The following is a 115343-nucleotide window of genomic DNA, read 5'->3' on the forward strand; positions in this document are numbered from 1 at the left end:
CCGGCTCGATTGGCACCATTTTGTACTCCTGTCCCTGCATGTTCTTGAGGTAAACCTCCATTTGCCGGAACGAAATATTGATGTGCTGTTTCTTGAATTCTTTGTTGATGAACCGGTTGATCTCATCGAGCACCGGGTTGCGGTCGCCTAGATCACGCACATGCATGCGCAGTTCGTGATCGAGGGTACTTTCACCAAAATTGAGGAAGTAAACAATCGGCTCGGGGTCTTTCAACACCCTGGGATTGTCACGCGCGGCCTTGAGCAGCAGGCTGCGCACCAGGTCCAGATCCGACCCGTAATCCACCCCCAGTTTCAACGTCACGCGGGTGATCGTGTCGGTTAACGACCAGTTGATCAGTTGCCCGGTGATGAATGTCTTGTTCGGGACGATGATGTCCTTGCGGTCGAAATCGGTGATGGTGGTCGCGCGAATGCGGATCTTGCTCACCGTACCCGACAAGGCGCCGATGGTGATGGTGTCGCCGATCCGCACCGGGCGTTCGAACAGGATCATGATCCCGGAGATGAAGTTGGCGAAGATCTCCTGCATACCGAAGCCCAGGCCAACCGACAGCGCCGCCACCAGCCATTGCAGCTTGTCCCAACTCACGCCGAGCGCCGAGAGCGTCGAGACAAAACCGACGCCGGCGATGGTGTACGAGAGCAACGTCGTGGTTGCGTACGAACTGCCCTGTTTGAGGTTGAGTTTCGACAGCACCAGCACTTCCAGCAGGCCCGGCAAGTTGCCCGCCAGCACGAAGGTGATGCCGATGATGACCAAGGCGCCGATCAAGTCGCCCAGGCTAATCGGCACCATGCTGATGTTGGCGCCGGTGCCGCTGGTGTACTCGTACAGCGTGATGTTATCGAGGTACGAGAACACCGAAATCAGGTCGGCCCAGACGAAGTAGAGCGCGCCGATGAAGCCTGCAATCAGGGCCAGACGAATCAATCGCAGCGACTGCTGGTTGACCTGTTCGATGTCCAGCGTCGGTTCCTCGATCAGCGTCTCGCCTTCGCCGGCTTCTTTTGCGGCCTGACGTTTGCTCAGCGCGCGCTGGTACGCCAGACGGCGCGCGGCCACGCTTAGCCCGCGCACAAAGGCGGCTTCGATCACCAGCCACAGCATCAGCAGATACAGCGTGTCGATCAGGCGATCGCTGAGTTTCAGCGCCGTGTAGTAATAGCCAAAGCACACGGCGACGAACAGCGCGACGGGCAGGGCGGTGAAGGCCAGGCCCACCGCACGACGAAACAGCGACGCGCTGTGGTGGGTCGGGCTGGTGAGCAACAGCCGCGCGAGCAGCCAGGCCATCAGGGCGTAGCACGTCAGCACCACGGCGATGCCGATGACGTCGTCGGCCAATGCCGAGGGCTCGTGCTCGGCCACGGCGACCACCGTCACCAGTGCCAGCACGACAAGACCCAGACGGCGCATCCAGCCGCGCAGGAATTCCACTTGTGGTTTTTCCCAGCGGAAGTGCAATTGCGCCACGCCGCCCGGCGCCAGAATGCGGTAAGCGGTGTAGAACACCAACCAGGCCAGCGCCACCTGCAGCAGCGCAGAACCCAGATTGACGTTTTGGCCGCGGGCGTCGATCTGCAGCGCGAACGCACACACCGTGAGGGTCAGCGACAACGGCATTGCCAGCAGCACGTTGATGAAGATCGCCAGCGGTGTCTGCCACTGCCGGTCCCGCTTGAAGTGGCCGATGTCGGCGTGCAACCGATTGAGCTTGTCGTACAGCGCCTTGCGCTTCCACATCAGCGCGCCGATCACCAGAAACAGCGGCAGGAAGATCAGCGGCCGCTGGGTCAGTCCGTCGTAGAGTTCGCTGACGCTGGACGTCCAGGGAAGGGTGGTCACCTGTTTGACGAGTCGTGGCTGTATGCGCTCGAACCACTCCAGGTCCAGCGGCTTGTTGCTCGGAATCCAGAACATCTGCTCATCAAGGGTGGCCCGCAGGCTGTTGGCGGTGCTGACGAGCTGTTTCTGATTGAGCTGGAGGGTGATGGATTCGTTGAGCAGCGCACTCAGCTCGCGGTTCAGCCGCTCCAGCAGGTCGCTGCGAGTGGTCGCCAGATCGAGCAGCGTCTTGCGCAGCGCGGGTGTGACGTCTTCCGGCTTCTGCGTCGCCAGTAACGTGTCGACGTATGCGCTCGGGCTGCTCATCTGCTCGCGCTGCTGATTGACCTCGAATTGGTACAAGCGAATATCGGCAATTTCGTCGGCCAGACCGCTGTCGAGCTTGAGTTTGGGGAGCGACTGCTTTTGTTTGTAGAGGATTTTCGACAGCAGCAGGCTGCCGCTCAGCACGTTGATCTGCTCGTCCAGCGCCTGATCGGTTTGGGTGATGGCATCCAGCTGGGTCTTGGTCTTGAGGTTCTGCTGGGTCAGCTCATTGAGGCGGTCGGTGCCACGCAGCAGGTAGTCGGAGAGCTTGAGGTTGGCGGCGCTTTCGGTCGCCAGCAGGCTGCTGCCCCCGGCTTTCTGCGCTTCAAGGGACAACTGCGTCACGGTTTGCTGGGACTGGGCGCGACGCTTCTCGTTGATCAGCGTCTGCAGGTCCTGGATTTCCTGATCCTGACGATTGACCTTTTCCGTGAGCAGGTCGCGCTGGCTGCCGCCCAGGTCCTGCAACTGGCTGTTGCCGGCAAGCTCCTGACGACGCAGGGCAATCAGCGCGTTGAGCGAGGTCTGCTCGGCGTTCAATGCGTTGCGCTGGTCGGCGTTGATGGCCTTGCCGCCATCCTTGCCGGACTTGAGCGTGCCGCTGATGGCCTGAATGCGCGTCTGGCTGCTGCTGATCTCGGCCTGGGCGCGCTCGGGCCGGGTCTGCGCGGTGATGGTCAGGCTGTTGGCGTCGTTGAGGGCTTTTTGCAGATCAGCCTGCTGAGCACTGCGCTGACTCAGTATTTGCTCAAGCTGCGGCACGTCCAGATTGGCGTAACGCTGAGCGACCGGAATGACCTTGCTGGCCTTGAGCTTGGTCAGCTCGTGCTGGTTTTCGGTGGTCTGCCGGGGCGCGTCGGCGAGCTGCTTTTTCAGGTCATCCAGCTTTTGCTGGTTGTCCTTCTGGCTGGACAGGAATGTCAGCGTCTGTTCCAGGACCTGCTGCAGGGCTTTCTGGTCGTCAGCGGTCAGTTTGCGGTCGGCGATCTTGTCCAGACTGCGCTGGACGGCCTCGCTGGACAGGGGGGGCGTATCGGCGGCGTGCGCCGGTACGGACGACAGGCAAAGCCCAAGCAGGGCCGAGGCAAAAAGGTTACGCAGCGTGAACATAGACACCGGGTCGAGCGAACAGAATGGGGGGCAGTTTAAAGGAACAGCGCGGGCCCCGGGCTGCTTCCTTCGGGGAATCTGACGCCCACTTTGAGGATCTTGTTCCCGTCCATAACTGCGACGGTCCAAATAGTTCCGTTCCATTCGACCTGGTCGCCTACGATCGGCGCACCGCGATTCTTCTGAATGATGAACTGACTCAGCGGCATACCCGGATCCAGCCCATCGAGTTTCAAACCGTAAAGTGCCGCGACAGCCCCCAGTTCAGCGTCTCCCTCAAGAACGAAGTCACCGAAGAAGCGCAGATCCAGCCCGCGTTGCGGCGCCTGACTGAACAGCTTGCCGAGGGCGGGAAGGTCGTGTTCGTGGCCGATGACGCAGAGCAGATCGCCCACTTCCAGCACCGTACTACCCGACGGATGGAGCAGTTGTTGACCCCTGAACAAGGCGGCAATACGTGTGCCCTCTGGCATTTTCAGCTCGCGCAGTGCGGCACCGATGCACCACTTTTCGGCGCCAAGGCGATACACGAACAGCTCCCACTCGCTGGTGACATGCACTTCCAGCGCGGCGCGGGAAATCGGCGCCGGATCAGGCGGTACCGTCACTTTCAGCCATTTCGCCACCCACGGCAGGCTCGTGCCCTGAACCAGCAGCGACACCAGCACGATGAAGAACGCGAGATTGAAATACAGCTGCGCATGGGGCAGGCCGGCCATCAGCGGGAACACCGCCAGAATGATCGGTACCGCGCCGCGCAAACCGACCCAGGCAATAAAGGCTTTTTCGCGGCGGTGGAACACCCGGAAGGGCAGCAGGCCGGCCAGCACCGACAGAGGGCGTGCGACCAGAATCATCCACAGCGCCAGGCCCAGGGCCGGCAGCGCAATCGGCAACAGGTCATGGGGCGTGACCAGCAGACCGAGTACCAGGAACATGCCGATCTGTGCCAGCCAGGCCATGCCGTCAAGCATGTGCAGAATGCCGTGCCGGCTGCGAATAGGCTTGTTGCCCAGTACCAGGCCGCACAGATAAACCGCCAGGAAGCCGCTGCCGTGAATGGCGTTGGTCAGTGCGAAGACGACAAGACCGCCAGCGACCACCAGAATCGGGTACAGGCCGTTGGCCAAGTTAATCCGGTTAACCAGATGCAGCATGATCCAGCCGCCGCCCAGCCCGATGATCCCGCCGATGCCGAATTCCTGAACCAGATGGCCCAGCAGGCTCCAGTGCAGGCCGGTCTGGCCGCTGGACAGCATGTCGATCAGCGTAACCGTTAAAAACACCGCCATCGGGTCGTTGCTGCCGGATTCGATCTCCAGGCTGGCGGTCACCCGCTCGTTCAGGCCTTTGCCGCCCAGCAGCGAGAACACAGCGGCGGCGTCTGTGGAACCGACGATGGCGCCGATCAGCAGGCCCTGAATGATGTTCAGGTCAAACAACCAGGCGGCGACCATGCCGGTCAGCCCCGTGGTGATCAGCACCCCGACCGTCGCCAGCGACAAGGCGGGCCAGAGTGCGACCCGGAAACTCGCCACCCGCGTGCGCAGGCCGCCGTCGAGAAGAATGACCGCCAGCGCGAGATTACCGACCAGATAGGCCGTCGGGTAGTTATCGAAGATGATGCCGCCGCCATCGACGCCGGCGACCATGCCCACGGCAAGGATGATCACCAGAATCGGAATGCCGAGGCGGGAGGACAGCGAGCTGACCAGGATACTTGCACCCACCAGCAACGCGCCGATCAGGAACAGGCTGTTGATGGTCGTGGCATCCAAGGGCGGTACTCCAGAAAACGAATTCAAACAGACGAGGGCGCGAACTGACCATGCAGTCCGCGTGCCAAGGGATTTAACCTGTTGAATTGCTTGGCTGTCAAAGCGTAATTCCAGATGGGCAGGCTAAGGGCCGTGCCAACGGGCCTGTTACTTACAGGCCGCTGATGACATCCGTTCCCGGATGACAGCAGCAATACATATTTATGCCAGCCAGCGCTGCGAACTCTGATCACTTCTGAATTCTATTTCAGTAGAAGTGATCACCATGAACGCACAAGCCCACCTATCACCCGAATCGGACGAACGTCAGCTCAAAAAAATGGCGAGCCGTTACGTCACCGATTACCCCGATCTCAATGCGCTGGCGAGGTCCGCCGCCCAGAGCATCATTTTCAGGCACACGGGTAAACACCTGGACCCCGATCATGTGTATTGGCATCGGTTCTCCAGCGCCAGCAGCAGTTCTCGGTCCTTTACCGGATGGCAGCACGCGGGCGCTACGGTGACGTCCATGACAATGACCGAACTCGTGATTCGTCGTTTCAATGCAAGCGAGCAGCAAGCCCCCGACGAGCTCGCGGTGTATGGCGGTTTCTACACCGACGGCCCGCAGCATGGCTTTTATGACGAGCGCAATGAAGTACGCATGCTTCCGGCAGAGGTGCTCAACGATTTCTGGACCCTCGATTTCAGTGCCGGCTACCGGCGCCAGATGGACAGGTTCTGGGCGCAGCACAGCGACAACTTCTGTGTGCTGGCCAAAGTTCGATACCTGGCCTCTGCTGGAGAAGCCCTGAGCGGAAACCATCTGTCGGCAACGGATTTCGGGATGCTGCGCAGCGTGCTGGCGAGCGGGCCGGGACCTGTAACCCTCGCCCAACTGCGTGGGCCAATGCCTGCGACGTCGGCCGCGTCAGTGTTTCATCTGGAACTGGGCGGCCTCAAGGCTCGGGACATTCTGCGTATCGTCGATCAGAGCGAGCGTCAGATCCTTTATGTCTGCGGTGCGCAATCGCCGTTCTACTGCTTTGATACTCACCACCAGCTGTACGAATGGTTGAAGGCGCAGTTCCTTTCCATCAGGACTCGGGCGGCCTTCTGCGCCCGTTTTCTGCATTCGGCCAGTGACTGGGAAACGCACCGAGCTGAATTCCAGCGCGATGTGGCTCGGCTGCTGAGCAATGATCACGACGACCATGGCGCCAATCGCCTCGTCAATCGCGGGGCTGAGCCGATTTCGGGCGATGCGTTCGTCTATCTTCGTGATGTCGCCCGCCATGACATGACTTCCGACGCCACTACCTTGCTGACCGATAACAGCGATCTTCGCAAGCAGATCTGGCTCGGCTATCTGAATGCCTTTCTGTCGGTATTCGGCAATCTGGCGCCGCTGGGTTGGCCGCTGGCATTGGCTGTGGTGGGCGCGAGCCTGATCAGCACGGGATTGAATATCGATCAGGCGGTCAACGGTAAAAGCGCCGAACAACGCAGGCGGGGTATTCTGGGTGCCATCGCCAGCGCTATTTATCTGTTCGTGAACCTGCCCCTGCTGTCGCGCATGGGGGCTGATGTCAGGGAGCCCATGACGGCCCGAACCTCGGAGGGGCTGAGCGCAGGTGCCGATGCAATGCCGACCCCCGTGGCCACCGATCCTTTGTCGGGCATGAGCAACAACGTTGTCCTTGAATCGCTGACGCCGGTCTCGGAGCAAGGGCGCTACCAGGGGACATATGGGCTGAGCAATGGCGAGACATGGGCGGTCGTCGAAGGGCAGCCGCGTCGTTTGACCTTCGATGAAGGCTTGGGCAACTGGGTCATGGTCGATCCGCAGAACCCGTTTGCGTTCAATGGTAGATGCCCGGTTCGATTCAATGGGCAAGACCGGTGGGAACGGCTTCCGATCCCGGGCCTTGCTGGCGGTGCACCCATGGAGGCCGACGCTCTGACGATCACGCCGCCGCCCGTGGCGCCCGTTGCCAGTGTGCAATCGGCATTCTGGGATCGCTTCATGCAACTCAACCTCTTCGATGAGCACCTTTATTCCGAGGCGGCGCTGGCCCGGCAAAAGGCAGTGGTCGAGGTGTTCTGCATGGAGCCGCAAGAAGTGGTCGCCACCGACTCCGAAGGTGAAGACGTACATTTTGATCAGTGGGGCGCCAAACATCGCGTGTTCAAGACCGCAGACGGTGAATACGTCGGCTCTACCATCAGGCACTACACCCACGAAGACGAGGCGTATAACCAGTTTTTGCGAACTGGCGTGGCGATGTATTCCGATCAAGTCGCGCTGGTGCAAAAGCTCGTCGAGGACGTCAGCACGCTGGGGTACAACAATGACGTCGCGCTGTATCGCGGCGGCAGTGGGGCGCGTGGTACCTCGGGCGCCTTCTTCCGTACCGGTGACGTGACCGTAGGCGATGTGCTGGTCAACACCGACATCACCTCGTTCAGTGAAAACCCCTATCAGGCGCGCACTTTCGCCAGCACTCAGGCAGGCGCCCACGCCAGTGCCACGAATGCGCCGATCCGCTTTGACGACACCAGCGTGGTGTTCGTGCTGCCGGAAAAACAGTACTTGAGCGGAGCACCCATCGCGCCGTTTTCCGCGAGTCCGGACGAGGCCGAGGTTATTTTTCTACCCGGTCACTATTTTCAGATCGACAGCATCGAGCAAGTGGTCGGGACCTTCTACCGGTTCATGAAAGTACAACTGCGCGAAGTAAGCGGGCCGGTCTCGGGTCGGAAATTGCTCGAGATGCGCACCGCAGAGCCCTTCACTCGCCAAGGTTATGCGGCGCGACTGGGAGGCGCCGGGCGGGTGCTGGTCGATCGTTTTTTCCCTTCTCAACAACCATGAACTGCCTGCTCATTTTGTAAACAATAATTATCTATTGCCACCCCGCGTGCCTGTTGGTGAACGCTACGGCTTCACTCACTGACAGGATGTCGGGTTATGAAAGACAGAAAGGATACGACCGCTCTGGAGCGCAGAGCTGACGAGCTTCGGCGCAGTCGCGACATTTCGCGAGTCTCGGGCTGGCATGGCCAGAGAGGCGAGGACTGGGATAACGATGGATGGACAAAGCCGTGGGAACTGCGGGATGAAAGCGGATGGCTGATTGAGCCGGCGCCCGGGAACGAAGTCGACGCTGACGCCACGCTGCTGAGCGACTGGCTCGGTCAGCAGCACGTGCGCTATGAATCGCCGCGAGAATACGCGCGCGCTCAGGCACAGGGCTTCCTGTTCCAGCATTTGCTGGAAGACACCGATCCGGACGAATTGCTGATCACCACGTTGTACATCAACGGCCAGGATGCTGCGCCCCAAAGGGCCAATATCGCGTATTCCATGACGCTGACTGACGCGCTCATGTGCAATTGGCAGCAGAGCGGTAACGGGCAATTCCTCGATCACCTTTCGGCGCTGCGCCATTACCGCAAGGGCGGCTATCCGGTGCAGATTTCCTCCGCGCCGCTGGAGTTGTGGGATTGCTTCGCTTATGAAGCCATCTACCGCAAAACCAGCCCCCAGCGTTTCGACGCATCCACTCAGGTGGAGCTGGACCCTGTGGCGTTCAAGGCTTATGTCTGGGACGCAGATCTGCAGGCGCACTATCAGGCCACACTCACGCATTTCTGGACCGAGCACGGGGCTGACTACAATCTCTTGATCAAGGCTGCCTTGCTGAAGTCTGCGTATGTGCAGCAGGCCGAAGGGTCATTGAGCATTGAAGACAGGTCGCTGGTGTTGCGCGGACTCGGCCTCGATCCTGCTCAGGCCTGGGAAGCGTTGACGTTCAAGCACTTCGCCGATGCGCCGCTTGCGCACGACGTCACGATCCGTGAACTGGTTCTGTACCGGTACGTCGCCACTGACATCATCGTACTGCGAGATGAGCGGACGGATCGGCTCGTGATGTACATCCCCGGCAATTCCTCGCCCCTGCACGGATTTGCAGACCTCCCGGCGCTTGCCGACTGGATCGCGCTGCAATGCAAAGATGCGCGTCGGCGAAAAGCACTGCAGCGCCACTTCAGGCTTGAGGACGACCCGGACGGGCTGTTTTACAGCGGCATTCAGAAAACCCTCGCGGGCCTGGCGGCCTACCCGCACTTCCTTGACCAAGCCACCGGTTACTGGAACCCCTCCAGCGAGGTGCACCTTGGTGCAGCTCTTTCTCCCTGGCCGTTTTCGCACTTCAAACACAATTTGCAGACGCGTCTTGAGGCAGATGGCCGCCAATTGATTCGCAACCGTGCCGAGCACAATAAGGAGGTGGCAGCGCAAGCCCTGAGCAATGCCATTGCCGCCACGGGCGCAGTCGCGATGGTGGAGCCTTACTTGTGGGTGCCTTTGGCGGCGATGTCGCTGGCGTTGATGGGGCTGGGGGCAGATGAGGTCATAGAGGGGCGGACACTTGAGGAGAAGAAAAACGGCACGGGCCGCATTGTCTTCGGCGTTTTGAATGCGGTACCGGCGCTTGCCGAGGGGGCTGGGACAGCAAGCCGTTTGCTGGGCGCAGCTGCGCGTATCGGGGATCAGGCAATACCGGGAGCCGCGGATGAGCTGGCAAGCGTGGCCGGCGCCCGCACCGAGGCCGAGCGGACTGTGGCGCTCGCCGGGCAGCAACAGGCCCATGCCCAGCGGATTCAGGACGTTCTTGAGCACGCCAGCCAGTCGCCTGAGGAAAGGGATGCGCGCCTGATCGTGGAAGAGCGCCAGAGGCTAGCCATCAAAAGCCAGCATGCCGCACGCTACGACAGCGCGATTGCCTTTGGGGTTGAGCCGCAAGGGCTGCGAGCACTGAGCCCGGAACTTCGCACGTCGCTCGCCCGGTTCGAATACAACGCGCCACTGGATCCGTCGGGCATCTGGACGACCGATGAACGTGGAGCGGTTTATAAGGTGAGCAACCCGGGAACCGGTAAACCCCGTTATTACGCTCGCGTGCATTCAAAGCTCTATCCCGTAGAGCCCGTCCAGGCAGCCGGCCAGTACCGCATTTACGCGCCTGACGATGCGCGGCTCAAGGGGCCATACGTCAAGCGGGTTAAAGGGTTTTACTCCGACATTGACCTGAGCCCCGGTCTGCGAGGCGGCGACAGCTTCATCGAAGAGTTGCCCGAGGTCGTATTGCCCGTCGAGAAGGATGAAATCTTGCTGACGCGCGCCCAGCCACCCGTCACGGTCGAGATTCCCATGGACGGCATCGAAACGAGGTGGGTAGAGGACGAGGGAGGAAAACAGAGCCCCCGGTACTTTGCCAACACCGCTCCTGGAGGGACGAAGGTCATTTACAACGCTGAGGTGGCCTGCTGGGAGTCAGGCAACGACACTTTTCTCTGGCTGGACAACAAGGGCCGCTGGCGTACAGGGACCGAGAAAGCCTATCTCAAGGTAAGGGACAGCTTGAGGCTGGACGTGCGTAACGTGTTTTACACGTTCCGACGCTTGCCGGGCTTGCCTGCCAATCCGCAGCCCATTGAGCAAGTCGTTCATCAAGTGTGGCTGGGTCGGCGTCTGCCGGGCGAAAAGATCATTGAAACGATCAAATCCAATATGCGCATGAGCCCCGAGCTCAGGTTCACGCTGCATGTTGATATCGACGACACGGCAGCCGTGGAAGGCCTGTCCCCCCACGCGCAACTGCACAAGGCGTTCGCCGACTTTCCCAACATGACGATTTCCAGGCTGCAGGACGAGCCTTTCTTCGAGGGGTTCATGGGCGATCCGCACACATCGACAGCGTTTTCCTGCTTTCGCCGGGGGGAGTTTGAAAACTTCGCAGCGGCCTCGGATGTCTTGAGGTACCGATTGATCAGGGAGTACGGCGGTATCTACATGGACTGCGACGACGTCATCGGTCGCTCTTTCTCGGGCGCCGAGCTGCTGGCGGGGCCGCATGACGTACTGGTGGGCAGCACACTGGAAAGCCCGACGCTGTCGTTCAAAGGCCCCGGTAACAGTCATTTCGCGAGCCGGCCCGGCAATCCAGTGTTCAAGCAAATGGAGCAGGAAATTCATACCCGCTTCGCCACACAGCAGGCCAACCTGGAGGCGCTGGCGTCGGCACGGCATCAATCCAGCGCGGCGATGGCTGCCTACATGACGCAGATCTCGGAAGTCACCGGTCCCACGCTGTTTCTGGATGTGCTCAAGGAAACCCGCCCCGACTATGCAGACATTCTCGACGACGGATTCGAGATTGATACCAATGTGTACTCGTCCGAATACTACGAACGCCTGAATCAGGTGAAGGCGTTTTATCGCCCGTTCGCTTCACGGTTCAGAATCTTCCCAGGCGCCGAAAACTCCTGGAAGGCACCGGGGGCGTGACCCGAACGTGATCGCAGGTGGGTGGTTTACGGTTTCGGCCCGGCCTGCAGCGAGCTTAAAACCATTCGCTCTGCATCGACAGGCACGCATCATCCCGGCGCTCGAGGATCGCCAGTTCATGATGGCAACCCGGTACTTCCCATGTCAGGAAGTACCGGGCGGCCTGCAACTTGCCCTTGTAGAAGTCGGCATCGGCTTCGTTGCCCTTCCCCAACCCCTCTTGGGCGCGGATCGCTTGCTCCAGCCAGCGCCAGCCAATTACCGCATGCCCGAACGCCTTCATATACAACGCGGAGTTTGCCAATGTCGCATTGACCTTGCCCTGGCTCAGATCGGTTAGCAGGCCGAGGGTCACCGCTTGCAGGCGGGCGACCAGTTGCTCCAATGGTTGTCGCAATGCCGTCAGCAGTTCATGGGCCTGGGCCCGCTCGCAGGTGTCAGCGATCAGGCGAATCAGTTGCTTGAGTCCGGCGCCGCCGTTCTGCGCCAGCTTTCGGCCCAGCAGGTCCAGCGACTGAATGCCGTGGGTGCCTTCATGAATCGGGTTCAGGCGGTTGTCGCGGTAGTACTGCTCCACCGGGTAATCGCGCGTATAGCCATGGCCGCCGAGAATCTGGATCGCCAGTTCATTGGCCTTCAGGCAAAACTCCGAGGGCCAGGACTTGACGATGGGCGTCAGCAGGTCAAGCAGCTCGTGGGCGTGTTTTCGTACGTCCTCGCTCTCGCCCGTCTGCGTGTCGTCGAACAGCCGAGCGGCGTACAGGCCGAGGTCGAACGAGCCCTCGACGTAGGCTTTTTGCGTCAGCAGCATGCGTTTGACGTCGGCGTGCTGAATGATGGACACCGGCGCGCCATCCGGGGATTTGCTGTCGGGAAGTCGACCTTGCGGGCGTTCACGGGCGTATTCCAGTGAGTACAGGTAACCGGCATAACCCAGCATCACCGCGCCCATGCCGACGCCGATGCGTGCCTCGTTCATCATCTGAAACATGCAGCTCAGGCCCTGATGCGGCTTCCCCACGAGATAGCCGACGCAATTGCCGTTATCCCCGAAGTTCAGTGCCGTGGACGTAGTGCCGCGCCAGCCCATCTTGTGAAACAGGCCGGCGAGGATGACGTCGTTACGTTCGCCGAGGCTGCCGTCGTCGTTAACCAGAAACTTCGGGACGATGAACAGGGAAATGCCTTTCACGCCCGCCGGCGCGTCGGGCAGTTTGGCGAGGACCAGATGAACGATGTTTTCAGAGAGCGGGTGATCGCCGCCTGAGATAAAGATCTTGTTGCCGCGCAGACGGTAGCTGCCGTCTACGGCGGGCTCGGCGCGGGTGCGGATGTCCGACAGCGACGAGCCGGCGTGGGGCTCGGTCAACGCCATGGTGCCGAAGAAGCGGCCCTCGATCATTGGCTGCAGAAAGCGCTGCTTTTGCTCCTCGGTGCCGAAGTTTTCAATGAGATTCGCCGCGCCCATGGTCAGGAATGGGTACGACGCCGTCGCGGCATTGGCGGACTGGAAATGGGCAAAGCAAGCCTGAGACAGCAACGTCGGCAGCTGCATGCCGCCGGCCTCGAAATCCCGGGCGGCGTTGAGAAAACCGGCCTCGAGAAAGGCGTCCACGGCGGGTTTCACTTCCGGAATCAGCACCGCTGCGCCGTTCTCGTAGCGCGGCTCGTTCTCGTCGTTTTTGCGGTTGTGGGGCGCGAAGTATTTCTCCGCGATGTTGCGCGCCGTGCTGATCGCTGCATCGAAGGTTTCCCGGCTGTGCTCGGCAAAACGCTCGCGTTGGGTCAGCGCCTCGGCGTCCAGCACTTCATACAGCTCGAAAGCCAGATTGCGGGAACTGAGCAGCGTCTCGGACATGGCGGCGTACCTTTCTTGGGAATGCCGTCGAGTCTAGGTGGGCGGGGAGGGGGTGAACAGGATGATTGATGCGGGTGATGGGGCGATCAAACGGGGGGGACGCAGGTCGGATGACCTGCGCACCCCCTGCACTTATCCGATTGTCATGAGGCTCGCGTTACCGCCCGCTGCTGCGGTATTCACGCTCAGCGCACGCTCAATCACCAGGCGCTCCAACGCAATGTTGGTTTCGCCTTTGGACAGACCGTGAACGCCGATGATAGCGCCGCTGCGTTGAGCGACCTGTTCGCAGATGGCGCGCAGCTGATCGGAATCACCGTGGTGCAATACCGCGTCGATGGCAACCTCGTCCTTGTTCCAGTCGGCGATCAGCTTGATGCGCGACTGAACGTCCTTCGGCAGGCGGTTACGCAGCGACTTGCCCGGCTCACCGTCCGGCAAGATCGCTGTACTGCCTACCGCCATCACGGCGGCCAGTTGCGCCAACAGATCCGTCTCGTCCTCGGCCAGGCACAACACGTGTTCACGCGGCAGGATGCTGTAGCTGTTGCGCTCCCCGGTTGGGCCCATGAGCGTGCGGGTCACCCCGCTTTGGGATTGCTCGGCGAACTGACTGCACAGCGCTTCCAGTTCGCTGAGTTGTTGGCTGCCTGCCCAGGCCCTGAGCGCATTCAGTGGCTTGAGCATCGCCTCTTGCATCCGGGTGTCCGGCGCCTGTTGCGCATCGCGGGCGGCAAAGGACTTCTGCACGGCATCGGCGGGACGCGTCGACAACAAACGGTACAGGTACAGCGGGCCACCGGCTTTCGGACCAGTGCCCGACAAGCCTTCGCCACCGAATGGCTGCACACCCACCACGGCGCCAACGATGTTGCGGTTGACGTACATGTTGCCGGCGTTGACGTTGTCGATCACCTTGGCGATGGTCTCGTCGATGCGTGTGTGCACGCCCAGCGTCAGGCCATAACCGGAGGCATTGATCTGGTTGATCAGTTGATCCAGTTCACGGCGCTTGTAGCGCACGACGTGCAGCACCGGGCCGAATATTTCCCGTTGCAGTTCGTCGAAGCTGTCCAGCTCGATCAGGGTCGGCATCACGTAGGTGCCGCGCTTGATCTCGTCGCTGTCTGCAATGGCGACCTGATACACAGTGCGGCCTTTGTCGCGCATGGCCTGAATGTGTTTCTCGATACCGGCCTTGGCTTCTTGATCGATCACCGGGCCGATGTCTACCGACAGGCGCTCCGGGTTACCGAGGCGGCTTTCGGCCATTGCACCTTTAAGCATCTCGATGACGCGGTCTGCAGAGTCTTCCTGCAAGCACAGCACGCGTAGCGCGGAGCAGCGTTGACCGGCGCTGTCGAACGCCGAGGACACCACGTCGATGACCACTTGTTCGGTGAGCGCCGAGGAGTCGACGATCATCGCGTTCTGGCCACCGGTTTCAGCGATAAGCGGAATCGGCCGGCCCTGGGCATCGAGACGGCCGGCGACATTTCGTTGCAGCAGGCGGGCGACTTCAGTGGAGCCGGTGAACATGACGCCCTTGACGCGATCATCGCCGACCAATCGTGCGCCGACGGTTTCACCGCGGCCCGGCAGCAGTTGCACTACGCCTTCGGGAATACCGGCTTCGAGCAGAATGCGGACGGCCTGCGCGGCAATCAGCGGGGTCTGTTCGGCGGGTTTAGCGAGCACCGGGTTGCCGGCCGCCAAGGCTGCGGCGACCTGACCGCTGAAAATCGCCAGCGGGAAGTTCCACGGGCTGATGCACACCACAGGGCCCAACGGACGGTGAGCGTCGTTGCTGAAATCGTTGCGTGCCTGCACCGCGTAGTAGCGCAGGAAATCCACAGCCTCGCGCACTTCGGCAATGGCATTGGCGAACGTCTTGCCGGCTTCGCGGGCGAGCAAGCCCATCAACGGTTGTATCTCGGCTTCCATCAGGTCCGCGGCGCGCTCAAGGATGGCGGCGCGTTCGGCGGGCGGCGTCGCTTGCCAGATCGGTCCGGCGCTGAGGGCGCTGAGCAGGGCGTTGTCGACGTCTTCCAGGGTTGCTTCCTGGACGTGGCCGACCACATCACGCAGATCGGACGGATTCAAGACCGGCGTTTCAGTGCCAGCGCTCACCGGGCTGCCCAGCATCGGCCCGGCTTTCCAGTCGTTATGCGCGGTGGCGAGCAGGGCCGAAGACAGCGATGCCAGACGGTGTTCGTTGGCCAGATCGATGCCGGCGGAGTTGGCGCGCTCGCTGCCGTACAGGTCGCGCGGCAATGGAATGCGCGGATGCGGCAGGCCGAAACCGCCTTCCTGGGTCGCCATGCGCTCGATGCTGGACACTGGATCGGCGACCAGTTCCTGTATCGAAATCGATTGATCGGCAATACGGTTGACGAAGGAGGTATTGGCGCCGTTTTCCAGCAGTCGACGCACCAGATACGCCAGCAGCGTTTCATGGGTGCCGACCGGGGCGTACACGCGGCACGGTCGATTCAGCTTGCCGTCGGCGACTTTGCCTACGACCTGTTCATACAAAGGCTCGCCCATGCCGTGCAGGCACTGAAATTCGTACTGACCTGGGTAATAGTTCTGACCGGCGATGTGGTAAATGGCCGACAAGGTGTGGGCGTTATGGGTCGCGAACTGCGGGTAGATGACTTCCGGCACCGACAGCAGTTTGCGGGCACAAGCGACATAGGAAACGTCGGTGTACACCTTGCGCGTGTAAACCGGGTAGCCTTCCAGGCCCTCGACCTGAGCGCGCTTGATTTCGCTGTCCCAATACGCACCTTTCACAAGTCGGATCATCAGGCGATGGCGACTGCGGCGGGCCAGGTCGATCACGTAGTCGATCACGTACGGGCAGCGCTTCTGATACGCCTGAATGACAAAGCCGATGCCGTTCCAGCCGGTCAGTTGCGGCTCGAAGCACAGGCGTTCGAGCAAATCCAGGGACAGCTCCAGGCGGTCGGCTTCTTCTGCGTCGATGTTCAGACCGATGTCGTATTGCTTGGCCAGTAAGGTTAGCGACAGCAAACGCGGGTACAACTCGTCCATCACGCGCTCGTATTGCGCCCGGCTGTAACGCGGGTGCAGGGCGGACAACTTGATGGAAATGCCCGGGCCTTCGTAGATGCCACGGCCGTGGGAAGCTTTGCCAATCGAGTGGATGGCCTGCTCGTAGGACGCCAGGTATTTCTGCGCGTCATGCTCGGTCAGTGCCGCTTCACCGAGCATGTCGTAGGAATAACGGAAACCTTTCGCCTCGAACCTGCTGGCGTTGGCCAAGGCTTCGGCGATGGTTTCACCGGTGACGAACTGCTCGCCCATCAGGCGCATGGCCATGTCCACGCCTTTGCGGATCATCGGCTCGCCGGACTTGCCGATGATGCGGCTCAGCGAGGAGGTCAGGCCGGCCTCGTTGTGAGTGCTGACCAGCTTGCCGGTCAGCAGCAGGCCCCACGTGGCGGCGTTAACGAACAGCGACGGGCTGTTGCCCAGATGCGGGTGCCAGTTGCCAGTGCTGATCTTGTCGCGGATCAAGGCGTCGCGGGTGCCTTTGTCGGGGATGCGCAGCAGGGCTTCGGCCAGGCACATCAGCGCCACGCCTTCCTGGGATGACAGCGAGAATTCCTGGAGCAGGCCCTGGACGATACCGGCGCGGCCGCCGGCGCTCTTCTGGTTGCGCAGTTTTTCGGCAATCGACGCCGCGAGCTTATGGGTTGCATCGGCCATCGGGGCCGGCAGGCGCGCCTGCTCGATGAGCATGGGCACCACTTCAGGCTCGGGACGGCGGTAGGCGGAGGTGATCGCGGCGCGCAAGACCGATTGGGGAAGGATGCTTTCGGCGAATTCAAGGAACGCCTGATGGCCATTGTCGGCGGGCAGGTCACCCTGGTCATCGGCGTCTTTGCCACCCTGACCACTGAGTTCATTCAGGGTCGCACCGCCCTCAAGCTTCTCCAGATAGTTGAAGATCGCCTGTTTGATCAGCCAGTGGGGTGTCCGGTCGATGGACTGCGCAGCTGTTTTCAAACGCTCGCGGGTGGGATCGTCGAGTTTGACGCCGAGGGTGGTGGTGGCCATTTCTTATCCTCATGACAGCCACGGTCATGTGGCTAAGCTGCGGCAAGATTAGCTGCGGGATCGAAAGGGTGCAACCGGGTGCAACCGCTTTTTTCGAAGTGTTTCCAATGTGCACTGTGTTGAGTCGTAGTGGATTCTTTTTGCTCGGTTCGAGTGCCTGCCCGGCCGAGCCTCTAACTCGTGGCTACCCTGCAAATACGGGGCGTATGGCACTTTGATCTAAATTGTAAAAAAGCCTCGGAATGACCCTTTTCAGGTTGCACCTGCGCCGGAGTGTCCTCTAGGATGCGCCGCTTTGGTGCATTCAAGCGGTGTGCAGCGGCAAGTCTTTTGCCAGCCCGCGACACACGCGAGCGTTTGACCGCGAACCTGATACCTCAGGAGACCTTCGCTCTGCTCGCGCCTATAAAAACAACGCCGGAACCTAACCGATGAGTGTCAGCAACCCTACCTTGATCACCTTCGTGATCTACATCGCCGCGATGGTCCTCATAGGACTTATGGCGTACCGCTCCACCAATAATCTCTCGGACTACATCCTTGGCGGGCGCAGCCTCGGCAGTGTGGTCACGGCGCTTTCGGCCGGTGCATCGGACATGAGCGGCTGGCTGCTCATGGGCTTGCCGGGCGCGATCTACATGTCAGGTCTATCGGAAAGCTGGATCGCCATTGGGCTGATCATCGGCGCCTACCTGAACTGGCTGTTCGTTGCCGGCCGCCTGCGGGTTCAAACCGAGCACAACGGCGATGCGCTTACCCTTCCGGATTACTTCTCCAGCCGCTTTGAAGACCACAGCGGTTTGCTGCGGGTGATTTCGGCCATCGTGATTCTGGTGTTCTTCACGATCTACTGCGCATCCGGCATCGTCGCTGGCGCGCGTTTGTTCGAGAGCACCTTCGGCATGTCCTACGAAACCGCCTTGTGGGCAGGCGCTGCGGCGACGATTGCCTACACCTTCATCGGCGGCTTCCTGGCAGTCAGCTGGACTGACACCGTGCAAGCTACCCTGATGATCTTCGCGCTGATCCTCACGCCGATCATCGTGCTATTGGCGACAGGCGGCATCGACACCACGTTCATGGCGATCGAAGCGCAGGACCCAAGCAACTTCGACATGCTCAAGAACACCACCTTCATCGGCGTCATTTCGCTGATGGGTTGGGGCCTGGGCTACTTTGGTCAGCCGCACATCCTGGCGCGCTTCATGGCCGCGGACTCGGTCAGGTCAATCGCCAAGGCGCGTCGCATTTCCATGACCTGGATGATTCTCTGCCTGGGCGGCACTGTCGCCGTGGGTTTCTTCGGCATCGCCTACTTTTCGGCGCACCCGGAGGTGGCGGGCCCAGTGACTGAAAACCACGAGCGCGTCTTCATCGAACTGGCCAAGATCCTGTTCAATCCATGGATCGCCGGCGTGCTGCTGTCGGCCATTCTTGCGGCGGTCATGAGCACGCTGAGCTGCCAGTTGCTGGTGTGTTCGAGTGCGCTCACCGAAGACTTCTACAAGGCCTTTCTGCGCAAAAGCGCGTCCCAGACAGAGTTGGTGTGGGTCGGCCGGGCCATGGTGCTGTTAGTGGCGCTGATTGCGATCGCCCTGGCCGCGAATCCTGAAAACCGCGTGCTGGGTCTGGTCAGCTATGCGTGGGCCGGGTTTGGCGCAGCGTTTGGGCCAGTGGTGCTGATCTCGGTGATCTGGAAAGGCATGACCCGCAACGGCGCATTGGCAGGGATTCTGGTGGGTGCGATTACAGTCGTGGTGTGGAAGCATTTCGAACTGCTGGGCCTGTACGAAATCATCCCCGGCTTCATCTTTGCCAGTCTCGCCATCGTGGTCTTCAGCGCTATGGGCAAAGGCCCGACGCCGGGCATGCTGACGCGCTTCGCAGCTGCAGAAAAAGAATACAGGGCAGCATAACGGCTGCCTGCTCAAGAGCCCGGGCGAGGTAAGCGCTCGGGCCCTTGCGACCGCGTCCGCCTTAGTTGTGGTCGGCGTCCAGGTTGAAGAACATGGTCTTGCCGCCTTCGCTGGTATAGCCAGTGTGGTCCTGGGTGTAGACCCCGGCCTTGAAGTAAAGCTGCTGTTTGCTCCAGGTGGCGCTGATCCGGTCGTTCCAGCCCATGCCATGGGCGGTCACACTGAGCAGCCCGGCCTTATTCAGGTGGATGACGTAGTTAAACGTCTCATTCAGGCTGACGTTTTCCGCAACAGTGATCACACGCGCTTTTTTATCGCTAGGGCGATAGCGGACCTTGGCGACGATGTTGCCCATGTGCGTCGCTTCCAGGTACTGATATTCGAGCTTCAGGAGCGGCTGAGTGCTGTCGTAAACGTGGATCTGCCCGATGACGACCCTGCCAGAGGATGGCACCTGCAGGACTTTAAGCTTTGCGTTCAGGTAATTGTCGGCGTCCTGGTAGTACCAGTTGTGCAGCGTGCCGTTGGACCAGGTCTCACGTAATTCGCTGCGCGGATAGATCGCATTGGCGGTCTTGGTGCCGGTGACCGGTGCCCAGAACGTGACGTTCGATGAGCCGGACTTGAAATACTTGCTGTCGTAACCTTTTAGCAATTGCTGCGTTTCGATCGTGGCGGGGGGCGAGCCCACTGGAATGCTCAGATTCCATGTTCCCAAATCAATCATGTCTAGTCGTCCGGTATGTCTCATTGCCAGCAAAGTCGCGGGCGCAAGGGGTTGTGGGGCGCTTTTTATACGGTTCAGCGCCGCGTTTGTTAATGCGATTCCGTCGAACGGTTGACGTCAAAGTGCCGCTACTTTTGCCCCAGCGCAGGGTGGTGCTGACATTGAGGGTCGTTACCGTTAGTCGGTTGGATGGCACTTTTAGAAGGGCGCTACTTATGCCTGCCTTCTCTTTTCCCCAATCGAAGCTAGAGTAATGGCCAATCAGTCCATCGGCGGGGCCGTCCCCCGGGCAGTAAAGTGAATGATGAGTAGCAGCATGGAATGCGTGCAGTCCCCGCCATTAAGTGGCAAATCCGTTTTGTTGGTTGTTGATGATTACCCCGAAAACCTGGTGACCATGTGCGCTGTCCTGCAGCGGCAGGACCGGGAAATCATCACCGCCGCCTCGGGCATGGAAGCGTTGAGTATTTTGCTGGACCGAGATGTCGATCTGGTGCTGCTTGATGTGCAGATGCCGGACATGGATGGCTTTGAAGTCGCCCGCCTTATGCGTGGCAGTCTGCGAACGCGATTGACGCCGATCATATTCCTCACCGCCAACGAACAATCTCGCGACTCTGTCCACAAGGGCTATGCCAGCGGCGCAGTCGATTACCTGTTCAAGCCCTTCGACCCGAATATTCTCAGGCCCAAGGTTCAGGCGCTGCTGGAGCAGCAGCACAATCGGCGTGCTCTGCAAAAGCTGAGCCGCGAACTGGAGTCGGCGCGGGCATTCAACGCCTCGGTGCTGGCAAACGTGGCCGAAGGCATTCTTGTCGTCACCGAAGATGGCGTCATCAGCTTCGCCAATCCGGCGATCTGCCGGTTGCTGGGCATGACCGACGGCGAGCTGCGCGGCACCGGGTTGTGCGCCTACCTGCACGAACCCAGTGTCGGCGAATGGGTCGATTCCGGTTTTTATCACCACTATCGCCGTGCCGACACCTACCGCGTCCACGACGCCGTGCTGCGAACGCCCGAGGGCCGACAGGTGCCGGTCGCGCTGTCTTGCGCGCCGCTGCCTGCCGAACAGCGCGCCATGGTGCTTAGCGTGCTCGACATGTCGGTGGTGCGTGACCTCTATCGTCAGTTGGAACATCAGGCGGTAACCGACTCCCTCACCGGTCTGCTCAACCGCCGCGGCTTCTATCAGACGGTCGAAGGCATGCTGCTGCGCAACGAACACGCGGGCAAGTATCTGGTGGTGTTGTACCTGGACCTCGACGGCTTCAAGGATGTGAATGACTCCCTGGGCCACGATGCCGGCGATCAGGTGTTGCAGTGGGTCGGTGCGCAACTGAAAGACTGCCTGCGCCCTTACGATGTGCTCGCGCGCATGGGTGGCGATGAGTTCGTGGTGGTCATCGACGGGCTGGACTTCCCCGAACACGCCGCGAAGGTCGCCGAAAAGCTGATCGAGAGGGTGTCTGCCCGGCGCATGATTGACGGTGTCGAAGCCACGTTGGGGGCGAGTATCGGCATCGCGGTTTACCCGGACTGCAGCACCAATCTGGATGGCCTGCTGCGCGCGGCCGACATCGCGATGTACGAAGCCAAGCGGGCAGGGCGTCAGCAGTACCGTTTCTTCGATCAGTACATGAATGGCCGCGCACGCTCCCGTCTGATGCTCGAAGAGAGCGTGCGCACGGCGATCGATGGCAAAGACTTTTCCATGGTCTACCAGCCACAGGTCAACGTGGTCACCGGCAAGACCCGGGGCTTCGAGGCGCTGCTGCGCTGGCATCATCCGGACGCGGGCGATGTGCCGTCAGGGGTGTTTATTCCGCTGCTGGAAGAAACGCGCCTGATCAACAAACTCGGCAGCTGGATTTTCGAACAGGGTGCGGCCCAGCGCCAGCGCTGGAGCGACGTATTCCCGGACGATCTGGTGATGAGCGTCAGCGTGAGCCCTGCGCAATTCAGCCTGCCGAATCTGGCGGCCGAGCTGCAGCGCGCCATGCAGCTGCATGGCCTGAAACCCCGGCAACTGGAAGTCGAGATCACCGAGCCTTCGCTGGTTCACAACCTGGTGCACAGCCGCAAGCAGCTGCAGGATTTGCATAACATTGGCGTGCGCGTGTCGCTGGACGATTTCGGTGCAGGCGACAGCTCCCTTGCCCACCTGCGCAATCTTGATCTGGACACCCTGAAACTTGATCGGCACTTTATTGGCGGCATGCTGGGATCGTCCCGGGATCTGGCCGTCGCGCGCAGCATCATTGACCTGTGTCGCATGCTCGATATCGAGGTGATTGCCGAGGGTGTCGAGACCTACGAGCAATATGAGTGGCTGGTCGACAACGGCTGTCAGATCATTCAGGGCTTCCTGATTGCCCATCCGATGCCGCCATTGGAGGCCGAGCGTTTTGTCGAGCCGGTCGATCTGCCGGTCGCGTTACAGCTGCTCGGGCAGGACTGACGCGGTAGACTCGCGTTTTTCCCGCGACCCGATCCGACCATGACTGTCACCACGCCCATGCCGCTCAAATACCTGCAGGCCTACCCCGAGGGTCTGCAGGATCAGGTTCGGCAGCTCATCTCGCAGGACCGGCTGACGGATTATCTGCAGCAGCGCTATCCGGATCGCCACGAAATCCAGAGCGACAAGGCGCTGTACGCCTACGCGCTGGCGCTCAAACAGGAATACCTGCGCAACGCGCCGAACATCGACAAAGTGCTGTTCGATAACCGCCTGGACCTGACCCATCGCGCACTGGGCCTGCACACTACGGTGTCGCGGGTGCAGGGCGGCAAGCTCAAATCCAAGAAGGAAATCCGCGTGGCGGCGTTGTTCAAGGATGCCGCGCCGCAGTTTCTTAAGATGATCGTGGTCCACGAACTGGCGCATTTCAAAGAGTCAGACCACAACAAGGCGTTCTATCAGTTGTGCGAGCACATGCAGCCCGGCTATCACCAGCTGGAATTCGACCTGCGCATCTACCTGACCTGGCGGGACATGCAGACGGCCGGGCGCTGATCAGGCGTTAACGCATTTCAAGGAAGTTTCGATGGAAGTCAGCAAGACCAAGAGCAGTTTCTATCGCCGCCTGTATGTGGCGTATCTGATCGACAGTGGCGTCGCCAGCAGCGTACCGGCCCTGACCGATGTCACCGGCATGCCCCGTCGCACCGCTCAGGACACCATCGCGGCGCTAGCCGATCTGGATATTGTCTGTGAGTTCGAACAGCTCGATGGCGCGCGCAATCATGCCGGCGGTTACCGGATCCGTGACTGGGGCGCGATTGACCGCCGCTGGATCGACGGCAATCTGCAAACCATCAAGACGGTGCTGGGGTATCCGTGACGTCGTGTCAGGGGCGTTGATTCAAGAGCTTCCCGGCTAAAGCCGGTCCTGCGAGGGACATCGGCGCCCCTGAGACGGAGTCAGTCCAGGTCCCGACGCATGCTGATGTGCGGAATGCCGTCCTCGACATACACCTCGCCCACCGGATTGAAGCCGTAACGGCTGTAATAGCCCTGCAAGTGCGCCTGGGCCGAGAGAAATATCGGCTGGTCCGGCCATTGGCGTTCCGCGTGCACCAGCGCCTGGACCATCAATTCATGGCCCATGCCCTTGTTGCGCATCGATGGTGCAGTCACCACCCGGCCAATGGTCACGTCACCGTTCTGCTGAATCGGGTCCAGCAGGCGCAGGTAGGCGACCAGCTGATCATTTTGCCAGGCCATCAGATGGCAGGTGTCGCCCAGCAAATCCTGGCCATCGACGTCCAGATACCAGCATTTCTGCTCCACCACGAAAACCTGCGCCCTCAGTTGCAGGATGGCGTACAGCTGCTCTTTTCCAAGGTCGGTATGGTGTTTGCAAATCCAGTTGATAGACATGACGCCGGCCTGCGAGAAGAAGTGGATGCCGGATACTAAACGCATATCGGCGCAAGCCCAAATTCGCGGCGAGCAGGGCTCGGGACTGATTCAGGCGACGATGCGTCATTTTGTTGAACTGCGGCACAAACATCGCAGTGTCAGGAGTTGTGCAAAGCGCAAAATGAGTCTTCACTGAAGGCCAGTTGCCACAAGGAAGCTGAGCATGTCGCGTTTGCTGTGCGCCGCAGGGCTGTTGGGAATGATGCTGATAGCCCAGGGCGCGGTCGCGCAGACATTGCGTCTCGCCGGCGATGCCTGGGCGCCTTATGCCGACGTGTCATTGCTGCACGACGGGCTTTCCACTGACCTGATTCGCACGGCGCTGGGCCGCGCCGGTTATGACACCGAATACGAGCAGGTGCCCTGGGCCCGGGCGATTCACGGGTTGAGCGAAGGGCGGTATGACATCGTCATCAACGCCTGGTACAGCGAATACCGCACGCGCATCGGGGTTTTCTCCGCGCCGTATCTGATCAACCGCCTGCGCTTTCTGAAGCGCAAAGATGCCTCAGTCGACTACCAAACCCTGTCGCAATTGCACGGCTACTCCGTTGCAGTGGTGCGCGGCTATGCCTATTCGCCGGAATTCGACGCCGACGCCGAGCTGAAGAAAATCCCAGTGGCGAATTTTTCGACCGCTGCCAGGATGCTCGCTGCAGGCAGGGTCGACTTGACGGTGGAAGACGAGTACGCGGCGCGGTTTGCCCTCAACCGTGAGCCTGCAGACGTGCGGACCAGCGTTGAATTCCTGCCCAAATCACTGAGCGAAAACAGTCTGCATATGCTGGTCAGCGTCAAGCGGGCGGATCATCAGCAGATCGTTCTGGATTTCGACAAGGCCATCGCTGACATGAAAGCCGACGGCACCTACGACAAGCTCATCAAACTACACGGTCTGTGATCTGGGGCTCCTTGACCGGCTCTTTGATCAAGTGCGCTGCCAGCGTGCGCAATGGTCCCAGTTGACGGCAGATCAGCGCCAGTTGGGTTTGCACCAACCGTTGGCCTTCATCGATTTCTTCCGGCATCTGTTCCAGGCTGGTCGCCAGCGCTTCCTCGGTATCGCTTTGCACGGCCACCGGTTCACGCATCGCCAGGCTCCGGGCGATTTCGTCGATGCTCGCGGCAAGGCTGGCACCGGCGCCTTCGATCAGTTGCTCTCGCACTTCGGGCGGCAGCGGGGTCTCCCGGTGCGCGCCCAGGCCCGACAGGTAACTGAGCAGCGTGTGTGACAGCACCAGAAAACGGAAGCCCACGTCGGCCTCTTTGCGGAAATGTCCGGGCTCCATGAGCATGTTGGCCAGTGTGGTGGACAGCGCGGCGTCAGCGTTGTGGGCGTTGCGGCGGGCCAGTCGATAGGCCAGATCGTCGCTCTTGCCGTTCGCGTATTGCTGCATGATCTGGCGCAGGTAAATGCTGTTGCACGACAGCGTGTTGGCCAGGACCTTGTTCAGCCGGCGACCTTGCCAGTCCGGCAGGAACAGGAACACCGCCAGCCCGGCGATCAGGCTGCCCAGCAGCGTGTCCAGCAGGCGCGGCAGGAACACGCCGTAACCGTCTCCGACCTGATTGAAGCAGAACAGAATCATCACCGTGATCGCCGCCGTCGACAGCGTGTAGCGCGTGGTGCGGTTGACGAAGAACACCACGCCGGCCAGCACCGCGCACATCGATTGCAGGACGGGCGTGGTGATCAGGTCAAACAGAATCCAGCCCGCCGTCAGGCCAATGGCCGTGCCGATGATGCGCTGTCCGAGTTTGCGCCGGGTGGCGCCGTAGCTTGGCTGGCAGACAAACACCGTGGTGAGGATGATCCAGTACCCCTGGGACGGGTGGATCAGATGAACCATGATGTAGCCGATGACCAGCGCCAATGGCAGGCGCAGGGCGTGACGAAACAGCAGCGAGGTCGGCGTCAGTTGCAGGCGCAGGCGGGTCCAGACGTCCTTGAGGTTGCGCGGCGAGCGGTCGAGCAGGCTGCTGTCGGTGGCGTCGGCCAAGGCGTCGGGATTGCTCGCGTCGCTGAGCAGCCGGTCGAGGGTGCCAAGGTTATTGGCCAGCGCTCGCAGCGAACGCAACAGCCCGCGCCACGCCGGGTTGCTCTGGATGCGCAGGTGTTCGAGGGACGCGCGCAGATCGTTCAGCGCATGAGCGAAGCTGTCGTCATAGATGAACGGCTGGCGCAGCTGGATCGACGCCGACAGGTCACGGCAGGCGCGACCTTGCTGGCGCAGCAGGCGCTGGCAGCGAAACAGCACATCGCTGTGGAAGAACGCCTCGGCCAGGGAGTTGTAGGGATAGTGCGATGAACTGGCGCGCTCGTGGATGTCCTGGGCCAGGAAGTACAGCTTCAGGTAACGACTGACCTTCGAGCCGGGACGACCGCTGCCGACGCGGTTAAGGATGATTTCCTTGGTGACGTTGAGCGCGCCGACGACCTTGCCGTTCTGCTTGGCAAGCTCCAGGCGCTTGGCTTCGATGTCCAAAGTGCGGATCGGCTCGAACAGCTCTGACTTGAGCTTCAAGTACAGGCCCAGCTCGCGAAACAGTCGGGCCAGCGCCTGCTGCACCGGCTGGTTGGAAAACAGCATCTGCCACAGCACTGACAGCAGGCCGTACCACGCCGCGCCGGCGACCAGCAGCATGGGTTCGTGCCAGAAATCGGTGACTTCACCGCCGCGCTGATCGACCCCAATCATGGTGTAGACCGACAGAATCAGCGTTGCGTAGGCGATGGCGCCATAGCGCTCGCCCAGGGCGCCGAGCATCGTCAGGCAGAACGCCGCAAAGGCAAACGCGCAGATGAACACCACGGGGTAGGGGAAAAGCAACTCCACGGACAACGCCGCGATGCTGAAACACACCAGCGTCACGGCCAGCGCATTGAGGCGGCCTTGCCAGCTGTCATCGGTTTCCGACAGGGCGCTGGCGATAATCCCGAGGAACAGCGGGATCAACTGGGACATCTCGTTCTGGTACCAGCACAGCGCCATGCTGCCGGTCAGCGCGATGAAAACCCGCACGCTGTAGGAAAACTTGTCCAGCGCCCAGAGACGGCGGAATGTGTTGCGCAACGATGTCGATGCCATGAACGCTGACGGCCTTGTTCGCGATTGATTTTGCTGAGGGATATGTACAGCGCCGGATGCGCGCTGTACATCCGGCAGGCAACATTTATTCCGGCAGCGGATGCCAATGCTCCAAAACGCACCTTAACCCTGACTGTAACTCTGTCATGTGCGACGCGCACTTGTAGGAGCCATCGGAGTTTACGACGGTCGCGAAGGCGGATGGTCAGGCACTGAATGTGTATCGCCTGGCCCGGCCTCTTCGCGACCGTCGTAAACTCCGATTGCTCCTACAAAGATCGCGTGCGTCTGTGCCGGTGTGAGCTTGCCTGCAATGAATGCTCAGACGTACTGCGCGGCCGCGTACGCCGAGGCCCAGGCCCACTGGAAGTTGAAGCCGCCCAGATGCCCGCTGACATCCAGTACCTCGCCGACAAAGTACAGGCCTGGTGACTTCAGGGATTCCATCGTTTTTGACGACACTTCACGGGTGTCGATGCCGCCCAGGGTCACTTCGGCCGTGCGATACCCTTCGGTGCCCGCCGGTACCACTTGCCAGCTCGCCAGTTTGGCGGCGATGTCGGCCAGTTCGGCGTGGGTGTACTGCTTCATCGGCTTGGACACGAAGCATTGCTCGGCAATCAGGTTGGCCATTTTCTTGGTGAAAATCTCGCCGAGCAGCGTTTTCAGTTCGCTGTTCGGGCGTTCGGCCTGTTGCTCGGTCAGCCAGCTGTGGGCGTCGTGGTCGGGCATCAGGTTGATTTCGACTGTGTCGCCGGGCTGCCAGAACGATGAGATCTGCAGAATCGCTGGCCCGCTCAGGCCGCGGTGGGTGAACAGGATGTTCTCGCGAAAGCTGACGTCGTTGCAGCTCACCAGGCAATCGACCGACGTGCCGGTCAGCTCGGTGCACAGCTCTTTCAACTGATCGGTGATGGTGAACGGCACCAGGCCCGCCCGCGTAGGCAACAGCATGTGGCCGAACTGCTTGCCGACCTGATAACCGAAACCGGTGGCGCCCAGCGTCGGAATCGACAGGCCGCCCGTGGCGATCACCAGCGACTCGCAGCGCAATTCACCCAAGGTGGTTTTCAGCAGGTAACCGCTTTCGGTTTTCTCGATGCTCTGCACCGAGGTGTCCATGTGCAGGCTCACGCCGGCGTTGTCGCATTCAGCGAGCAGCAGGTCGAGGATGTCGCTGGACTTGTTGTCGCAGAACAGTTGGCCGAGTTTCTTCTCGTGGTATGGCACGCCGTGCTTGCCCACCAGCTCGATGAAGTCCCACTGGGTGTAGCGGGCCAGCGCCGATTTGCAGAAATGCGGGTTCTGCGAGAGGAAGTTGGCAGGTTCGGTGTACATGTTGGTGAAGTTGCAGCGACCGCCCCCCGACATGAGTATTTTCTTGCCCGGCTTGTTGGCGTGATCGATCAGCATGACCTTGCGCCCACGCTGGGCGGCCGTGAATGCACACATCAAACCTGCGGCGCCGGCGCCGATGATCACAACGTCAGTAACGGGCAAAGCGGTGTCCTCGGAATATCGGGAAGAAGATCGTGCCAACGCTCTGCGTTGGTATGCATACCGTGACGCTCGGCGTCACCCTAGGGCGCAGAGCGCCCGGCCCGGCGTTACCGCGCAGAGCGTGGGAACGATCAGCTCACTCCTACAAGGGGTTGCGCGGCCTTGTAGGAGTGAGCTTGCTCGCGATCAGGGGGCGATGCGGTATTGCGGGTGTTTACAAGATCCGCACGCGCAACGATTTGCCCTTGATCTTGCCGTTGTTCAAACGCTCCAGTGCCTGCTTGGCCATGCCGCGTTCCACGGCGACGTAGGCCTGGAAATCAAAGATCGCGATCTTGCCCACCTGAGTGCCGGGAATGCCTGCTTCGCCCGTCAGCGCGCCAAGAATGTCGCCAGGGCGCAGCTTGTCTTTGCGGCCGGAACCGATGCACAGGGTGGTCATCGGTGGCAGCAGCTTGCCGCCTTCCTTGCGCTCCAGCTGGTCGTATTGCTGCCAGTTGAGCGGCGCTTTCTGCAGTTCTTCAACGGCGCGGGCGCGCTGGCTTTCGCCGGGCGCGACGAGGCTGACGGCAATGCCGGTCTCTCCCGCACGACCGGTACGGCCGACGCGGTGGATGTGGATTTCCGAATCCCGCGCCAGCTCGACGTTGAGCACCATGTCCAGACCATCGATGTCCAGACCGCGCGCGGCGACGTCAGTGGCCACCAGCACCGAGGTGCTGCGGTTGGCGAACATCGCCAGGACCTGATCGCGGTCACGCTGCTCCAGATCGCCATGCAGGCCGACGGCAGACATGCCCTTGGCGGTCAGGTGATCGACCACTTCCTGAACCTGCTGCTTGGTGAAGCAGAACGCCACGCAGGACTGCGGACGGAAATGATCGAGCACGCGGACCACCGCTTCGAGGCGTTGCTCTGGCGCGATTTCGTAGAAGATCTGCTCGATCTGGCTGTCGGCGTGGAGCGCTTCAACCTTGACGGTCTGCGGATCACGCATGAATTTCGAGGACAGCTGCTTGATACCGACCGGGTACGTGGCCGAGAACAGCAGGGTCTGGCGACGCTTGGGCGTCTGCTCGATGATGTCGGCGATGGCGTCGTAGAAACCCATGTCGAGCATGCGGTCGGCTTCGTCCAGCACCAGCGTGTTCAGGCCGTCCAGCACCAGCGAACCCTTGCGCAGATGCTGCTGAATGCGCCCTGGCGTGCCGACGATGATGTGAGCGCCGTGCTCCAGCGAGCCGATTTGCGGGCCGAAAGACACGCCGCCGCAGAGGGTCAGGACCTTGATGTTGTCTTCGGAACGCGCCAGACGACGGATTTCCTTGGCCACCTGATCGGCCAGCTCACGGGTGGGGCAGAGCACCAGTGCCTGACAGCCGAAGTAGCGCGGATTGATCGGATTGAGCAGGCCGATGCCGAATGCAGCGGTCTTGCCAGAGCCCGTCTTGGCCTGGGCGATCAGGTCCATCCCTTTGACGATCACCGGCAGGCTCTGCGCCTGAATCGGCGTCATCTCGGCATAACCAAGGGACTCCAGGTTAGCCAGCATGGCGGCGGAAAGGGGCAGTGAGTTAAAAGCGGTGTTAGTCACGGGACGGGCCTGCAAAACAAAATGTCGCGCAGTGTATCAGGTCGCAGCCCCTGCCTTGGGGCTGCGCGCGATAAATGGTGAGTGCATCACGCCTCGATCTCGGGCTCCGGTTGCGGTTTGCGCGCCGGTGCCTCGGGGGCCATGCGCGGCGACAGCTGCAGGAAGATCGACGCCGCCAGCATTGCCAGCACGCCGACGCACAGGAAGGTCAGCTGAAACGCACCGAGCACGTCGCTGACTTGCCCCGTTGCCACATCGTCGCTGAATCCGCCCAGCAACGCGGCCGCGCAGGCGACGCCGAGACTCAACGACAACTGCGCGACCACCGACAGCAAGCTGTTGCCGCTGGCGGCACTGGCGTCATCGAGATCGATCAGCGTCACTGCGTTCATCGCCGAGAACTGCAGCGAGTTGACCCCTCCCAGAAACGCCAGATGAACCAGCAGCAGCCAGTACGGCGTGTCGGCAGTGACCAGCGCCATGCTCGCCAGCAAAATGCCCAGCAGCAGCGTGTTGCCGGTCAGCACGATGCGATACCCCAGTCGCTCAATGGCTTTGGTCGCCAGCGGCTTGGCGAACATCGCCGCGAGCGCCAGGGGAATCATGCTCATACCCGCATGTGAAGGCGAGTAACCCAGCGCGACTTGCAGCATCAGCGGTAGCAGGAACGGCAAGGCGCCGCTGCCCAGGCGGGCAAACAGGTTGCCCATGATGCCCACCGCAAAGCTACGGGTTTTGAACAGCTGAGCGGAGAACAACGGCGCTTCTACGTGACTGGCGCGTAACCAGTACGCGGCGAGACAAGCCATGCCGCCGAACAGCAACATCACCACCCGCAAGTGCGGCAGGTTCAGCTCGCCGAGACCTTCCATTGCAATGGTGATCAGCACCATCGACGCGCCGAACAAGCCGAACCCCACCAGATCAAAACGCGTCCGTCCGCCACCCTGAAGGTCTGGGATGAACTTGCGCACGGCGAAGCACCCGAGAATCCCCACCGGCAGGTTGATCAGGAAGATCCAGTGCCAGCTCAGGTATTCCACCAGCCAGCCGCCGACCGTCGGGCCCATTAGCGGGCCGAGCAGGGCGGGCATGGTGATGAAACTCAGAGTGCGAACCAGCTCGGTCCGGGGGTAGGCGCGCAACACGATGAGCCGGCCGACCGGCATCATCAACGCACCGCCGAGGCCCTGAATCACCCGTGCGCCGACCAGCATGCCGAGGGAGTTGGACACCGCGCACAGCAACGAGCCAAAGCTGAACAGCAGGATGGCGCTGAAAAAGATGCGCTTGATGCCGAAGCGGTCCGAAATCCAGCCCGACGCCGGAATCAGCAGGGCGATGGTCAGCATGTAAGCGATGATCACCGACTGCATGCGCAGCGGGTTTTCCGCCAGCGAGCCGGCCATGGATGGCAGCGCGGTGTTAAGGATCGTGCCGTCCAGGCTTTGCATGAAGAAGGCGATGGCGATGACCCATGGCATCCAGCGCAGGGTGCGGGCGTCCAGCTGCGGGGTAGAGGTCGGCATGTGGATCGAGGGTCCTTATGGTTGCGGGAAACAGGCCAATTAATTGTCAGATGTAACTGCTGGGAGCACGGCCCCGGTAAACGCTCTCACTGCTGAAGCGCGGTCCTTGTGGGAGTGAGCTTGCTCACGAAGAGGCCCTGACAACCGCCCCATCTCTGCAGCCTGATTGCCAGCATTCGCGAGCAAGCTCGCTCCCCCCACACACAGAGCTCAGTGGCTGCCCGCCAGCAGCCAGGCAGCCCGATGCATTACAGCGTCAGCGTCAACCCGCTCAGCAGCGCGCCGGGCAGCAGACTCGAGGCGGTCTGGCGCTGACTGTAGGTGCTCGTCGACAGCAGGAGTTCCCTTTCTGTGGTCAGTTGTTCCAGTGCCGTGCCCAGCAGGCTGAAGATACTGTCGTCGAAGCGCATGGTGTTGACCGGCGCCTTGATCTGCCCGTCTTCGACCCAGAACGTGGCGAAGCGGGTCATCCCGGTGATGCGCCCGGCGGTGCGGTCCGAGAAATTCAGGTACCACAGGTTGCTGATGTACAGGCCCGTGCCCAGCGCTTTCAACACTTCATCCAGCGCCAGTGAACCGCCGTCCATGCTCAGCGCGCTCGGTGACTCGCCCCATCCTGCGCCGTTGGCGACAAGGCCGTATTCGGCGGCGCTGCGCGAGTCGATCATGCGATCCCGGGCCACGCCCCCGGCCACCAGTGACAGGTCCATGCGCGGATAACCTTCACCGGAAAACGCAGGGGACAACGAGCCGCTGACCTGCTCGCTCAAACTCACCAACGGATTCAGCGTGGCGTGGCCGTCGTACAGCCGCTGCAAGGGACTGGTCTTGTCGGCCAGCGACTGTGCAGAGAAACCTCCCCAGCACAGCATACCGATGACTTCCTCCAGCGCGGCAGGCGCCAGGTAAGCGCGGTATTGCCCGGGGGCGAGGGCGTGCGCCGGGCGGCCAAGAAACGCAAGTTGCTCACGGGCCAGGGCGAAGCGCCGCGCAAAACCGTCGTCGGTCCACGTGTGCCCGGCGTAGTTGGCTTTCACCGCCTGCCCGTTCTCGTGGAACAGGCTCCAGTCGAAATTGAAGCTGTTGGCCTGGTGCCAGCCCAGCGCACCGCTTGAACTGGCGAAACCGCGATAGATCGGACCGGCGGCGTAGATGCCGACCAGATCCAGCCCTTCGCCCAGTTGCGCGATTTGCTCGACCACATGTGCACTGTCTGGCAACGGCGTCTCTTGCACGTTGCTGCTCTGCCAGGCCTCTTCGTTCAGTTGCAGATAAGGGTCTTCCGGCAGCAGCGTCAGGGTCTCGCGCAGTTGAAGCAGGGCGTCGCTCAAGCGTTGTTGATCCACCTCGCCATCGCCCGACAGCGTAAGGCTCAGGTTGGCGTGGCGGCCTGCGGCGATCAGCTTGAAGGTCACGCTGGCTTGCTGCACGTGGCCGGCCTGACGCACCTTGGCGTGGTTGAAACGGATGAAGTCCGACGCTTCGGCGTCGTAGCTCAAGGTGTAACGCTCGTCTGCCGTGACCGCGCCGTGCAGCCATTGCGCCAGGGCCTTGAATTGCGCTTGATGGGACATCATGCGTCACCTCCGAAAACATCAACGCCCGCGAACACGCAAGCGGGCGAGGCGTGCCCCACGCGGATCACTTGATTGGGTTCGCCTTTGCCACAGTTGGGCGTGCCGAGGACCTTGAAGGTGCTGGCGTCGCCGACCGCGCTGAGGTTGCGCCAGAACTGCGCGGAGATCGCGCGGTAGTTCGGGTTTCTCACCACGCCCTTGAGCTCGCCGTTCTCGATCAACTGGCCCCACTCGCAGCCGAACTGGAATTTGTTGCGCGCATCGTCGATCGACCACGAGCGGTTGGTGCTCATCAAAATGCCGTGCTCGATGCCGCCAATGAGCTGCGCCATCGACTTGTCGCCTGGCTCGATATTGAGATTGGCCATGCGGTCGATGGGCGCGCGGTTCCAGTTGGACGCGCGGCTGTTGGCGACGCCTTCCATGCCGCTGCGGTATTGCGACAGCGCGCCGCCCAGAGGCCGTACCAGTAAGCCGTCCTTGATCAGGAATTGCTTGCTCGCCGGCGTGCCGTCATCATCAAAGCTGTAGCTCGCCAGTTGCTCGGGGATTTCAGGATCAAAGGTCACGTTGAGCAGGCTTGAGCCGTATTGCAGGCTGCCGAAATCGCTGGCTTTGACGAAGCTGGTGCCTGCGTAGTTGCGCTCATCGCCGAGGATGCGGTCCAGCTCCAGCGGGTGGCCGATGGATTCGTGGATTTGCAGGGTCATCTGGTCGGGCGTCAGCAGCAGATCACGCGGGCCGGAGGGCGTGTTCGGCGCCATGACCAGTTGCAGCGCCTGATCGGCGACGTTGACCGCCGCACCGATGATCCCGCACGACGCGATGACTTCCGCGCCGCCTTGCTGGCCGAAATTCTCGCGGCCGAGGCTGCGGGTCTGGCTGTCCTGCCCGTCGTAGGCCGTGACGGTCAGGCCAGGGAAGACGAAGCGCTGGGCCTGACGGATTTCGGCACCGAAGTTGTTCAGGTAAATCTGCTCGACGTTCTCAAGCCCCAGGCTCACCTGCCAGTTGACCAGACGTTCGTCCCTCGGCACCGACGCCGATTCGGCGTTGAGCAGGGCGTAGCAATCACTGAGCGATGGAAACGCATTTTGCAGATTGGGCGAAAGGTAATCGGCATGGGCGGTGGCGACAGCATGGTCGCGCAGGTCAAGGAGCGAATGCGGGGCCAGTTGCCGCGCTTGAGTTTCCGCCTGTTCCAGCGCCGTTTGAAGTCCGCGCTGGGAGATGTCGTTGGTGGCCGCGTAGGCTTCGACACCATTGACGCGCACGGTCAGCATCGCGCCCTCGTCGATGCTGAGCTGTGGCGGCTCGGCGACGTTCTTGCGCACCGACAGATGCTGGCTGGTCTGTTTGACATAACGCAGGGAAAAAAACGGGGCGCTGCTCTGCAGGGCGGCGAAACGCTGCTTGAGCTGAGCGGAAAAGTCGAACATGCAGGAAGGCTCCTTGACGATTCGGACAGGCAACGGCCCGAATCATAGCGCGGATGGTCACTGCATCGGGGAGGGATGGACAATGCGGAGACAGCGCTTTCCATTGTGGGACCGGCTTTAGCCGGGAATGCGTCGGGTGTCACACCGCAAAATGGAGGGTGTAGCCACTGGCCTCTTCCCGGCTGAAGCCGGTCCCACTGACACATCGGCGCGGCAGATGTATCTGCTGGCAAATGGACTGTGGGAGTGAGCTTGCTCGCGAAGAGGTCGGCACATCCACTGAATCTTCAGCGGCTGAAATGCCTTCTTCGCGAGCAAGCTCGCTCCCACATGGACCGGGTGTGCTGGACGATTGCACAGCACCCCCGGGGAGCCTCCTGCAGTAACGGCGGTGATTACTGCGCCAACGGGCCCACTTCACGCATCGGCTTGCCACGCACTGGCGCATCGCCTGCGACGTAGTAATCGGCAGTGCTACGCGGCAGCGGGGCGCGGCCGCGGATCTTGTCGGCAATCTTCTCGGCCATCATGATCGTTGGCGCGTTGAGGTTGCCTGTGGTGATCAGCGGCATGATCGACGCATCCACCACACGCAGCCCTTCCATCCCGTGCACACGGCCCTGACCGTCAACGACCGCCATTTCATCGGTGCCCATCTTGCATGAGCAGGACGGGTGATACGCCGTCTCGGCGTGCTCACGGATGAACGTGTCCAGCTGCTCGTCGCTCTGCACGTCGATGCCGGGGCTGATTTCGCGGCCACGGTATTGGTCCAGCGCTGGCTGCTGCATGATCTCGCGGGTCAGACGAATGCCATCGCGGAATTCCTGCCAGTCCTGCTCGGACGCCATGTAGTTGAAAAGAATGCTCGGGTACTCGCGCGGGTTCTTCGACTTCACCTGCACGCGACCACGGCTTGGCGAACGCATCGAACCGACGTGCGCCTGAAAACCGTGCTCTTGAACGCCCTTGCTGCCGTTGTAGTTAATTGCGACCGGCAGGAAGTGGTACTGAATGTTCGGCCACTCGAACTCCTCGCGTGAACGAATGAAGCCACCCGCTTCAAACTGGTTGCTGGCGCCGATGCCCTTACCCAGGAACATCCACTCGGCGCCGATGGCTGGCTGATTCCACCACAGCAGCGACGGATACAACGAGACCGGCTCCTTGCAGGCGTACTGCAAATACATTTCCAGGTGGTCTTGCAGGTTCTCGCCAACGCCCGGCAGGTCATGAACCACCGGAATGTCGAGCTTCTTCAGCAGCGGCGCGGGGCCGACGCCGGAACGCTGCAGGATCTGCGGCGAAGCAATGGCGCCGCCACACAGCAGGACTTCCTTGCGAGCGCGGGCTTCGATGCGGGTGTCGCTGTCGCCCACCATGTAGGCCACGCCGACGGCGCGCTTGTTATCGAACAGAATCCGGTCGGTCAGTGCGTGAGTGACGATGGTCAGGGTCGAGCGCTTCTTCGCTTCGTCCAGATAGCCACGAGCGGTGCTGGCGCGACGGCCAAACGGCGTGACGGTGCGGTCCATCGGGCCGAAACCTTCCTGCTGATAACCGTTGAGGTCGTCGGTGCGCGGATAACCGGCTTGCACGCCTGCTTCAACCATCGCGGCAAACAGCGGGTTGTTGCCGGCCTTTGGCGTGGTCACGCTGACCGGGCCTTCGCCGCCGTGGTAGTCGTTAGGGCCGATATCGCGGGTTTCGGCCTTGCGGAAGTACGGCAGGCAATCGAGGTAAGACCAGTCTTCAAGCCCCGGGTTTTTTGCCCAGCCGTCGTAGTCCATGGCGTTGCCGCGGATGTAGCACATGCCATTGATCAGCGACGAGCCACCCAGTCCCTTGCCGCGACCGCACTCCATGCGGCGATTATTCATGTGCGGCTCTGGCTCGGTCTCGTAGGCCCAGTTGTAGCGACGGCCCTGCAGCGGGAACGCAAGCGCGGCTGGCATCTGCGTGCGGAAGTCGGCGCGATAGTCCGGGCCGCCTGCTTCAAGCAACAGCACAGTGACGCCTGCGTCCTCGGTGAGACGGGCTGCCAGGGTATTACCGGCCGAACCGGCGCCGATGATGATGTAATCGAATTCTTGGGACATTGACATGTTCCCTCTTAAAAGTAGTCGGAGGTGCGCAAGCCCTGTAGGAGTGAGCTTGCTCGCGATGAGGTCATAACCACGAACGCTGTTGGCGGCTGACACTCCGCGATCGCGAGCAAGCTCGCTCCTACAGTGAAATGCGTTTTGCCGGTGCGGCCTTTACAGGATCAGAACACCGACGCGTAGTCGCCCAGCTCAACCTGCACAGACTTGATGCGTGTGTACTGCGCCAGCGAACTGATGCCGTTTTCCCGGCCCACGCCCGACTGCTTGTAGCCACCGACCGGCATCTTCGCGTCGGACTCGCCCCAGGCGTTGATCCAGCAGATACCGGCTTCCAGTTGATGGATCACGCGGTGCGCGCGGTTCAGGTCCTTGGTCACGATGCCCGCAGCCAGACCCATCTCGGTGTCGTTGGCGCGGCGGATCACTTCTTCTTCGCTGTCGTAGCTGAGGATGCTCATCACCGGGCCAAAGATTTCCTCTTTGACGATGGTCATCTCGTCGGTGCAGTCGGTGAACACGGTCGGCGCGACGAACGCGCCGTTGCCCAGCTCGCCTTCGGTCAGACGGTCGCCGCCGATCAGCAGGCGCGCGCCTTCTTCCTTGCCCTTGTTGATGTAGCCGAGCACGTTTTCCATGTGCGCGAAGCTCACCAGCGGGCCGAAGTTGATGTTGTCGTCCTGGGGGTTGCCGACGCGGATGCGTTTGACGCGCTCAAGGATTTTCGCTTCGAAGGCAGCTTTCAGGGCGCTCGGCACGAACACGCGAGTACCGTTGGTGCAGACCTGACCCGAGCTGTAGAAGTTGGCCATCATCGCGATGTCGGCGGCGCGATCCAGATCGGCGTCGTCGAAAATGATCAACGGGGACTTGCCGCCCAGCTCCATGGTCACTTCCTTGAGCGACGAGCTCGACGCGCTGGCCATGACTTTCTTGCCGGTCTGCACGCCGCCAGTGAACGAGATCTTCTCAATGCGCGGGTGCTCGGTCAGCCAGCTGCCGACCTCGCTGCCGGCGCCCGTCAGCACGTTGAACACGCCGTCCGGCACGCCGGCTTCGGTGTAGATTTCGGCCAGTTTCAGCGTGGTCAGCGAGGTGACTTCGCTTGGCTTGAAGATCATCGCGTTGCCGGCTGCCAGCGCAGGGGCGGACTTCCACAGGGCGATCTGGATCGGGTAGTTCCACGCGCCGATGCCGACGGTGACGCCCAGCGGCTCGCGGCGGGTGTAGACGAATGAGGTGTCGCGCAGCGGAATCTGCTCGCCTTCGATGGCAGGCACCAGGCCGGCGTAGTACTCCAGCACGTCGGCGCCGGTGACGATGTCGACGTATTTGGTTTCGGAGATCGCTTTACCGGTGTCCAGGGTTTCCAGTTCGGCCAGCTCATCGTTGCGTTCACGAAGGATGTCGACGGCACGACGCAGGATGCGCGAACGCTCCATGGCGGTCATGGCGGCCCAGATTTTCTGGCCTTTTTCGGCGCTGACGACCGCGCGTTCAACGTCTTCTTTGGTCGCGCGCTGCACCTGGGCCAGGACTTCGCCATTGGCCGGGTTAATGGCTTCGAAGGTCGCGTTGCTGCTGGCGTCCACGTAGCCGCCATCGATGTAGAGTTTTTGCAGTTCGAAACGGGCCATAAAATCCTCGCAGTAGTCTGGGTGGGTGACGACCGAGTGCGCCGTGCGCTGCCTTGGTCGTGGTGCCGGCTGCTTCAGCTCGGCGCTTTTGCCAGTTGAAAGTCCATGTACTCGTAGGCGATCCGTTGCGCTTGTTCGGTGTCGAAGGCGTCGCCCGAAAGCGCGCCGCGCAGCCATAGGCCGTCGATCAAGGCCGCGAGCCCTCGGGCAGCGCTGCGTGCTTCATCCAACGGCAATGCGCGACGGAACTGGCAGCAGAGGTTGGAATAAAGACGGTGGTCGTTGATCCGCTGCAGCCTGTGCAGCGAGGGCGAATGCATGCTGGTTGCCCAGAAGGCGAGCCAGGTTTTCATCGCCGGACCGTTGACCTGACTGGAATCGAAGTTGCCCTCGATGATCACTTTCAGGTGAGCCCGCGGGCTGTCGTCGTTCAATGCCCGGCGCCGCTCGGCGACGCTGGCGATCAGCGCATTCATCAAGTGGCGCATCGTCGCTGCGATCAGGCCGTTCTTGTCCTGAAAGTAGTGACTGATGATGCCGTTGGAGACCCCTGCCAGTTTGGCGATCAGCGCAATGCTGGCATCGCCCATCCCGACCTGATCGACCGCCGTGAGGGTGGCCTGGATCAACTGCTGACGCCGAATGGGTTGCATACCGACCTTGGGCATCTGTGGGGCTCCTTGATGTGCAGGGTGAACGTGAGTGGCTGGAAACGGCGTCCACTGTAAAGCTTTTTAATTGAACGTTCAATCAACAAAAAAGCGGGGGCGCAGAAAGGCAGCCACAAGCTTTAAGCTCCAAGCCGCAAGAGTCGAGGCGTGGCGGCCTTTTTCTTGCGGCTTGAAACTTGAAGCTTGCAGCTGCTATCAGCCGTGATTCTTGCCCAGCAACGCGTGGTACAGCTCGCTGTCGCCAAGGATCCCGACCAATTGGTTGTTCTCCTGCAGCACCAGCTTGTTGCCGGTGTGGTAGCGAATCTGCAGGGCATCGCGCATGCCGATGTCGGAGTGGACAACGGTGGGTTTGCGGCCGAGGGTTTCCACCGACTGGCCCGGTGCCCAGCTTTGCAGATCAAGGCTCGCGCCATGCTGATGGGCGCCGGTGATGGCGTTGCCATCAGTGAGATCAATCCATGTGTCGTCGCTCGGGTCCAGACAGACCTGAGACCCGTTGATGCGCGTGCACTGGATGATCGGGCGCATCAGGCTGCGACCACACAGCACGTTGAGCGGATTGGTGTGAGCGACGAACGTGCGCACGTATTCGTCGGCAGGGTTCAGCACGATCTCTTCCGGCACGCTGTACTGAATGATCCGGCCGTCCTTCATGATCGCGATACGGGTACCGAGCTTGAGCGCTTCGTCCAGGTCGTGACTCACGAAGACGATGGTCTTGTTCAGCTTCTTCTGAAGCGCCAGCAGCTCATCCTGCAAGCCCTGACGAATCAGCGGATCGAGTGCCGAGAAGGGCTCGTCCATAAGCAGAATGTCGGCGTCCATCGCCAGGGCGCGAGCCAGGCCGACACGCTGCTGCATGCCGCCCGACAGCTCGTCCGGCTTCTTGTTGCGCCACTGGGTCAGGCCGACCAGCTCCAGCTTTTCGTCCACCAGGGCGCGCCGCTCTTTCTCGGGGCGGCCCTGCATTTCCAGACCAAAACTGATGTTCTCGCGCACCGTCAGCCAGGGCATCAGGGCGAACTTCTGAAACACCATCGCGATGCGCTTGGTGCGCATCATCTTCAGCTCGGCGGGGGTGCAGGCAGCGATATTGATCTGCTGGCCTTCGTGCTCGACGAACAGCGAACCGCGGCTGACCGTGTTCAGGCCGTTTATGCAGCGCAGCAGGCTGGATTTGCCCGAGCCGGACAGGCCCATCAGCACGCAGATCTCGCCTTTGTTGATCTCCAGCGTGGCTTTTTCGACGCCGACGATCTGGCCGGTTTTCTTGAGGATTTCTGCCCGCGTAAGGCCCTGGTCCAAGAGCTTGAGTGCCTCACGCGGGTCTTTGGAGAAGACGACGTCAACCTGATCGAATTTGATGATGCTCATGCGTCGGCCCTCACTTTGGCGTCCGGTTGTTTGCAGATCCGGTCGAGCATGATCGCCAGCAATACGATCGCCAGGCCCGCTTCGAAGCCCAATGCGATATCAGCAGTGTTCAGTGCGTTGACCACAGGTTTGCCCAAGCCGTCAGCGCCCACCAGCGCGGCGATCACCACCATCGACAGCGAAAGCATGATGCACTGGGTGATGCCAGCCGCGATGCTCGGCATGGCGTGGGGCAGTTCGATACGGGAGAGCAATTGACGGCGTGAGCAGCCGAAGGCTTTGCCGGCGTCGAGGAGTTCTTGCGGGACATCACAGATGCCCAGGTAGGTCAGACGGATCGGGGCGGCGATCGCAAACACAACCGTCGAAATCAGGCCCGGCACCACGCCGAGGCCGAACAGGGTCAGGGTCGGGATCAGGTAAACGAACGTAGGCACCGTCTGCATCAGGTCGAGGACGGGGCGCATGCAGGTGTAGAACATCGGCTTGTGCGCGGCAATGATGCCCAGCGGCACACCGATCACTACGCAGACCGCCGTGGCGAACAGCACCTGGGCCAGGGTCTCCATGGTTTCCTGCCAGTACCCCAGGTTAAGGATCAGCAGAAAGGAAACGATCACAAAGGCGGTCAGGCCCCATTTGCGCTGAATGAAGTGAGCGAGCAGGGCAACCAGGCCGATCAGCACGAAGGGGTTGAACCAGGTCAGGCCGCCGGTCAGGCCGTGAATCATGGTTTCGAGTGACGAAGCAATGGCATCGAAGGTGCTGGCGCCGTGTTGCGTCAGCCATTCGACAAAGCCGGCGATGTACTCGCCCAGAGGGATTTTATGATCAGTCAGCATGGTGTCGGTTGTCCGCGTGCGGGATGAAAAGAGGACAACAGGCGGGCGTTACCCGCCTGCCTGTCGAGTTACTTCGTCAGCTCGGCTTTTGCGGCTTCCAGGCCAGGTTTTCCGTCCACGGTGGTGACGCCCGCCAGCCAGGTGTCGAGTACTTGAGGGTTGGCTTTCAGCCATGCCTTGGCGGCTACCTCAGGCTTTTTCTTGTCGTCGAGGATATTGCCCATCAGCGTGCTTTCCATCGGCAGCGTGAACGACAGGTTCTTCAACAACTGACCGACGTTGCTGCACTCGGTGGTGTAGCCCTTGCGCACGTTGGTGTAGACCGTGGCTTTGCCGAAGTCGGGGCCGAAGAAGTCATCGCCGCCGGTGAGGTATTTGATTTTGAAGCGGGTGTTCATCGGGTGCGGTTCCCAGCCCAGGAACACCACGTCGGTGTTGCGTCGCGAGGCGCGGTCGACCTGGGACAGCATCCCCGCTTCGCTCGATTCGACGACCTTGAAGCCTGCGTCTTTGAGGCCAAAGGCGTTTTTGTCGATCATGCTCTGGATCAGGCGGTTGCCGTCGTTGCCCGGCTCGATGCCGTAGATTTTGCCGTCGAGCTCTTTCTTGAATTTGACGATGTCGGCGAAATCGTGAAGCCCCTTGTCATACAGGGCCTGGGGAACGGCGAGGGTGTACTTGGCGTTTTCGAGGTTGGCGCGGACGGTCTCGACGGTGCCGGCGTCGCGGTAGGCCTTGATGTCGTTTTCCATGGTCGGCATCCAGTTGCCGAGGAAAATGTCCATGTTCTTGCCATCGGCGAGCGACTTGTAGGTCACAGGTACGGAAATCATCGTGGTTTTGGTTTTGTAGCCCAGCGACTGCAGCACGACGCTGGTGACGGCGGTGGTCGCCGTGATGTCGGTCCAGCCCACATCGGAAAAATTGACTGTCTGGCAAGCGGCAGGCTCTGCAGCCTGGGCCAGGAGGGGAAGACTCAGCGCAACGCCCAGTAACAGCCTGTGTGAACCTTTCATGTCGGACTCCTTTGGTGTTTTCTTCTCGGCATCAACCGCAGCTGATGCGTTTTCTGGTGTCGGCGAGTCAAATGGGGAAAACAGCTCCATCACTGCGTCTGGCGATTGAGTCGACAACGATCATGTAACAGGGAAAAACAAACGCCTACAGGGGGCGTCGTATCCAGTACACAGGGAGTCGTATCCAGCATCAGTGACGTCGCTTACAGGTTTTTTCCCTGCTCGCCGAATGATTCCCGGGACAAAAGCAGAGTGACGATACGGCAAAAAGTGCCGAAATCGGCAGCCGATCGTGCTCAGGCACCGGTAAAAGCAGAGGCGACGTTGGTGGGCATGGGTGAGTCGGTGTGAGACGCCGCCCCGCAAAACAAAAGGCTGATGATGCCGCCATCTCGGTGGATTGCTGCTTGAGCGTAGCAGCTCCATCGCCGGCCGCGCGGCGCGCCGGGAGCCCTGTTTTCGGAGGTTTGCGGTTAATGGCTATCAGCGTGTTCGACCTGTTCAAGATCGGTATTGGCCCCTCCAGCTCACACACCGTCGGCCCCATGCGCGCGGCGGCGCTGTTCGTTCAGGGTCTGCGCGAACGCGAACAACTGAGGCAAGTGAACCGCGTTGAAGTGCGGCTTTACGGCTCGCTGTCGGCAACCGGCGTCGGTCATGGCAGTGACAGCGCGGTGATCATGGGCCTGATGGGCGAATGGCCCGACGCTATCGATCCTGCGCTGATCGGCCAGCGCATCGCCGAACTGCGTGAAACCGACACCTTGAAACTCAATGGCGATTACCCTATCCCTTTTATCTGGCAGCGCGACATGTTGCTCGTCGATGAAAACCTGCCGTTCCACCCCAATGCCATGACGCTGATCGTATCTGACGAGCACGGCGAGTTTCATCGCGACACTTACTATTCGGTGGGCGGCGGTTTTGTCGTCGACGAAGCCCAGGCCGCCAGTGGCGTGCTGGATCGCGACGAAACCGTGCTGCCTTATGATTTCTCCAGCGCCGACGAATTGTTGATGCTCTGCGAAACCCACGGCCTGCGGGTGTCGCAACTGATGATGGAAAACGAGAAAGTCTGGCGCAGCGAAGACGAAATCCGCGCCGGGCTGATGCACCTGTGGCGGGCCATGCAGGCGTGTGTGGAACTGGGTTTGAAGCACGAAGGCATCCTGCCGGGCGGCCTGAACGTGCGTCGGCGTGCGGCGCGTTTGCATCGCAGCCTGCTGGAGCTGAACAAGCCGAACGTGATTGGCTCGACGCTAAGTGCGATGGAGTGGGTCAACCTGTTTGCGCTGGCCGTCAACGAGGAAAATGCCGCCGGCGGGCGCATGGTCACGGCGCCCACAAACGGCGCTGCGGGGATCATTCCGGCGGTGCTGCATTACTTCGTCAAATTCAGCGACGAAGTCAGCGAGGCCAACGTGGTCGATTACCTTCTGGGCGCGGCGGCTATTGGCATTCTGTGCAAAAAGAACGCGTCGATTTCCGGTGCCGAAGTGGGCTGTCAGGGCGAGGTGGGTTCCGCGTGCGCCATGGCCGCGGCCGGTCTGGCGGACATCCTGGGTGCCACCCCGGCGCAGCTGTGCAACGCGGCTGAAATCGGTCTGGAACACAACCTGGGTCTGACCTGCGATCCGGTGGGCGGACTGGTTCAGGTGCCGTGCATCGAGCGCAACGCCATCGCTGCGGTGAAAGCCATCAACGCCGCGCAAATGGCCCTGCGCGGCGACGGCCAGCACTTCATTTCGCTGGACCGGGTCATTCGCACCATGCGCGACACCGGCGCCGACATGCACGACAAATACAAAGAGACTTCGCGGGGCGGGCTGGCGGTCAGCGCCGTCGAATGTTGAGTCGGTAACGCCCGGTCTCGGAATAAACGCAGGTGCGCCCGTAGCCGCCTGCTCGCTTTTCGCACACGTCCCACTGAGCCCGCTACGTTTTGGCGCGCGCTTACTCTTGAGCTGGCGGGATGCCACCTGTACCCAGTGCCCATCACCGACGCTCGATCACTCTGTGCATCGGGTGACACTCCCGGACCGCCTGCCGATTCGATGGTTCACACAAGTGCTACGGAAGTGCTCATCCCTCCTGCAGCGCTTATGGCTCAGCCGTCACGAGGTCGCGATTTGAATCGTTGTGTCGCTCCCGAATAGACGCTTCGCGACGTCGCTATCGGGAGTTGTTGAATGCTCATCCAAATTTAGGCATGGCAATTGCGTTGCAATGACCAAGCTCTCCGCAGATGAGGGCGAGACAACGAGAGCCTCTGCTGAGGCCTTCAACCGTTTTACGCGTGAGGAGAAGTGTGATGACTACGTTCAACTCCGGGGCCCAACCCCAGAACCGTGCGCCCCAATCCATCGGCTTCCTGCTGCTGGACAACTTCACATTGATCTCCCTCGCGTCAGCGGTCGAGCCACTGCGTATGGCGAACCAGCTCTCGGGCCGCGAGCTGTATCGCTGGACCACATTGACGGCTGATGGCGGCCAGGTCTGGGCCAGCGACGGCCTGCAGATCACCCCGGACGCCGCCATGCACAAGGCGCCGGTGCTCGACACGGTGATTGTCTGCGGTGGCGTCGGCATTCAACGCAGCGTTACCCGCGAACACGTCAGCTGGCTGCAGAGCCAGGCGCGTCAGTCCCGTCGTCTTGGTGCGGTGTGCACCGGCAGCTGGGCACTGGCCTGCGCGGGCTTGCTGGATGGTTTCGATTGCAGCGTGCACTGGGAATGTCTGGCCGCGATGCAGGAAGCTTTCCCCCGCGTCGCCATGAGCACGCGCCTGTTCACCCTTGACCGCAACCGCTTCACCAGTTCCGGCGGCACCGCGCCACTGGACATGATGCTGCACCTGATCAGCCGCGATCATGGCCGTGAGCTGTCCGCCGCGATCTCGGAAATGTTCGTCTACGAACGCATCCGCAACGAACAGGATCATCAGCGCGTACCGCTCAAGCACATGCTTGGCACCAACCAGCCGAAGCTGCAGGAAATCGTCGCGCTGATGGAAGCCAACCTGGAGGAGCCGATCGATCTGGACGAGCTCGCGGTGTATGTCGCCGTGTCCCGACGTCAGCTGGAAAGGCTGTTCCAGAAATACCTGCACTGCTCGCCGTCGCGCTATTACCTCAAGCTGCGCCTGATCCGCGCGCGGCAATTACTCAAGCAGACACCGATGTCGATTATCGAAGTGGCTTCGGTCTGCGGCTTTGTCTCTACGCCGCACTTCTCCAAGTGCTATCGCGAGTACTTCGGCATCCCGCCGCGCGACGAACGCGTGGGCTCCAATACCACCCAGCAGGTGGCGATGCTGCCGATTCCGCAGTCGCTCGTCCTGGCGCCGTTGTCCGGCCCACTGTCAGCGCTGAGTCAGGCGCGTAATGAGTCGACGTTTGCGAGCGTGCGGTTGTAAGAGCGCAACGGTCTCCTGTAGGAGTGAGCTTGCTCGCGATCAGTCGTATGGACGATAGATCTGTGTCGGCTGTACCGGCCTCTCGCGAGCAAGCTCACTCCTACAAAATGCGTCACGCCTCTAGGCACTCTGCTTGTAAGCCGCCAGCGCCGGCAACAATTGCTGATCAATCGCCTGGCGCACAGCTGGCAAAATCGTCGCGCTGCCGCTCAGCAGTTTCTCTACCAGTTGCCGCAAAGCCCGAGCGCGGTCGTCATTGAGGCCGCGCACCGCTTGGGCACAGGCCTGTTCTGCGCTGAGGCCGGAGGGCACCTCGAGACCGATCGCTCTGAGTTGGCTGATCAAGTCGTCCTGGTCGATGAGGTCTGCGTGCATCATGACGTGCGCTCCGGTTGTTGAGATTGACCTGATTCTGGTGGTGCGTGCGTGAGCTCGGCAAGCGCTGGCGTCACAGATGTCTGGCATACGCATCAGCGTGTCGTTTTCGGCTATGTAACCGTTTAGTTCATTTGGCATAATCGGCCCACTTACGTTGCGCGGACTACGGTTTGGTCACCCTCTGGCCCGCGCAACTGCCTCACCCCGGTTTTGTAACGGCTTAACCGGGGATTTTTTTGCCTGTCACTTAGGCTCCCTCGAGCGGCAGGGCATGAGCGGTCTGCGCAACGTCGGATGGTTTGATAAACTCCGCAGCCTTCCAGGAGCCGCCATGAACTACCGTCACGCCTTCCACGCCGGCAACCACGCCGACGTTTTCAAACACATCGTTCTGACTCGCTTGATCGCGCTGATGTCGCGCAAGGAGCAGCCACTCGCTTACCTCGACACCCACGCGGGCATCGGCCTGTATGACTTGCAGGGCGATCAGGCAACGCGCACTGGCGAATGGATCGAAGGCATTGGCCGTCTGTGGGATGCCGACGACGTGCCTGAAATGGCGGCCGGTTACATCGACGCGATTCGCCAGATGAACCGCAAGACCGGCGAACTGCGTTACTACCCGGGCTCTCCCGAACTGGCCCGCCGCCTGACCCGCGAACAGGACCGCGTGCTCCTCAATGAGAAGCACCCCGAAGACGGCGCGCTGCTTAAAGACAACATGAAATACGACCGCCGCGTCGCCGTGCACCTCGGCGAAGGCTGGCACGTGCCACGGGCGTTGTTGCCGGTTCACGAGAAGCGCGCGGTGATGCTGATCGATCCGCCGTTCGAGCAGCTCGACGAGATGAAGCGCTGCTCCGTCGCCCTCAAGGAAACCATCGCGCGGATGCGCCAGACCGTTGCGGCCATCTGGTACCCGATCAAGGACCAGCGCGCCCTCAAGCGTTTCTATCAGGAACTGGCAGAGACCGGCGCGCCGAAGCTGTTGCGGGTCGAGTTGTTCGTGCATCCGCTGGACACACTCAACAGCCTCAACGGCTCCGGCCTTGCGATCGCCAATCCGCCATGGGGGCTGGAAGAAGAGCTGCGCGAGTTGATGCCATGGCTGGCGAAGAAACTCGGCCAGACCCAGGGTGACTGGAAGATGGATTGGTTGATTGCGGAGTAGCCGCTCTTGGTTCCTGCGGCGTGACGGCTTACGTCTTCCCGGCTAAAGCCAGTCCTACAAGGGAAACGCGATCTGTCGGTAGGACCGGCTTCAGCTGGGAATAGGTTAGTGGCAGCACCCTTAATTCTGCGGCGTGACATCCGACGTCTTCCCGGCTAAAGCCAGTCCTGCAGGTGTACGGGATCGGTCGGTAGGACCGGCTTCAGCCGGGAAGAGGCCGGTTGGAGCACCCTTAATTCTGCGGCGTGCCGCCCGACGTCTTCCCGGCTAAAGCCAGTCCTACAATGGTTGCGTGCTGTGTATGTAGGACCGGCTTCAGCCGGGAAGGGGCCAGTTGTAACACCTTCAATTCTGCGACGTGACACCCGACGTCTTCCTGGCTAAAGCCAGTCCTACAAGGGAAACGCGATCGGTCGGTAGGACCGGCTTCAGCCGGGAAGAGGCCAGTAGCAGCATCCTCAATTCTGCGGCGTGACAACCGACGTCTTCCCGGCTAAAGCCAGTCCTACGAAGAGCACCCGGGGTATAAGCGGTTAAGGCTCAGTTACCCGCCAGACTCGGCGGCATGCAGACGCCGGTGCCGCCGATACCGCAGTAGCCCTGAGGGTTCTTCGCCAGGTATTGCTGGTGATACGCCTCGGCGAAGTACACGGTCGGCGCCTGGTCGATGTCGGTTGTGATTTCCCCGAGACCGGCCTTGGCCAGTTCGGCTTGATACACCTCGGCGCTGGCCTTGGCCGCCTGCAGTTGCTCAGGGGTTGTCGCGTAGATCACCGAGCGGTATTGGGTGCCGATGTCGTTGCCCTGACGCATGCCCTGGGTCGGGTTATGCAATTCCCAGAACATGGCCAGCAGTTGCTCATAGCTGACCTTCGCAGGCTCATACACCACGAGCACCACTTCGGCGTGGCCGGTCAGACCCGAGCAGACTTCTTCGTAGGTCGGGTTCGGTGTGAATCCACCTGCGTAACCCACGACGGTGCTGACGACGCCATCACGTTGCCAGAAGCGACGTTCTGCTCCCCAGAAACATCCCAGACCAAAGATGGCGAATTCGACGTCGTTGAAGAACGGCCCAAGGAGGGGAGTGCCGTTGACGAAATGAGTTTCAGGCAGGGTCATGGGTGTTTCACGCCCGGGCAGTGCCTGCTGGGCTGTAGGGAGAGCGTTTTTATTCACAAGAATTTCCGAGCGCAAGACCATGAGGCACATCCTCTCTGGGGCAGGACAACCAACATGCGTTGTCAGTGAAAACCGTATATGGGGTCAGAATCGGCTGATGCAAATGCAGGGCGGCAAGTGTGCCGCACTGATGTGATGCGGGGAAGGGGGGGCTCAGGCCAGCGGGCCGCGCGGGTAGCGACGCAAGGTTTCGATCAGCGCTTCGCCCGGGATCGGCTTGTCGAACAGATAACCCTGACCGACATCACAGCGATGGCGACGCAGGAAGGCCAGTTGTGCCGCCGTCTCGATGCCTTCGGCGACCACGGTCAGCTTGAGGTTGTGAGCCATGGCGATGACCGCCGAGGTGATTTCCATGTCGTCCTGATCATCCGGAATGTCCCGAATGAAGCTGCGGTCGATCTTGATCACGTCGATGGGGAATTTCTTCAGATAGCTGAATGACGAATAGCCTGTACCGAAGTCATCCATCGCCAGTGTCAGGCCCAGGGTCTTCAACGACTCCAGCTGCAGGCGTGTGTCTTCAGTTGCCTCCAGCAGCAGACCTTCAGTCAATTCCAGTTCCAGTAGCGACGGGTCGAGCTGTTCGTCACGCAGAATACCGGCCAGCGAAGAAACCAGCTCCGGATCGGAAAACTGTTTGGGCGACACGTTGATGGCCACATGCAGCTTGCCGTAGCCAGCCGCAGTCAATTGCTTGCTCATGCGGCAGGATTGGCGCGCGACCCATTTGCCGATCGGGATGATCAGGCCGGTCTCTTCGGCGACGCTGATGAACTGATCCGGGCGGATCATGCCTTTTTCCGGATGGTTCCAGCGCAACAACGCTTCCATGCCCAGCAAACGGCCACTGCGCAGGCACAGTTTCGGCTGGTAGAAGACCTCAAGTTCGTTCTGAGTCAGGGCGCGGCGCAGGTTGTTCTCGACGAACAGCTTGTAGCTCGCCTCGGCGTTCAGCGCCTCGGTGAACACTTGCACCTGATGCTTGCCGTTGGCCTTGGCTTTGTGCAGCGCCAGGCCCGCGTTTTTCATCAGCGTCTGTGGGTCGCGGCCATGGATCGGCGCGCACGCCAGCCCTACCGAGCCGGTCACGCTGATCAGCTGATTGTCGACGAACATCGGCTTGTCCAGCGTACTCAGCACCTGGCTGGCCACACGTTGGCCTTCCTCGGGACTGGTGTCGTCGAGCAGCACGGCGAATTCGTTACTGGCGAATCGCGCCAGTATGCCGGTCGGGCTTAGGCTGTTGCGCAGCCGACGGGCGAGGCTGATCAGCAGCTTGTCCCCGGTGTGGTGGCCGAGGCTGTCGTTGATGCGCTTGAAGTTGTCGATGTCCACCAGCAACAGGCTGATCGGGGTTTCAACGTCGCGGGCGAAGTGCTCGTCCAGGGTTCGGATGAAGGCCGGACGGTTGCCCAGATTGGTCAGATTGTCCGTGTACGCCAGGCGCTCGATCCGCTGCTGGGAGAGCTTGGCCTGGGTGATGTCTTCGTAGATGCCGATGTAATGGGTCAGCTCGCGGTTGTCCCCGTACACCTTGGAAATCGACAGCTGGCCCCAGTAGGGCTCCAGGTTTTTGCGCCGGCTCTTGAACTCGCCCTGCCAGCTGTTTCCGTTGACCAGGCTGGAGTTCGCGTCGAGCAGCAGCGCGCTGAGGTTTTCGAGCGCTGGCAGCTCCGAGAGTTGCTGCCCGTGGACTTCGTCGGCGGGGTATTGAGTGATCTCGGTGAAACTCGGGTTGACGTACTCGACCACGCCGTCGCGGTTGACCAGCAAAAACGCGTTGGCGCTCTGCTCTACGGCACGCTGAAACAGGTGCAGGGCGCTAGTGGCGGTGCGGCGGTTGTGGTTGTTGATGGCGTGGGCAAACTGATCGGCCAGCTCACCGGCAAAGGCGATCTCATCAGACTGCCATTCACGGGGGGCGCCCGTCTGCTCAAGGCACAGCACGCCCACCACCTGGCCGTCGATGCGCACGGCGGCGTCGAGTATGGCGGTGATGTCCTGGGTGCGCAGTCGCTGAACCAGCTCTTTGGTGCGCGGATCCTGCTCGACATCGTTGACGTCGATGGCGCGGCTGGTATGCAACACATCCAGGTAGCTGGGGAATTCGCTGATATCGATCGCGTTGGTTTTGGGGAACGTGCTGGTATCGCGGCGATACTCTGCAATCGGTTCCAGGGTTTTGCCGTTCAGGTTCCACAGGCTGGCGCAGGAGATGTTGTAGATCTCGCAGGCGCTTTTGGTGATCAGCTCTGCCGCTTCCTGCAGGGAATTGTTCGAACTGTAGCGATGGCGTGCCAGGCGCAGAATCAGGCTTTGCTGGCCGCGGACCCGTTCCAGATGGTGCAACTGTTCGTGCTGGGCGCGCTGATTGAGCTCCAGCGCGATCTGCAGACGGGAGTTCTGCACTTCCAGATCCGGGCTGATCACCAGTTCGCCGGGCTCGACCTGCTCATTGACGACCATCAGATAGCCGCGCAGCAAGTGCCGATTGTGTTGCTTGTAAGCCTCACCAATCTCCACCAGACCCAACGGGCCGCGCGTCGTGTGCAAGGTGTAGCGAATCAGGTAATGGGCGCCACCCGCCAGTTGCAGCTGCACGGCGTCGTGCAGTTGATAGCGCGCTTCGGGCTCCATGAGGCTGGCATACGGCGTGCCGACCAGCGCGCAGAGTTCCACGGCGGGCATGCTGAATTGCTTTTCGCAGTTCGGATCCAGATAGAGCATGGCCCAGCTGGGTTCATTCAGCCGCTCGAAACGCAGCATGCCGAGCCGCGAAGGCACCGGTAGTTGCGTCACGACCTCGGCCGCCGGTCTACCGGCAGCATCAGGTTGGCTTTTCATGAAGGAACTCGCTTTCAGGGTGCTGTCGCGCACGGGCAAGGAGCCCGTCTTTAAGTCGCGTGCCGCAAGGTTGCATCATGGCGAACGGGCTGACAAGTGAGCGCGATGGCTTAGTGCTATAAATCTGTCGGCAGACGGTTGATTTACTGGAGGTAATTGATCGGATTGTCAGGGTGAGGGTCGAGCGGTTGGTATGTGTGCATGATCAGCTATCGGCCGCGGGATTAAATACTGTAGGCGCTTGAGGCCGAGGGGCGTCCTCTTTTTAAAGGCAAAAAAAGCCCCGCCAATCAGCGGGGTTGAGGTACGAGCGTGGCAGCTCGAGAAAGCGAAGGCCCGTTTCGCGAAAAACGGGCCTTGTACGGCTTACAGCAGAATCGTGCGGATGTCCGCCAGCAATTCGCTCAGACGCTTGGTGAAGCGCGCTGCGGCGGCGCCGTTGATCACGCGGTGATCGTAGGACAGCGACAGCGGCAGCATCAGGCGGGGCTGGAATGCCTTGCCGTCCCAGACCGGTTGCATGGTGGCCTTGGACACGCCAAGGATCGCCACTTCCGGGGCATTGACGATCGGCGTGAAGCCGGTGCCGCCAATGTGGCCCAGGCTTGAGATGGTGAAGCAGGCGCCTTGCATGTCGTTGGCCGACAGCTTTTTGGAGCGTGCCTTTTCCGCCAGCTCGGCCGCTTCGGCTGCCAGTTGCAGCAGGCTCTTCTGGTCGACGTTCTTGATCACCGGGACCAGCAGGCCTTCCGGCGTATCCACCGCGAAACCAATGTTGAAGTACTTCTTGCGAATGACCGCTTTGCCGCTTGGCGCCAGCGAACTGTTGAAGTCCGGCAGCTCCTTGAGCATGTGCGCGCTGGCCTTGAGCAGCAGCGGCAGAATGGTCAGCTTGACGCCGGCTTTTTCGGCCACGGCTTTCTGCGCGATACGGAAGGCTTCCAGGTCGGTGATGTCGGCCTGGTCGAATTGCGTGACGTGCGGAATGTTCAGCCAGCTGCGATGCAGGCCGGTTGCGCCCAGCTGCATCAGGCGCGTCATCGGCACTTCTTCGGTTTCGCCGAAACGGCTGAAATCGACTTCCGGAATCGGCGGGATGCCCATGCCGCCGGCAGCGCTGCCAGCAGCAGGCGCGTCCTTGGACTTGGTCATGATCGATTTGACGTACGCCTGCACGTCTTCTTTCAGCACACGACCGTGGGGGCCGGTTGCCGAAACAGCGTTCAGCTCAACGCCGAACTCGCGCGCCAGCTGACGGACAGCCGGGCCAGCGTGAACCTTGGCGCCGTTGTTCGCAGGTGCAGCGGCGGGTGCGGCAGCAGGCGCGCTTTCAGCTTTCGCAGCCGGAGCAGCAGACGCGGCCGCCGGAGCAGCCGCTTCAGCCTTGGCCGGAGCCGGGGCAGCAGCTTGTGCAGGTGCGGCAGCCGGTGCAGCACCGGCCACTTTCAATTTCAGGATCAGATCGCCAGTGCCGACTTCGTCTTCGACCTTGACGCTGATGCTTTCGACGACGCCAGCGGCCGGAGACGGGATCTCCATCGAGGCTTTGTCGGATTCCAGGGTGATCAAGGATTGATCAGCTTCGATGCTGTCGCCCACTTTGACCATCAGCTCGATGATGCGAGCCTTGCCCGACGAACCGATGTCCGGAACGTGAATGTCCCGAACGGTATCGGAAGCCGCAGGTGCAGCCGCTGCAGCAGGCGCAGGTTCGGCTTCGGCTGGCTTCTCGGCAGGTTTTTCAGCGGCAGGGGCAGGCGCGGCAGCAGCAGGTGCAGCAGCAGGCTCGGCCGCCGCTTCGCCTTCCACTTCCAGCTCAAACAGCTCGTCGCCTTCTTTCAGGCGGTCGCCCAGCTTCACTTTCATCGCCTTGATGACACCGGCTTTAGGCGCAGGGATTTCCATGCTTGCCTTGTCCGACTCCAGCGTCAGCACGCTCTGGTCAGCTTCGATGCGATCACCGACCTTGACCATCAACTCAATGACTTCACCTTCACCGTTGCCGATGTCGGGTACACGAATTAACTCACTCACAATGTCTCTCCTTAGGAGAACCTGTTCCTCGACTGCGCTGATTCATCTGCGACGAAACAGCCTGAATGCTCATTTACCGAAGTAAATTCCGCATTGGCGGCTGTTTCGCGCACCTTTCAGCGCTCTATTCGATCGTTACGCAGACCTTAGCAGTCCAGCGGGTTGCGCTTTTCAGGATCGATGCCGAACTTGGCAATGGCTTCCGCCACGACTTTAGGTTCGATGTCGCCGCGATCGGCCAAGGCTTCCAGGGCGGCCAGCACTACGAAGTGACGGTCAACTTCGAAGAAGTTGCGCAGCTTCTTGCGGCTGTCGCTACGGCCGAAACCGTCGGTGCCCAGAACCTTGTATTCCTTGGTCGGAACCCACTGACGGATCTGGTCAGCGAACAGTTTCATGTAGTCGGTCGAAGCGATCACCGGACCTTTACGGCCGTTCAGGCATTCTTCAACGTAGCTCAACTGTGGCTTCTGACCCGGCTTCAGGCGGTTGCTGCGTTCTACGGCCAGGCCGTCGCGACGCAATTCGTTGAAGCTGGTGACGCTCCAGACGTCCGCGCCAATGTTGAACTGCTCGCGCAGGATCTTCGCCGCCTCGCGTACTTCACGCAGGATGGTGCCCGAACCGAGCAGCTGCACGTGATGCGCTGCTTCCTTGGTGTCTTCTTCCAGCAGGTACATGCCCTTGATGATGCCTTCCTCGGAACCGGCCGGCATGGCAGGTTGCGTGTAGGACTCGTTCATCACGGTCAGGTAGTAGAAGACGTCCTGTTGTTCTTCGAACATCTTCTTCATGCCGTCCTGAATGATCACCGCCAGCTCGTAGCCGTAGGTGGGATCGAAGGTGCGGCAGTTCGGAATGGTCGAGGCCAGGATGTGGCTGTGGCCGTCTTCGTGCTGCAGACCTTCACCGTTCAGGGTGGTACGACCGGCGGTGCCGCCGATCAGGAAGCCACGGGTGCGGCTGTCGCCAGCGGCCCATGCCAGGTCGCCGATACGCTGGAAACCGAACATCGAGTAGAAGATGTAGAACGGAATCATCGGCTGGTTGTGGCTGCTGTACGAAGTACCTGCCGCGATGAACGAAGACATTGCGCCGGCTTCGTTGATGCCTTCCTCGAGGATCTGACCTTTCTTGTCCTCGCGGTAGAACATCACTTGTTCTTTGTCGACTGGCTCGTACAGCTGGCCTACGGAAGAGTAGATGCCGAGCTGGCGGAACATGCCTTCCATGCCGAACGTACGGGCTTCGTCCGGAATGATCGGAACGATGCGCTGACCCACTTCCTTGTCCTTGACCAGTTGGGTCAGGATGCGCACGAAGGCCATGGTGGTGGAGATTTCGCGGTCGCCGGAGCCGTCAAGGATGGCCTTGAGGGTTTCCAGTGGCGGAGTCGGCAGGCTGAAGCTCTGCGCGCGACGCTGTGGAACGAAGCCGCCCAGTGCAGCGCGACGCTCGGCCAGGTAACGCGCTTCGGCGCTGCCTTCTTCCGGCTTGAAGAACGGCAGGGCTTCGAGCTGATCGTCTTTGATCGGGATGTCGAAGCGGTCACGGAAGTGACGCAGGCTGTCGACGTCGACCTTCTTGGTGTTGTGCGCGGTGTTTTTCGCTTCACCGGCGCCGGTGCCATAACCCTTGATGGTCTTGGCCAGAACCACGGTCGGCTGACCCTTGTGGTTCACCGCTGCGTGGTAAGCCGCGTAGACCTTGTACGGGTCGTGGCCGCCACGGTTCAGCTTCCAGATTTCGTCGTCGGACATATCCGCAACCATCGCCTTGAGTTCTGGCGAGTTGAAGAAGTGTTCGCGCACGAAAGCGCCGTCTTTGGCTTTGTAGTTCTGGTATTCGCCGTCGATGACTTCGTCCATGCGACGTTGCAGGATGCCGTCAACGTCCTTGGCCAGCAGTGGGTCCCAGAAACGGCCCCAGATGACTTTGGTCACGTTCCACTGAGCACCGCGGAACACGCCTTCCAGTTCCTGGATGATCTTGGCGTTGCCGCGAACCGGACCGTCCAGACGCTGCAGGTTGCAGTTCACGACGAAGATCAGGTTGTCGAGCTTCTCGCGACCGGCCAGGGCGATGGCGCCCAGGGATTCCGGCTCGTCGGTCTCGCCGTCGCCCAGGAAGCACCAGACTTTCTGCTTGCCTTCAGGGATGTAACCGCGGTGCTCCAGGTATTTCATGAAGCGCGCCTGGTAGATCGCCTGAATCGGACCCAGACCCATGGAAACGGTCGGGAACTGCCAGAAGTCTTTCATCAGCCACGGGTGTGGATAGGACGACAGACCGTTGCCATCGACTTCCTGACGGAAGTTGTTCATCTGGTCTTCGGTGATGCGGCCTTCCATGAACGCACGGGCGTAGACGCCTGGCGATGCGTGACCCTGGAAGTAGATCAGGTCGCCGCCGTGTTCGTCGGTCGGGGCCTGGAAGAAGTAGTTGAAGCCGATGTCGTACAGGGTTGCACTGGAAGCGAAGCTGGAGATGTGGCCGCCCAGATCCGGGTCGCCGATGTTGGTCTTGACCACCATCGCCAAAGCGTTCCAACGTACCAGCGAGCGAATGCGGCGTTCCATGAACAGGTCGCCGGGCATGCGTGCTTCGTGGGTAACGGGGATGGTGTTGCGATAAGGCGTGGTGATGGCGTAAGGCAGCTGCGAACCACTACGTGTGGCCAGCTCACCCATACGGGTCATCAGATAATGAGCACGGTCTTCGCCTTCTTTGTCGAGAACCGATTCCAGGGCGTCCAGCCATTCCTGGGTTTCGACGGGATCGAGGTCTTGCATGGCTTGCTCCAGGGCGGAAAGGCTTCCAGAATCGGTTGCCTGAGTTTGTTGCGACTGGCCTTGTGGGCAGACGATATAAATTCTTGGATGACCGGATGGGTCCCCGGTGTTGTGTAGTTTTACTACAAATCTCGGGCTAATTCAGCTTTTTGACTTGTATATACAGTAGTAAAACTACAGCTGAGCGACGTTTTCACTCGTGGTGCAGTGTCCATTAAAGCGATGTTCTCGGTGTAAAAATCTGACGAATCACTTGGCGGAACATGCTGGCAATCAAGATTTGTCAGCCATGAGCAATTTTTAACCTTTGTTCGACAGTCTGTCCGTGCCGTGTATGCACCGCCAAGGCAGCCTGACATTTGAACGCCGATCAAGGATAAACCATGAGCCTTCCCCTGCTGGCCGAGCTGCCGGCTGTCCTCCTGCCGTTGGTCACTCGCGCGGGCCAGTCCTGGCGTACCGCTCTCGATTCCCTGACAGATGAAGCCAGGCATCAATTTCAGGCCTGGCCCGAAGCGCGGCTGTCGGCGTTTGATCGTGTGTGTGCGGCCAGCGATTTCGTTGCCGATCAGGTTTCACGCGATCCGCTGATGCTGCTCGACCTCGCTGAGTCCGGTGAGCTGGAGCGTAGTTTTGCGCCCGGCGAGCTGCTTGGGCACATCGCCAATGCCGTCGTTCAGGCTGCCAGCGACGATGAGCTGGGGCGTAATCTACGTCGTCAACGCACGCGCCAGCAAGTGCGAATTATCTGGCGGGACCTGACCCGGCAGGCCGATCTGGTGGAAACCTGCCGTGATCTCTCGGACATGGCAGATCGCTGCATCGATCTGGCTTACAAGTGGCTGTACGAGCGGCATTGCCAGCAGTTCGGCACGCCGACCGGCCGTCGGACTGGCGAACCGCAACAGATGGTTATCCTCGGCATGGGCAAGCTGGGCGCCGTCGAGCTGAACCTGTCGTCCGACATCGACCTCATCTTTGCCTATCCCGAAGGTGGCGAAACCCAAGGCGTCAAACGTCCGCTGGACAACCAGGAGTTTTTCATCCGCCTGGGTCAGCGATTGATCAAGGCGCTGGACCCGGTCACCGTCGACGGCTTCGTTTTCCGCGTCGACATGCGCCTGCGCCCGTATGGGTCTTCCGGTGCATTGGTGCTCAGCTTCAACGCGCTGGAGCAGTACTACCAGGATCAGGGCCGCGACTGGGAGCGCTACGCGATGATCAAGGCGCGGGTGGTGGGCGGTGATCAGGAGAGGGGCAGCGAGTTGCTCGACATGCTGCGGCCGTTCGTCTATCGCCGCTATCTGGACTTCTCGGCCATTGAAGCGCTGCGCACCATGAAGCAGTTGATCCAGCAGGAAGTCCGGCGCAAGGGCATGGCCGATAACATCAAGTTGGGGGCGGGCGGCATTCGCGAAGTGGAGTTCATCGCCCAGGCGTTTCAGCTGATCCACGGCGGGCGCGATTTGAGTCTGCAGCAACGGCCGTTGCTCAAGGTGCTGAAAACCCTTGAAGGCCAAGGCTATTTGCCCGCTGCGGTCATTGATGAGCTGCGTGAGGGCTATCAGTTTCTGCGCTATACCGAGCACGCCATTCAGGCGATTGCCGATCGGCAAACGCAAATGCTCCCCGACGACCCGCAGGATAAAGCCCGCATCGCCTTCATGATGGGCTTTGCCGATTGGGCGAGCTTTCATGAGCAGTTGATGCATTGGCGCGAGCGGGTCGGGTGGCACTTCCGGCAGGTCATCGCCGACCCCGACGAGGAAGAAGGCCAGGAGGACCACGGTGAAGAAATCGTCGGCGGCGAGTGGCTGCCGCTGTGGGAAGAGTCCCAGAACGAAGAAAGCGCCTGCCTCCAATTGCAAGAGGGCGGATTCGCCGACGCGCAGAAGGCGCTGAAAAATCTGAGCAACCTGCGCAACAGTTCGCAGCTGCGTTCGATGCAGCGTCTGGGGCGCGAACGGCTTGATGCCTTTATTCCGCGCCTGCTCGCCCAGGCGGTCGAGCACGACAATCCCGATCTGGTGCTGGAGCGGGTGCTGCCGCTGGTGGAAGCGGTGGCGCGTCGCTCTGCGTATCTGGTGTTGCTCACCGAGAACCCCGGCGCGCTGCGTCGATTGCTGACCCTGTGCGCGGCCAGCCCTTGGATTGCCGAGCAGATCGCCCGCTTCCCGTTGCTGCTCGATGAGCTGCTGAACGAAGGTCGGCTGTTCAGCCCGCCCCAGGCGCCCGAACTCGCTGCCGAGCTGCGCGAGCGTCTGACGCGCATTCCCGAGGACGATCTCGAACAGCAAATGGAAGCGCTGCGGCATTTCAAACTGGCACACCGTCTGCGGGTTGCCGCTTCTGAAATCACCGGCAGCCTGCCGCTGATGAAAGTCAGTGATTACCTGACCTGGCTGGCCGAGGCGATTCTTGAGCAAGTGCTGGCGCTCGCCTGGCGCCACACCGTTGCCCGTCATGGTGCACCGCGTCGACCGGATGGCACATTGTGTGATCCCGGTTTTGTCATCGTCGGCTACGGCAAGGTCGGCGGCATCGAGCTGGGGCACGGCTCGGATCTGGACCTGGTGTTCATCCACGATGGCGATCCCCAGGCTGAAACCGACGGCGCCAAGCCGATCGATGGCGCGCAGTTCTTCACCCGGCTCGGTCAGCGGATCATTCATTTGATCACCACCCAGACCAACTCCGGCCAGTTGTACGAAGTCGACATGCGGTTGCGTCCTTCTGGCGCGGCGGGTTTGCTGGTGAGTTCGCTCGGGGCGTTTGCCCGCTATCAGGAGAACGAGGCCTGGACGTGGGAGCATCAGGCCTTGGTCCGCGCGCGGGTGCTGGTGGGCAGCACCGATGTCGGCCGGCAGTTTCAGGCCGTGCGCGCTTCGGTGCTGGGCCGCGAGCGTGATCTGCAGAAACTGCGTCAGGAAGTCAGCGAGATGCGCGCCAAGATGCGCGACAACCTCGGCACCCGCACAACGGCGGCAGGCAAGGGGGCGAATGCGTTCGAACCGACGGCGCGGTTCGACCTCAAGCAGGACGCCGGAGGTATCGTCGATATTGAATTTATGGTGCAATACGCGGCCCTGGCGTGGTCCAGAGAGCATCCCGCGCTGCTTCGTTACACCGATAACATCCGTATTCTCGAAGGCCTTGAAGAGGCGGGTCTGATGGCCGCCGCCGATGCCGGTTTGCTGCGTGAGGCTTACAAGGCCTACCGCTCGGCCGCTCATCGACAGGCGTTGCAGAACGATCCGGGTGTTGTGGCTGGCGACCAGTTCGCCACCGAACGGCGTGAAGTGATGCGGATCTGGGCACAGTTGGGGCTGAGTTGATTGCTGGCAGGGTTCGGATCTAACGGATCTATATAAAGCTATGACAGGGAGGCGTCAGGCGGCGTGTGCAAGCATCACGCTGCTTGGTGGGCCTCCCTGCTCGTTTCTGGTCGTTTTTGGAAGAGCATGAGAATTCTGATCGTAGGGCCCAGCTGGGTCGGTGACATGGTGATGGCGCAGACGCTGTTCCAGTGCCTGAAGCAGCGTCACCCGCAGTGCGAGATCGATGTGCTGGCGCCCGAGTGGAGCCGGCCGATCCTTGAGCGCATGCCTGAAGTGCGCACGGCCTTGAGCTTCCCGCTCGGCCATGGCGCGCTGGAGCTGGCCACGCGTCGGCGCATCGGCAAATCCCTCAAGGGTCAGTACGATCAGGCGATTCTGCTGCCCAACTCGCTGAAGTCGGCGCTGGTGCCGTTCTTCGCCGGTATTCCCAAACGCACCGGCTGGCGTGGCGAATTTCGCTATGGCCTGCTCAACGACGTGCGCACCCTCGACAAACAGCGTTATCCGCTGATGATCGAGCGCTTCATGGCGCTGGCTTACGACAAAGGCGCCGAGCTGCCGCGCCCGTATCCCAAGCCCAGCCTGCAAATCGAAACCGCCAGCCGCGACGCGGCGTTGGGCAAGTTCGGCCTGAGCCTTGATCGGCCGGTGCTCGCGCTGTGCCCGGGCGCCGAGTTCGGTGAATCCAAGCGCTGGCCGTCCGAGCATTACGCCATGGTCGCCGAAGCGAAGATCCGTGAAGGCTGGCAAGTCTGGCTGTTCGGCTCTAAGAACGACCATGCAGTGGGTGAAAGCATCCGCGAGCGGCTGATTCCAGGCCTGCGCGAAGAGTCCATGAACCTCAGCGGCGGCACCTCACTGGCTGAAGCCATTGATCTGCTGTCCTGCGCGGACGCCGTGGTCTCCAACGATTCCGGGCTGATGCACGTGGCCGCTGCGCTGAATCGACCGCTGGTGGCGGTGTACGGCTCGACCTCGCCGGGGTTCACGCCGCCGCTGGCCGATGAAGTCGAGATCGTCCGCCTCGGCATCGAGTGCAGCCCGTGCTTCGACCGCACCTGCCGCTTCGGCCATTACAACTGCCTGCGACTGCTGGAGCCGGATTCGGTGATCCAGGCCCTCGGCCGTATTGGCGCCGCCCCGGTCGAGGTCGCCTGACTTGCGGGTACTGCTGATCAAAACCTCGTCACTGGGCGACGTGATCCACACCCTGCCCGCGCTGACCGACGCCATGGGCGCGCTGCCGGGCATCCAGTTCGACTGGGTGGTGGAAGAGGGCTTCGCCGAGATTCCGACCTGGCATCCGGCGGTCGCCAAGGTGATCCCGGTGGCCATCCGTCGCTGGCGCAAGAACCTCTGGCAGACCCTCAAAAATGGCGAATGGGGCCAGTTCAAGCAGCGCCTGCGCGACACCCGCTACGACCTGGTGATCGACGCCCAGGGCCTGCTGAAAAGCGCCTGGCTGACCCGCTACGTCAAGGCGCCCATCGCCGGCCTGGACAAGACTTCCGCGCGCGAGCCCATGGCCGCTCGTTTCTATGATCGCCCCTATGCCGTTGCCCGCGGCCAGCATGCGGTCGAGCGTTTGCGTCAGCTGTTCGCCCAGGCATTGGCCTATCAGGTGCCTGCGGGATTGGGTAATTACGGCCTCGATCGCAGCCGCCTGCTCACTGCCACAAACGACGCGCCCTTCGTACTGTTTCTGCACGGCACCACGTGGGACACCAAGCACTGGCCCGAGCTGTATTGGCGGCAATTGGCCGAACGCATGATAGGCCAGGGGTTTGAAGTGCGGCTGCCGTGGGGCAATCCGGCCGAGAAGGCACGGGCCGAGCGCATTGCCGATGGCCTTGATAATGCCGTCGTGTTGCCCAAACTCAATCTGGCAGGCGTTGCACGCGTATTGGCGAGCGCTCAAGGCTGCGTCGCGGTGGACACCGGTCTCGGTCATCTCGCCGCCGCGCTGGACGTGCCGACCCTTTCGCTGTTCGGACCGACCAATCCGGGCCTGACCGGCGCATATGGCCGGTCGCAGGTTCATCTGGCCGCCGATTACCCCGCCTGCGCGCCGTGTCTGCAAAAGAAATGCACCTACCGACCGACGCCTGAAGATCAGCGTCAGGTCGATACCGAACGCGAGTGGCCCATGTGCTTTACTCGCTTGAATCCCGAGCGGGTAGCGAACCAGTTAGGCGCGCTATTGCTGGCAAAGGAACATCCCTGATGCAACTGGCATTCGTGCTTTATAAATACTTCCCGTTCGGCGGCCTGCAGCGTGACTTCATGCGCATCGCCCTGGAGTGTCAGCAGCGCGGCCATAAAATCCGCGTCTACACGCTGATCTGGGAGGGTGACGTACCGCCCGGTTTCGAAGTGCTGGTGGCGCCGGTCAAGGCGGTCTTCAATCACCGTCGCAACGAAAAGCTCACCGACTGGATGAACGCCGACCTGGCCAAGCGTCCCGTGGACCGGCTGATCGGCTTCAACAAGATGCCCGGCCTGGACGTGTATTACGCCGCCGACGGCTGCTACGAAGACAAAGCGCAAAACCTGCGCCACGGCCTATACAAATACTGGGGCCGCTATCGTCACTTCGCCGACTACGAGCGCGCAGTGTTCGCCAAAGACGCGAAGACCGAAGTGCTGATGATTTCCGAAGTGCAGCAGCCGCTGTTCATCAAGCATTACGACACGCCCCTTGCGCGCTTTCATCTGTTGCCGCCGGGGATCTCCCAGGACCGCCGCGCGCCGCCGAATGCCGCCGAAATTCGTGCTGAATTCCGTCGCGAGTTCAAGCTGGCCGACGATGACTTGCTGCTTGTGCAGATCGGCTCCGGCTTCAAGACAAAAGGCGTCGATCGCACCCTTAAGGCACTCGCGGCGCTGCCTGCTGAATTGAATAAACGCACACGCCTGTTTGTAATCGGCCAGGACGACCCCAAAGTATTCCAGCTGCAGAGCACGGCGCTGGGCCTGGACGATCACGTCACCTTCATGAAGGGACGCAGCGACATCCCGCGTTTTCTGTTGGGCGCCGACCTGTTGATACATCCGGCGTACAACGAAAACACCGGCACCGTGCTGCTTGAAGCGCTGGTGGCAGGACTCCCGGTGCTGGTCAGTGCGGTGTGCGGCTACGCCCATTACATCGCCGAAGCCGACAGCGGCCTGGTGCTTGATGAGCCGTTCAACCAGAGCCAGCTCAATCAGTACCTGGCCCGCATGCTCAGGGACGACGCCGCGCGCAGCACCTGGAGCCGCAACGGGCTGGCATTCGCCGACACGGCTGATCTTTACAGCATGCCGCAGCACGCTGCGGATGTGATTCTGGCGGAGCACCACGGATGAAACTGATCCTTGCTGAACCCTTCAAGCGCCTCTGGGCGGGGCGCGATGCGTTCGAGGCCGTTGAGGCGCTGCAAGGCCAGGTCTATCGCGAACTCGAGAACCGGCGCACGCTGCGCACCGAAGTCGACGGGCGCGGTTATTTCGTCAAGATCCATCGCGGCATTGGCTGGGGGGAAGTGGCGAAGAACCTGCTGACCGCCAAATTGCCGGTGCTCGGCGCGGGGCAGGAGTGGGATGCGGTCAACCGTCTGCACGAAGTCGGCGTCCCGACCATGACTGCCGTGGCCTACGGCGAGCGCGGCAATAACCCGGCCATGCAGCACTCGTTCATCATCACCGAAGAGCTGGCGCCGACCGAGAGCCTGGAAGACGTCAGCCTGAACTGGCGCAACGAGCCGCCCGAGCCCCGCATGAAGCGTGCGTACATCGCTGAAGTGGCGCGGCTGGTCGGGATGATGCACCGCGCCGGGGTCAACCACCGCGACTGCTACATCTGCCATTTTCTGCTGCATACCGACAAGCCGGTCACACCTGAAGATTTCAGGCTTTCGGTGATCGACTTGCACCGCGCCCAGACGCGCCCGGCTATTACCCAGCGCTGGCGCAACAAGGACCTGGCCGCGCTGTATTTCTCGGCGATGGACATCGGCCTGACCCGGCGCGACAAACTGCGGTTTCTCAAGGGCTATTTCCAGCAGCCGCTGCGGCAGATTCTGGCGCAGGAATCGGCGTTGTTGAGCTGGCTCGAAGGCAAGGCCGAGAAGCTCTATCAGCGCAAATTGCGCTACGGGGACGCGCTCTAATGGCGGGCTGGAAGCTGGAGTCTGGCTACGCCGCGCTGACGGAAGACTTCGGTACCCTCGACGCGGTGTTCGCCCTCAAAGGCGAGCGCCTGACCCGTGATCCACTGTCCGAAGTCATTCGCGTCGAACGCGGTGGCGTGAACTACTACGTCAAGCGCTACGTCGCGGCCGGCAAGGGTTTGCGTCGTTATTTGGGGCGTCCACGGGTTAAGTCCGAATGGCAGAATCTCAAGCGTTTCGCCAAGTGGGGCATCCCGACGGCAGAAGTCGTCGCCTGGGGCCTGGAGCGCAATGGCGCTGCGTATGATCGCGGTGCATTGATCACCCGCGAATTGCCGCGCACCGAAGACCTGTCGGAACTGGCACGGGCCAACGACACGCGCCTGGACAGCCGCGCGTGGGTCAACGGCGTCAGCCAGCAGGTCGCGCGCTACACCCGGACCATGCACGATCACCACTTCACCCATAACGATCTGAAGTGGCGCAACTTGCTGGTGGACGATCAGGCGACGGTGTTCCTGATCGACTGCCCCAACGGCGCGTTCTGGGTCAGCTTCATGCTGCGCTACCGGATCACCAAGGACCTTGCCTGCCTGGACAAGGTCGCCAAATATCACCTGTCGGCCACCCAGCGCCTGCGGTTCTACCTGCAATACCGTGGTCGTGAACGCTTGAATGATTCTGACAAGAAGCGCATCCGCCACATCGTCAGTTTTTTTGAGGGTCGTGAATGAGTGTTTTCATTGCTGACGCCGACCGGGGCCTGCTGGAGCGGCACGGTCTGGCGGACTTCGATGCGTTGTGGAACGTCGAGCTCGACGCGGTGGATGAGCCCAACACCGGTCGCGGCGGCTGGAGCAGTGTGTTTCGCCTGGAGCTGGAAGGCTCCGGTTATTACCTCAAGCGCCAGAGCAATTACCTGACGTACACCCTCCATCACCCGTTTGGCGAGCCTTCGTTTTCCCGGGAGTTTCGCAACATCAGCCTGTATCAGAAGCTGGGCATTCCGGCGCTGCATGCGGTGTTTTACGCGGACCGAAAAGTCGACGGCGAGCGCCGCGCGATTCTGATGACCCGCGCCCTGGATGGCTGGACCGATCTGGACACGCTGTTGCAGGACTGGCACGAGCGGCCGGCGACCGAGCGGCTGGCGATTCTGCAGGCGTGCGGGCAACTGGCGCGCACGCTGCACAAGGCCGGGCAGGTGCATGGCTGTTTCTACCCCAAGCATATTTTCATGCGGGCGCGCGGCGGAGAGTATCTGGCCCAGTTGATCGACCTTGAGAAGACGCGCAAGTCGATCTTCGGCCAACGCGACCGGGTCAAGGACATCGAGCCCTTGCTGCGCCGCGCACCGGTCTGGAACGAAACGGAAATCCGTGAGCTGCTTGCAACGTATCTGCATGCCCCGACCGACAGCGGGCTGGTCGACGCCTGGTGGCAGCGTGTCGCCAAACGGGGCAGTCACAAGCGCCGTGAGCGGTGACTTCTGGTTTTTGATGCACACGAGATTTACTGCCTGTCAGATCTGCGATCTGGATTTGGGCTTGATCAAAGAGGGCGCCGATGCGTTTGTCTGAACTGAAAAACGCCGGTCGCACCCCGGCGCTGCCGATGAACATTGCGCTGGAGGATGCGGCCGGCCCTGCCGAGCTGCAATTGCTCAGCCTGCTGCGCGTCTTGCCCGGTCAGCGGTACGTCGGCGCCGGCATCTGGCGCGGGCGGACGGTGCTGGCGAAATTGCTGGTCGGCCCCAAAGCCCCTCGGCATTTCCAGCGTGAGCGTGACGGCGTTCAGGCGCTGGCGAAGCAAGGCCTGCTAACGCCGTTGCTGTTGGCCGACGGGCTGCAGGAAGGCGAGGGCGGCTGGTTGCTGTTCGAGTTTCTGGATCAGGCCCAAAGCCTGGGCGATGCCTGGAAATCGGTGGAGGAGCTACCGCCGCTGGCCGATGAACAGCAGTCAGTGCTCGGCGATGCACTGGCCGCTGTCGGTCAGATGCACGCCAAAGGCCTGTGGCAGGAAGACCTGCACCTGGACAACCTGCTGCGTCAGGGCTCCACGTTGTATCTGATCGATGGCGCGGGCATTCGCGTCGAAGAAGCGGGCAAGCCGCTGTCCCGTCAGAAAGTGCTGGAAAACCTCGGCGTGTTCTTCGCACAGTTGCCCAAGTCGCTGGAGCCGTTCACCGAAGAATTACTCGTCTATTACCTGCTGAGCAACGGCGAGCACGGCTTGCCGGTCGAAGCGCTGCAAAAGCAGATCGACAAGGTGCGCAGTTGGCGCTTGCGGGATTATCTGATCAAGATTGGCCGTGAATGCAGCCTGTTCAGCGTCGAGGACGGTCCGTTTGCCCTGCGTGCGATTCGTCGCGAGGAAGTGCAAGCGATGCTGCCGGTGCTGGAGCAGGCCGACGCGCTGGTCGATGGCGGTCATCTGTACAAGACCGGTGGTGCGGCCAGCGTCGCCAAGGTAGACGTCGCCGGCCGCGAACTGGTGATCAAGCGCTACAACATCAAGAACCTGGCTCACTGGCTCAAGCGCTTTTGGCGTCCGTCCCGTGCCTGGCACTCATGGCGCGAAGGCAATCGGTTGCGGTTCCTCGGCATCGCAACGCCCACACCGCTGGCGCTGCTGGAAAAACGCTTCATGTGGCTGCGCCGTGAAGCGTATCTGGTCACCGAGTTCCTGGCGGGGCCCGACATCATTGAGCGCTTCGCGCCCTATGTAGCGTCTGGCGATGCGCCCGAAGCTGAGTTGCAGGCGCTGGACACTCTGTTTGCGCAGATGATCCGCGAGCGCATCAGCCACGGCGATCTCAAAGGCCACAACGTTTTCTGGCACAACGACCGCTGGTCGCTCATCGATCTGGACGCCATGTGTCAGCACAGTTCCCAGAGCTCGTTCGCGGCGGCGTTCGCTAAAGATCGCGCACGCTTCATGCGCAACTGGCCAGCCGACAGCGCGCTGCACCAGTTGCTGGAACAGCGCATCCCGACGGTTTCAAAAACACCGGAGTGACCCGTCAGTCCGCGTGCTTAAGGTTCATCTCCACCAGTGCGTCGATCAGTGCCTGCACGTTGTCGAACGGCTGACGATGAACCTGCGGCCATGACTCGCGTTCGACGTAGGCTTTGCCCGCGGTGTTGAACCGCACAGGCGTGTGCTTGAGGGTGCGGTCCCTTGAGCGATGCACGATCGTTGGCCGCAAGGGTGCGGACTCGTCGAGCATGAACATGCCCGGGCTGTGCAGCCTACCGCCGACGGGCGCGGCCAACTGAGGGCGTGGCGCCAACTCGATCTCCACGCGGAAGTCATTCTTCACCTGCACGACCTCGTGACCCAGCCCCGCCGGCACCTGCTCGCCCGGGTCAATCATGATGCCGTGGCCTTTGCCCGACGCCACATCCATCACGCGCACGCCAATCCCCTGTTCCAGCTCGGCAAGGCCCGGCACGCTGTTCTTGAAGGTATTGGCATGGGTTTCACCCACAAGCGCCATCCACTTGTGTGACCCCATCACCTCCTGATGCTTGCGTATTGTGCGAGACGCAAAATAGCTGAGCACCTGCTGGCGCGTGGTGCCGGAGTGAGTTGGCAGATGACGGATGAAGTAACTGGCGGCGCAGTCGATCGCGCGGATTTCAATGCCGTACCGCCTGGCCTGGACCACCAGCCTTTCAAACGAGTAGAGGCCTGTCGGGTCGGTTCGGAACGTATGGTCCATGCGCTTGAGGTCGTGCAGCAGACGCTTGCTCATCAGCCCCGTCTCGGCGAAGCGGTCAAGATCGGCCTGATGGACATCCGTCAGCAAATGCTCCATGTACAGCGTCTTTACGTCCTGGCGCGCCAGATGCTCCATGTTGTCGAGGATGAAGCGCTTGCTGGCGCGTGCCGAATGGGATTCGCCGATGACCACACCGGATGTGTTTTCGTATAGCTCCTCGATGAACATGCTCAACGGCGTGTCGGCCTTTACCTCGGGCAGAATCACGCGTTCAGGGAGGGCGAGGTTGAGCACCGAACGCGCATCTTTTTGCAGCATGTTCGCCAGCTCGAAGAACTTTTCACGCACATCCACTAGATGACTTTCGAGGAAAAAGTAATCAGGGTTGAGGCCTCTGTGACGGAAGTTGGCCAGGTCATGAAAGACGCTCTGCATGTCGGCAGGCATCTGGTAGCGGTTGTCGATCAGCGACTGCTGAATGGCGCCCAGTGGGTAGTCGTTGCTCCAGGTGGCCGCATCGGCGCGTGTCCAATAGCCGGCCGGATTCCATTCAAAACCGTGATCGCCGACATAGGGGTTCCCTTCGCTTCTGCGGTGGGAAACGATGGCGCGGCGGTTGGGGTCCAGGCCCCACTCCATGGGCGAACGTCGTTCGAAGAAGCCATACAGCGCATCGTCCATTGATGTGCCGGATGGACTGACGGGTGAGGATGCCCCGGCACCATTGTCGATGTTCGGGTTGCCGATCTGCATCTTGAAATCCGCGCGCGAGGCCGCGCTGCTGATGACGGCATCGCTGTCCACGGATATCTGAATCGGCGCGCCCGATGGCACGTCTTCGACTCGCAGGCTGAGTACGCCCTGCAGTTCGCTGATGCCTGGCTGCTGCTGCCAGGCGTTGGCGGTGCGGTGGTCGAGCAGCGCGATCCAGCGTCTGCCGGGGTGCATCTGCACATCGCCGCTGATGACTTTGTTGCCGAAGAAAACCGCCATCTTCTGCGGCGCGAGTGCGTCACCTGCAGCGGATGCCACCTCGTTGCCAGCGTAGTCATAGCTGACCGAGGAGCTGAACGGCCGAACGTCGATGCCGTGTCGGTGGGCCGCCTTGATCAGGTGGTAGTAATCGTATTTGTCGCTGCCGTTCTTGAGCGCGCCCTCGTTCACGGTATCCAGGTAGTGCTTGATCATGTGCGAGCCGCTGCGCGTCTTGCTGCCGAGTGCCCTGTATTTCTGCAGCTTGTGCGTGTGCTGGTCGGTTTGCAGATGCTCGATGTACAGCACCTCGACCTTGCGCTGCGCCAGCAACGGCATGTTGTCGATGAGCAGCTGCTTGCTGGCGATGGACGTGGGTGCTTCGCCAATCACCAACCCGTTGGATTTCTCAAGTACTGCATCGAAGAAGCCTTGGGCTGTCGCGCCCTCTTCCAGCACCGGCAACTCAGGTTTGCTCGGGAGAGACGGCTGATCGAAGAATGCCTTCGCATCGCGGTAAAGGTTCTGACGCAACGTCCTGTAAGTCGACCGCCCGCCCTGGAAAATGTCGTCGAAAAACTCATGCAGACCAAACGGGCCTTCTTCAAAGTGTTCAGCCTGCTTTGGGCTGACGATGCCGAAGACGTAGGGCTGCAGCGATTCCGGCATTTCGTAATCGCTCAAGTCGCCCACCGCCGTGGAGGGGCCGGCAGGGGTTTCGTCCAGCCGGCTGAACGAAGGCAGAACGCCGCCCTGCAACCGCGCTGGCTCAAGCAGTTGCCACTGGCCCTGGCTGTTGAGATGTACCGTTTGCCGGCCAAAGAAGGCGAACGGGTTATGCGGATCGACGATCTGCCATACGGCCAACCGGACGTCGTACTGGACCTGGTAGGTCTGGCCCTGCATGGCAACGTAACAATTGCCACGAACCACGCTGATCCCTTGCCCATGCGGGCGATTCAACGGGAGGGCGTCCGCCAAAGACACATCCACGGCGTGCAACGGATGGACAGGGGTATTCCCGACCCGCACTGGCGCGGTGTCCTGCTGCAGTGCCCTCCATACGCCAGTGACATCGGTTTGCGCATAGCGCCCGGTGGGCTGAAGGGTTTCCGGTATCAGCGCGCGGGTCCGGTACAGCGGAACATGTCGGTTGGCGGCTTGAGGCGCGGCCCAGAAGAGTTCGTTCTCTACCGCAACGGGCTGCAGCGTCTCGTCGGTGGCATGGGCAACCGAGCGGGCGTACCGGCCGGCCGCTTTTCGGCCCGTCAGGTCCTTCAGCACACCGCCCAGTCCCTTCATTCCCGAGTGCAGATCGCCCGCAGCCCCTGCCGTGTTCAGCCAGGCGCTGAGCACGTAGAAGCTGGCGGTTGCGTGATCCCGCTCGTCGAGGGCCTCTAGCGCGCGACAACCCTCAGCGCTCGCGATGATCATGCCGACGGCAAAGCTCGCGGGCGGGAAGGGCAAGGTGACGGCGGTGGCGATCAGCTCGAGGCTGCTCCAGACCTGTCGGCGGAGCATGTCTGCGCGACCGGTCTGGGTGTCCGCGACATCCTGGATCTTGCGCTCGATCACCTGGTCGAAGCACACGTCGTACAGATTGCTGAACGGCTCCCTTGGCAGCGCAGGTTTGCGACCCCCGCCTTTCTTCAGTTCAGCCAGGGCAAACGCCAGCGGCATGCCCGCCTTGACCCGGGCGCGGCTCAGGTAGTAATCGCCCATGCCGGCACTCAGCAGCGTGTTACTGAACGCGCCGAGTGATCGAAAAGCGCGGCCGTCCGGTGCCTGCGGCGTATACAGCAGAACCTGCTCCAGGGTACTCGCGTCAGGCGGTGCGAGCAGGAAGCAGCCGTGAATCAACTCTGCACGGGAGGCGATGGCCATTACGTCCACGTTCAATTGCAGTGGGTAGACCGGGTAGCGCAGGCGGTCCGCCGGGCTGCTCTGGTGCATGTTGACGATGGACAGGGTGAGCCAGTGCAATTGCGAGGCATCGATGTGGCCTTCGAGGGAGCTGCGCAAGGCGTCGGCGCGCATTTGCAATTGCGTCAGTAGCAGGCTCTGTTGACGGCGCCAATTGTAGTCCTCGCTTCCGGGCGCCAGCAGTTGCCCGCGAATCATCGCGATGTACTGATCGGCGACCCATTGACCGCGGACCGAGCCGGCGACGTTCTCCGGGGTCAGTGGTGTGAGATCGACGCCCTCGGGGCCGCTGAATGTGGCGGTGGTATCGGCTGCCGCGTTGAGCAGGCCAAGTGTGTCGTCGTAGCCGTCGCGCAGCATGTGCGTGTAGGACAGGGTTTCGCGGGGCGTGTGAACGATAATCCGGTCAGGGTCCACCGTTCCCGGAGGCAGGCTGAGCAGCGCGTTGATCTTGCGGCTGGCGGTCTGGTGGACGTAAGCATCGAAGTCGATGACCTGCGTGTGCGGAGCGGCCTGGTAGATTTTACCCGCTGCCACGAGTGCATCTTCCAGTGCCACCATTTGCTGACGCTGCTCGGCCGATGCCCGCAGGAACCAATCTGGTGTGTGCAGCCGTTGCTCGGAGAGCATGACTTCAACGCGCGCCGACACCAGCGTACGCAAGCCGCTGTTGTAATCGGGGAGGGTTGCGTAGCTGAGCCAGCCCTGAGCAGGCGCCGGCTTTTCGCTCAAATCATGCAGTTGGTCTTTCAGGGCGTCCCTTCTGTTCGCGGTGATCTGTCCCAGCAGGAAGTGGCTCATCTCGGCGGAGCGGCTCCAGCTCACAAGCTCGCCGAGCAACTGACGTTCGTTGTCGAAGCGCTGAAAATGCTGATGCCGAGGGCTGTCCGGGGTGAACATCAGCAGTCCGTCCGGCAGTCCCGATGCATCGAGCTTGCGCAACAGCAGCACGCTGCTCAAGGTGTCATGGCCATTCAGCTTGATCTGCTGCACGGCAACGGCCGGATTTCGCGGCGCGACGGTATCTGGGTTCAGCGACTCGATGAGCGCCAGGTCCGAGGCTTGGATATGGCCTTGCAGCTCGGCTCCACGGGCCTGCGCGATGAGCTGATGGTGCATCGCTTCGCTCATCAGGCGCTGAGTGGTTGGCGAGCCGAGGGCCTGGCGTTGCGCAGGGGCGAAACGGCTTCGCAAGTCCAGCTCGTTGATGACATGGGCGAGGTAGGCCGGGGTCAGCCCGCTGTGTTCGGGCTCAAGCGGCTGGTCAGCGTAGGTGATATGGCTTTGGGTCTGGAAGGCCGAATGCTGCGCCGTGTCGCCCGGATGCAGGCCGTACAGTGCCAGTTGCGTCAGTGATCGGCTGACGGTGTAGGTTTCAGCCGTCATTGGCAGAGCGCGTTCGGTGCTGACCACGACGTGATCGGGATTGATATCAATGCCCAGCTCATTGGCCAGCCGCGCACGGAGATGGCTTCGCGCGAACTGTTCCGGCGACGCGGCGCTGTCCATTACGCTCAGCAAGGCACTGCGTGCGCGCTCGTAATCCATCATCCCGGCCGCGTATCGCTTGCGCTGTCCGGCGCTGGCCATTTCCAGCCATTCGGGGCGTGCGCGGCGCTTGTCGCGGTGGGCGCGACGATCCTGCACAGCGGCAATAGCGCCGTCGGGGCCCCAGGATTTCGGCTGGTGGAGCAGGTCTTCGAGTCGCGTCTGAAGGGTTTGAGTCGACAGGCCGGGCGCCGCCTCGAACAGGTCGTCGATGTCCACACGCTGCTTTGCCAGCAAGCGATCAAAGACGTGATCGTAGGGCGAGCCTTTGATGGGGATGAGCTGGAAGTCCGAAGGGGTCGACGGCTCCAGAAACACGTCGCCGCCCGAGGCAATCTCGAGCCAGGCGTCGCGCGTGCTGTCTTGCATCAAACGCAGCAAAGGCAGGCGCAGGAGTGGGTGATTGACGCGACGGGCGAGTTCTTGCTGCAAGGCCGCGTTTGACACAAAGCCTTCTACGGCCTGTCCGGGCAACCAGAGCAAGGTCTGCCCCGGTTGAGCGGTTGCGATAAGCGCCCCGGCCAGTTCGACACCGCGCTGTGCATCGAGTCGAAGTTCAAGCGCGCTGAACACGACATGCTCCTGGGCATCCATGCCCGGCAGACAGCGCGCATAGTCGCGGTGCAGTTCGCCTTCTTCGATGTTCAGCAGCAGGTCATCGCGCAGGGTCAATTCGAGGCAGGTCACGAAGAGCTCGCGCCGCGAAATCTCACGCGCGCTCGCCTCGGCCCAGAAGCGGGTGATTGCCGAGTGCAACAGCGCTTTCTGCTCCGGGCTCACTGGCTGAGGCGCGGTATTGAGATACGCTTCTGCATCCGGAAGATGCTGGAGCTCGGCGTCGAGTACGGTCGTCAGCGTTGTCAGCCGATCAAGCGCAGGCGGGTTGGGTGAAAATGTTTCCATGGCGTGTAGCATTCCTGAGTGATCTCCGCGCAATGAGGTTGCGCGAGAGCGGGCAAGCAGCCCGATGATTCGTCGAGCGATCAATCAATCAGAACGCCGGGGCGCGTGGTGCTAAATAGTTAACGCACTGAATGGGCATCGAACGTGTAGGACCGGCTTCAGCTGGGAAGGCGCCAGGTGCCATGCCACAACAACGATGGCGCTCACGCTGGCCTGTTCCCGGCTGGAGGCAGTCCTGCAGAGGCATCGCGCGGCACTTCATTCCCTGCGACCACTTCCAGAGCCATTACGCTATAATCCCGCCCTTTAGCTGTCTGCCGCCTTTGCGCCAGACACACCTTATTTGTCAGGCGCGTGATGCCTGCATGCAGACTTAAGAGGCTAGACCCTAGTGGCATTGACGATCCTTGGCCTGTCCGGCGCCCTTAGCCATGATCCTTCCGCAGCCCTCTACATCGACGGCAAGCTGGTTGCTGCGGCCGAAGAAGAGCGTTTCGTTCGCGACAAGCATGCCAAGAACCGCATGCCCTATGAATCAGCGAAGTTCTGCCTCGAACAAGCAGGCATCAAGCCTTCGGATGTCGATGTCGTCGCCATTCCTTTCGCACCCATCAGCCTGTTCGGCGAAGCGCGCTGGCACTATGCCAAACGCTATTGGTATGCACCGGACCGCGCCCTCGACGCGATTCTGATGGGCAACCGCCGCTACAAGCGCTATCGCAACAAAATCGTCTGGTGCCTGGAGCAGCTGGGTTTTGATCCGAAAAAGATCAAAATCGAGCCTGTCGAGCACCACCTGGCCCACGCCTCCAGCGCTTACCATTGCTCCGGTTTTCAGGAGAAAACCGCGATCCTCGGGATCGACGGCAAGGGTGAGTACGCCACTACCTTCTTCGGCTATGGCGAAAACGGCAAGATCCACAAGATCAAGGAATTCTTCGATCCGGATTCCCTCGGTGGCCTGTATGGCGCGATCACCGAATTCCTCGGCTTCGAGATGCTCGACGGCGAATTCAAAGTCATGGGCATGGCGCCTTATGGCGACGCGACCAAATACGATTTCTCGCGCCTGGCCACCTTTGAAAACGGCGAACTGGTGATCAACACCGAATACGCCAACGTCATCGGCCTGCGTCGTTACAAAGAGAAGGGCAAAGGCTTCTACTTCTCGCCGAAACTGATCGAGTGGCTGGGTCCCAAGCGCGAAGGCGATATCGCCGACGAGCCATACATCCATTACGCCGCCAGCATGCAGGCGCTGTTCGAGAAGCTGTCGCTGCAGATGATCGACCACTATCTGGGTGACATCCTCAAGGAAACCGGCAAGCTCGCCTTCGCCGGCGGCTGTGCGCTGAACGTCAAACTGAACCAGAAGATCATCGCCCGGCCTGACGTCAAAGAGCTGTTCGTTCAGCCAGCGTCGGGTGATGCCGGCACTGCTGTCGGCGCCGCCGCCTACGTTTCCCACGCGCGTGGCGTGCCGGTCGAGAAGATGGAGCACGTCTACCTCGGCCCGTCCTATAGCAACGAGGACGTTATCGCTGCCTGCGCCCGCCACCCGAGCAAGCCGGCCTGGCGCCAGATCGACAACACCCCCGAGCGTATCGCCAAAATCATGGTCGAGGGCAACCCGGTCGCCTGGTTCCAGGGGCGCATGGAATTTGGTCCTCGCGCCCTCGGTGGTCGTTCGATCATCGGCTGTCCGAGCATTGCCGGCGTTGCCGATCGCATCAACCATCAGATCAAGTTCCGCGAGCGCTGGAGGCCTTTCTGCCCGTCGATGCTCGACACCGTCGCCCCACAGATGATCAAGATCGATCACCCGGCGCCGTTCATGACCTTCACCTTCGAAGTGGCTGAAGAGTGGAAAACCCGTGTGCCGGAAGTCGTCCATGAAGACGGTACCTCCCGCGCCCAGGTGCTCAAGCGCGAATACAATCCGCGTTACTACGACATGATGAAGGCGCTCGAAAACCTGACGGGCAACGGCGTTTCGCTCAATACGTCGCTCAACCGCCGCGGCGAGCCGATGATTTGCTCGCCGACCGATGCGTTGAACATGTTCTTCGGCTCTGACCTCGAGTACCTGATCATGGAAGACATCCTGGTAGTCAAAGACGGCGTGGACACCCATGACACGCTCAGCTGAGCGCCATGTTCTCCAGTTCTGCCACGGCTATGACGGGCCGTTCCTCGACTGCGCCCGTCAATACGCTAGCCTGTTCGTGGGTAGGGGATACCGTGTCACCACGGTATTCCTGACCGGCGCCGCCGATGCCGAGGTTGCAGCCAGCTGCGCGTCGGACGAAGTGCTGTTCATGGAGTACAGCTCCAAGGCCATCGGCGGCATGAAGGTGGGCGCGATCCGCGATCTGCGCAAGATCGCGGCGTCCCGCAGTTTCGAGTTCTGCATCACCCACCGTTTCAAGCCGACCTACATTGCACTGGTGGCGACCCGCTTGCCGGTGATCGGTGTTCATCATGCGTTTGGTGATTACCGGCGCCGCAGTCGCAAGGTGCTGGCGAATCTGTTCCGTTCCCGTCTTAGCCTGCTCGGCGTGTCTGATGCCGTGCGCGATGACATACGCAAATGCCTCCCCAAGTGGCCGGCCGAGCGTATCCAGACCCTCTACAATCGCATCGATGTCGATCAGCTCAGTGCTACGCTGCTGTCCCGTGAAGAGGCCCGCGACGCGTTGGGCCTGGCGCAGGAGGCGTGGGTCGTGGGCAATGTCGGTCGGCTGCACCCTGACAAGGACCAGTCGACGCTCCTTCGCGGTTTCGCCCAGGCGTTGCCCGGCTTGCCTGCCGACAGCCAACTGGTGATTCTCGGTCAGGGCCGACTGGAAAAGGACCTCAAGCATCTGGCGGTCGAGTTGGGCATTGGCCACGAGGTCATGCTGGCAGGGCAGGTCATTCAGGCCAGCCGTTACTTCAAGGCCTTCGACGTGTTCGCACTGAGTTCCGATCACGAGCCCTTCGGCATGGTGTTGCTGGAAGCCATGGTGGCCGGGGTGCCCCTGCTGGCCACAGCTTGTGGCGGCGCGAAAGAGGTCGTCGAAGGCGTGGGCATTCTGTTCCCGCTGGGCGGTGTCGAGCCTTTGGCGCAGGGGCTGATCCACCTTTCACGAATGGACGCCGAGCTGCGCCACTCCTGCGCGGATGCAATGCTGCAAAGGCTGAACGAGCGGTTCAGCGACGAGGCAGTAAAAGCGGTGTTCTGGCGGTTGCCGCAAGTCGTCGCGCTTACCTCGGAAACCTGATTTCATTCGAACCGCTGGCAGCCATTGGCCTCTGATAGCAATGAACACCCGGCTGCATAGCACAGGAACTGGATTGGAATGGTTGTAAAAAATTTGCCGGCGCGGGCGGGGTACATTGCAGGGTTATTGCTTGCAGTGGTGTTGCTGATCATCTTTCTGGGGCCGTTCTGGTGGCCCGGTGAGTCAAGCTCCTGGGCTGCGTTCATTCGTGCGGCACTGGTCATTGCGTTGCTTTGCGCCGCGCCGGCCTTCAAGCGGCAATCGTTTTCCATCAGTCCGCTGACGTACACGGTCCTTCTGCTGTTCGCGTATCTGCTGATCAACAGCCTCATGGCTGACGACGCCATGAAATCCCTGCGCCGCATTCTGCTCATCATCGTGTTTTTCATCGCGGTAGGTCTGATAAGAGCCCGCGGTCATTTCGACTGGGAAAAGATCCTCAAGATATCGGTAGCAGTCGTCGCGCTGTTCGCCGCGTTTTCGATGCTCAACCTCGCTATTCGCGGCGCGTTCGTGCTGGGCTATCGCCAGATGTCGCTGTCCGGGTCGGGCGTCACCGACGTGGCGGACTTCGGCAACACCATCGTCGCCGGCATGAACTACGGCTTGTTTCTGCTGGCCGGGATCTGGCTGACGTTGCGTTCAAAACGCCGTGCCGAAATCGTCCTGTGGCTGATCTGCTGCGCCCTGATCGGCACGTACATCTATTTCACTTTTGCGCGCAGCGCCTGGCTGGCGTCATCGGTCGGCGGGCTGGTGCTGCTTGGGACCATGACCAGCGGCAAATTGCGTCGCAACATCCTGATCCCGGCGGCTATCCTCATCGCGCTCGTGCTCATATTCGGGTTCAGCGAGCTGGTGTATGAAGTGCAGACCCGCGGCGTGACAGGGCGCAATGAAGTCTGGCTCGCGGTGTTCGAGCGACTGGCGGGGCACTGGTGGTTCGGGGTTGGCGCGGGTACGCCACTGGGAGATGTCCAGCTTTCGACGGGGCAAGTCGTACGCAATACCCACGGCCTGTATTTTGAGGTGCTCTACCAGTTCGGCATCGTCGGTCTGGCGCTGCTGCTGGCCACGATGCTGCATGCCGGCGTGTGCCTGGCGCGAGCGCGCAAGACCTCGGAGATGGCGCGGCTCTGGCTTGCGATCCTCTGCTCCGTTGGCGTGGTGATGACGGTTGAGCTGCACACGTTCGTCGGCTCGCCCAATCTGGTGTGGGAATGGCTCTGGCTGCCGCTGGCCGGCGCGGTAGCGATTTCCCGTGAGGCCCGTCGTGCTGAGGGTTGAAACGCGGGGCGAGCAACGCTGGCTGGTAGGGCATGATCTGGACGTTTGCCTGCAGGACTTTGCGCAATCCCGGAGTTCTGTCACAGGGCCGGTTTTGCTGCTGGCGTCCGGACCCTCGGCGAATGAATTCCCGCTTCACAATTACCGAAGCCTGCCGGTCGTTGCCATGAACGGCTCAATTGTGCGATGTGTCGACGAGGGCATGCGGCCTTTCTACTACCTGTGTGACGACCCAAATTTCGTCATCGGCCGGCCGGCGCTGGCGCTGATGGGGGTCAGCCACAGCGAGCATCTGGCGATGAGCCTTGATGTGCTTCAGGCGATTCACTCGGCCGACGCCACTGCCTTGAGTGGCAAGAAGATCTATCTGCTGGAGCGGGTCAATCGTCAGGACGGCAAGGCGGTGATGTCGGATCGGGGCTATGCGTGGTCGATCCGCAACGACGACGAGCTGATCTCCAACTTCTCCCTCCTGCGCCGTAAGCCCAACCGCATCGGCTTCAGCCTGAACCTCAAGCGCGGCTACTTCGGCAGTCGAACCATCCCTTTCGGCGCCTTGCAGCTGGCCTGCCACTTGGGGTTCCGTCAGGTGTTTGTGGTTGGGATGGACCTGCGTCAGGGCGGGGGGCGCTTTTACGAGAAAGGCGAAGCGGCCTTGCCCAGCAGCCTCGACGAGGACTTTGAGCAATACATCCTGCCAAGCTTCGCGCTGATGGCCCGCAAGATTCTGCCAAGAACCGGTATGCAGGTTTTCAACCTGTCCAGCGTCAGCCGCATGCCGGAGCGGGTCATTCCCAAGATCACCCTGCAACGCCTCGATGAACTATTGGGCATTCAGCCCGACGCTTCTACGCAAACAACGCCTGCAAACGCGCCGTGAAGTGAGCGCTCCGTCCTTTGGTGTAAGCCGAAACAAAGGCCGCGCCCCCATCGCTTTCTACCAGCCACGCGCGGTCTTCCTTATACCTGAGCAGGTGCTGGAAATTGCGCAGCCGCTTCGAATCGATCAATGCTCTGCGCTGGCACTTCATGTCCGATATGTCGATGAGCCCCAGTTTCGACTCGGGAGTAAGGATCACGTTGCCCAGGTGCAGCGAGCGAAAGTAAACGCCGCGATCGTGCAGGTGAGCGATAAACATACCCAGTTCAGCCCGCAGCGGGGCGCTTTCACCGTGCTCTTTCAGCACCTGGCGGATAGTAAGACCGGGCAACGGCGTGTAGCGCACCGCATCGCGGCTGATGCTGGCAATTCGGTAAGTGGCGATAACGTCGGGGCAGGGGATGCCGCGCTTCTTGAGGGCGTCGATGTTGTCGGCGAAGCGTTGCGCGTAGGGAAACAGCAAGGCCGAGCTGATCAGGCGCTTGCGGCGGAACAGTTTGAGAATGGTGCCGTCCTCAAGCAACAGAACCTTTTCCCCGGATCCGTCCGCTTCGAGCACGGTGGCGTTTTCTCGCAAGGCCAGATAGGCGCTGTGTTCCATTGGGTGCATCGGCATACTTACCTGAACAAATGCGGCATGTTACCCGAGTCGGCCCCGCTTGGGTCGCGGCAGGGGTCGACAAATATGGGTTGTGCTACCATGCCCGCCTAATTTTTTCGTGCGGATTCCCATGAGCAGTCCTGATCCTCAAGCTAAAACGACCCTGGCGATTTACTTTCGTCTATTGACCTATGTGCGGCCGTACATCGGCCTTTTCTGCTTGAGTATTGTCGGCTTTCTTATCTTTGCATCCACCCAGCCGATGCTCGCCTACATCCTCAAATACTTCGTCGATGGCCTGGCCAATCCCGAAGCCAGTCTGTTCCCCGGCAACCCCTATATCGGCCATCTGCAGTTGCTGCAGGCGGTACCGCTGATGATCGTGCTCATCGCAGCGTGGCAAGGTGCCGGCTCGTATCTGGGCAACTTCTTCCTGGCCCGTGTCTCCCTCGGGCTGGTGCATGACCTGCGTGTCGTGCTGTTCAATAAATTGCTCACGCTGCCCAACCGTTTCTTCGACAACAGCAACTCCGGGCACCTGATCTCGCGCATCACCTTTAACGTGACCATGGTCACCGGCGCTGCCACTGACGCGATCAAGGTCGTGATTCGCGAAGGCATGACGGTCATCTTCCTGTTTGGCGCGCTGCTGTGGATGAACTGGAAACTAACCCTGGTGATGCTGGCGATACTGCCGCTCATCGCGGTCATGGTGAACAGCACCAGCAAGAAGTTTCGCAAACAGAGCAAGAAGATTCAGGTGGCCATGGGCGACGTCACCCACGTGGCGTCCGAGACCATTCACGGCTACCGGGTAGTCCGCAGCTTTGGCGGCGAAGACTACGAAAAGGCCCGCTTCGAAAAGGCCAGCCGCAGCAACACCAAAAAGCAGTTGGCGATGACCAAGACCGGCGCCGTTTACACGCCGATGCTGCAGTTGGTGACCTACAGCGGCATGGCTATTGTGATGTTTCTCGTCCTTTATCTGCGCGGCGATTCGTCGGCTGGCGATCTGGTGGCCTACATCACCATGGCCGGCCTGCTGCCCAAGCCGATCCGTCAGTTGTCTGAAGTCAGTTCCACCATCCAGAAAGGCGTCGCCGGTGCGGAGAGCATCTTCGAGCAGCTGGATGAGCAGACCGAACAGGACCTGGGTACCGTGGAGCGCGATAAGGTTTCGGGCCGTCTGGAGGTCAAAAATCTTACGTTCACCTACCCGGGGACGGAAAAGCGGGTGCTGAACGACGTCAGTTTTGTTGCCGAAGCCGGCCAGATGGTCGCGCTGGTGGGGCGCTCCGGCAGCGGCAAATCTACTTTGGCGAGCCTGATTCCGCGTTTCTACGATCACGTGCAGGGCCAGATCCTCCTTGATGGCGTCGAAACTCAGGACTACACCCTGCGCAGCCTGCGTCGGCAGATCGCGCTGGTGAATCAGAACGTCACCCTGTTCAACGACACCATCGCCAACAACATCGCGTATGGCGATCTGGCGGGCGTGCCGCTGGAAGAGATCAAGAAAGCGTCGGCCGATGCTTATTCCGACGAGTTCATCGACAAGTTGCCTCAGCAGTACCAAACCCTCGTCGGCGAGAATGGCGTGCTGCTGTCCGGCGGCCAGCGCCAGCGTCTGGCGATTGCCCGCGCGCTGCTGAAAAACGCGCCGCTGCTGATTCTCGACGAAGCCACCTCGGCGCTGGATACCGAGTCCGAGCGCCACATCCAGAAGGCGCTGGAAAAAGTCATGCAGGGCCGTACCACGCTGGTGATCGCCCACCGCCTGAGCACCATCGAAAAAGCCGACGTCATTCTGGTGATGGACGAAGGCCGCATCGTCGAGCGCGGCTCCCATGAGGAGCTGCTGGCGCAGAACGGTTACTACACACGCCTGCACGCCAAGCAGTTCGAAGAAGACGAGCCTGCCGAAATCGACCGGGCAGTCGATGCATGCTGAGTCACTTGCGCGCATGGCGTGAGCGAGGCTGGACCCCGATCGATGCAACGACCTACGCCACCGCGTGGCAGCAGTTCGGCGGCAGCGTTGCCACGCATCCGCAGGTGATCGAGCGCCTGGCCGGGCTGGCTGACATTCCGGTTCGGTATCTGGGGTGGCTGCACGACGGCAACGTTGTCGCTGCCGTTGCCTGCTGGGGCCGGGATCTGGCGCTGGCCAAGAAAGTGCTCAAGCAGCGTGATCGGCGGGTGTTCGATCTGGGCAACGCGGAAATCATTTTGCCGATCGCCCCGGGCGTGACAGTGCCGGTGCGCCAGCGCATGGGCTATGTGTCCGAGTTGAACGCCAATCAGATCGACACCCTCAAGCCGCAAGCCGAGAGCCTGGCGATCGCCCGCGCCCCTGAGGACTATTCCAAGAAATTCCGCTACAACCAGCGCCGTGAGCAGCGTTTGCTTGAGGAGGCGGGCGGGGTCGTGCAGCCGATGCTGGATTTCACGTCCGAGGAGCAAGCCCGCATTTACTCCAGCCTGTTTCATGCGCGCTGGGGCTTCGACGTGCCGGGCAAGGATCACCTGGTCAACGTGTTCGAGCTGATGCGCGAGTTCATGACCGGCTCGATGATCCTGCTGGAGGGCAAGCCTATCGCCGCTCAGGTCCTGTACAGGGTCGAGTCGCCGCACTGGGTGTCCGTCGAGTACATCAACGGCGGTGTCGATCCGGCCCATCAGGCGCTGAGTGCGGGCAGCGTGCTCAGCTTCGTCAACACCCAGAACGCCTGGGCTGACGCGAGGGCGGTGAACAAGCCATTGCGCTATTCCTTCGGCCGCTCCGATCGCGAATACAAAGACCGCTGGTGCCAGACGGTGCCTGTCTACAAGGTTGGATGACATGTCCGGGCGCAAGCAGCAGCTTCTGAAACGACATCGGCGCAACAAGCGTCTGGCGCTGATCATCGGTCTGGTGCTGCTGATCGGCATTGGCATCTGGGTCGCGTGGTGGCTGGTGCCGTTGCTGATCGTCGCCGCCTGGATCGCCCACGAAGCCTGGTTCTCCGATCATCTGTTTTATTCGCCCAAGAGCGATTACCACTACCAGTTTCCTGACGCGGCCCAGGCGCAGCCTGTTTCTGTCGTCAACGGCATGCTGCAACTGAGCGAGCCGTTGGGCGAGGGCGAAACCTTGCTGCTGGAGCTCGATTTGCGCAGCAGCTGGCTGGGTCGCTGGTTGGACCCGTATGTGTTGGCAGGTGACGATCGCCAGGATTTCGAGCGGGGTTTTGCCGGGCGTCGCTACGTGAACCTCACCGGTCAGCGAGACGTGGTCGCAGACAGCACGCTGCGCCTGAAAGGCGGGTTCTGCCGCATCTCTAGCGCAGCCCGTTTGTACGTGCTCAGCAACCCGGATTACCGCCAGCAACGGTTAATGATCCTTGCGCCCCACGCCGACGACGCCGAGCTGGCAGCGTTTGGCCTGTACAGCCAGGCCGCCGATTGCAGCATCGTCACCCTGACTCAGGGCGAAATCGAAGCCGAACGCTACGAACAACTGGGGCTGAACCGCGCCGATGCTGCGCGGCTCAAGGGGCGCCTGCGCACCTGGGACAGCCTGGCGATTCCGCTGTGGGGCGGTGTGCCCCAGAGCCAATGCGTGCAACTGGGTTACTACTGCCTGCAACTGCCGGCCATGGCGCGGTCGCCGGACCAGCCGTTTGGTTCTCGCGATTCGGCAGAGGCCGATATGCGCAGCGCGCGGCAGCACAACCCTCTGCTGTTGCCAGGGGATCAGGACGGCGCGCCGACCTGGAATAATCTTGTGGACGATCTCGCGGCGCTGCTCGACGCTTTTCGGCCGGACGTGATCGTCATGCCGCACCCTGAGCTCGACCCCCACGCCGACCACATCGCCACGACTCAAGCCCTGTATGAGGCGGTGAGCAGAAGCGCGCACACGCCCGAGGTGGCGCTGTTCTACGCCAACCACCTGCACGACAACGATCGCTGGCCCATGGGGCTGGCCGGTAAAGGTGTCGCCTTGCCGCCATTCGTTGAAGCACCGTCGGTTGATCAGCTCTGGAGTACGTCGCTCAGTTCGGACGTGCAGCTTGATAAGGCCATGGCCCTGGGGATGCAGCATGACCTACAGGGCCTGCCACCTTTGAAGAAGCGCCTGCGTCGGCAGATTCAACGCTGGCTGGCCGGGCGCGAATGGCCGCTGACGGGAGACGACGAATTCTTCCGCAAGGCCGTGCGCCGGCATGAGGTGTTCTGGGTTCGGCGCTTTCCGCGCCCGTAACTGCGCCAGTCGATGCGCCATTCGTCGCACCATGTAAAGCGCCATTTGAAGCGCTGTTTTAAGCACTAAGGGATTCGAGGCCAACCGGCCAGCCAGCGCTGATCGCTGTGCTAAGATTCCGTCCTTGTCCATTTCTGCCACGGGTTGTTCGATGAAGTTGTCCATGCCGCGTTTTGATCAGGCTCAAGTGTTAGTTGTCGGCGACGTCATGCTCGACCGCTACTGGCACGGTGGCACTTCCAGAATCTCCCCTGAAGCGCCGGTTCCGGTGGTCAAAGTCGACCAGATCGAAGACCGTCCGGGCGGTGCTGCCAACGTGGCGTTGAACATTGCAGCGCTGGGGGCCAAGGCGTCCCTGGTCGGCGTCACCGGCACCGACGAAGCCGCCGACAGCCTGAGCAACAGCCTCAAGGCCGCTGGTGTCACTGCCTGTTTCCAACGCATCGCCCACCAGCCCACCATCGTCAAATTGCGCGTCATGAGCCGGCACCAGCAGCTCCTGCGTATCGATTTCGAAGAACCCTTCGCCACCGACCCCGAGGCCCTGAGTCGGGAGGTCGATGCCTTGCTCGACGGCATCAAAGTCCTGGTCCTGTCCGATTACGGCAAAGGTGCACTGAAGAACCATCAAGTCCTGATCAAGGCAGCCCGGGACCGTGGTATCCCCGTGCTGGCCGACCCCAAGGGCAAAGACTTCGCGATCTATCGCGGCGCCAGTCTGATCACCCCCAACCTCAGTGAATTCGAAGCGATCGTTGGCCACTGCGTCGACGAGGCAGAACTGGTCGCCAAAGGCGCCGCGCTGATGGAAGACCTTGATCTCGGTGCGCTGCTGGTCACCCGTGGCGAACACGGCATGACGCTGCTGCGCCCCGACCAGCCGACGCTGCACCTTCCGGCCCGCGCCCGGGAAGTCTTTGACGTGACCGGCGCCGGCGATACGGTTATTTCCACCCTGGCCGCGGCCATAGCCGCGGGTGAGGAATTGCCTCACGCCGTCGCCCTGGCGAACCTTGCAGCGGGCATCGTCGTAGGCAAGCTTGGTACTGCCGCGATCAGCGCGCCCGAATTGCGTCGCGCCATCCAGCGTGCCGAGGGTTCCGAGCGCGGCGTGCTAACGCTCGATCAGTTGCTGCTGGCCATCGACGACGCCCGTGCCCACAAAGAAACCATCGTCTTCACCAACGGCTGCTTCGACATCCTCCACGCCGGCCATGTCACCTACCTGGAGCAGGCCCGCGCGCAGGGCGATCGTCTGATCGTGGCGGTCAATGACGATGCGTCGGTGAGTCGCCTGAAAGGTCCGGGCCGCCCGATCAACAGCGTTGATCGGCGCATGGCCGTGCTGGCCGGTCTGGGCGCGGTGGATTGGGTCATCAGCTTCCCGGAAGGCACCCCGGAAAACCTTCTGGCCCATGTGCGTCCGGACGTGCTGGTGAAAGGCGGGGACTACTCGGTTGACCAGGTCGTCGGCGCTGACATCGTCGCCTCTTATGGTGGCACCGTGAAAGTGCTGGGACTGGTTGCCAACAGCTCGACGACAGCCATCGTCGACAAGATCCGCAGCCAAGACTGATCCGACGCCCGCAGCGCAAAGTGGCACCCCTTGCCGCTGCCATTTTTGTATTCGCAGTTCGGTATATGAACGTATGAAAGTCATGTTACTGGTGATGGATGAACAGCGCGTCATACTGGACGGTTTGTACGAAACCGTGCGGCAGCATTGCGACGACTGCGTCATCTTTCGCCTGAGCAAGCAACAGCAGCTGAATCTCGGGCCATTTCTCGCCTCGGTCGATTATCAGCGTTACGACCGGGTGGTGATCTTCTCCCGGGTCAAACGGCTTGCTCGCCAGCGCGCGGTGCTCAAGTGCATTCCGGGGCTGATCTTTCTTGAGCACGATGCGTATCAGAACTACATGAGCGCCAGCAAATACCACGGCATGTATTCACGCTTGTACCGGCAGCTGCCGTGGAGTCGCGCACTGGTTTCCGGTGCGGTTGTCGCGCGGCGCATGCGCGGCGAAGGCCTTGATGCGGTGTTCGTGTCCAAGGGCTACGACCAGGAAATGCTGCGCAACCTCGGCCAGCCCCGGGACATTCCGGTGGGCTTTCTGGGCAGCCTGAAAAGCCGTGAATATTCACAGCGTAAACAGCTGGTGGAAAACCTTGCGCAGCGCGCCGGCGTGCTGGTGACGCGCACCGCCTCTGGCGCCGAATACCTCGAAACCCTCAATCGCATCAGGATTTTCGTCAGTGCCGACATCGGCATGGGCGAGTTCATGATCAAGAATTTCGAAGCCATGGCCTGCGGTTGTGTGCTGCTCGCGTGGAGTCAGGGCGAAGAGGACGATCTGCTGGGTTTCGAAGAGGGGCGCAACGTCATGTTCTACCGCTCCGAAGACGAAGCCGTCGAGAAGATCCGCCAGCTGCAGAGCGACCCTGACCTCGCTGCGCGCATCGCGGGCGAAGGCCAAAAATTCGCCGAAGAACGCTATGCCTTTGCCCGCGTGGGTCGCGATCTGGCCGATGAAATTCAGCGGCCTATGCGCCCGTGGCAACGTCCATCCGCGCTGATCCGTGCCTGGGTCAAGTTACGCCATGGCATGCAGGTGCCGGCCTGATGACGTTGCCGGCGGACCACGACCGTATCGCGACGAATGAGCCCTTTGTATTGCCGGGCGCTGATCAGGACGTGTTCGGCGCGCTTCCGGCCGCACTGCGCCAGTGCCTGGCGAACGCTTCACGGGTCATCCTGATCGCCAACAATCCAGCCATCACCCCAGCCGATTTCGATGCCTTGGGCGTAGGCGCTGACGATGTGGTGGTCAGTTTCAATCTGTGCACCAAGGCCGCTCTGCTGAAGCCAGAAAGCGTCAACCTGTTCGTCCACGGCTTCAATGCGCCGGACCGTTACTTCTTCGGCCTGCCCGCAACCGCTGAGGTGCAAAGGTTCGCTGCCCAGCCCGGCTCGCGCTGCTTCACGCTCTTGGTGGGCTGTGCCGTGCCGCTGTGCCCGATGCCTGAGGTTGCGCTGTATTGGGACCGCATTCCATTGCCGGCGCTGGCCGAGCATTACCCGGTCGACCGCCCCAACGGCAAACGCTTCGTCGGGCCCTCCACGGGGTTCAACGTGCTGGTGCTGCTCGACTGGCTGCGCGCCCATTCCGGTTACCGCTACAGGCTCATGACCCTCGGTTTCTCAAACGAAGCCGGAAAGCTCTGGGGCGGCCATGCCTGGGACTATGAGCGCGACTGGTTGCTGGGCGCAGACGTCGAAGTGATCGCCCTCAAGCCCCGCAGTTGGTGGCGCAAGCTGCTATTTAGCAAATGAACGAAGCCGTCCGCCGTTAGCGCGCGTGTCCAGGCGCATCGCCATTGATCCCGGAGAGTTTGTCAGTGCTGAACATTGCGGTCGCGTTTTTTGGTATCCCGCGAAACTCGGAGATCTGTTTTCCTTCCATCGAGGAAAATGTCCTTGGCCGGTTGCCGAAGGGCAGCAACGTCAAATGCTTTTACCACCTCTACAAGATCGACGAAGTGCACAACCAGCGTTCGGCGGAGAAGGGCGAGCTGAAAACGCAGAATTACGACGTTTTCCAGGCGATGACAGGGGTTCTCGAATCCACTGACGGCGTGCTGGATCGCTGGGATTTCGAGCGGGTCAAGGCGATGGGCGACACATGGGGGGACGAGCACGTTTCCCTGCGCAACCTGATCTATCAGCTCAATTCCCTGCACACCGTGACGGGCATGATGGAGTCGTTCGATCCAGACTTCGTGGTGTTCGTGCGGCCGGACAATTTCTTCCATTCGCCGCTGCCAGGTTATGTCTTTCATTCGCCACAGGCACGGCGGCTGAACGCCTATATTCCGGACTGGCAGTGGTGGGGAGGGCTGAACGATCGTTTCGCCATTTGCGGCCGCGACGTCTATCGGGCCTATGGCAAGCGGATTGAGCGCATCTTCGAATTCTGCGAGGCGACAGGCCGCAAGCTGCACTCGGAGCGATTGCTCAAATACGCGCTGCTCAAGGCAGATGCCCGGGTCTGTACGCTGCCGACCACTGCCTCGCGGGTGCGCATCACCGGTGCCTTCGCCGAGGAGTCGTTCTCACCGAAGCGCGGGATGGGCAAACGCGAAAACCGCTATTTCCACTTCTTCGCCCGGCTGCGCACCTGGCGTGACAAACGCCTCACCGAGAAGGGCTAAGCAGCGGCTATTTGTGCAGGCCGCTGCGAACCAGTCTGACCAGCCGCCGTGCCTTGATTCGCAGCTTGGTCAGACCTGACTTGGGCTTCTTCTTCGGCGTCAGGCCCTGCTGCACCAGCCAGTCCTTCCAGCGAATTCGCTCCTCGCGCACCACCCAACCTTCTTGCGGAGCGAAGCTTTCGGCCAGATAAAGCCCACGTGTACCGGCGGGCGAAAGCTTGTCGTTCTTCAGGGTGTACAGCTCGGGCAGGGGCGAGCCGTTTTCCAGCGGCATCAGGTACAGATCCGGCTTGCTGCGATTGAGGCGCGCCACCAGCTCGTTGTTCTCCAGGCTCTCATCGACGTGGAACAGGCTCAGCGGACGAGCCTCTTTCGGCACCTCCAGGCGCATGTCGTAGATCAACTGCAATGACGCGGTCGGTAAGTGCACGTAGGCGCGGGGACTTTCAATCAGGGTCAGGCTGCCGCAGCGTACCGGGAGCGCCGCGCCGGACAGCGGCGTGAGGCGAAAGGGCATCGCTTCGCGGTAATGCAGCGCTGCCGCGTAGGGGGCTGGCAGCCAGGTTTCATTGAAGCGCCCGCCAAGCCAGCCCTGGGGTGTCTCGATCAGGCATTCCTCGGCGACTTCCTGCACCGCCGTGTGCAACGGCAGGTTGAGTTCGTGGGCGGGCACGTAGCCGGAAATCAGCTTGAGCACCACGTCGCCACGGTCCTGACGGCGCTGGCGAACCAGCACCCAGTAATCGCGGTTCTGCCAGCGCAGGGTCAGGCGCACCGAGACGCCGAGGTTGGCCAGTTCGGTGGAGAACCGCTCGCTGTCCTCCACGTCGATCTTGCGACGCCGTGCCAGGGTCTGGGTGAAATTCAGCGGCATCCCGATGCTCTGGTAGGTCAGGCTTTCCGGGGTGGCTTCGACGAATAACGGCAGGGTCTTGAAGTTGCTGGGGTTTTTCCGAATCAGGGTTCGCGGCATATCGGCTCCTTCTTGCGTTGGGGTCGGCCGTACGTCTCAGGGCTGACGACGGATCACGGCAGCGGCGGTTGCCACGTTATGGGCCAGATGCAGCGGATTGATGGTGCCGACGATAGCACCGGTGACGCCGGGATGGTCAAACAGCAACTCGAAACTGGCACGCACAGGGTCGACACCGGGGCTCAGGCAAACGTGCCCGCTGGCCAGCGCTTTTTTGACCAGTACCCCTTTGCCGTGTGCAGCAGCGTAGTCGAGGACCGGTTTTTCGCCCTGTTCGTTGAGGTTGTACGTGACCATCGCACAATCGCCGTCCTGCAGCGCCAGCAGGCCGCCCTCGACCGTCTTGCCGGAGAAGCCAAACCCGCGAATCTTGCCCTCGCGCTTAAGCGCTGCCAGCGTCTGGTAGACGCCGCAGTCATTGAGCACGTTCAGGTCGTTGCCGTCGGAATGCACCAGCACCAGATCGATGAAGTCGGTTTCCAGGCGCTGAAGGCTGCGCTCCACCGACAGGCGCGTGTGGGCGGCGCTGAAGTCGTGTCGTGACTGGCCCGCTTCGAATTCTTCGCCGACTTTGCTGACGATCACCCAGTCCTTGCGCTGCCCGCGCAGCAGCGGGCCGAGGCGCTCTTCGCTGCGACCGTAAGCCGGGGCGGTGTCGATCAAATTGATGCCCAGATCCCGCGCCAGCTTCAGCAGCATCTGCGCTTCGGCGTCGTCGGGAATGGTGAAGCCATTGGGGTACTTCACGCCCTGATCGCGGCCCAGCTTCACCGTGCCCAGGCCCAAGGGGGAAACGTTGATGCCGAGGGTGCCAAGCGGCCGATGCAAATCGTGCAGGGTCTTCATGGCAGCAGTTGATCCCAGACAGGAATGGCCAGTGGCGGCTTGGGGAAGTCGGTGTGTGGCGGTTGCGGCGTGGGGTGGATGTCATCCCGGGACAACGACGCCAGCACGCGATCGGCGAAGTCGGGGGCCAGCGCCAGCTTGGTGGGCCAGCCGACCAGTAACCGGCCCTGCTCGTCGACAAAGGCATTGTCCGGACGAACCAGACCGCTTTGCTGCGGCTCGGCGCGGTCCACGCGCAAGGTTGCAAACTGCGCCTGACTGAGATCGACCCAGGGCAACAGATTGGCGAGTTCTTTTTTCGCGGCGGCGATCTGTTCGGCGGGATTGCGGGCAACACCTTCGGCTTCGGCGATGTCGCCGCCCAAGTACCAGACCCACTGGCCGTCGGCCGCCGGGTGAGTCGTGACAGTGATTCGCGGCTTCGGTCCGCCACCCAGGCAATGGGCGTACAGCGGTTTGAGCGTCGGGCCCTTCACCAGCACCATGTGCAGCGGCCGGCGTTGCATGGCCGGCTGGCTCACGTTCAGCGCCTTGAGCAGATCGGCCATGCCTTCGCCGGCACTGAGCACCACTCGCTGGGCGTGGATGTCGCGGCCGTCAACGCGCAGGCCGACCAGTTCGCCGTCATGGCGCAGCGGCTCAATGTTCTGACCCGCCAGCAGGCTGTCGCCCGCCAGCTCCGCCAGTTTTTTCACCAGGCTGGGGATGTCGATGACCAGCTCGGCCAGACGGTACACCTTGCCTTTGAAGCGCGGATCCTGAAGCGCAGGTGGCAGGTCGCTGCCCTTGACCTGATCAACACGCCCGCGCACGGCCTTGCTGGCGAAGAAGCTGGTGAGATTGCCGGCGAGGGTGCCGGGCGACCACAGGTAGTGAGCTTCGGACAGCAGGCGTACGCCCGACAGGTTCAGCTCGCCTTTGCCGGCCAGGGCTTCACGCCAGCGACGAGGCATGTCGGCGATGGCTTCGGACGCACCGGACAGCGCGCCGTGCAACGCGTACTTGGCGCCGCCGTGAATGATCCCCTGGGATTTGAATGTCTGGCCGCCACCGAGGCTGGCCTTTTCCACCACCACCGTCGAAAAGCCCTGATGCCGCAGCCGCGCGTTGAGCCAGAGACCGGCAACGCCCGCGCCGACAATCAGGACGTCAGTGGAAATAGCAGATGACATGGGCACCTCAAATGGCGAAACGAATGCCGGCATTATAGGGGAAGGCTGTTTTCAGTAACCCCCTTAATGACCGGCCGTCTTCGAGAACAGCTGGATGACCACGACACCTGCGACGATCAGACCCATGCCGGCGATGGCAGGCAGATCCAGTTTCTGGCCGTAGATAAACAGCGCAGCGATGCTGACCATGACGATGCCCATGCCCGCCCACACGGCGTATGCCACGCCAACCGGGATGGTGCGCACCACCAGCGTGAGCATCCAGAACGCAATGCCGTAACCAACGATCACCAGCAGCAGCGGGATCGGCGTGCTCAGGCCTTTGACGGCTTTCATGGACACGGTGCCGATGACCTCGGCACAGATGGCGATGGCCAGCAGGTAGTACGCAGACATGGTGTCGCTCCTTTTCAATGGCCGTCATTAAAGCGGCTTACCCGGCGTGTAACAACCGAACCCTTGAGTGGCAAGGGGTAGTGGCTGGCGGAATGCGCCGGCCAAGATATGTGCGAAGCTCGATGGAAATCTGACAGCAATTGGCTGATAAACTCCGCGCCCATGAATAGAACCCTCTATAGCATCCTGTTTCATCTCGGCCTCCCTTTGATCGCCCTGCGCCTGTGGCTGCGTTCGCGCAAGGCGCCGGCCTATGCGCAACGGGTCGGCGAGCGCTTCGCCATTGGCTTGCCTGCCATGCAGCGCGGCGGAATCTGGGTACATGCGGTGTCGGTGGGCGAGAGCATCGCCGCCGCGCCGATGATTCGCGCGTTGCTGGCCCGCTATCCGCAACTGCCGGTCACCATTACCTGCATGACGCCGACCGGCTCGGAGCGCATTCAGTCGCTGTTCGCCAACGAGCCGCGCGTCCAGCACTGCTATCTGCCCTACGACTTTCCGTGGGCAGCCGGGCGGTTTCTCGATCACATCCAGCCGAAGATCGGCGTGATCATGGAAACCGAGCTGTGGCCCAATCACATTCACCAGTGTGCGAAACGCGGCATTCCGACGGTGCTGGCGAATGCGCGGTTGTCAGAGCGTTCGGCTCGCGGCTACGGACGCTTCGCCGGGTTGACTCGGCCGATGCTGGCGGAGATGAACCTGATTGCCGTGCAGACCGAAACCGAGGCCCAGCGCTTCCGTGATCTAGGCGCTCGGCCCGAGTGCGTCACTGTGACGGGCTCGATCAAGTTTGACCTGACCATTGATCCGCAATTGCTGGAGCGCGCCGCTCAGCAGCGTGAGCGATGGCAGACCTTCCAGCGTCCGGTCTGGATTGCCGCCAGTACCCATGCGGGCGAAGACGAAGTGGTATTGGCGGCCCATCGCACTGTGATGGAGACCCATCCCGATGCGCTGTTGATCCTCGTGCCCCGTCATCCCGAGCGATTCGACAGCGTGTTCGAGCTGAGTCAGCAGCGGGGATTTGCCAGTGTTCGTCGGTCTACGACCGAGGCAGTAACGCCGGAAACCTCGGTTCTGGTCGGGGACACCATGGGGGAGTTGCTGTTTCTGTATGCGCTGGCCGACATCGCCTTTGTCGGCGGCAGCCTGGTGCCTAATGGTGGCCATAACCTGCTGGAGCCAGCGGCGCTGGATAAGCCCGTTCTCAGCGGTCCGCACCTGTTCAACTTCCTCGAAATCGCCGCGATGTTGCGCAATGCCGGCGCGCTGGAGGAAGTCAGTGACGCGGCTGCACTGGCTGCCGCAGTGCGTGGTTTGATCGACCATACCGAGAAAGCAAAGGCGATGGCCGATGCCGGATTGGCCGTGATAAAGGCCAATCAGGGGGCGTTGCAGAGGTTGCTGGATGGGATTGGAAGGTTGTTGCACTGATTGCGCCTGAAATACCGTCTTCGTGAGCAAGCTCACTCCCCACAAGTACGGTATTTACCGCGCGACAGCGGAGTCTCGGGACGCCACCAATCCGACTCATCAAACTTTCCAACACCGCAGATATGTCTCCCGGACACTAGACCGTGGGACCGAGCTTGCTCGGGAAGAGGCAGGTACATCCGCCAAATCTTCAGCGGCTGGAATATCGTCTTCGTGAGCAAGCTCACTCCCACAAGTACGTCATTCACCACGCTACTGCGCGGTTTCAGGGCACAGCTCACTGTCTACGAATCAAGCGCAGTAATTCCCCTTTCAATGCATTACATCCTTTCAGTGAATCCGCTCACCGCTCCGTTGGCCGCTCAAAGTTCTTCGCCGCTTCTTTCGCCAGATCCGGCGGCAGGAAGTCTTTGTCCGGGTTGTAATCGGCTTTCAGGAAGCGCGACAGATCCTGCAGATCCCCAGGGCTCAGCGTGCCGGCGGCTTGTTTCAGACGCAGGTTGTCGAGGATGTAGTCGTAGCGGGTATTGTTGTAATCGCGCACCGACGCGTACAGCTGGCGCTGTGCATCGAGCACGTCGACGATGTTGCGCGTCCCCACCTGATAACCGATCTCCGTCGCTTCCAACGCGCTCTGGTTGGAGATGATCGACTGTTTGCGCGCCTGCACCTGCTCGACATCAGTGTTCACCGCGCGGTGCAGGTTGCGGGTGTTTTCCACCACCTGGCGGCGCAGGCCTTCACGTTGTTGTTCGCTCTGACCGAGGCGGGCATAAGCCTCGCGGACTTGAGAACTGGTCAGCCCGCCACTGTAAATCGGGATGTTCACCTGCAGGCCGATGGTGCGTTGCTCGACGCTGCCGTGGAAACTCTGGCCGGTGTAGTTGGGGTTGGTGAAACCCAGCGGATCGTTGTCGCCTTTCTCGTACTGCGCCACCGCATCGACGGTGGGTGCGTGGCCTGCCTTGCGCTGACGCAGGGTCTCTTCGGCAGCGCTGACGGCGTAGTTGCTGGCCAGCAGATTCAGGTTCTGCTGCGTTGCGGTGTCGACCCAGGCTTTCGCGTCGTTGGGCGTAGGCGCAAGCACCGGCAAGGTGTGCACGATGCCTTCGATGGAATTGTAATCGCGGTTGGTCAGGGTGATCAGCGCCTGAAATGCGTCATCGACCTGGCGCTTGGCGACGATCCGCGCAGCGCGGGCGGTGTCGTAGCTGGCTTGCGCCTGAAGCACATCGGTCTTGTCCGACAGGCCGACATCGAAGCGTTCATTGGCCTGATCAAGCTGGCGCTTGAAGGCCGCTTCCTCTGCCTTGGTCGAGGCCAGATTGTCCTGTGCGCGGAGCACGGCGAAGTAGTCTTCGGCACTTTGCAGAATCAGATTCTGCTCGGTGGCCGAGAGCTGCAGGATGGCCTGCTCGTTGACATCCTTCGCGGCTTTGAGCTGGAACCAGCGGTCAGCGCGGAAGATCGGCTGACTCAACGTCGCGCGATAGACCGTGCCGCTGCGGCTGATGACGGCCGAGGGCTGATCGATGGATGTGCGGGTGTCATTGATGTCGGCGCCACCGGAGATGTTCGGCAGGAGGCCGGCGCGTGCCTGAGGCACGATTTCCTTCTGCGCGTCGTAGCTGGCGCGGGCTGCCGCCAAGTCGGCGTTATTGTTGACCGCTTCCTGATACACACTGACCAAACCGGTCCTGGTGGGCAGCGGCATGTCTGCTGCCCCGGCCATCGCACTCGAAGCACACGACACGGCAATGGCCAGTGAAAGTTTGCGCAGCATAGACATTCCCTAGTAATTCAAACGGTATGAAGACGGTGACGTTGCGTCCGATCCAGATGGCTTTGGCGACGCGTAGCGAGTGTAGTTCCAGCGGGTAGGGACAACAATCGGGCAAATCAGCCATTTAACGCGCGTTTGAATTTGGCGCTTGGCGTAGGGCCTGCGCCGCGACTAGACTGACGCCGTTCTTGTCGGGGTGCCTTGATATGAGGCTGAGATCGGATAATCCGGATCCCGTTGAACCTGATCAGGTTAACGCCTGCGTAGGGAACAAGATTTCTCGTCTCCCGGCGAGTCCTCTTGAGTGTCGTCCGGGGTCGTCTTTGTTCAAAATCTGAACAGTCCGCGCCTCTTCGATTCTCAGCATCCATGTCGTCTCAGGGTGCATCCGTCCGTATTCATCAGGCTCAAGCTCCGACAATTCATTCCGCTGCTGGATGATGTCTGGAGAGCCCGTGATGAGTACAACACTAAAAAACGCCAATCTGAGTGAATCCGCCCAAGTCGATTCAGGGTCGGTTCAGCCGTTTACCCGCTCGCAGAAAATCTATGTTCAGGGCTCGCGTCCGGACATCCGTGTGCCCATGCGTGAGATCAGCCTGGACGTTACGCCTACAGGGTTCTCTGGAACAAACAGCGGCGGCGAGATCAACGCGCCGGTCTGCGTGTACGACACCTCCGGCCCGTACACCGACCCGAACGTCATCATCGACGTGCGCAAAGGCCTGGCCGACGTGCGTTCGGCATGGATCGAGTCCCGCGCCGACACCGAACGCCTGCCGGGACTGACCTCGAACTTCGGCCAGCAGCGCTTGGCCGATGCCGAGTTGACCAAGCTGCGTTTTGCCCACGTGCGCAATCCGCGTCGGGCAAAGGCAGGCGCCAATGTCAGCCAGATGCACTACGCGCGTCAGGGCATCATCACTGCCGAGATGGAATACGTCGCCATCCGCGAAAACATGAAGCTGCAGGAAGCCCGCGCCGCCGGCCTGCTCACCCAGCAGCATCCCGGCCAGAGCTTCGGTGCGAGCATTCCCAAAGAGATCACCCCCGAGTTCGTGCGCGAAGAAATCGCCCGTGGCCGCGCAATCATCCCCGCCAACATCAACCACGTTGAGCTTGAACCGATGATCATCGGGCGCAACTTTCTGGTGAAGATCAACGGCAACATCGGCAACAGCGCGCTGGGCTCGTCCATCGAAGAAGAAGTGGCGAAACTGACCTGGGGCATTCGCTGGGGTTCGGACACGGTCATGGACCTGTCCACCGGCAAGCATATTCATGAAACCCGCGAGTGGATCATTCGCAATTCGCCGGTGCCCATCGGCACCGTGCCGATCTATCAGGCGCTGGAAAAGGTCGGTGGCGCCGCCGAAGACCTGACCTGGGAGCTGTTCCGCGACACACTGATCGAACAGGCGGAGCAGGGCGTCGACTATTTCACCATTCACGCCGGCGTGCTGTTGCGTTACGTGCCGCTGACCGCCAAGCGCGTGACCGGGATCGTCAGCCGTGGCGGTTCGATCATGGCCAAGTGGTGCCTGGCCCATCACCAGGAAAACTTCCTCTACACCCACTTCGACGATATTTGCGAAATCATGAAGGCCTACGACGTCAGCTTCTCCCTGGGCGACGGCCTGCGTCCGGGCTCGATTGCCGACGCCAACGACGAAGCGCAGTTCGGTGAGCTGGAAACCCTCGGCGAGCTGACCAAGATCGCCTGGAAACACGACGTGCAATGCATGATCGAAGGCCCGGGCCACGTGCCGATGCAGCTAATCAAAGAGAACATGGACAAGCAGCTGGAGTGCTGCGACGAGGCGCCGTTCTACACCCTCGGCCCACTGACCACCGACATCGCGCCGGGTTACGACCACATCACGTCGGGCATTGGCGCGGCCATGATCGGCTGGTTCGGCTGCGCGATGCTCTGCTACGTCACGCCCAAGGAACACTTGGGGTTGCCGAACAAGGACGACGTCAAGACCGGGATCATTACCTACAAGATCGCCGCCCATGCAGCGGACCTCGCGAAAGGGCATCCCGGTGCCCAGATCCGTGACAACGCCCTGAGCAAGGCGCGGTTTGAATTTCGCTGGGAGGACCAGTTCAACCTCGGGCTGGACCCTGACACCGCGCGCGCCTATCACGACGAGACGCTGCCGAAAGACTCGGCCAAAGTCGCGCATTTCTGCTCCATGTGCGGGCCGAAATTCTGCTCGATGAAAATCACCCAGGAAGTGCGCGAATACGCCGCCAACCAGAAGATCAGCGCGCTGGACGTGTCGGTGGACCAAGGCATGCGCGAGCAGGCCGAGCGGTTCAGGCAGGAAGGCAGTCAGCTTTATAAAAAGGTCTGAGCGATAAGCGGCAAGTCACAAGCTGCAAGGAAAAGCAGGCGGCGATCGTTCCCACGCTCTGCGGGGTAATGCCGCCCCTGACGCTCTGCGTCACTTAGGACGCAGAGCGTCCAGGCATGCGTGCTCACGCAGAGCGTGGGTACGATCAACCATAAGTTTCAGCGAGACACAAACGTGAACACACCCGGCACCTATTCACCCGACGCCCCCGTGCCCGCTGCCAAGCGGGTTTTTGGCGGGCGCGATCTTTTCTCTCTGTGGTTTTCCCTCGGCATCGGCCTCATGGTCCTGCAGACCGGCGCGTTACTGGCGCCGGGGCTGGGCATGTCCGGCTCCATGCTGGCGATTCTTCTCGGCACGCTGGTCGGCGTCTTGCTGCTCGCTGCTGTTGGCGTCATTGGCAGCGACACGGGTCTGTCGTCGATGGCGGCGCTCAAGCTCAGCCTGGGCAGCAAGGGAGCAGGCGTTCCGGCGATTCTCAATCTGCTGCAACTGGTGGGCTGGGGCTCGTTCGAAATCATTGTCATGCGCGACGCCGCCAGCCTGTTGGGCGCCGGCGCTTTTTCCGAAGGCAGCCTCTGGGCCAGCCCGATGCTCTGGACAATCGTGTTCGGCGCCCTTGCGACCTTGCTGGCCGTGAGTGGTCCGTTGGCCTTCGTCCGGCAGATCCTGCGCAAATGGGGCATCTGGTTGCTTCTGGCCGCATGCGCCTGGCTGACGTTCAATCTGTTCAGCAAGGCTGATTTGACTGCGTTGTGGTCACGCGCGGGCGACGGTTCGATGCCGTTTGCCGTCGGCTTCGACATTGCCATCGCCATGCCGCTGTCGTGGCTGCCGCTGATTGCGGACTATTCCCGCTTCGGCAAGCGCGCCACCGGGGTGTTTGGCGGCACGGCGCTGGGCTTCTTTGTTGGCAACTTCTGGCTGATGTCCCTTGGCGTGGCGTACACCCTGGCCTTCGCGCCGAGCGGTGAAGCCAATGCGCTGCTGCTGGCGCTGGCTGGCGCGGGGATGGGGATTCCGTTGCTGCTGATCCTGCTGGACGAATCGGAAAACGCGTTCGCTGATATCCACTCCGCTGCAGTGTCGAGCGGGATCCTGCTGAAGGCCAAAGTCGAACACCTGGCGCTGGCCATCGGCATCATCTGCACACTGATCGCCTGCTTCGCGCCGCTGGCGCAGTACCAGAACTTCTTGCTGATGATCGCTTCGGTATTCGCGCCGCTGTTCGGCGTGGTGCTGGTGGATCACTTCATCCTGCGCCGCCGCCGTCACGGCATTGCAACAGCGGGCTTGCGCTGGATGACGCTACTGGCGTGGATCGGTGGGATCTGCACCTACCATCTGCTGGCGAACCTGTATCCGGACATCGGCGCGACGCTGCCCGCGCTCGTTGTGGCGGGTGTATTGCAGTGGGTATTGGCCCGCGGACAGGCGCCTGTATTCGAGGCCGACGTGCGGCATTAACTCAGCGGACTGGGCCTGGAACAGAACAACCAGGCTCAATTCCGGCGGGCGACTCAAAGCGAATCGAGGTCCGGGAATCCCCAGTCTGTCAGCGGCGCGAGCTGGGACAAGAAAGTGAGGTGCTCGATTGTCTTGACCTTCTGTAGATGCTTTAGATCGGCCGGGCCGCCCAGTGCAAGAGCGGGGACGAAGCCGTACATTTCGTCGGGTTGTAGTGGGCCGAGTGTTCTCAGTGCTTTTTCAAACAGGTCGTCAAAATCATTGGCTTCTCGACTCTGTGCCACAAAAAACACCTCGATCACCTTATCAAAGTCATATTTCCCAACGTTTGGCTTGGTCCTATGGAAGCGTGCATATGGGATCGTCAAGTTCAGCCAATTCCCCGCTTTCTCATGCCAAAGATAAAGATCGCCGAAAGCACTTCTGGCGATCGTGTGATAGAAGCCGGAATCGGGTATTCCCGAATCATCCAGCCATGCCCGAATCAGTTCCTGGTACTCCGCTGGATTAACGGTCCAGAAAAGTCCCTCGGCATATCCACTCCAACCGTGCGCGCGCCACTGATTCAGGAGTTGCTGAGGAAGTTTCTCAGCGTATTCGTCCAGTGTTGATAAGGGCACCTCTCTCCTGTCCAGCGCAGGGCCCAGCTCCTCAATGAAACATTCGTAGTACTCTTCCATTCGATCTCTTCTTTGTTACTTGTCCACCAAATGCTCGGAGTCCCATCTCACCAAGCAATGTTTCCTGATGTTAGTCAGAGCGTATCGAGGTCCGGGAACCCCCAGTCTGTCAGCGGTGCGAGCTGGGACAGAAAGGTCAGGTGCTCGATGGTTTTGACCTTTTGCAGATGTTTCAGATCGGCTGGACCGCCGAGTGCGAGGGCAGGTACGAAGCCGTACATTTCATCGGGGTGTAGCGGTCCGAGTTTTTTTAGAGCTTGTTGGAAGAGGTCGTCAAGATCATTGGACTCCCGATCTCGACTTGCAAAAAATAGCGCGATTTCGTCGTCGAACTCATCGCTTCGCACCACCTCTTGGGTTTTATAAAAGCGTGCGTAAGGGGCCGTTACGTCCAGCCAATTCCCAGTCTTCTCATGCCAAAGATACAGATCGCCGAAAGCACTTCTGGCGATGGTGTGATAAAAGCCGGCATCGGGTATTCCCGAATCATCCAGCCATGCTCGAATCAGTTCCTGATACTCCGCTGGATTAACGGTCCAGAAAATCCCCTCGGCATAGCCACTCCATCCGTGCTCCCTCCATTGATTCAGGAGTTGCTGAGGGAGTTTCTCAGCGTATTTTTCCACTGATGATAGAGGCACCTCTCTTCTCTCCAGCGCAGGCCCCAGTTTTTCAAGGAAATATTCGTAGTACTCTTCCATAGTTACCTCTATTTACAGCGTTCCAGTTTGGCATTGACTAAGGTCGTAGCACGACTGTTCAAGCTGACTTTATTTGCCAAAGCATCAAGCCCCTCAATTCGCTGACGCCATTGCGCTCCGATGCTGGCGTTTACTGACCGGTCTCCAAAGTCAGATATGAAGTCTTTGCCTCCAGCGAAGAGATCCGGATTGTGAAGGGCCGCGAGCGTGCTCATTTTTTCCCTAGTCAATGTCGCCGCCAACTTGTCAGCGTGTTGCTCAGAGAGCCCCTGCTTACGCAGATTTCGGCTGATTTTCTGGGTAAGGTTGACCGCAAGTTTTTCGCGCGCTTTCTTCGCCACCCTCGGATCCCTGACCTTCTCCCCAGCCTTGAACGCCTCCCGCCCCCGCAGATACTCATCCACCGTCAAATCATTCAGCCCTTTCTCCTGTCCCACCAGTTGCCTGTCGAACTCGGGGATCTTGCTGTAGTGCAGGTTGCTGGCGTTAAAGCATGGCACCTTGTATTCCGGCATGCCCAGCGGTTTCTTCACGCCTGGCTTATCGGTTTCCCGATGCGTGCCGGGCGGCGCTTCCGGTGTCATCGGGTTCGCCGTTCGAGGCTGGGCGGGCTGTAGATCAGGGTGCTTTTTCAGCCCCTCTTCATGCTTGACCATCCACTGCGCCAGCCGCGTGCCTTTGCTGCTGGCACGCATTTGACCGGCCAGTAGCGCCATGTTGCCGCGGCCTCGGGTCAGGTACTCAACCACGGCGCCGAGCAGCAGGATTACCACTTCCGTGTGCCCGCGGGCGATGTGGTGTGCCGCTTGATCGACAACCCACGGGTCGTCCTGTGAAATCGGGTTTAGCCCATCGTTGCCTCGGGTCCCGTCCCAAGCGACCTGGATACCGCGCACGTAGTGGTCCAGCAGCGCAGGCAGACCTTGTACGAAAAACTCCGCGACCGACGCCAGCCCAAGCACCCCGAGAATCCAGCTGCTGGCTTGCAACCCCGCCGCCATGCCAGCAATCGCGCCGGGCCCCGCGCCTACGCCACCTGCCAGAGCGCCCACCCCCGCACCCATCGCGGCGCCGGCCAGGACGCTCCCCGCAATGATCATGGCCATGTCGCCGACGACGCCCATCAGATCAAAGAGCACGTCGGCTATGTCGATGTCTGCGAATCGCTGGCGCAGTAATGCGCTGGCTTCAAACTCGGCGCGGTAAAAGGCAGTTCTGATGTTGTCGACACGGCGCAGAACAAGTTCGACGGAAGGCGCCTGTTCATTTAGGTAACTTCGAAAGTCGCCCAGTCCGCTGCTTTGAACTTCAAGCCTCAATCGATCTTCAATTTCAAACCATGACGGCAGGACATTCCATAAGCGCATCCCGTCTCCCTGACTGTTCTAAAAAGTTCAGGGCGGAACTTAATGATTAAGTCAGTGAAGCGTCAATAAACAAGGAGTTTAATAATGGAGCGGGTTTAAGGGGGGTTGATGTTTAATGCTTGGAAGTTATGTATGAAAGTGTATGTAGGAGCTGGATATGGAAAAGAGGGGTTTAAGGAAGGGGTGTTAATAAAAAAGCCGGCGCTTTCTCAGCAACCGGCTTGGGTTCAACCAATCAGCTCCGGCCAGGAAACAGCTCAGGCTTGATGATGCCGTTCAGCTGCGGATACGGGATCTTCAGCTCGATATGGCCCATGGCGTAAGGAGCGATGGTTGTCACCGGGTACTTGAGAATCACCGCACCGTACGTCAGAGCGATGTTGGAAGTTTGCTTGAAAGCCCACATGTTCTGGAACTCGGTGTCCTTGTCCAGCTTGCTGCTGATCAGCCAGGCCTGATGCGCCAGGCGGGCCTTGTCCCAGAAGGCAGCTTCCTGACCCGGGACCAGCATGTCGGCCAGTGTCAGCACGCGCTGCTGCTGGCGGGAGTAGTTGATGAACGCGCGACCCGGATTACCCTGGCCGCTGCCGGAATCAACGTAGCTGGACAGCTCGACGACCACGATTCCGTCATGCTGCTCACGTACCTTGGCCTGCAGGTAGCTGCTGTTGCGCGCCGGCGCTCGGCTCAGGTATTGCTCCTGATACGCCTTCAGTGTCGGCGGCACCGGACCATCGCTGTCGCTGCGGGTCAGTTGCAGCAGCGTGCGCTGGACGATCTCGTCAAGCTTTGGCTCGTCAGGGAAATGCACGGTGTCGATGTTCACCAGCGGGCAATCATCGGTGGTGCAGCCGGGCTTGATCAGCTCGGAGGCGTCACGCTGAACGGTCAGCGGACTGCGCAGATTGGGTTGGAACAGGCTTTGGCAGGCGCCCAAAATCAGGGCCACGCAGGCCAGTGAAATGATCTTCAGAAAAGACATGTTGATCCTTGGCATCGGCATAAGGGGGCGTCACGTGGGAGGTAACGGCAACGTCCTTCGACTGTGGGTGGCGCAATCAGTTCGCCATCGGGCGGATTAGAGTGCTTTCCCCGGCAGTCGTCTACCCCGGTGACCGGTTTTGCGAATTCAAAGGGCTGCATCCCGCACCACAGCGCGTTAGGATGGGCCCGGACACAGTGCTCAAGCAGTGAGAAATCTATGACGGATAGCAACAGATCGACACCGACGAAGCACGAAATTACACACCGTGAGACCTGCTTCAAGGGGTTTTACCAGCTCGACCGTCTTCAACTGCGCCATGAGTTGTTCGCGGGCGGCATGGGCCCGGAAATCAAGCGTGAGCTGTTCGTTCGCCATGATGCGGTGTGCGTGCTGCCCTACGACGCCAAACGCGATGAAGTGGTGCTCATCGAGCAGTTCCGCGTCGGCGTTATTGGCAAGCACGACAACCCGTGGCTGATCGAAATGGTCGCCGGCCTGATCGATAAGAAAGAGGAGCCCGAAGAGGTTGCTCACCGCGAGGCACAAGAGGAAGCTGGGCTGACGTTCAACGCCCTTTGGCCGATCACCAAATACTTTCCATCGCCGGGCGGCAGCAACGAGTTCGTGCATCTGTACCTGGGAAAATGCGACAGCGAGGGGGCAGGTGGGTTGCACGGTCTGGTAGAAGAGGCCGAGGACATCCGGGTCTCGGTCTGGTCATTCGACGATGCGATGCAAGCCGTCAAGGACGGGCGCATCGTCAACGCCGCAACTATCATTGCAATGCAGTGGCTGGCGCTCAATCGCGCCGAAGTAAGGGGGCTATGGTCGTGAATCTTCTGCGCGAGCGCTATCGTGTCGACCTCGCCGGGCTGCAAGCCGCCTGCGAGGCGAACTACGCGCGCTTGATGCGTTTGCTGCCCGATATGCGCAATCAACAACGCTCACGCCGTGTCGCCGTCACCCAAGGCGACCAGATGCTGGGCGTGCTGGCGGTCGAGGTCATCCTCGATTGCCCCTACACCACCACGCTGCAAGTCCGTCAGGAACACAGCCTGCCCTGGCTGCCGGTGCCCGTGCTCGAAGTGCAGGTCTACCACGACGCGCGCATGGCCGAAGTCATCGGCGCCGAACATGCGCGTCGTTTTCAGGGTATCTATCCCTATCCCAACGCCGACATGCACCAGCCCGATGAGAAGGCCCAGCTCAACGTGTTTCTCGGTGAGTGGCTGAGCCATTGCCTGGCCTGCGGGCATGAGTTTGAGGCGGTGCGCTGATCTGATCCCTTCACCGCTTATGTTGCTGTAGGCAACGTCCGAAGGGCATTTCTGAAAATTCGCTTCTGCACGGCTTTGCGCTTTTCATCATGTTTTCCTGAGGTTAGGTTCTGCCGACTTAACTTTCAGGAAGAAAACGTGAGCTTTATAGGAATCCATCTCGAGGTGTGTGGGGTGATCCCCTTCAATTGGGATCATACGTCCTTGGTTGTGGTAAGCGGCGATGGCCCAAATGTATGCTGCCACGCTTTGATCAAGGTCGGCTTTTACTATTTCCATATTGCAGGGCTAGCGTCCAGACCGTACTTCATGCCGGAGCAGGGTTATAGGCGCTACCTGGATGAATCAGGGAAAACCGAATTATTCAGGCGCCCTGTTTACCTACCCGACCCAGAGGGAGCAGAGCGCAAGTTGAATGAGCTGAGTGTGGATCCGTGGTACTGGTTTGGTATCCCAAACAACTGCGTCAGCTTTGTCGAAGAACTCTTTTCCGCAGGCGGAGCCGATGAGTCGATTCTGAGCAACTGTCCGGTCCGGTGGCGATGAAACTACGGCAGCTGATTTTTTGGAGCGTTCGGCTGACAGGTAGTTGTGCCGGTGCAATTCTTGGCTTCTACCTTCCTATGTCGCTCATGGTCGCATTCCTTGAAATCGGCTACGAACAAGCGCTCCCATGGTTACTACTGAGCGCGGTAGGTGGTCTGTTTGCAGGAGGCTTTGCTGTGGGCAAACTGCTCAGACTGCATCGCAAGCGCTGACGCATACCAGCCGAATGTTCCAAATGGTATACACGACTCATTTCCAGGTTTGCCGCCGCACCGATCTCACACCATAATCCGGCCACATCCGCCCAAGGAGATGGCCATTGTCGAGCGCATCCTCTCATCCCTCATCTGTGTTGGTCGTGCAACTGACCGACAGCCATCTGTTCGCCGAAGCGGACGGCGCGCTGCTGGGCATGCCCACGCGCGCCAGTCTCGATGCGGTGGTTGAACGTGTGCTCGGCGAGCAGCCGGCGATCGATCTGGTGCTGGCGACCGGCGATTTGTCTCAGGACGGCACGGTTGAGTCGTATCAGGCGTTCCGCGATGCGAGTAATCGCCTGAGTGCCCCCACGCGCTGGATTCCTGGGAATCACGATGAGCTGAGGGAAATGGCGATTGCCGCGCAGAACAGCGACCTTCTGGAGCCCGTCGTTGACATCGGGCACTGGCGGATCACGATGCTGGATTCCGCTGTTTCCGGGTCTGTTCCCGGTTATCTGCAAGACGGCCAGCTTCAGCTGCTCGCTCAGGCCTTGAGCGAAGCGCCGGAGCGGCATCATCTGGTGTGTCTGCATCATCACCCGGTGCCCATCGGGGCGGCGTGGATGGAGCCCATCGGTTTGCGCAATCCCGAGGCGCTGTTTGCTGTGCTGGAGCGGTTTCCCCAGGTGCGTGCGGTGCTGTGGGGGCACGTGCATCAGGAATTCGATCAGCTTCGCGACGGCGTGCGGCTAATGGCTTCGCCTTCAACCTGCATTCAGTTCGCGCCGAACAGCGTGGATTTCGGCCTGGATGACCTCGCGCCGGGCTACCGCTGGTTGCGTCTTCACGACGACGGCCGGATCGACACCGGTGTTTCGCGCATCGCCCCTGACCTATTTGACGTCGACATCAATGGCGCGGGCTATTGAACGACATTTCCTTAATGTGCAGCGATTCATCAACAGGCGAGTCTTCGCGCAGTTGACCCTGTAAACTGCGTGGCTTTGCCCTGATGAGCGCCGGCAGGCCAGCCCGTCAGGGATGTATCGATTGCCGTTTGGGAGGCAACTGCGTGAACCAGGATCAATCGACGCTTCTTTATATTCACGGCCTGAACAGCTCGGCCCAGTCGCAGAAAGCCACGCAGCTGACGACGCTGATGGCGCGTCTGGGTCTGAGCCAATACTTGCGCGTGCCCGAGCTTCATCACCATCCGCGTCAGGCGCTGGTTCAACTGGAGGCCGCGATCGAGGAACTCGGTCGGCCGCTGCTGGTCGGCAGCTCGCTCGGCGGCTACTATGCGACTCACCTGGCTGAGCGCCACGGCCTCAAGGCTGTGCTGATCAACCCGGCGGTCAATCCGCATCAGCTCTTCGATGGTTTTCTCGGCACCCAACAAAACCTCTATACCGGCGAGAGCTGGGAGCTCACGCACGACCACGTGACGGCGCTGGCCGAGCTGGAAGTGCCTGCTCCACAGGATCCGCAGCGGATTCAGGTGTGGCTGCAAACGGGCGATGAGACGCTGGATTACCGCCGTGCCCAGAGCTTCTATCGGGCCTGTGCATTGCGCATCGAAGCGGGTGGCGATCACGGGTTTCAGGGTTTCGCTGCAAAGATTCCAGCGCTGTTGAGCTTCGCCGGGTTCGCTCCCGCATTGCTCCAGGGCGTTGATCTGAGCGGGCTTTGACCCGAGCCATTGCTGCAACAAATATGTAGAACAGTCTTTTAAAAACCAGTGCTATTCCGAAATTTCATGAACGACTTGATGACGAGACCCCATGGCCAATCCCAGCGCTAGCTCTTATAACGCAGACGCCATCGAAGTCCTCTCGGGCCTCGACCCGGTCCGCAAACGGCCGGGCATGTACACCGACACCTCACGCCCCAACCACCTGGCGCAGGAAGTCATCGACAACAGCGTCGACGAAGCGCTGGCAGGCCACGCCCGCTCCGTGCAGGTCATTCTGCATGCCGACAATTCGCTGGAAGTCTCCGACGACGGCCGAGGCATGCCCGTGGACATCCACCCGGAAGAGGGCGTATCGGGCGTCGAGCTGATCCTCACCAAGCTCCACGCCGGCGGCAAGTTCTCCAACAAGAACTACCAGTTCTCCGGCGGCCTTCACGGCGTCGGGATTTCCGTGGTCAACGCGCTCTCGACCCAGGTACGGGTACGGGTCAAACGCGATGGCAACGAATATGAAATGACCTTTGCCGACGGCTACAAGGCCAGCGAACTGGCCGTGGTTGGCACCGTCGGCAAGCGCAACACCGGCACCAGCGTGTACTTCGCGCCGGACCCCAAATACTTCGACACCCCGAAATTCTCGGTCAGCCGCCTCAAGCACGTGCTCAAGGCCAAGGCCGTTCTGTGCCCGGGCCTGCTGGTCAGTTTCGAGGACAAAGGCACCGGCGAGAAAGTCGAGTGGCATTACGAGGACGGCCTGCGCTCGTACCTGCAGGATTCGGTGTCTGACTTTCTGCGCCTGCCCGATGAGCCGTTCTGTGGCGTATTCGCAGGCAACAAAGAGGCCGTCGACTGGGCGCTGCTGTGGTTGCCCGAGGGCGGCGACAGCGTTCAGGAAAGCTACGTCAACCTGATCCCGACCGCCCAGGGCGGCACCCACGTCAATGGGCTGCGTCAGGGCCTGCTGGACGCGATGCGTGACTTCTGCGAGTTCCGTAACTTGCTGCCGCGCGGCGTGAAGCTGGCGCCCGAAGACGTCTGGGAACGCATCGCTTTCGTGCTGTCGATGAAGATGCAAGAGCCACAGTTCTCCGGCCAGACCAAAGAGCGGCTGTCGTCCCGTGAGGCGGCAGCGTTCGTCTCCGGTGTGGTCAAGGATGCTTTCAGCCTGTGGCTCAACGCGCACCCTGAAATGGGCATGCAACTGGCCGAACTGGCGATCAGCAACGCCGGCCGTCGTCTTAAGGCCAGCAAGAAGGTTGAGCGCAAACGCATCACGTCAGGTCCGGCACTGCCGGGCAAACTGGCGGATTGCGCGGGTCAGGACCCGATGCGCTCCGAACTGTTTCTGGTCGAGGGTGACTCTGCGGGCGGCTCCGCCAAACAGGCACGGGACAAGGAATTTCAAGCGATCCTCCCGTTGCGCGGGAAGATCCTGAACACCTGGGAAGTCGACGGCGGCGAAGTGCTCGCCAGCCAGGAAGTGCACAACATCGCCGTAGCGATCGGGGTTGATCCGGGCGCTGCGGACATGAGCCAGCTGCGCTACGGCAAAATCTGCATCCTCGCCGACGCTGACTCCGACGGCCTGCACATCGCGACGCTGCTGTGCGCCTTGTTCGTCCAGCATTTCCGCCCGCTGGTGGATGCGGGGCACGTCTACGTCGCCATGCCGCCGCTGTACCGCATCGACCTGGGCAAAGACATTTACTACGCCTTGGACGAAGCCGAGCGCGACGGCATTCTCGACCGACTCGTGGCCGAGAAGAAACGCGGCAAGCCCCAAGTCACCCGATTCAAAGGTCTGGGTGAGATGAACCCGCCGCAGTTGCGCGAAACCACCATGGACCCGAATACCCGTCGCCTGGTGCAGTTGACCCTGGATGACTTCGCAGCCACGTCGGAAATGATGGACATGCTGCTGGCCAAGAAACGCGCGGGCGACCGCAAGAGCTGGCTCGAATCCAAGGGCAATCTGGCCGAGGTGCTGGTCTGATGCGGGGTTGGTTTGCAGCGCTGTTGTTGATCGCCACGCCTGTTTTTGCTGCGCCGTTGCCCGAGCTCAAGCTGCTGTCAGAGCACCCGGTCGACGACATGATCGGCGGCAACCTGTCCGGGCTCGCGTCCTGCAATGGCGTGCTGTGGACCGTTTCGGATCGCGACGACACGCTGCTCTATAGCCTCGACACCTCGGCAACGGTCTGGAAAGCCAAGGCGCAGACGCTGCAAATCCCGCCGATCCCGGACAGCGGTCTGTCCGCGACGCTGCGCAACATGGCCAAGGCCTCGGCGCTGATCCGGGGCGGCGATCTGGATTTCGAAGGCGTGAGTTGCGACGCGGCGGGCAACCGTTACATCGTCAGCGAAGCCTATGCCGCCGTCCTGAAAGTGCCGGTTGAAGGCGCGCCGGTCTGGCTGGAACTGCCCAGAAAAGTCATCCAGGAAGCGCAGTCGGCCGGGATGCTGCAGCATTTCAACGCCATCTTCGAAGGCATCGCAGTCAACCAGGCAGGCGATCAGCTATGGCTCGCCGCCGAGCGTGACAAGCGTGGCCTGTTGACCGCCAGGCTCGGCAAGGACGGCTGGGCCTGTGACGCCAGCTGCATTCTGCGAGTCGAGTCCGGCAATGATATTTTGCCGCCCGAGTTGGGTGGCAAACCAGTTTCCAAGGACTTTGCCGACATCTCGCTGTACAAGGGCAAGCTGTTCACCCTGGAGCGCGCGGCTTACCGAATCTGCCGCCGCACGCTGGCGACCGGTCAGCTGGAAGCCTGCTGGTCGTTTGCCAAAGAGGCACTTCAGCCCAACCGGCTGTATGACCAGAAATACGGCCTGACCGAAGCGCTGATCGTCGACGAAAAAGGCGCATGGGTGGGCACGGACAACAACTTCGGTGTCCGCGCCGATGGCGAAAAACGTCCCGTCGTCTGGCGCTTTGCCGCGCCCGAGGGTGGCTGGAGCGGCAAGCCTTGACCCAGGCTCCCCCCGGCAAACGCGCCGGGCGGCTGATGCTGATCATCGCCTGGGCGGCGGCGCTGTTTCTGGCGACGCGGTTTTTTGGCGAGTGGGAGCAGCGTCAGGAAAATCCGAATACCATCGTCGCCTCCGAACACGGAGACGGTTACGTCGAGGTGAAACTGGCGAGCAATCGTGACGGACATTTCGTCATGACCGGGCAGATCAATACCCGCCCCGTGCAGTTCATGCTCGACACCGGTGCAACCAATGTCGCCGTGCCGGAGAGCGTCGCGCAGACGCTGCGCCTTGAGCGGGGCGAGCGCGTTCAAGTGAGCACGGCCAACGGACGCACCGATGCATTCCGGACCACCCTGCAGCGGTTGCAGGTTGGCGACATCGTTCTGAACAACGTGCGCGCCCTGGTGGTGCCCGGTCTGGACGGTGAACAGGTGCTGCTGGGCATGAGCGCCGTGAAACAACTCGAATTCACACAGCGCGGCGGCACATTGCTGCTGCGCCAGACGACAAAATGATGAGGCCCGCATGAGCGACTCCCTTGACCTCAGCCTGGATGGCGTAGAACGCCGATCGCTGGCTGACTTCACCGAACAGGCCTATCTCAACTATTCCATGTACGTGATCATGGACCGGGCATTGCCGCATATCGGTGATGGCCTGAAGCCCGTGCAGCGACGCATTGTCTACGCGATGAGCGAGCTGGGCCTGGACGCCGATGCCAAGCACAAGAAATCGGCGCGTACCGTCGGTGACGTGCTCGGCAAGTTCCACCCCCACGGCGACTCGGCCTGCTACGAAGCGATGGTGCTGATGGCGCAACCCTTCAGCTATCGCTACACACTGGTCGACGGCCAGGGCAACTGGGGTGCGCCGGACGATCCCAAGTCATTCGCGGCCATGCGCTACACCGAGGCGCGACTGTCGCGTTACTCCGAAGTGCTGCTTTCCGAGCTGGGACAGGGCACGGCGGACTGGGTGCCGAACTTCGACGGCACCCTGGACGAGCCTGCTGTTTTGCCGGCGCGCCTGCCGAACATCCTGCTCAACGGCACTACCGGCATCGCTGTCGGCATGGCCACCGACGTACCGCCGCACAACCTGCGGGAGGTCGCTACAGCCTGCGTGCGCTTGCTCGATGAACCCAAAGCTACGGTCGAACAGCTCTGTGAGCACATTCAGGGCCCGGACTACCCGACCGAAGCAGAAATCATCACGCCCCGCGCCGACCTGCTGAAAATGTACGAAACCGGCAAGGGCTCGGTGCGTATGCGCGCCGTGTACCACATCGAAGACGGCGACATCATCGTCACCGCGCTGCCGCATCAGGTGTCCGGTGCCAAGGTGCTGGAGCAGATCGCGGCGATGATGCAGGCCAAGCCGTCCAAAGCGCCGCAGATCGCTGACCTGCGTGACGAATCGGACCACGAAAACCCGTGCCGGATCGTGATCATTCCGGGGGCCCGCAAACATTTCGACCACGATGCGCTGATGCAGCACCTGTTCGCCAGCACTGATCTGGAGTCAAGCTACAGGGTCAACATCAACATCATTGGCCTGGACGGCAAGCCGCAGCTGAAAAACCTGCGCGCATTGCTGGTCGAGTGGCTGGCGTTCCGGGTGCAGACCGTGCGTCGTCGCCTGCAATTCCGCCTCGACAAGGTTGAGCGTCGCTTGCACCTGTTGGACGGTTTGTTGATCGCTTACCTCAACCTGGATGAAGTGATTCACATCATCCGCACCGAAGAGCACCCGAAAGCCGCGCTGATCGCTCGTTTCGCCCTGAGCGAAATCCAGGCGGACTACATTCTCGACACCCGTTTGCGTCAGTTGGCGCGACTGGAAGAAATGAAGTTGCGTGCCGAGCAGGATGAATTGCTCAAGGAACAAGCCAAGCTGCAAGCCCTGCTGGGCAGCGAGGCCAAGCTGAAGAAACTGGTACGCACCGAGCTGATCAAGGATGCCGAAACCTATGGCGACGACCGCCGTTCGCCTATCGTCGAGCGCGCCGAAGCCAAAGCCCTGACCGAACACGATCTGCTGCCGAACGAGAAAGTGACGGTCGTGCTATCGGAAAAAGGCTGGGTTCGTTCCGCCAAAGGTCATGAAATCGATGCCACCGGGCTCTCTTATAAGGCCGGGGATGGCTTCAAGGCGCTGGCGCCGGGGCGTTCCAACCAGTTTGCGGTGTTTATCGACTCCACCGGTCGCAGTTATTCGGTGCCGTCGCACACCTTGCCATCGGCCCGTGGCCAAGGCGAACCGCTGACCGGTCGTCTGACCCCGCCGCCCGGTGCGACATTCGAATGCGTACTGTTGCCAGAAGATGACGCGCTGTACGTGGTGGCGTCCGATGCCGGCTACGGTTTCGTGGTCAAGGGTGAAGACCTGCAGGCCAAGAACAAAGCAGGCAAGGCGCTGTTGAGCCTGCCGGCCGGGGCCAAGGTGATCCTGCCGCGTCCGGTGCCGGATCGTGAACACAACTGGCTCGCCGCCGTGACCACCGAAGGCCGTTTGCTGGTGTTCAAAGTCAGCGATCTCCCGCAACTGGGCAAGGGCAAAGGCAACAAGATCATTGGCATTCCGGGCGAGCGCGTTGCCAGTCGAGAAGAGTACGTGACCGACCTTGCCGTTGTTCCTGACGGTGCCACGCTGGTGCTGCAGGCCGGCAAACGCAACCTGTCGCTCAAACCCGACGACCTGGAGCATTACAAAGGCGAACGCGGACGACGGGGCAACAAACTCCCGCGTGGATTCCAGCGCGTCGATGCATTGTTGGTGGAAACCGCAGGCTAAAGCGGTTGGTTCGGCGGTCGCTCTTCGTTTCGTCACGAGAGCGACGCAGAATCGCTGGAGTCAACGCGCATATTCACGGATGATATGACGTCCTCCGGCGCCGCCATGGCGGAATGCCTTCATGTTTTCAAAGTATTTAACAGCGTGGACGCGTTACACGGCGTCCACTTGGACGGGATGATGAATTTTCTACGTGTTCCCTGTGTTCTGTTGTTGACCGGCGTTCTGGGTTTGGCCGGGTGCAGCGTTCATCAGCCCACGTCGCTCTATCAACTGGACAGCGGCGATCCTGGGCAACCGAAACACAGCGGCGGGCTCGCCGTTTTGCTGGGCCCTGTGACAATTGCCGACTATCTGCAACGTGAAACATTATTGCAGCGCCAACCCGATGGCAGCCTCAAGGCATCCACCGATGGTCGCTGGGCCGGCAGTCTTTCTGCTGACATTGATCAGCTGCTTCTGCGCCAACTGGCCTGGAAACTCGACAGTCAACGTGTGGTTATGGCCCCCGCAGCGGCCAGCTTCACGCCGGATGCCCAGGTGGTGCTATCCATCACCCGCCTGGATTCGGGCGAGAAACAGCCAGCGGTACTGGATGCACAGTGGCGTTTGCTCGACCGGCGCGGAAACGTTCGCGACAGCAAGCTGATCCATCTGGAGGAGCCGCACGCAGGCTCTTCAGCTGCGCAGGTCAGGGCTCAAGGGATTTTGCTGCAGCGCCTGGCGGACAAGCTGAGCGTGGCCGTCAAGCCAATCGCCAATCAACCCTGGGTGGCGGATGTGCCTAAAAAGGCCACAGCGCCGGCGAAAACCCGCACCGATCAGGACAAGCCGAAGATCCCGATGGCATCACCGATCCGCACCGATCTGGAAGTGTTCCGCTTCTAAGATTGGCGCCCACAAAAAAGCCCGCAGCAATGCGGGCTTTTTTGTGGGTGACGCTTAGGCCTTGCGCGCCTCGTGCATGCGCGCCAGTTGGCGTTCCAGCATCGATGGGTACGGCTCCATCAGACGCTCCACACAGCTTGCACCTTCCGGGCTTGCAATCGGGCGGATGCGCGCGCGCTGGCGGATGGTCGGGTCTTCGCTGATCTTGCGCTCCACCAGCAGCAGATTGCGGCTGTGCTGCGACAGGGCCAGGGCGTCCTGCGCGGTTTCAGTAAGCAGCAGATCGATCTGGTTCATGCCGTGCAAGCCTTCGCCCAGCGTCAGGCCCAGCTGCAATTGCAGGGTAATGCCACTGTCGGCGACTTCGATCTGCAACGCGTGGCTCAATGCACGCAGCAACTCGCCACAGCAGATCGCATTGGTCAGATAGTCGTCGCCGCTGTCCTGAGTGCTGAAAACCATCAGTGAACTGCCATCGTTCAGGGTGTGCAGCTCGCTGTCGTAAAGAGACGCGGCCTGATCAATACAGTCACGGTAGCGCTCGAGCAGCTCGGTCAGGCGTGTACGCGGCAGACGGCGCAGTTGCTCCTGCGAACCCAGCTGCACGGCCAGCACGGCGCTGTACTGCGGCTGCGATGGAACGACCGGAAGGATTGGACGCGGTGCAGGTTTTGGTGCGGCAGGGGAGTGGTCGCGAAGGTCCGCAAACGGATCCTCTTCGTCTTCTTCATCTTCCTCGGCGGAGATGCGTCGTGCCGGGATCACCGTGGCGCGCGGCTTTGGCACGTCATCGAAGTCAGGGTCGCTCAGGTCACTGCTGTCGAACTCCGGCGAAGTGTCTTCCTCGTCCTCGACCTGTGCAGGCTCGGGAATGGGTGCCGGTTCCGGTTCTGGCGGCGCGTAGGAAGTCTTCAACTGACGCGCCAGATCGCCGATCTCGTCCTGACGATCAGTGGCCGGCGTGTACGGATCGATGTAGCGCAGCCACATGCGCAGTTGCAGCATCGGCGTGGAAATATGCCGCCCAAGGCGCAGACTCAAGGCCAGTGCCAGTGCCAGCAGGATACCGGCCAAAATCGCCATGCTCTGCAAGCTGATGGTCAGCGGCTGTTGGAACTGGGCCATGTCCAGGCTGATACGCAGCGTGCCGGCGACCACATCCTGGAAGGTGATTTTGATCTCGTAAAGACCTTCCGCCTCACCCAGCAAGCCGTTCTTCGGACGCTGACCGGCTTCGGCAAGAATGCGGTTGTCGGGGCTATAAATAGCCGCGTGGGCCACTAGCGGATTCTTCACCAGATTGCCCAGCAGCACATTGAGGCTGAGGATGTCGTTGGACACCAGCAATTCGGTGGCGGACGTGGCGGTCTGCGTGGTCAGGGCTTGCCCCAATGCGTCGGCCTGTTCGTGCATGGCTTGCTTGAATTGCAAACCCATGACGCAGGCGTAGATCACCAGAGCCAGCGCGACGAGGATCACGTTATGGCTGGCGATGCGCAAAGCAATCGGTACACGTCGATGACGCAATGCCCGGAAGATCAGCAAGAAGAAATTATCGGTTTTTACTGGCGTGGGCCGGTTCACTGAGCACGGCTCTCGTGGTGAAGTTGGGGCGCAGTATAGCGAGCGACCCTGTGGCGGCAAAGCGCTGGCTGTGCCCGGCGGTCACTGAAAGTGCGTAGAATGCGGTTTTTTTCCACTGCGGGGGTGCGCCTTGCGCGAAATCGTCCTGATAAACATCACCGGTGAAGACCGTCCGGGTCTCACTGCGGCCATCACTGGTGTGCTGGCCCAAGGCGGCGTGAATATTCTCGACATCGGTCAGGCGGTGATTCACGACGCGCTGTCATTCGGCCTTTTGGTCGATATTCCCGACACCGAAGCAGGCGCGGCAGTGCGCCAGAACGTGCAAGCGACAGTCGACCAACTGGGTCAGCAAGTGCGCTTTACCCGCGTGTCAGAAGCTGATTATCAGCACTGGGTCGACGGCCAGGGCAAGGCGCGGCATATCGTGACGCTGCTGACCCGCAAGGTCACTGCCGAGCAACTGCAGACGGTCAGCGCGATCACTGCCAAGTATAGTTTGAACATCGACCGCATCGACCGTCTTTCCGGGCGTATGCCGCTCGACATGCCCACCGAGAAGAGCAAGGGTTGCATCGAGTTTTCCGTGCGCGGCGAGCCGGTCGATCCTCAGCAGATGCAGGCCGAATTCCTCCATGTTGCCCAGGAGCTGAACGTCGATATCGCGTTCCAGCAGGACTCTCTGTTCCGTCGCAACCGTCGTCTGGCGGTGTTCGACATGGATTCGACGCTGATCGAAGCCGAGGTCATCGATGAACTGGCCAAAGCCCACGGCGTCGGCGAGCGCGTTTCCGAGATCACCGAGCGCGCCATGCGTGGCGAACTGGACTTCCGCGCCAGTTTCAAAGAACGGCTGGCGCTGCTCAAAGGCCTGGATGTGAAGGTGCTGGACGAGATCGGCGCCTCGTTGCGTTTGACCGAAGGCGCTGAAACGCTGTTCGCCGAACTCAAACGGCTGGGCTATAAAACCGCGATCCTGTCGGGCGGTTTTACGTACTTCGCTCGCCAGCTGCAGGCCAAACTGGGCATCGACTACATCTTCGCCAACGAGCTGGAAGTGGTGGATGGGAAATGCACGGGTAACGCGATCGAGCCGATTGTCGACGCCCAGCGCAAGGCCGATCTGTTACGCGAGCTCGCCGGCAAGGAAGGGTTGAGTCTGGAGCAGACTATCGCAGTGGGCGATGGCGCCAATGACCTGCCGATGCTCGCGATAGCCGGGCTGGGTGTGGCGTTCCGTGCCAAGCCGCTGGTCAAGCAGTCGGCGAAGCAGGCCATCTCGACGCTGGGTCTGGATGGCGTGCTGTATTTGCTGGGATTCCGCGACCGGGAAGGGCGCAGCGCTTAAAGGCGTGGACGTTGAGGCATCTGCAAGGGATGCCTCGATGGCTTACAGCACCGTCCACAGCGAGTCGAATTCCTGCTCAGGGCCCCCGCCGTCTGGCGCGGCGGCCTTTTTCGGCCCTTCAATAATCTGATACTCAAACTGGTTGTAGCTCCCCGTCGTCGCACGGCGATTGCTCAGGCTCGCGCGTCGCTGTTCGCCACTGGTATTGATCAGCACCTTTGAGCCATCCTCGAACGGCAGCCTGGGTGCGATTACCGTTGCGGGTACATCGATGGCGCGAACTTCCGGCAACAGCAGCGCGCGCAAAAACTGGCTGCTCTGCTCGGCGCGTGTCAGCTGCATGCCGCAGGCCTGGGCGAAGGGCGCGATCAGTTCGACGCCCATCTGCATGCCACCGCCACGGACCTGCCGCACCCAGCGCACCACCGCGATGCTCCAGCCGTGGCCATGGTCCTGAATGCCGATCATCTCTCCGGCCTGAAGTTGATCAGGTACTTCTTTCGGCCAGGCGAGACAGTAGCCGCCAGGGCTGTGATTGACGATATGCAGGGCGTACGTCGGGAAACTCTTTTGCCCGTCGGACGCCCCGCTGCCGTCGGCATCGTCACGTTTGTATTCGATTTCCTCGAACGGCAACATGCTGTCGGACGTGCCATGGCGCTGCGCGTCTGCCGTCTGCGCCCATGGATCGTGCTTCACCGGCTTCAAGGGCTGCAGGGTG

At 61.0% G+C, this 115343-nt stretch carries 77 protein-coding genes, 2 pseudogenes and 1 riboswitch (2 of these 80 cut by a window edge); of the genes and pseudogenes, 42 read left to right on the plus strand and 37 right to left on the minus strand.

What is annotated here, in order from left to right; genetic code table 11:
* A protein-coding gene (mscK, locus tag AC0Z8Z_RS15345) for a mechanosensitive channel MscK (RefSeq protein ID WP_485619667.1) crosses the window boundary here: on the minus strand, window positions 1–3286 show its 5' portion. Its footprint begins 83 nt before the window's first position; 3286 of the gene's 3369 nt are visible here — the first part of the coding sequence; it begins with the start codon at window positions 3284–3286; the stop codon falls past the left edge of the window.
* Window positions 3287–3321: 35 nt separating this feature from the next.
* Complete coding sequence (locus AC0Z8Z_RS15350; RefSeq protein WP_485619668.1) at window positions 3322–5064, minus strand: potassium/proton antiporter; 1743 nt, start codon at window positions 5062–5064, stop codon at window positions 3322–3324.
* Window positions 5065–5329: 265 nt separating this feature from the next.
* Between AC0Z8Z_RS15350 and AC0Z8Z_RS15355 the strand changes: the two genes are divergently transcribed.
* Window positions 5330–7921: a dermonecrotic toxin domain-containing protein gene (locus AC0Z8Z_RS15355; protein WP_485619669.1), complete on the plus strand. Its 2592-nt coding sequence runs from the start codon at window positions 5330–5332 to the stop codon at window positions 7919–7921.
* Window positions 7922–8254: 333 nt separating this feature from the next.
* Window positions 8255–11401 carry a dermonecrotic toxin domain-containing protein gene (locus AC0Z8Z_RS15360; protein WP_485619670.1) on the plus strand — a complete coding sequence of 1049 codons (3147 nt, stop codon included), beginning with the start codon at window positions 8255–8257 and terminating at the stop codon, window positions 11399–11401.
* Between the two features lie 55 nt (window positions 11402–11456).
* On the opposite strand, the gene AC0Z8Z_RS15365 is transcribed toward AC0Z8Z_RS15360, so the two are convergent.
* Both AC0Z8Z_RS15365 and putA read right to left on the minus strand, forming a co-directional pair.
* Window positions 11457–13259 carry an acyl-CoA dehydrogenase gene (locus tag AC0Z8Z_RS15365; RefSeq protein ID WP_485619671.1) on the minus strand — a complete coding sequence of 601 codons (1803 nt, stop codon included), beginning with the start codon at window positions 13257–13259 and terminating at the stop codon, window positions 11457–11459.
* Window positions 13260–13391: 132 nt separating this feature from the next.
* Window positions 13392–17345, minus strand: coding sequence for a trifunctional transcriptional regulator/proline dehydrogenase/L-glutamate gamma-semialdehyde dehydrogenase (putA, locus tag AC0Z8Z_RS15370; protein WP_485619672.1), 3954 nt, complete (start codon window positions 17343–17345; stop codon window positions 13392–13394).
* A 431-nt stretch (window positions 17346–17776) separates the two neighbouring features.
* On the opposite strand from putA, the gene putP reads away from it, so the two are divergent.
* Window positions 17777–19261, plus strand: a complete 1485-nt coding sequence (gene putP / locus AC0Z8Z_RS15375) for a sodium/proline symporter PutP (protein ID WP_485619673.1) — start codon at window positions 17777–17779, stop codon at window positions 19259–19261.
* Between the two features lie 61 nt (window positions 19262–19322).
* Here putP and AC0Z8Z_RS15380 read toward each other — a convergent pair whose 3' ends face one another.
* Entirely contained in the window at window positions 19323–19988 is a 666-nt protein-coding gene (locus AC0Z8Z_RS15380; protein ID WP_122533885.1) for a polysaccharide lyase family 7 protein, read from the minus strand.
* A 316-nt stretch (window positions 19989–20304) separates the two neighbouring features.
* Here AC0Z8Z_RS15380 and AC0Z8Z_RS15385 point away from each other — a divergent pair, with 316 nt between their 5' ends.
* The 3 genes from AC0Z8Z_RS15385 to AC0Z8Z_RS15395 are packed head-to-tail and all read left to right on the plus strand — an operon-like array spanning window position 20305 to window position 23332.
* Entirely contained in the window at window positions 20305–22446 is a 2142-nt protein-coding gene (locus tag AC0Z8Z_RS15385; RefSeq protein WP_485619674.1) for a putative bifunctional diguanylate cyclase/phosphodiesterase, read from the plus strand.
* A gap of 57 nt (window positions 22447–22503) precedes the next feature.
* Window positions 22504–23004 (plus strand): YgjP-like metallopeptidase domain-containing protein, encoded by a 501-nt coding sequence (locus tag AC0Z8Z_RS15390; RefSeq protein WP_485619739.1) that lies wholly within the window; start codon window positions 22504–22506, stop codon window positions 23002–23004.
* Window positions 23005–23035: 31 nt separating this feature from the next.
* Window positions 23036–23332 carry a winged helix-turn-helix domain-containing protein gene (locus AC0Z8Z_RS15395; protein WP_122533882.1) on the plus strand — a complete coding sequence of 99 codons (297 nt, stop codon included), beginning with the start codon at window positions 23036–23038 and terminating at the stop codon, window positions 23330–23332.
* A gap of 80 nt (window positions 23333–23412) precedes the next feature.
* Here AC0Z8Z_RS15395 and AC0Z8Z_RS15400 read toward each other — a convergent pair whose 3' ends face one another.
* Complete coding sequence (locus tag AC0Z8Z_RS15400; RefSeq protein ID WP_122534360.1) at window positions 23413–23871, minus strand: GNAT family N-acetyltransferase; 459 nt, start codon at window positions 23869–23871, stop codon at window positions 23413–23415.
* Between the two features lie 205 nt (window positions 23872–24076).
* On the opposite strand from AC0Z8Z_RS15400, the gene AC0Z8Z_RS15405 reads away from it, so the two are divergent.
* Window positions 24077–24814, plus strand: a complete 738-nt coding sequence (locus AC0Z8Z_RS15405) for a substrate-binding periplasmic protein (RefSeq protein WP_485619675.1) — start codon at window positions 24077–24079, stop codon at window positions 24812–24814.
* Here AC0Z8Z_RS15405 and yccS read toward each other — a convergent pair.
* From yccS to AC0Z8Z_RS15465, 12 genes are all read right to left on the minus strand, one after another.
* Window positions 24795–27002 carry a YccS family putative transporter gene (gene yccS, locus AC0Z8Z_RS15410; protein ID WP_172610481.1) on the minus strand — a complete coding sequence of 736 codons (2208 nt, stop codon included), beginning with the start codon at window positions 27000–27002 and terminating at the stop codon, window positions 24795–24797. The two genes, AC0Z8Z_RS15405 and yccS, sit on opposite strands and share 20 nt — an antisense overlap.
* Before the next feature lie 321 nt (window positions 27003–27323).
* Window positions 27324–28502, minus strand: coding sequence for a BaiN/RdsA family NAD(P)/FAD-dependent oxidoreductase (locus AC0Z8Z_RS15415; protein WP_485619676.1), 1179 nt, complete (start codon window positions 28500–28502; stop codon window positions 27324–27326).
* Window positions 28503–28716: 214 nt separating this feature from the next.
* On the minus strand, window positions 28717–30096 hold the full coding sequence (dbpA, locus tag AC0Z8Z_RS15420; protein ID WP_122625577.1) for an ATP-dependent RNA helicase DbpA: 1380 nt from the start codon (window positions 30094–30096) through the stop codon (window positions 28717–28719).
* 86 nt (window positions 30097–30182) lie between these two features.
* Window positions 30183–31625 (minus strand): multidrug transporter subunit MdtD, encoded by a 1443-nt coding sequence (gene mdtD / locus AC0Z8Z_RS15425; RefSeq protein ID WP_485619677.1) that lies wholly within the window; start codon window positions 31623–31625, stop codon window positions 30183–30185.
* Between the two features lie 248 nt (window positions 31626–31873).
* Window positions 31874–33199 (minus strand): TldD/PmbA family protein, encoded by a 1326-nt coding sequence (locus AC0Z8Z_RS15430; RefSeq protein ID WP_485619740.1) that lies wholly within the window; start codon window positions 33197–33199, stop codon window positions 31874–31876.
* Window positions 33199–34641 (minus strand): TldD/PmbA family protein, encoded by a 1443-nt coding sequence (locus AC0Z8Z_RS15435; protein ID WP_485619678.1) that lies wholly within the window; start codon window positions 34639–34641, stop codon window positions 33199–33201. Before AC0Z8Z_RS15435 ends, AC0Z8Z_RS15430 begins: the two co-directional genes overlap by 1 nt.
* 395 nt (window positions 34642–35036) lie before the next feature.
* Window positions 35037–36740, minus strand: coding sequence for a choline dehydrogenase (gene betA / locus AC0Z8Z_RS15440; protein ID WP_485619679.1), 1704 nt, complete (start codon window positions 36738–36740; stop codon window positions 35037–35039).
* Window positions 36741–36907: 167 nt separating this feature from the next.
* On the minus strand, window positions 36908–38380 hold the full coding sequence (gene betB / locus AC0Z8Z_RS15445; protein ID WP_485619680.1) for a betaine-aldehyde dehydrogenase: 1473 nt from the start codon (window positions 38378–38380) through the stop codon (window positions 36908–36910).
* Window positions 38381–38454: 74 nt separating this feature from the next.
* Window positions 38455–39048 (minus strand): transcriptional regulator BetI, encoded by a 594-nt coding sequence (gene betI, locus AC0Z8Z_RS15450; protein WP_122533875.1) that lies wholly within the window; start codon window positions 39046–39048, stop codon window positions 38455–38457.
* Window positions 39049–39246: 198 nt separating this feature from the next.
* Entirely contained in the window at window positions 39247–40428 is a 1182-nt protein-coding gene (gene choV / locus AC0Z8Z_RS15455) for a choline ABC transporter ATP-binding protein (RefSeq protein WP_485619681.1), read from the minus strand.
* Window positions 40425–41270: a choline ABC transporter permease subunit gene (choW, locus tag AC0Z8Z_RS15460; protein ID WP_205484948.1), complete on the minus strand. Its 846-nt coding sequence runs from the start codon at window positions 41268–41270 to the stop codon at window positions 40425–40427. Before choW ends, choV begins: the two co-directional genes overlap by 4 nt.
* 68 nt (window positions 41271–41338) lie before the next feature.
* A complete protein-coding gene (locus AC0Z8Z_RS15465; protein WP_122533873.1) occupies window positions 41339–42286 on the minus strand; it encodes a choline ABC transporter substrate-binding protein in 948 nt (315 codons plus the stop codon).
* 476 nt (window positions 42287–42762) lie between these two features.
* Here AC0Z8Z_RS15465 and AC0Z8Z_RS15470 point away from each other — a divergent pair, with 476 nt between their 5' ends.
* Together AC0Z8Z_RS15470 and gbdR are read left to right on the plus strand one after the other, a co-directional pair.
* Entirely contained in the window at window positions 42763–44139 is a 1377-nt protein-coding gene (locus tag AC0Z8Z_RS15470) for an L-serine ammonia-lyase (RefSeq protein ID WP_485619682.1), read from the plus strand.
* 458 nt (window positions 44140–44597) lie between these two features.
* Window positions 44598–45701 carry a choline metabolism transcriptional regulator GbdR gene (gene gbdR, locus AC0Z8Z_RS15475; RefSeq protein WP_122625583.1) on the plus strand — a complete coding sequence of 368 codons (1104 nt, stop codon included), beginning with the start codon at window positions 44598–44600 and terminating at the stop codon, window positions 45699–45701.
* A 120-nt stretch (window positions 45702–45821) separates the two neighbouring features.
* On the opposite strand, the gene AC0Z8Z_RS15480 is transcribed toward gbdR, so the two are convergent.
* Window positions 45822–46079 (minus strand): hypothetical protein, encoded by a 258-nt coding sequence (locus tag AC0Z8Z_RS15480; protein ID WP_205484945.1) that lies wholly within the window; start codon window positions 46077–46079, stop codon window positions 45822–45824.
* Window positions 46080–46410: 331 nt separating this feature from the next.
* On the opposite strand from AC0Z8Z_RS15480, the gene AC0Z8Z_RS15485 reads away from it, so the two are divergent.
* On the plus strand, window positions 46411–47250 hold the full coding sequence (locus tag AC0Z8Z_RS15485; RefSeq protein ID WP_485619683.1) for a 23S rRNA (adenine(2030)-N(6))-methyltransferase RlmJ: 840 nt from the start codon (window positions 46411–46413) through the stop codon (window positions 47248–47250).
* A gap of 540 nt (window positions 47251–47790) precedes the next feature.
* On the opposite strand, the gene msrA is transcribed toward AC0Z8Z_RS15485, so the two are convergent.
* From msrA to aceE, 4 genes are all read right to left on the minus strand, one after another.
* Entirely contained in the window at window positions 47791–48453 is a 663-nt protein-coding gene (msrA, locus tag AC0Z8Z_RS15490) for a peptide-methionine (S)-S-oxide reductase MsrA (protein ID WP_485619684.1), read from the minus strand.
* Window positions 48454–48585: 132 nt separating this feature from the next.
* Window positions 48586–51279: a putative bifunctional diguanylate cyclase/phosphodiesterase gene (locus tag AC0Z8Z_RS15495; protein WP_485619685.1), complete on the minus strand. Its 2694-nt coding sequence runs from the start codon at window positions 51277–51279 to the stop codon at window positions 48586–48588.
* A gap of 366 nt (window positions 51280–51645) precedes the next feature.
* On the minus strand, window positions 51646–53313 hold the full coding sequence (aceF, locus tag AC0Z8Z_RS15500; RefSeq protein WP_485619686.1) for a dihydrolipoyllysine-residue acetyltransferase: 1668 nt from the start codon (window positions 53311–53313) through the stop codon (window positions 51646–51648).
* 146 nt (window positions 53314–53459) lie between these two features.
* The gene (aceE, locus tag AC0Z8Z_RS15505) at window positions 53460–56105 is read right to left on the minus strand and encodes a pyruvate dehydrogenase (acetyl-transferring), homodimeric type (RefSeq protein ID WP_108119093.1); all 2646 of its coding nucleotides are present in this window, start codon (window positions 56103–56105) and stop codon (window positions 53460–53462) included.
* 383 nt (window positions 56106–56488) lie between these two features.
* Here aceE and glnE point away from each other — a divergent pair, with 383 nt between their 5' ends.
* The 8 genes from glnE (at window position 56489) to AC0Z8Z_RS15545 (ending at window position 66612) form a co-directional block, all read left to right on the plus strand.
* Window positions 56489–59440 carry a bifunctional [glutamate--ammonia ligase]-adenylyl-L-tyrosine phosphorylase/[glutamate--ammonia-ligase] adenylyltransferase gene (gene glnE, locus AC0Z8Z_RS15510; RefSeq protein ID WP_485619687.1) on the plus strand — a complete coding sequence of 984 codons (2952 nt, stop codon included), beginning with the start codon at window positions 56489–56491 and terminating at the stop codon, window positions 59438–59440.
* Between the two features lie 126 nt (window positions 59441–59566).
* Window positions 59567–60601 (plus strand): lipopolysaccharide heptosyltransferase II, encoded by a 1035-nt coding sequence (gene waaF, locus AC0Z8Z_RS15515; protein ID WP_485619688.1) that lies wholly within the window; start codon window positions 59567–59569, stop codon window positions 60599–60601.
* A 1-nt stretch (window position 60602) separates the two neighbouring features.
* Window positions 60603–61667 carry a lipopolysaccharide heptosyltransferase I gene (gene waaC / locus AC0Z8Z_RS15520; protein ID WP_485619689.1) on the plus strand — a complete coding sequence of 355 codons (1065 nt, stop codon included), beginning with the start codon at window positions 60603–60605 and terminating at the stop codon, window positions 61665–61667.
* The gene (locus AC0Z8Z_RS15525; protein WP_485619690.1) at window positions 61667–62791 is read left to right on the plus strand and encodes a glycosyltransferase family 4 protein; all 1125 of its coding nucleotides are present in this window, start codon (window positions 61667–61669) and stop codon (window positions 62789–62791) included. Before waaC ends, AC0Z8Z_RS15525 begins: the two co-directional genes overlap by 1 nt.
* On the plus strand, window positions 62788–63594 hold the full coding sequence (rfaP, locus tag AC0Z8Z_RS15530) for a lipopolysaccharide core heptose(I) kinase RfaP (RefSeq protein WP_122533862.1): 807 nt from the start codon (window positions 62788–62790) through the stop codon (window positions 63592–63594). The genes AC0Z8Z_RS15525 and rfaP overlap by 4 nt, the downstream gene beginning before the upstream one ends.
* On the plus strand, window positions 63594–64328 hold the full coding sequence (locus AC0Z8Z_RS15535) for a lipopolysaccharide kinase InaA family protein (RefSeq protein WP_122625592.1): 735 nt from the start codon (window positions 63594–63596) through the stop codon (window positions 64326–64328). The genes rfaP and AC0Z8Z_RS15535 overlap by 1 nt, the downstream gene beginning before the upstream one ends.
* Entirely contained in the window at window positions 64325–65080 is a 756-nt protein-coding gene (locus tag AC0Z8Z_RS15540) for a lipopolysaccharide kinase InaA family protein (protein ID WP_485619691.1), read from the plus strand. The genes AC0Z8Z_RS15535 and AC0Z8Z_RS15540 overlap by 4 nt, the downstream gene beginning before the upstream one ends.
* Window positions 65081–65160: 80 nt before the next feature.
* The gene (locus AC0Z8Z_RS15545) at window positions 65161–66612 is read left to right on the plus strand and encodes a lipopolysaccharide kinase InaA family protein (protein ID WP_485619692.1); all 1452 of its coding nucleotides are present in this window, start codon (window positions 65161–65163) and stop codon (window positions 66610–66612) included.
* Window positions 66613–66616: 4 nt separating this feature from the next.
* On the opposite strand, the gene AC0Z8Z_RS15550 is transcribed toward AC0Z8Z_RS15545, so the two are convergent.
* Window positions 66617–72664 carry a dermonecrotic toxin domain-containing protein gene (locus tag AC0Z8Z_RS15550; RefSeq protein ID WP_485619693.1) on the minus strand — a complete coding sequence of 2016 codons (6048 nt, stop codon included), beginning with the start codon at window positions 72662–72664 and terminating at the stop codon, window positions 66617–66619.
* A gap of 391 nt (window positions 72665–73055) precedes the next feature.
* Here AC0Z8Z_RS15550 and AC0Z8Z_RS15555 point away from each other — a divergent pair, with 391 nt between their 5' ends.
* From AC0Z8Z_RS15555 to AC0Z8Z_RS15570, 4 genes are all read left to right on the plus strand, one after another.
* Window positions 73056–74813 carry a carbamoyltransferase family protein gene (locus tag AC0Z8Z_RS15555; RefSeq protein WP_122625596.1) on the plus strand — a complete coding sequence of 586 codons (1758 nt, stop codon included), beginning with the start codon at window positions 73056–73058 and terminating at the stop codon, window positions 74811–74813.
* A complete protein-coding gene (locus AC0Z8Z_RS15560; protein ID WP_485619694.1) occupies window positions 74797–75927 on the plus strand; it encodes a glycosyltransferase in 1131 nt (376 codons plus the stop codon). The genes AC0Z8Z_RS15555 and AC0Z8Z_RS15560 overlap by 17 nt, the downstream gene beginning before the upstream one ends.
* A gap of 78 nt (window positions 75928–76005) precedes the next feature.
* Complete coding sequence (locus tag AC0Z8Z_RS15565) at window positions 76006–77214, plus strand: O-antigen ligase family protein (protein WP_485619695.1); 1209 nt, start codon at window positions 76006–76008, stop codon at window positions 77212–77214.
* Between the two features lie 166 nt (window positions 77215–77380).
* The gene (locus AC0Z8Z_RS15570; RefSeq protein ID WP_485619696.1) at window positions 77381–78094 is read left to right on the plus strand and encodes a lipopolysaccharide core biosynthesis protein; all 714 of its coding nucleotides are present in this window, start codon (window positions 77381–77383) and stop codon (window positions 78092–78094) included.
* On the opposite strand, the gene AC0Z8Z_RS15575 is transcribed toward AC0Z8Z_RS15570, so the two are convergent.
* A complete protein-coding gene (locus tag AC0Z8Z_RS15575) occupies window positions 78063–78704 on the minus strand; it encodes a lipopolysaccharide kinase InaA family protein (protein WP_485619697.1) in 642 nt (213 codons plus the stop codon). The genes AC0Z8Z_RS15570 and AC0Z8Z_RS15575 overlap by 32 nt on opposite strands.
* Window positions 78705–78825: 121 nt before the next feature.
* Between AC0Z8Z_RS15575 and msbA the strand changes: the two genes are divergently transcribed.
* The 7 genes from msbA (at window position 78826) to AC0Z8Z_RS15610 (ending at window position 87153) form a co-directional block, all read left to right on the plus strand.
* Window positions 78826–80646, plus strand: a complete 1821-nt coding sequence (msbA, locus tag AC0Z8Z_RS15580) for a lipid A export permease/ATP-binding protein MsbA (protein WP_172610506.1) — start codon at window positions 78826–78828, stop codon at window positions 80644–80646.
* Window positions 80640–81536 carry a GNAT family N-acetyltransferase gene (locus AC0Z8Z_RS15585; RefSeq protein WP_485619698.1) on the plus strand — a complete coding sequence of 299 codons (897 nt, stop codon included), beginning with the start codon at window positions 80640–80642 and terminating at the stop codon, window positions 81534–81536. The genes msbA and AC0Z8Z_RS15585 overlap by 7 nt, the downstream gene beginning before the upstream one ends.
* Before the next feature lies 1 nt (window position 81537).
* Entirely contained in the window at window positions 81538–82941 is a 1404-nt protein-coding gene (locus tag AC0Z8Z_RS15590; RefSeq protein WP_485619699.1) for a PIG-L deacetylase family protein, read from the plus strand.
* A gap of 151 nt (window positions 82942–83092) precedes the next feature.
* Window positions 83093–84517 carry a bifunctional D-glycero-beta-D-manno-heptose-7-phosphate kinase/D-glycero-beta-D-manno-heptose 1-phosphate adenylyltransferase HldE gene (gene hldE, locus AC0Z8Z_RS15595; protein ID WP_485619700.1) on the plus strand — a complete coding sequence of 475 codons (1425 nt, stop codon included), beginning with the start codon at window positions 83093–83095 and terminating at the stop codon, window positions 84515–84517.
* Between the two features lie 73 nt (window positions 84518–84590).
* Window positions 84591–85565: a glycosyltransferase family protein gene (locus AC0Z8Z_RS15600; protein ID WP_485619701.1), complete on the plus strand. Its 975-nt coding sequence runs from the start codon at window positions 84591–84593 to the stop codon at window positions 85563–85565.
* On the plus strand, window positions 85565–86275 hold the full coding sequence (locus AC0Z8Z_RS15605) for a hypothetical protein (RefSeq protein WP_485619702.1): 711 nt from the start codon (window positions 85565–85567) through the stop codon (window positions 86273–86275). The genes AC0Z8Z_RS15600 and AC0Z8Z_RS15605 overlap by 1 nt, the downstream gene beginning before the upstream one ends.
* Before the next feature lie 65 nt (window positions 86276–86340).
* Window positions 86341–87153, plus strand: a complete 813-nt coding sequence (locus AC0Z8Z_RS15610) for a hypothetical protein (RefSeq protein WP_485619703.1) — start codon at window positions 86341–86343, stop codon at window positions 87151–87153.
* Between the two features lie 7 nt (window positions 87154–87160).
* Here AC0Z8Z_RS15610 and AC0Z8Z_RS15615 read toward each other — a convergent pair whose 3' ends face one another.
* The 4 genes from AC0Z8Z_RS15615 to AC0Z8Z_RS15630 form a co-directional block, all read right to left on the minus strand.
* Window positions 87161–88126, minus strand: coding sequence for a metal ABC transporter ATPase (locus AC0Z8Z_RS15615; protein ID WP_172610513.1), 966 nt, complete (start codon window positions 88124–88126; stop codon window positions 87161–87163).
* Between the two features lie 36 nt (window positions 88127–88162).
* Window positions 88163–88972, minus strand: a complete 810-nt coding sequence (locus AC0Z8Z_RS15620) for an aldo/keto reductase (RefSeq protein ID WP_485619704.1) — start codon at window positions 88970–88972, stop codon at window positions 88163–88165.
* The gene (locus AC0Z8Z_RS15625; RefSeq protein ID WP_485619705.1) at window positions 88969–90144 is read right to left on the minus strand and encodes an NAD(P)/FAD-dependent oxidoreductase; all 1176 of its coding nucleotides are present in this window, start codon (window positions 90142–90144) and stop codon (window positions 88969–88971) included. The genes AC0Z8Z_RS15620 and AC0Z8Z_RS15625 overlap by 4 nt, the downstream gene beginning before the upstream one ends.
* Window positions 90145–90207: 63 nt before the next feature.
* Window positions 90208–90540, minus strand: coding sequence for a DMT family transporter (locus tag AC0Z8Z_RS15630; RefSeq protein WP_122533844.1), 333 nt, complete (start codon window positions 90538–90540; stop codon window positions 90208–90210).
* 162 nt (window positions 90541–90702) lie between these two features.
* On the opposite strand from AC0Z8Z_RS15630, the gene waaA reads away from it, so the two are divergent.
* The gene (gene waaA, locus AC0Z8Z_RS15635) at window positions 90703–91977 is read left to right on the plus strand and encodes a lipid IV(A) 3-deoxy-D-manno-octulosonic acid transferase (protein WP_485619706.1); all 1275 of its coding nucleotides are present in this window, start codon (window positions 90703–90705) and stop codon (window positions 91975–91977) included.
* 343 nt (window positions 91978–92320) lie between these two features.
* On the opposite strand, the gene AC0Z8Z_RS15640 is transcribed toward waaA, so the two are convergent.
* Entirely contained in the window at window positions 92321–93760 is a 1440-nt protein-coding gene (locus tag AC0Z8Z_RS15640) for a TolC family outer membrane protein (protein ID WP_122625610.1), read from the minus strand.
* Window positions 93761–93942: 182 nt separating this feature from the next.
* Window positions 93943–94047: riboswitch (TPP riboswitch) on the plus strand.
* A 171-nt stretch (window positions 94048–94218) separates the two neighbouring features.
* Here AC0Z8Z_RS15640 and thiC point away from each other — a divergent pair.
* Both thiC and cytX read left to right on the plus strand, forming a co-directional pair.
* Complete coding sequence (gene thiC, locus AC0Z8Z_RS15645; protein ID WP_485619707.1) at window positions 94219–96120, plus strand: phosphomethylpyrimidine synthase ThiC; 1902 nt, start codon at window positions 94219–94221, stop codon at window positions 96118–96120.
* A gap of 174 nt (window positions 96121–96294) precedes the next feature.
* Window positions 96295–97587, plus strand: coding sequence for a putative hydroxymethylpyrimidine transporter CytX (gene cytX / locus AC0Z8Z_RS15650; protein WP_485619708.1), 1293 nt, complete (start codon window positions 96295–96297; stop codon window positions 97585–97587).
* A 53-nt stretch (window positions 97588–97640) separates the two neighbouring features.
* Here cytX and AC0Z8Z_RS15655 read toward each other — a convergent pair whose 3' ends face one another.
* The 4 genes from AC0Z8Z_RS15655 to AC0Z8Z_RS15670 form a co-directional block, all read right to left on the minus strand.
* Complete coding sequence (locus AC0Z8Z_RS15655) at window positions 97641–98267, minus strand: GAD-like domain-containing protein (RefSeq protein WP_485619709.1); 627 nt, start codon at window positions 98265–98267, stop codon at window positions 97641–97643.
* A 74-nt stretch (window positions 98268–98341) separates the two neighbouring features.
* Complete coding sequence (locus tag AC0Z8Z_RS15660; protein ID WP_485619710.1) at window positions 98342–98968, minus strand: GAD-like domain-containing protein; 627 nt, start codon at window positions 98966–98968, stop codon at window positions 98342–98344.
* An 8-nt stretch (window positions 98969–98976) separates the two neighbouring features.
* The gene (locus AC0Z8Z_RS15665) at window positions 98977–100335 is read right to left on the minus strand and encodes a DUF6861 domain-containing protein (protein WP_485619711.1); all 1359 of its coding nucleotides are present in this window, start codon (window positions 100333–100335) and stop codon (window positions 98977–98979) included.
* Between the two features lie 235 nt (window positions 100336–100570).
* Window positions 100571–101317 carry an RsiV family protein gene (locus tag AC0Z8Z_RS15670; RefSeq protein ID WP_074891465.1) on the minus strand — a complete coding sequence of 249 codons (747 nt, stop codon included), beginning with the start codon at window positions 101315–101317 and terminating at the stop codon, window positions 100571–100573.
* Between the two features lie 219 nt (window positions 101318–101536).
* On the opposite strand from AC0Z8Z_RS15670, the gene AC0Z8Z_RS15675 reads away from it, so the two are divergent.
* The 9 genes from AC0Z8Z_RS15675 (at window position 101537) to AC0Z8Z_RS15715 (ending at window position 111690) form a co-directional block, all read left to right on the plus strand.
* Window positions 101537–102154 (plus strand): NUDIX domain-containing protein, encoded by a 618-nt coding sequence (locus AC0Z8Z_RS15675; RefSeq protein WP_172610520.1) that lies wholly within the window; start codon window positions 101537–101539, stop codon window positions 102152–102154.
* A complete protein-coding gene (locus AC0Z8Z_RS15680; RefSeq protein WP_065987826.1) occupies window positions 102145–102597 on the plus strand; it encodes a DUF1249 domain-containing protein in 453 nt (150 codons plus the stop codon). Before AC0Z8Z_RS15675 ends, AC0Z8Z_RS15680 begins: the two co-directional genes overlap by 10 nt.
* Before the next feature lie 865 nt (window positions 102598–103462).
* A complete protein-coding gene (gene cpdA / locus AC0Z8Z_RS15685; protein WP_485619712.1) occupies window positions 103463–104272 on the plus strand; it encodes a 3',5'-cyclic-AMP phosphodiesterase in 810 nt (269 codons plus the stop codon).
* A gap of 143 nt (window positions 104273–104415) precedes the next feature.
* Window positions 104416–105033 (plus strand): YqiA/YcfP family alpha/beta fold hydrolase, encoded by a 618-nt coding sequence (locus AC0Z8Z_RS15690; RefSeq protein ID WP_485619713.1) that lies wholly within the window; start codon window positions 104416–104418, stop codon window positions 105031–105033.
* A 91-nt stretch (window positions 105034–105124) separates the two neighbouring features.
* Window positions 105125–107029, plus strand: a complete 1905-nt coding sequence (gene parE / locus AC0Z8Z_RS15695; protein WP_485619714.1) for a DNA topoisomerase IV subunit B — start codon at window positions 105125–105127, stop codon at window positions 107027–107029.
* Complete coding sequence (locus AC0Z8Z_RS15700; protein ID WP_485619715.1) at window positions 107029–108006, plus strand: esterase-like activity of phytase family protein; 978 nt, start codon at window positions 107029–107031, stop codon at window positions 108004–108006. The genes parE and AC0Z8Z_RS15700 overlap by 1 nt, the downstream gene beginning before the upstream one ends.
* A 35-nt stretch (window positions 108007–108041) precedes the next feature.
* On the plus strand, window positions 108042–108524 hold the full coding sequence (locus AC0Z8Z_RS15705) for a retropepsin-like aspartic protease family protein (protein WP_485619741.1): 483 nt from the start codon (window positions 108042–108044) through the stop codon (window positions 108522–108524).
* 10 nt (window positions 108525–108534) lie between these two features.
* Window positions 108535–110802 carry a DNA topoisomerase IV subunit A gene (gene parC, locus AC0Z8Z_RS15710; protein WP_485619716.1) on the plus strand — a complete coding sequence of 756 codons (2268 nt, stop codon included), beginning with the start codon at window positions 108535–108537 and terminating at the stop codon, window positions 110800–110802.
* A gap of 180 nt (window positions 110803–110982) precedes the next feature.
* Window positions 110983–111690: a PqiC family protein gene (locus AC0Z8Z_RS15715; protein WP_172613020.1), complete on the plus strand. Its 708-nt coding sequence runs from the start codon at window positions 110983–110985 to the stop codon at window positions 111688–111690.
* Between the two features lie 54 nt (window positions 111691–111744).
* Here AC0Z8Z_RS15715 and AC0Z8Z_RS15720 read toward each other — a convergent pair.
* Window positions 111745–112449, minus strand: a pseudogene (locus AC0Z8Z_RS15720) (histidine kinase); the annotation flags it as partial.
* 102 nt (window positions 112450–112551) lie between these two features.
* Window positions 112552–113274: pseudogene (locus AC0Z8Z_RS15725) on the minus strand (AhpA/YtjB family protein); the annotation flags it as partial.
* 130 nt (window positions 113275–113404) lie between these two features.
* Between AC0Z8Z_RS15725 and serB the strand changes: the two are divergent.
* Window positions 113405–114622: a phosphoserine phosphatase SerB gene (gene serB, locus AC0Z8Z_RS15730; RefSeq protein WP_485619717.1), complete on the plus strand. Its 1218-nt coding sequence runs from the start codon at window positions 113405–113407 to the stop codon at window positions 114620–114622.
* Window positions 114623–114664: 42 nt separating this feature from the next.
* On the opposite strand, the gene AC0Z8Z_RS15735 is transcribed toward serB, so the two are convergent.
* On the minus strand, window positions 114665–115343 hold the end of the coding sequence (locus AC0Z8Z_RS15735; protein WP_485619718.1) for a molecular chaperone. Its footprint extends 1106 nt past the window's final position; the window shows 679 of its 1785 coding nt (coding positions 1107–1785); the start codon falls outside the window, past its right edge; it ends in the stop codon at window positions 114665–114667.

Source organism: Pseudomonas sp. 1L-C-7-B-C1 (assembly GCF_057291635.1).

Bases quoted from the DNA above. Each gene is read 5' to 3' on its own strand.
- AC0Z8Z_RS15630 (WP_122533844.1), bottom strand. From the start codon at position 90,540: ATGTCTGCGTACTACCTGCTGGCCATCGCCATCTGTGCCGAGGTCATC.
- AC0Z8Z_RS15670 (WP_074891465.1), bottom strand. From the start codon at position 101,317: ATGTCTTTTCTGAAGATCATTTCACTGGCCTGCGTGGCCCTGATTTTG.
- AC0Z8Z_RS15525 (WP_485619690.1), top strand. From the start codon at position 61,667: ATGCAACTGGCATTCGTGCTTTATAAATACTTCCCGTTCGGCGGCCTG.
- gbdR (WP_122625583.1), top strand. From the start codon at position 44,598: ATGACTACGTTCAACTCCGGGGCCCAACCCCAGAACCGTGCGCCCCAA.
- AC0Z8Z_RS15545 (WP_485619692.1), top strand. From the start codon at position 65,161: ATGCGTTTGTCTGAACTGAAAAACGCCGGTCGCACCCCGGCGCTGCCG.
- msrA (WP_485619684.1), bottom strand. From the start codon at position 48,453: ATGGTCTTGCGCTCGGAAATTCTTGTGAATAAAAACGCTCTCCCTACA.
- AC0Z8Z_RS15390 (WP_485619739.1), top strand. From the start codon at position 22,504: ATGCCGCTCAAATACCTGCAGGCCTACCCCGAGGGTCTGCAGGATCAG.
- AC0Z8Z_RS15700 (WP_485619715.1), top strand. From the start codon at position 107,029: ATGCGGGGTTGGTTTGCAGCGCTGTTGTTGATCGCCACGCCTGTTTTT.
- AC0Z8Z_RS15405 (WP_485619675.1), top strand. From the start codon at position 24,077: ATGTCGCGTTTGCTGTGCGCCGCAGGGCTGTTGGGAATGATGCTGATA.
- rfaP (WP_122533862.1), top strand. From the start codon at position 62,788: ATGAAACTGATCCTTGCTGAACCCTTCAAGCGCCTCTGGGCGGGGCGC.
- betA (WP_485619679.1), bottom strand. From the start codon at position 36,740: ATGTCCCAAGAATTCGATTACATCATCATCGGCGCCGGTTCGGCCGGT.
- AC0Z8Z_RS15620 (WP_485619704.1), bottom strand. From the start codon at position 88,972: ATGAAGACCCTGCACGATTTGCATCGGCCGCTTGGCACCCTCGGCATC.
- AC0Z8Z_RS15485 (WP_485619683.1), top strand. From the start codon at position 46,411: ATGAACTACCGTCACGCCTTCCACGCCGGCAACCACGCCGACGTTTTC.
- AC0Z8Z_RS15565 (WP_485619695.1), top strand. From the start codon at position 76,006: ATGGTTGTAAAAAATTTGCCGGCGCGGGCGGGGTACATTGCAGGGTTA.
- AC0Z8Z_RS15400 (WP_122534360.1), bottom strand. From the start codon at position 23,871: ATGTCTATCAACTGGATTTGCAAACACCATACCGACCTTGGAAAAGAG.
- choW (WP_205484948.1), bottom strand. From the start codon at position 41,270: ATGCTGACTGATCATAAAATCCCTCTGGGCGAGTACATCGCCGGCTTT.
- AC0Z8Z_RS15550 (WP_485619693.1), bottom strand. From the start codon at position 72,664: ATGGAAACATTTTCACCCAACCCGCCTGCGCTTGATCGGCTGACAACG.
- AC0Z8Z_RS15575 (WP_485619697.1), bottom strand. From the start codon at position 78,704: ATGCACCCAATGGAACACAGCGCCTATCTGGCCTTGCGAGAAAACGCC.
- AC0Z8Z_RS15665 (WP_485619711.1), bottom strand. From the start codon at position 100,335: ATGCGCTTATGGAATGTCCTGCCGTCATGGTTTGAAATTGAAGATCGA.
- hldE (WP_485619700.1), top strand. From the start codon at position 83,093: ATGAAGTTGTCCATGCCGCGTTTTGATCAGGCTCAAGTGTTAGTTGTC.
- parE (WP_485619714.1), top strand. From the start codon at position 105,125: ATGGCCAATCCCAGCGCTAGCTCTTATAACGCAGACGCCATCGAAGTC.
- AC0Z8Z_RS15430 (WP_485619740.1), bottom strand. From the start codon at position 33,199: ATGTCCCATCAAGCGCAATTCAAGGCCCTGGCGCAATGGCTGCACGGC.
- AC0Z8Z_RS15540 (WP_485619691.1), top strand. From the start codon at position 64,325: ATGAGTGTTTTCATTGCTGACGCCGACCGGGGCCTGCTGGAGCGGCAC.
- AC0Z8Z_RS15715 (WP_172613020.1), top strand. From the start codon at position 110,983: ATGAATTTTCTACGTGTTCCCTGTGTTCTGTTGTTGACCGGCGTTCTG.
- AC0Z8Z_RS15640 (WP_122625610.1), bottom strand. From the start codon at position 93,760: ATGCTGCGCAAACTTTCACTGGCCATTGCCGTGTCGTGTGCTTCGAGT.
- AC0Z8Z_RS15495 (WP_485619685.1), bottom strand. From the start codon at position 51,279: ATGAAAAGCCAACCTGATGCTGCCGGTAGACCGGCGGCCGAGGTCGTG.
- AC0Z8Z_RS15585 (WP_485619698.1), top strand. From the start codon at position 80,640: ATGCTGAGTCACTTGCGCGCATGGCGTGAGCGAGGCTGGACCCCGATC.
- aceE (WP_108119093.1), bottom strand. From the start codon at position 56,105: ATGCAAGACCTCGATCCCGTCGAAACCCAGGAATGGCTGGACGCCCTG.
- betB (WP_485619680.1), bottom strand. From the start codon at position 38,380: ATGGCCCGTTTCGAACTGCAAAAACTCTACATCGATGGCGGCTACGTG.
- AC0Z8Z_RS15385 (WP_485619674.1), top strand. From the start codon at position 20,305: ATGGAATGCGTGCAGTCCCCGCCATTAAGTGGCAAATCCGTTTTGTTG.
- AC0Z8Z_RS15480 (WP_205484945.1), bottom strand. From the start codon at position 46,079: ATGATGCACGCAGACCTCATCGACCAGGACGACTTGATCAGCCAACTC.
- mdtD (WP_485619677.1), bottom strand. From the start codon at position 31,625: ATGCCGACCTCTACCCCGCAGCTGGACGCCCGCACCCTGCGCTGGATG.
- thiC (WP_485619707.1), top strand. From the start codon at position 94,219: ATGAGTACAACACTAAAAAACGCCAATCTGAGTGAATCCGCCCAAGTC.
- AC0Z8Z_RS15615 (WP_172610513.1), bottom strand. From the start codon at position 88,126: ATGCCGCGAACCCTGATTCGGAAAAACCCCAGCAACTTCAAGACCCTG.
- AC0Z8Z_RS15570 (WP_485619696.1), top strand. From the start codon at position 77,381: ATGAACGGCTCAATTGTGCGATGTGTCGACGAGGGCATGCGGCCTTTC.
- AC0Z8Z_RS15675 (WP_172610520.1), top strand. From the start codon at position 101,537: ATGACGGATAGCAACAGATCGACACCGACGAAGCACGAAATTACACAC.
- AC0Z8Z_RS15625 (WP_485619705.1), bottom strand. From the start codon at position 90,144: ATGTCATCTGCTATTTCCACTGACGTCCTGATTGTCGGCGCGGGCGTT.
- AC0Z8Z_RS15590 (WP_485619699.1), top strand. From the start codon at position 81,538: ATGTCCGGGCGCAAGCAGCAGCTTCTGAAACGACATCGGCGCAACAAG.
- parC (WP_485619716.1), top strand. From the start codon at position 108,535: ATGAGCGACTCCCTTGACCTCAGCCTGGATGGCGTAGAACGCCGATCG.
- choV (WP_485619681.1), bottom strand. From the start codon at position 40,428: ATGAGCATCATCAAATTCGATCAGGTTGACGTCGTCTTCTCCAAAGAC.
- AC0Z8Z_RS15535 (WP_122625592.1), top strand. From the start codon at position 63,594: ATGGCGGGCTGGAAGCTGGAGTCTGGCTACGCCGCGCTGACGGAAGAC.
- waaA (WP_485619706.1), top strand. From the start codon at position 90,703: ATGAATAGAACCCTCTATAGCATCCTGTTTCATCTCGGCCTCCCTTTG.
- AC0Z8Z_RS15605 (WP_485619702.1), top strand. From the start codon at position 85,565: ATGACGTTGCCGGCGGACCACGACCGTATCGCGACGAATGAGCCCTTT.
- putA (WP_485619672.1), bottom strand. From the start codon at position 17,345: ATGGCCACCACCACCCTCGGCGTCAAACTCGACGATCCCACCCGCGAG.
- AC0Z8Z_RS15655 (WP_485619709.1), bottom strand. From the start codon at position 98,267: ATGGAAGAGTACTACGAATGTTTCATTGAGGAGCTGGGCCCTGCGCTG.
- AC0Z8Z_RS15365 (WP_485619671.1), bottom strand. From the start codon at position 13,259: ATGTCCGAGACGCTGCTCAGTTCCCGCAATCTGGCTTTCGAGCTGTAT.
- AC0Z8Z_RS15560 (WP_485619694.1), top strand. From the start codon at position 74,797: ATGACACGCTCAGCTGAGCGCCATGTTCTCCAGTTCTGCCACGGCTAT.
- waaF (WP_485619688.1), top strand. From the start codon at position 59,567: ATGAGAATTCTGATCGTAGGGCCCAGCTGGGTCGGTGACATGGTGATG.
- AC0Z8Z_RS15395 (WP_122533882.1), top strand. From the start codon at position 23,036: ATGGAAGTCAGCAAGACCAAGAGCAGTTTCTATCGCCGCCTGTATGTG.
- msbA (WP_172610506.1), top strand. From the start codon at position 78,826: ATGAGCAGTCCTGATCCTCAAGCTAAAACGACCCTGGCGATTTACTTT.
- AC0Z8Z_RS15355 (WP_485619669.1), top strand. From the start codon at position 5,330: ATGAACGCACAAGCCCACCTATCACCCGAATCGGACGAACGTCAGCTC.
- AC0Z8Z_RS15705 (WP_485619741.1), top strand. From the start codon at position 108,042: ATGCTGATCATCGCCTGGGCGGCGGCGCTGTTTCTGGCGACGCGGTTT.
- yccS (WP_172610481.1), bottom strand. From the start codon at position 27,002: ATGGCATCGACATCGTTGCGCAACACATTCCGCCGTCTCTGGGCGCTG.
- AC0Z8Z_RS15680 (WP_065987826.1), top strand. From the start codon at position 102,145: ATGGTCGTGAATCTTCTGCGCGAGCGCTATCGTGTCGACCTCGCCGGG.
- AC0Z8Z_RS15660 (WP_485619710.1), bottom strand. From the start codon at position 98,968: ATGGAAGAGTACTACGAATATTTCCTTGAAAAACTGGGGCCTGCGCTG.
- AC0Z8Z_RS15435 (WP_485619678.1), bottom strand. From the start codon at position 34,641: ATGTTCGACTTTTCCGCTCAGCTCAAGCAGCGTTTCGCCGCCCTGCAG.
- AC0Z8Z_RS15600 (WP_485619701.1), top strand. From the start codon at position 84,591: ATGAAAGTCATGTTACTGGTGATGGATGAACAGCGCGTCATACTGGAC.
- AC0Z8Z_RS15380 (WP_122533885.1), bottom strand. From the start codon at position 19,988: ATGATTGATTTGGGAACATGGAATCTGAGCATTCCAGTGGGCTCGCCC.
- putP (WP_485619673.1), top strand. From the start codon at position 17,777: ATGAGTGTCAGCAACCCTACCTTGATCACCTTCGTGATCTACATCGCC.
- AC0Z8Z_RS15465 (WP_122533873.1), bottom strand. From the start codon at position 42,286: ATGAAAGGTTCACACAGGCTGTTACTGGGCGTTGCGCTGAGTCTTCCC.
- glnE (WP_485619687.1), top strand. From the start codon at position 56,489: ATGAGCCTTCCCCTGCTGGCCGAGCTGCCGGCTGTCCTCCTGCCGTTG.
- betI (WP_122533875.1), bottom strand. From the start codon at position 39,048: ATGCCCAAGGTCGGTATGCAACCCATTCGGCGTCAGCAGTTGATCCAG.
- AC0Z8Z_RS15470 (WP_485619682.1), top strand. From the start codon at position 42,763: ATGGCTATCAGCGTGTTCGACCTGTTCAAGATCGGTATTGGCCCCTCC.